Origin of the sequence: Paenibacillus sp. Soil724D2 (genome assembly GCF_001427935.1) — a bacterium.
Lineage (GTDB): Bacteria > Bacillota > Bacilli > Paenibacillales > NBRC-103111 > Paenibacillus_E.
The window spans coordinates 173,015-288,357 of the sequence record NZ_LMRY01000059.1 but is presented as its reverse complement, the minus strand read 5'-3'; the positions used below and the strand labels follow the sequence as shown (position 1 = coordinate 288,357).

Annotated in this window: 109 protein-coding genes and 7 pseudogenes (2 of these 116 running past the window's edge); 86 read left to right on the top strand and 30 right to left on the bottom strand. The window is 44.7% G+C overall.

The features are described 5' to 3' along the window. The 14 genes from ASG85_RS34800 to ASG85_RS34745 form a co-directional block, all read left to right on the top strand. Positions 1-1,048 carry the 3' portion of a hypothetical protein gene (locus tag ASG85_RS34800; RefSeq protein ID WP_060649281.1) on the top strand. 188 nt of this gene lie to the left of the window's left edge, so only the last 1,048 of its 1,236 coding nucleotides appear in the window; its start codon lies off the left edge, out of view; it ends in the stop codon at positions 1,046-1,048. A 25-nt stretch (positions 1,049-1,073) separates the two neighbouring features. After that, entirely contained in the window at positions 1,074-2,624 is a 1,551-nt protein-coding gene (locus ASG85_RS34795) for an ATPase, T2SS/T4P/T4SS family (RefSeq protein ID WP_235550285.1), read from the top strand. 2 nt (positions 2,625-2,626) lie between these two features. Continuing rightward, positions 2,627-3,559: a hypothetical protein gene (locus ASG85_RS34790; protein WP_060649280.1), complete on the top strand. Its 933-nt coding sequence runs from the start codon at positions 2,627-2,629 to the stop codon at positions 3,557-3,559. A 13-nt stretch (positions 3,560-3,572) separates the two neighbouring features. After that, positions 3,573-4,472, top strand: a complete 900-nt coding sequence (locus tag ASG85_RS34785) for a hypothetical protein (protein ID WP_060649279.1) — start codon at positions 3,573-3,575, stop codon at positions 4,470-4,472. Positions 4,473-4,487: 15 nt separating this feature from the next. After that, entirely contained in the window at positions 4,488-4,637 is a 150-nt protein-coding gene (locus ASG85_RS38815; RefSeq protein ID WP_164484210.1) for a hypothetical protein, read from the top strand. Between the two features lie 16 nt (positions 4,638-4,653). Further along, entirely contained in the window at positions 4,654-4,800 is a 147-nt protein-coding gene (locus tag ASG85_RS38810) for a hypothetical protein (protein ID WP_164484208.1), read from the top strand. Continuing rightward, positions 4,797-5,222: a hypothetical protein gene (locus ASG85_RS34780; RefSeq protein WP_057307832.1), complete on the top strand. Its 426-nt coding sequence runs from the start codon at positions 4,797-4,799 to the stop codon at positions 5,220-5,222. The genes ASG85_RS38810 and ASG85_RS34780 overlap by 4 nt, the downstream gene beginning before the upstream one ends. A 17-nt stretch (positions 5,223-5,239) precedes the next feature. Then, positions 5,240-5,722: a hypothetical protein gene (locus ASG85_RS34775; protein WP_060649278.1), complete on the top strand. Its 483-nt coding sequence runs from the start codon at positions 5,240-5,242 to the stop codon at positions 5,720-5,722. 77 nt (positions 5,723-5,799) lie between these two features. Next, positions 5,800-6,987: a M24 family metallopeptidase gene (locus tag ASG85_RS34770; protein ID WP_060649277.1), complete on the top strand. Its 1,188-nt coding sequence runs from the start codon at positions 5,800-5,802 to the stop codon at positions 6,985-6,987. Positions 6,988-7,097: 110 nt separating this feature from the next. Further along, a complete protein-coding gene (locus ASG85_RS34765) occupies positions 7,098-8,885 on the top strand; it encodes a sensor histidine kinase (RefSeq protein ID WP_060649276.1) in 1,788 nt (595 codons plus the stop codon). Then, positions 8,857-10,317, top strand: coding sequence for a response regulator (locus ASG85_RS34760; RefSeq protein WP_060649275.1), 1,461 nt, complete (start codon positions 8,857-8,859; stop codon positions 10,315-10,317). The genes ASG85_RS34765 and ASG85_RS34760 overlap by 29 nt, the downstream gene beginning before the upstream one ends. Positions 10,318-10,432: 115 nt before the next feature. Further along, positions 10,433-11,758 (top strand): ABC transporter substrate-binding protein, encoded by a 1,326-nt coding sequence (locus ASG85_RS34755; RefSeq protein WP_235550284.1) that lies wholly within the window; start codon positions 10,433-10,435, stop codon positions 11,756-11,758. A 73-nt stretch (positions 11,759-11,831) separates the two neighbouring features. After that, positions 11,832-12,707 carry a carbohydrate ABC transporter permease gene (locus tag ASG85_RS34750; RefSeq protein ID WP_060649347.1) on the top strand — a complete coding sequence of 292 codons (876 nt, stop codon included), beginning with the start codon at positions 11,832-11,834 and terminating at the stop codon, positions 12,705-12,707. 23 nt (positions 12,708-12,730) lie between these two features. Next, positions 12,731-13,555: a carbohydrate ABC transporter permease gene (locus tag ASG85_RS34745; RefSeq protein ID WP_060649273.1), complete on the top strand. Its 825-nt coding sequence runs from the start codon at positions 12,731-12,733 to the stop codon at positions 13,553-13,555. Between the two features lie 95 nt (positions 13,556-13,650). Here the strand turns inward: ASG85_RS34745 and clpP are convergent, their stop codons facing one another. The 3 genes from clpP to ASG85_RS34730 are packed head-to-tail and all read right to left on the bottom strand — an operon-like array spanning position 13,651 to position 15,153. Continuing rightward, a complete protein-coding gene (gene clpP / locus ASG85_RS34740; RefSeq protein WP_060649272.1) occupies positions 13,651-14,232 on the bottom strand; it encodes an ATP-dependent Clp endopeptidase proteolytic subunit ClpP in 582 nt (193 codons plus the stop codon). Between the two features lie 32 nt (positions 14,233-14,264). Further along, complete coding sequence (locus ASG85_RS34735; protein WP_060649271.1) at positions 14,265-14,555, bottom strand: hypothetical protein; 291 nt, start codon at positions 14,553-14,555, stop codon at positions 14,265-14,267. 13 nt (positions 14,556-14,568) lie between these two features. After that, on the bottom strand, positions 14,569-15,153 hold the full coding sequence (locus ASG85_RS34730) for an ArsR/SmtB family transcription factor (protein WP_060649270.1): 585 nt from the start codon (positions 15,151-15,153) through the stop codon (positions 14,569-14,571). Between the two features lie 227 nt (positions 15,154-15,380). Between ASG85_RS34730 and ASG85_RS34725 the strand changes: the two genes are divergently transcribed. Genes ASG85_RS34725 through ASG85_RS34715 form a run of 3 tightly spaced genes read left to right on the top strand, consistent with a single transcriptional unit; the run spans position 15,381 to position 18,049 of the window. Beyond that, positions 15,381-16,052 carry a GntR family transcriptional regulator gene (locus ASG85_RS34725; RefSeq protein WP_235549507.1) on the top strand — a complete coding sequence of 224 codons (672 nt, stop codon included), beginning with the start codon at positions 15,381-15,383 and terminating at the stop codon, positions 16,050-16,052. A 57-nt stretch (positions 16,053-16,109) separates the two neighbouring features. Further along, positions 16,110-17,192, top strand: a complete 1,083-nt coding sequence (gene uxuA, locus ASG85_RS34720) for a mannonate dehydratase (protein WP_057307820.1) — start codon at positions 16,110-16,112, stop codon at positions 17,190-17,192. Positions 17,193-17,194: 2 nt separating this feature from the next. Next, the gene (locus ASG85_RS34715; RefSeq protein WP_057307819.1) at positions 17,195-18,049 is read left to right on the top strand and encodes an SDR family oxidoreductase; all 855 of its coding nucleotides are present in this window, start codon (positions 17,195-17,197) and stop codon (positions 18,047-18,049) included. A 229-nt stretch (positions 18,050-18,278) separates the two neighbouring features. Here ASG85_RS34715 and ASG85_RS37495 read toward each other — a convergent pair. Then, a pseudogene (locus ASG85_RS37495) lies at positions 18,279-18,455 on the bottom strand (helix-turn-helix domain-containing protein); the annotation flags it as partial. A 408-nt stretch (positions 18,456-18,863) separates the two neighbouring features. On the opposite strand from ASG85_RS37495, the gene ASG85_RS34710 reads away from it, so the two are divergent. The 21 genes and pseudogenes from ASG85_RS34710 to ASG85_RS34610 all read left to right on the top strand — a co-directional run bounded on the left by ASG85_RS34710 (position 18,864) and on the right by ASG85_RS34610 (position 51,073). Then, positions 18,864-20,327: a glycoside hydrolase family 32 protein gene (locus tag ASG85_RS34710; RefSeq protein WP_057307818.1), complete on the top strand. Its 1,464-nt coding sequence runs from the start codon at positions 18,864-18,866 to the stop codon at positions 20,325-20,327. Positions 20,328-20,339: 12 nt separating this feature from the next. Beyond that, on the top strand, positions 20,340-21,689 hold the full coding sequence (locus ASG85_RS34705; protein WP_057307817.1) for an ABC transporter substrate-binding protein: 1,350 nt from the start codon (positions 20,340-20,342) through the stop codon (positions 21,687-21,689). Positions 21,690-21,755: 66 nt separating this feature from the next. Beyond that, positions 21,756-22,634: a carbohydrate ABC transporter permease gene (locus ASG85_RS34700; RefSeq protein ID WP_200961731.1), complete on the top strand. Its 879-nt coding sequence runs from the start codon at positions 21,756-21,758 to the stop codon at positions 22,632-22,634. A gap of 13 nt (positions 22,635-22,647) precedes the next feature. Next, positions 22,648-23,481, top strand: coding sequence for a carbohydrate ABC transporter permease (locus tag ASG85_RS34695; RefSeq protein ID WP_057307816.1), 834 nt, complete (start codon positions 22,648-22,650; stop codon positions 23,479-23,481). Between the two features lie 75 nt (positions 23,482-23,556). Beyond that, positions 23,557-25,293 (top strand): sensor histidine kinase, encoded by a 1,737-nt coding sequence (locus tag ASG85_RS34690; protein WP_057307815.1) that lies wholly within the window; start codon positions 23,557-23,559, stop codon positions 25,291-25,293. Between the two features lie 27 nt (positions 25,294-25,320). After that, positions 25,321-26,868 (top strand): response regulator transcription factor, encoded by a 1,548-nt coding sequence (locus tag ASG85_RS34685; RefSeq protein ID WP_057307814.1) that lies wholly within the window; start codon positions 25,321-25,323, stop codon positions 26,866-26,868. A gap of 109 nt (positions 26,869-26,977) precedes the next feature. Next, positions 26,978-27,151, top strand: a pseudogene (locus ASG85_RS39520) (phenazine biosynthesis protein); the annotation flags it as partial. A 280-nt stretch (positions 27,152-27,431) separates the two neighbouring features. Further along, on the top strand, positions 27,432-29,642 hold the full coding sequence (locus ASG85_RS34680; RefSeq protein WP_057307813.1) for an AraC family transcriptional regulator: 2,211 nt from the start codon (positions 27,432-27,434) through the stop codon (positions 29,640-29,642). An 80-nt stretch (positions 29,643-29,722) separates the two neighbouring features. Next, complete coding sequence (locus ASG85_RS34675) at positions 29,723-31,300, top strand: extracellular solute-binding protein (protein WP_057307812.1); 1,578 nt, start codon at positions 29,723-29,725, stop codon at positions 31,298-31,300. A gap of 228 nt (positions 31,301-31,528) precedes the next feature. Continuing rightward, the gene (locus ASG85_RS34665; RefSeq protein WP_057307810.1) at positions 31,529-32,503 is read left to right on the top strand and encodes an ABC transporter permease; all 975 of its coding nucleotides are present in this window, start codon (positions 31,529-31,531) and stop codon (positions 32,501-32,503) included. A gap of 28 nt (positions 32,504-32,531) precedes the next feature. Further along, complete coding sequence (locus tag ASG85_RS34660) at positions 32,532-33,395, top strand: carbohydrate ABC transporter permease (RefSeq protein ID WP_057307809.1); 864 nt, start codon at positions 32,532-32,534, stop codon at positions 33,393-33,395. Positions 33,396-33,473: 78 nt separating this feature from the next. Beyond that, positions 33,474-35,072: an extracellular solute-binding protein gene (locus ASG85_RS34655; protein ID WP_060649269.1), complete on the top strand. Its 1,599-nt coding sequence runs from the start codon at positions 33,474-33,476 to the stop codon at positions 35,070-35,072. A gap of 87 nt (positions 35,073-35,159) precedes the next feature. Then, entirely contained in the window at positions 35,160-36,584 is a 1,425-nt protein-coding gene (locus ASG85_RS34650) for a glycosyl hydrolase family 28 protein (protein ID WP_082588346.1), read from the top strand. 37 nt (positions 36,585-36,621) lie between these two features. Further along, positions 36,622-42,285: a discoidin domain-containing protein gene (locus ASG85_RS34645; RefSeq protein WP_057307807.1), complete on the top strand. Its 5,664-nt coding sequence runs from the start codon at positions 36,622-36,624 to the stop codon at positions 42,283-42,285. 261 nt (positions 42,286-42,546) lie between these two features. Beyond that, a complete protein-coding gene (locus tag ASG85_RS38930; RefSeq protein ID WP_057307806.1) occupies positions 42,547-44,679 on the top strand; it encodes an RICIN domain-containing protein in 2,133 nt (710 codons plus the stop codon). Positions 44,680-44,895: 216 nt separating this feature from the next. Next, positions 44,896-46,743, top strand: coding sequence for a glycoside hydrolase family 97 protein (locus tag ASG85_RS34635; RefSeq protein ID WP_057307805.1), 1,848 nt, complete (start codon positions 44,896-44,898; stop codon positions 46,741-46,743). A gap of 361 nt (positions 46,744-47,104) precedes the next feature. After that, positions 47,105-48,544 carry a glycosyl hydrolase family 28 protein gene (locus ASG85_RS34630; protein WP_057307804.1) on the top strand — a complete coding sequence of 480 codons (1,440 nt, stop codon included), beginning with the start codon at positions 47,105-47,107 and terminating at the stop codon, positions 48,542-48,544. 39 nt (positions 48,545-48,583) lie between these two features. Then, a complete protein-coding gene (locus ASG85_RS34625) occupies positions 48,584-48,766 on the top strand; it encodes a beta-galactosidase (protein WP_057307803.1) in 183 nt (60 codons plus the stop codon). Between the two features lie 533 nt (positions 48,767-49,299). Next, positions 49,300-49,773 carry a hypothetical protein gene (locus ASG85_RS34620; RefSeq protein ID WP_060649268.1) on the top strand — a complete coding sequence of 158 codons (474 nt, stop codon included), beginning with the start codon at positions 49,300-49,302 and terminating at the stop codon, positions 49,771-49,773. Next, positions 49,770-50,114: a hypothetical protein gene (locus tag ASG85_RS34615; protein WP_060649267.1), complete on the top strand. Its 345-nt coding sequence runs from the start codon at positions 49,770-49,772 to the stop codon at positions 50,112-50,114. The genes ASG85_RS34620 and ASG85_RS34615 overlap by 4 nt, the downstream gene beginning before the upstream one ends. A 488-nt stretch (positions 50,115-50,602) precedes the next feature. Next, a complete protein-coding gene (locus ASG85_RS34610; protein ID WP_060649266.1) occupies positions 50,603-51,073 on the top strand; it encodes a hypothetical protein in 471 nt (156 codons plus the stop codon). A gap of 51 nt (positions 51,074-51,124) precedes the next feature. On the opposite strand, the gene ASG85_RS37480 is transcribed toward ASG85_RS34610, so the two are convergent. Both ASG85_RS37480 and hcp read right to left on the bottom strand, forming a co-directional pair. Next, complete coding sequence (locus ASG85_RS37480; RefSeq protein ID WP_235550283.1) at positions 51,125-51,382, bottom strand: hypothetical protein; 258 nt, start codon at positions 51,380-51,382, stop codon at positions 51,125-51,127. Positions 51,383-51,737: 355 nt separating this feature from the next. Beyond that, the gene (hcp, locus tag ASG85_RS34605; protein ID WP_060649265.1) at positions 51,738-53,030 is read right to left on the bottom strand and encodes a hydroxylamine reductase; all 1,293 of its coding nucleotides are present in this window, start codon (positions 53,028-53,030) and stop codon (positions 51,738-51,740) included. A 559-nt stretch (positions 53,031-53,589) separates the two neighbouring features. Between hcp and ASG85_RS34600 the strand changes: the two genes are divergently transcribed. From ASG85_RS34600 to ASG85_RS34590, 3 genes are all read left to right on the top strand, one after another. Continuing rightward, on the top strand, positions 53,590-54,921 hold the full coding sequence (locus tag ASG85_RS34600) for an epoxide hydrolase family protein (protein WP_082588345.1): 1,332 nt from the start codon (positions 53,590-53,592) through the stop codon (positions 54,919-54,921). Positions 54,922-55,165: 244 nt separating this feature from the next. After that, positions 55,166-56,047, top strand: coding sequence for a protein phosphatase 2C domain-containing protein (locus tag ASG85_RS34595; RefSeq protein WP_060649264.1), 882 nt, complete (start codon positions 55,166-55,168; stop codon positions 56,045-56,047). Next, positions 56,044-56,640 (top strand): stalk domain-containing protein, encoded by a 597-nt coding sequence (locus tag ASG85_RS34590; protein WP_060649263.1) that lies wholly within the window; start codon positions 56,044-56,046, stop codon positions 56,638-56,640. Before ASG85_RS34595 ends, ASG85_RS34590 begins: the two co-directional genes overlap by 4 nt. A 512-nt stretch (positions 56,641-57,152) precedes the next feature. Here ASG85_RS34590 and ASG85_RS34585 read toward each other — a convergent pair. Both ASG85_RS34585 and ASG85_RS39680 read right to left on the bottom strand, forming a co-directional pair. Beyond that, entirely contained in the window at positions 57,153-58,307 is a 1,155-nt protein-coding gene (locus ASG85_RS34585; protein ID WP_060649262.1) for a P-loop domain-containing protein, read from the bottom strand. After that, the gene (locus ASG85_RS39680) at positions 58,279-58,818 is read right to left on the bottom strand and encodes an ABC-ATPase domain-containing protein (RefSeq protein ID WP_060649261.1); all 540 of its coding nucleotides are present in this window, start codon (positions 58,816-58,818) and stop codon (positions 58,279-58,281) included. The genes ASG85_RS34585 and ASG85_RS39680 overlap by 29 nt, the downstream gene beginning before the upstream one ends. Positions 58,819-59,601: 783 nt before the next feature. On the opposite strand from ASG85_RS39680, the gene ASG85_RS34575 reads away from it, so the two are divergent. After that, on the top strand, positions 59,602-60,048 hold the full coding sequence (locus tag ASG85_RS34575) for a hypothetical protein (protein WP_060649260.1): 447 nt from the start codon (positions 59,602-59,604) through the stop codon (positions 60,046-60,048). Between the two features lie 91 nt (positions 60,049-60,139). Continuing rightward, complete coding sequence (locus ASG85_RS34570) at positions 60,140-60,391, top strand: hypothetical protein (RefSeq protein ID WP_057307796.1); 252 nt, start codon at positions 60,140-60,142, stop codon at positions 60,389-60,391. Positions 60,392-60,519: 128 nt separating this feature from the next. Here the strand turns inward: ASG85_RS34570 and ASG85_RS34565 are convergent, their stop codons facing one another. The 4 genes from ASG85_RS34565 to ASG85_RS34550 form a co-directional block, all read right to left on the bottom strand. After that, positions 60,520-60,729, bottom strand: coding sequence for an alpha/beta-type small acid-soluble spore protein (locus ASG85_RS34565; protein WP_057307795.1), 210 nt, complete (start codon positions 60,727-60,729; stop codon positions 60,520-60,522). 709 nt (positions 60,730-61,438) lie between these two features. Beyond that, complete coding sequence (locus ASG85_RS34560; RefSeq protein ID WP_060649259.1) at positions 61,439-61,627, bottom strand: hypothetical protein; 189 nt, start codon at positions 61,625-61,627, stop codon at positions 61,439-61,441. A 108-nt stretch (positions 61,628-61,735) separates the two neighbouring features. After that, positions 61,736-62,551 (bottom strand): enoyl-CoA hydratase/isomerase family protein, encoded by an 816-nt coding sequence (locus tag ASG85_RS34555; protein WP_060649258.1) that lies wholly within the window; start codon positions 62,549-62,551, stop codon positions 61,736-61,738. A gap of 26 nt (positions 62,552-62,577) precedes the next feature. Next, positions 62,578-62,823 (bottom strand): hypothetical protein, encoded by a 246-nt coding sequence (locus ASG85_RS34550; protein WP_156397055.1) that lies wholly within the window; start codon positions 62,821-62,823, stop codon positions 62,578-62,580. A gap of 98 nt (positions 62,824-62,921) precedes the next feature. Here ASG85_RS34550 and ASG85_RS37475 point away from each other — a divergent pair. Next, a pseudogene (locus tag ASG85_RS37475) lies at positions 62,922-63,062 on the top strand (thymidylate synthase); the annotation flags it as partial. 323 nt (positions 63,063-63,385) lie between these two features. Further along, entirely contained in the window at positions 63,386-64,180 is a 795-nt protein-coding gene (locus ASG85_RS34545) for a hypothetical protein (RefSeq protein WP_060649256.1), read from the top strand. A 260-nt stretch (positions 64,181-64,440) separates the two neighbouring features. On the opposite strand, the gene ASG85_RS34540 is transcribed toward ASG85_RS34545, so the two are convergent. Further along, positions 64,441-64,650, bottom strand: coding sequence for a hypothetical protein (locus ASG85_RS34540; RefSeq protein WP_060649255.1), 210 nt, complete (start codon positions 64,648-64,650; stop codon positions 64,441-64,443). A gap of 103 nt (positions 64,651-64,753) precedes the next feature. Continuing rightward, positions 64,754-65,863 carry an ATP-binding protein gene (locus ASG85_RS34535; RefSeq protein ID WP_060649344.1) on the bottom strand — a complete coding sequence of 370 codons (1,110 nt, stop codon included), beginning with the start codon at positions 65,861-65,863 and terminating at the stop codon, positions 64,754-64,756. Between the two features lie 718 nt (positions 65,864-66,581). Between ASG85_RS34535 and ASG85_RS34530 the strand changes: the two genes are divergently transcribed. From ASG85_RS34530 to ASG85_RS37470, 5 genes and pseudogenes are all read left to right on the top strand, one after another. Beyond that, positions 66,582-67,031, top strand: coding sequence for a MarR family winged helix-turn-helix transcriptional regulator (locus tag ASG85_RS34530; protein ID WP_057307790.1), 450 nt, complete (start codon positions 66,582-66,584; stop codon positions 67,029-67,031). A 170-nt stretch (positions 67,032-67,201) separates the two neighbouring features. Further along, positions 67,202-68,077 (top strand): alpha/beta fold hydrolase, encoded by an 876-nt coding sequence (locus ASG85_RS34525; RefSeq protein WP_060649254.1) that lies wholly within the window; start codon positions 67,202-67,204, stop codon positions 68,075-68,077. A gap of 96 nt (positions 68,078-68,173) precedes the next feature. Continuing rightward, on the top strand, positions 68,174-68,491 hold the full coding sequence (locus ASG85_RS34520) for a hypothetical protein (protein ID WP_060649253.1): 318 nt from the start codon (positions 68,174-68,176) through the stop codon (positions 68,489-68,491). Positions 68,492-68,523: 32 nt separating this feature from the next. Further along, positions 68,524-68,859: a thioredoxin family protein gene (locus tag ASG85_RS34515; protein ID WP_060649252.1), complete on the top strand. Its 336-nt coding sequence runs from the start codon at positions 68,524-68,526 to the stop codon at positions 68,857-68,859. Positions 68,860-69,168: 309 nt separating this feature from the next. Beyond that, positions 69,169-69,344: pseudogene (locus ASG85_RS37470) on the top strand (RNA polymerase subunit sigma-70); the annotation flags it as partial. A gap of 145 nt (positions 69,345-69,489) precedes the next feature. Here the strand turns inward: ASG85_RS37470 and ASG85_RS34510 are convergent. Then, positions 69,490-70,371, bottom strand: a complete 882-nt coding sequence (locus tag ASG85_RS34510; RefSeq protein WP_057307785.1) for an AraC family transcriptional regulator — start codon at positions 70,369-70,371, stop codon at positions 69,490-69,492. A 284-nt stretch (positions 70,372-70,655) separates the two neighbouring features. Here ASG85_RS34510 and ASG85_RS34505 point away from each other — a divergent pair, with 284 nt between their 5' ends. The 9 genes from ASG85_RS34505 (at position 70,656) to ASG85_RS34450 (ending at position 83,233) form a co-directional block, all read left to right on the top strand. After that, entirely contained in the window at positions 70,656-72,035 is a 1,380-nt protein-coding gene (locus ASG85_RS34505) for an ABC transporter substrate-binding protein (protein WP_060649251.1), read from the top strand. A 69-nt stretch (positions 72,036-72,104) separates the two neighbouring features. Then, positions 72,105-72,986, top strand: a complete 882-nt coding sequence (locus ASG85_RS34500; protein WP_060649250.1) for a carbohydrate ABC transporter permease — start codon at positions 72,105-72,107, stop codon at positions 72,984-72,986. Between the two features lie 16 nt (positions 72,987-73,002). After that, positions 73,003-73,848 carry a carbohydrate ABC transporter permease gene (locus ASG85_RS34495; RefSeq protein WP_200957503.1) on the top strand — a complete coding sequence of 282 codons (846 nt, stop codon included), beginning with the start codon at positions 73,003-73,005 and terminating at the stop codon, positions 73,846-73,848. A gap of 41 nt (positions 73,849-73,889) precedes the next feature. After that, entirely contained in the window at positions 73,890-75,389 is a 1,500-nt protein-coding gene (locus ASG85_RS34490) for a glycoside hydrolase family 32 protein (protein WP_060649249.1), read from the top strand. A 429-nt stretch (positions 75,390-75,818) separates the two neighbouring features. Then, the gene (locus ASG85_RS34485) at positions 75,819-77,162 is read left to right on the top strand and encodes a NosD domain-containing protein (RefSeq protein WP_060649248.1); all 1,344 of its coding nucleotides are present in this window, start codon (positions 75,819-75,821) and stop codon (positions 77,160-77,162) included. Positions 77,163-78,162: 1,000 nt separating this feature from the next. Beyond that, complete coding sequence (locus tag ASG85_RS38520) at positions 78,163-78,609, top strand: hypothetical protein (RefSeq protein WP_156397050.1); 447 nt, start codon at positions 78,163-78,165, stop codon at positions 78,607-78,609. Between the two features lie 70 nt (positions 78,610-78,679). Further along, on the top strand, positions 78,680-80,587 hold the full coding sequence (locus ASG85_RS38515; RefSeq protein WP_082588344.1) for a stalk domain-containing protein: 1,908 nt from the start codon (positions 78,680-78,682) through the stop codon (positions 80,585-80,587). Positions 80,588-81,465: 878 nt separating this feature from the next. Further along, the gene (locus ASG85_RS34455; RefSeq protein ID WP_060649243.1) at positions 81,466-82,950 is read left to right on the top strand and encodes an Lsa family ABC-F type ribosomal protection protein; all 1,485 of its coding nucleotides are present in this window, start codon (positions 81,466-81,468) and stop codon (positions 82,948-82,950) included. A gap of 22 nt (positions 82,951-82,972) precedes the next feature. Further along, complete coding sequence (locus ASG85_RS34450) at positions 82,973-83,233, top strand: hypothetical protein (RefSeq protein WP_060649242.1); 261 nt, start codon at positions 82,973-82,975, stop codon at positions 83,231-83,233. A 71-nt stretch (positions 83,234-83,304) separates the two neighbouring features. Here ASG85_RS34450 and ASG85_RS34445 read toward each other — a convergent pair whose 3' ends face one another. After that, positions 83,305-83,652, bottom strand: a complete 348-nt coding sequence (locus tag ASG85_RS34445; protein WP_060649241.1) for a winged helix-turn-helix transcriptional regulator — start codon at positions 83,650-83,652, stop codon at positions 83,305-83,307. A 201-nt stretch (positions 83,653-83,853) separates the two neighbouring features. On the opposite strand from ASG85_RS34445, the gene ASG85_RS34440 reads away from it, so the two are divergent. From ASG85_RS34440 to ASG85_RS34420, 5 genes are all read left to right on the top strand, one after another. After that, positions 83,854-84,312 (top strand): cupin domain-containing protein, encoded by a 459-nt coding sequence (locus ASG85_RS34440; RefSeq protein WP_060649240.1) that lies wholly within the window; start codon positions 83,854-83,856, stop codon positions 84,310-84,312. Positions 84,313-84,797: 485 nt separating this feature from the next. Continuing rightward, the gene (locus ASG85_RS34435) at positions 84,798-86,117 is read left to right on the top strand and encodes an MFS transporter (RefSeq protein ID WP_057307771.1); all 1,320 of its coding nucleotides are present in this window, start codon (positions 84,798-84,800) and stop codon (positions 86,115-86,117) included. Between the two features lie 209 nt (positions 86,118-86,326). Next, entirely contained in the window at positions 86,327-87,550 is a 1,224-nt protein-coding gene (locus ASG85_RS34430; RefSeq protein WP_060649239.1) for a macrolide family glycosyltransferase, read from the top strand. Positions 87,551-87,848: 298 nt separating this feature from the next. Then, on the top strand, positions 87,849-88,802 hold the full coding sequence (locus ASG85_RS34425; protein ID WP_060649238.1) for a hypothetical protein: 954 nt from the start codon (positions 87,849-87,851) through the stop codon (positions 88,800-88,802). 349 nt (positions 88,803-89,151) lie between these two features. Continuing rightward, complete coding sequence (locus ASG85_RS34420; RefSeq protein ID WP_060649237.1) at positions 89,152-89,607, top strand: GNAT family N-acetyltransferase; 456 nt, start codon at positions 89,152-89,154, stop codon at positions 89,605-89,607. A 156-nt stretch (positions 89,608-89,763) separates the two neighbouring features. Here ASG85_RS34420 and ASG85_RS34415 read toward each other — a convergent pair whose 3' ends face one another. After that, entirely contained in the window at positions 89,764-90,642 is an 879-nt protein-coding gene (locus ASG85_RS34415; RefSeq protein WP_057307767.1) for a sigma-70 family RNA polymerase sigma factor, read from the bottom strand. Positions 90,643-90,885: 243 nt separating this feature from the next. Here ASG85_RS34415 and ASG85_RS34410 point away from each other — a divergent pair, with 243 nt between their 5' ends. The 8 genes from ASG85_RS34410 to ASG85_RS34375 all read left to right on the top strand — a co-directional run bounded on the left by ASG85_RS34410 (position 90,886) and on the right by ASG85_RS34375 (position 95,703). Continuing rightward, positions 90,886-91,317 (top strand): VOC family protein, encoded by a 432-nt coding sequence (locus tag ASG85_RS34410; protein WP_321166623.1) that lies wholly within the window; start codon positions 90,886-90,888, stop codon positions 91,315-91,317. A gap of 44 nt (positions 91,318-91,361) precedes the next feature. Continuing rightward, positions 91,362-91,712 carry a DoxX family protein gene (locus ASG85_RS34405; RefSeq protein WP_057307765.1) on the top strand — a complete coding sequence of 117 codons (351 nt, stop codon included), beginning with the start codon at positions 91,362-91,364 and terminating at the stop codon, positions 91,710-91,712. A gap of 348 nt (positions 91,713-92,060) precedes the next feature. Further along, the gene (locus ASG85_RS34400; protein WP_057307764.1) at positions 92,061-92,621 is read left to right on the top strand and encodes a TetR/AcrR family transcriptional regulator; all 561 of its coding nucleotides are present in this window, start codon (positions 92,061-92,063) and stop codon (positions 92,619-92,621) included. Positions 92,622-92,696: 75 nt separating this feature from the next. Further along, complete coding sequence (locus ASG85_RS34395) at positions 92,697-93,443, top strand: 3-oxoacyl-ACP reductase family protein (protein WP_057307763.1); 747 nt, start codon at positions 92,697-92,699, stop codon at positions 93,441-93,443. 423 nt (positions 93,444-93,866) lie between these two features. Next, on the top strand, positions 93,867-94,196 hold the full coding sequence (locus tag ASG85_RS34390) for an ArsR/SmtB family transcription factor (protein WP_060649235.1): 330 nt from the start codon (positions 93,867-93,869) through the stop codon (positions 94,194-94,196). Continuing rightward, a complete protein-coding gene (locus tag ASG85_RS34385; RefSeq protein WP_060649234.1) occupies positions 94,193-94,612 on the top strand; it encodes an SRPBCC family protein in 420 nt (139 codons plus the stop codon). The genes ASG85_RS34390 and ASG85_RS34385 overlap by 4 nt, the downstream gene beginning before the upstream one ends. Before the next feature lie 22 nt (positions 94,613-94,634). Beyond that, complete coding sequence (locus ASG85_RS34380) at positions 94,635-94,985, top strand: DoxX family protein (protein ID WP_057307760.1); 351 nt, start codon at positions 94,635-94,637, stop codon at positions 94,983-94,985. A gap of 391 nt (positions 94,986-95,376) precedes the next feature. Further along, a complete protein-coding gene (locus ASG85_RS34375) occupies positions 95,377-95,703 on the top strand; it encodes a class I SAM-dependent methyltransferase (protein WP_060649233.1) in 327 nt (108 codons plus the stop codon). Positions 95,704-96,047: 344 nt separating this feature from the next. Here the strand turns inward: ASG85_RS34375 and ASG85_RS34370 are convergent, their stop codons facing one another. Next, the gene (locus ASG85_RS34370) at positions 96,048-96,386 is read right to left on the bottom strand and encodes a hypothetical protein (RefSeq protein WP_060649232.1); all 339 of its coding nucleotides are present in this window, start codon (positions 96,384-96,386) and stop codon (positions 96,048-96,050) included. A 270-nt stretch (positions 96,387-96,656) separates the two neighbouring features. Here ASG85_RS34370 and ASG85_RS34365 point away from each other — a divergent pair, with 270 nt between their 5' ends. Together ASG85_RS34365 and ASG85_RS34360 are read left to right on the top strand one after the other, a co-directional pair. After that, positions 96,657-96,920 carry a hypothetical protein gene (locus ASG85_RS34365; protein ID WP_057307759.1) on the top strand — a complete coding sequence of 88 codons (264 nt, stop codon included), beginning with the start codon at positions 96,657-96,659 and terminating at the stop codon, positions 96,918-96,920. A 233-nt stretch (positions 96,921-97,153) separates the two neighbouring features. After that, complete coding sequence (locus tag ASG85_RS34360; protein WP_060649231.1) at positions 97,154-97,636, top strand: hypothetical protein; 483 nt, start codon at positions 97,154-97,156, stop codon at positions 97,634-97,636. A 128-nt stretch (positions 97,637-97,764) separates the two neighbouring features. On the opposite strand, the gene ASG85_RS34355 is transcribed toward ASG85_RS34360, so the two are convergent. The 4 genes from ASG85_RS34355 to ASG85_RS37455 form a co-directional block, all read right to left on the bottom strand. Beyond that, entirely contained in the window at positions 97,765-98,094 is a 330-nt protein-coding gene (locus ASG85_RS34355) for an ArsR/SmtB family transcription factor (protein WP_414858806.1), read from the bottom strand. 46 nt (positions 98,095-98,140) lie between these two features. Next, complete coding sequence (locus ASG85_RS34350) at positions 98,141-98,539, bottom strand: DoxX family protein (protein WP_057307756.1); 399 nt, start codon at positions 98,537-98,539, stop codon at positions 98,141-98,143. Between the two features lie 45 nt (positions 98,540-98,584). Then, positions 98,585-99,070, bottom strand: a complete 486-nt coding sequence (locus ASG85_RS34345) for an SRPBCC family protein (protein WP_060649229.1) — start codon at positions 99,068-99,070, stop codon at positions 98,585-98,587. A gap of 120 nt (positions 99,071-99,190) precedes the next feature. Further along, entirely contained in the window at positions 99,191-99,319 is a 129-nt protein-coding gene (locus ASG85_RS37455; RefSeq protein ID WP_082588343.1) for an Ada metal-binding domain-containing protein, read from the bottom strand. A 116-nt stretch (positions 99,320-99,435) separates the two neighbouring features. Between ASG85_RS37455 and ASG85_RS34340 the strand changes: the two genes are divergently transcribed. After that, entirely contained in the window at positions 99,436-100,149 is a 714-nt protein-coding gene (locus ASG85_RS34340) for a 2OG-Fe(II) oxygenase (protein WP_060649228.1), read from the top strand. Positions 100,150-100,243: 94 nt separating this feature from the next. Here ASG85_RS34340 and ASG85_RS34335 read toward each other — a convergent pair whose 3' ends face one another. Beyond that, a complete protein-coding gene (locus tag ASG85_RS34335; protein ID WP_060649227.1) occupies positions 100,244-100,906 on the bottom strand; it encodes a PspA/IM30 family protein in 663 nt (220 codons plus the stop codon). After that, a complete protein-coding gene (locus tag ASG85_RS34330) occupies positions 100,893-101,198 on the bottom strand; it encodes a hypothetical protein (protein WP_060649226.1) in 306 nt (101 codons plus the stop codon). Before ASG85_RS34330 ends, ASG85_RS34335 begins: the two co-directional genes overlap by 14 nt. 193 nt (positions 101,199-101,391) lie before the next feature. Here ASG85_RS34330 and ASG85_RS34325 point away from each other — a divergent pair, with 193 nt between their 5' ends. Next, positions 101,392-102,162: a hypothetical protein gene (locus ASG85_RS34325; protein WP_060649225.1), complete on the top strand. Its 771-nt coding sequence runs from the start codon at positions 101,392-101,394 to the stop codon at positions 102,160-102,162. A gap of 187 nt (positions 102,163-102,349) precedes the next feature. Here the strand turns inward: ASG85_RS34325 and ASG85_RS34320 are convergent, their stop codons facing one another. From ASG85_RS34320 to ASG85_RS34300, 5 genes are all read right to left on the bottom strand, one after another. Next, positions 102,350-103,354, bottom strand: coding sequence for an aldo/keto reductase (locus ASG85_RS34320; protein ID WP_200961730.1), 1,005 nt, complete (start codon positions 103,352-103,354; stop codon positions 102,350-102,352). A gap of 81 nt (positions 103,355-103,435) precedes the next feature. Continuing rightward, positions 103,436-103,765, bottom strand: a complete 330-nt coding sequence (locus ASG85_RS34315) for a carboxymuconolactone decarboxylase family protein (RefSeq protein WP_060649224.1) — start codon at positions 103,763-103,765, stop codon at positions 103,436-103,438. 33 nt (positions 103,766-103,798) lie between these two features. Next, complete coding sequence (locus ASG85_RS34310; protein ID WP_060649223.1) at positions 103,799-104,479, bottom strand: DUF4405 domain-containing protein; 681 nt, start codon at positions 104,477-104,479, stop codon at positions 103,799-103,801. A 25-nt stretch (positions 104,480-104,504) separates the two neighbouring features. Continuing rightward, positions 104,505-105,107: a cytochrome P460 family protein gene (locus ASG85_RS34305; protein ID WP_156397045.1), complete on the bottom strand. Its 603-nt coding sequence runs from the start codon at positions 105,105-105,107 to the stop codon at positions 104,505-104,507. 319 nt (positions 105,108-105,426) lie between these two features. Beyond that, positions 105,427-106,365, bottom strand: coding sequence for an AraC family transcriptional regulator (locus tag ASG85_RS34300; protein ID WP_060649221.1), 939 nt, complete (start codon positions 106,363-106,365; stop codon positions 105,427-105,429). A 283-nt stretch (positions 106,366-106,648) separates the two neighbouring features. Here ASG85_RS34300 and ASG85_RS34295 point away from each other — a divergent pair, with 283 nt between their 5' ends. From ASG85_RS34295 to ASG85_RS34265, 9 genes and pseudogenes are all read left to right on the top strand, one after another. After that, a complete protein-coding gene (locus ASG85_RS34295; RefSeq protein WP_060649220.1) occupies positions 106,649-107,500 on the top strand; it encodes an aldo/keto reductase in 852 nt (283 codons plus the stop codon). Between the two features lie 306 nt (positions 107,501-107,806). Further along, on the top strand, positions 107,807-108,136 hold the full coding sequence (locus ASG85_RS34290) for a PadR family transcriptional regulator (RefSeq protein ID WP_057307752.1): 330 nt from the start codon (positions 107,807-107,809) through the stop codon (positions 108,134-108,136). A gap of 16 nt (positions 108,137-108,152) precedes the next feature. Then, complete coding sequence (locus ASG85_RS34285; RefSeq protein ID WP_060649341.1) at positions 108,153-109,019, top strand: pentapeptide repeat-containing protein; 867 nt, start codon at positions 108,153-108,155, stop codon at positions 109,017-109,019. 9 nt (positions 109,020-109,028) lie between these two features. Further along, positions 109,029-109,342, top strand: a pseudogene (locus ASG85_RS39515) (ATP-binding cassette domain-containing protein); the annotation flags it as partial. Between the two features lies 1 nt (position 109,343). After that, positions 109,344-109,694: pseudogene (locus ASG85_RS39510) on the top strand (ATP-binding cassette domain-containing protein); the annotation flags it as partial. Between the two features lie 148 nt (positions 109,695-109,842). Next, positions 109,843-110,058 (top strand): annotated as a pseudogene (locus ASG85_RS40045) (ABC transporter ATP-binding protein); the annotation flags it as partial. Continuing rightward, positions 110,059-110,820, top strand: coding sequence for an ABC transporter permease (locus ASG85_RS34275; protein ID WP_060649219.1), 762 nt, complete (start codon positions 110,059-110,061; stop codon positions 110,818-110,820). It begins immediately after the preceding pseudogene. A 129-nt stretch (positions 110,821-110,949) separates the two neighbouring features. Then, entirely contained in the window at positions 110,950-111,810 is an 861-nt protein-coding gene (locus tag ASG85_RS34270) for a hypothetical protein (RefSeq protein ID WP_162257307.1), read from the top strand. A 91-nt stretch (positions 111,811-111,901) separates the two neighbouring features. Beyond that, positions 111,902-112,531 carry a class I SAM-dependent methyltransferase gene (locus ASG85_RS34265; RefSeq protein WP_060649217.1) on the top strand — a complete coding sequence of 210 codons (630 nt, stop codon included), beginning with the start codon at positions 111,902-111,904 and terminating at the stop codon, positions 112,529-112,531. A gap of 377 nt (positions 112,532-112,908) precedes the next feature. Here ASG85_RS34265 and ASG85_RS34260 read toward each other — a convergent pair whose 3' ends face one another. Then, complete coding sequence (locus ASG85_RS34260) at positions 112,909-113,616, bottom strand: DNA alkylation repair protein (protein ID WP_060649216.1); 708 nt, start codon at positions 113,614-113,616, stop codon at positions 112,909-112,911. A gap of 617 nt (positions 113,617-114,233) precedes the next feature. Here ASG85_RS34260 and ASG85_RS34255 point away from each other — a divergent pair. Continuing rightward, a protein-coding gene (locus tag ASG85_RS34255; protein WP_060649215.1) for an FAD-dependent oxidoreductase crosses the window boundary here: on the top strand, positions 114,234-115,343 show its 5' portion. 366 nt of this gene lie beyond the right edge of the window; only the first 1,110 of its 1,476 coding nucleotides appear in the window; it begins with the start codon at positions 114,234-114,236; the stop codon falls past the right edge of the window.

The following is a 115,343-nucleotide window of genomic DNA, read 5'->3' as shown; positions in this document are numbered from 1 at the left end:
TCTTGAGGAATTACAGCGCCAGTATGAGGATTTAAAAATTATTGTTCTGCTCTCGAACTATCACGATGCTTCCATTAATGAAAAATATTTAAAAATGTGCAAGCTGATGAGGCTTGATTATGTCCAGCCAGGGCGCAGCACCGCTGTTATTGCTGACGATATTCGGGCTTGGGTTGATGGTTATGGGACAGATCATGCGAATCAACAATCGTCAGGAAAGTTAATTACTTTCATCGGCTCAACACCGAATATAGGTACAACGTTGGCTTCATTTGGTGTAGCACATGCGCTAGCCTTAGAGACATCAATGAAAGTCGGATATTTGTGCCTTAATCTAAAAAGTTCTAAACTTCATCGTTATTTAGGTCGAGATGAGCATGTTTTTACTTTGGATGGTCTGAGAGCGGAGTTGAAGGCGCAAAGTCTGACACCGGAAAGGCTGCAGCAGGTATGCGATAAGCCGAAAGAGGCACAGGGGCTGCATATCCTATATGGGAATATGCTTCGAGAACAGGCGGAGTTTTTTACGCCATCGGAGATTATTCATTTGCTGCGTGTGGCACGGGGCACTTTTGATGTATGCATCATAGAAGTGAGCGCTTATTGGGACAATGCGGCGACTGTTTGCGGACTGCTGGAAGCAGATAGCAAAATTGTGGTAACGACAGCGGATATCGCTCATTTTCAAGAGGATTTTTCGAGGTGGATTAGGCAGGTTGGCGCTGTTTTTGGTCTTCAGCCGGATGGCTTTGAGTTAATGGCTGTTCAAACGGATCGGCATGCCAAGCATAGCGAGTTCACGATTAAAGATATTCGCAAGGAGACACAGCTGCATCTGATAGGTCAAGTATCTCGGCATGCTGATGCACTTTCTCGTTGTAATCAAGGTAAACTGTTGGACATGTTCGTGCCGACCCACGCCATGCATGAGGAGGTTAGGGCGGTTTCTCGAAAATTCATTGATTACTATAAGCTGCCAAGGAAGGTGAGTTTACGACAAGTAACATGGCTGCAAAAGATCATAACAGGCAGACGTGCTGCAACTTAAATCAAGTAGGGAAGAGGTGAAGGGAGTGAGCGAGGAAAGGTTTTCAATCATTACATACATGCATGAACGCAAAAGCGAAGGCGAAGTAGTTGATTTGACTCCAAGAACTGAGCTGGAAAAGAGAAGAGGATCAGATTATGGCTCGGTGAGATCTGGTTTTGGGGCAGAGCATGGTGGTCGGACTCTGGGCTCTTTGGGAGAAGAGGAAGATGGCGAGGGAAGTGCAAGAGCTATCAGCGCTGAAAGAGCTGAACTGCAAATGCAGGGGGATGCTCTTTTTAACCAATGGGTACAGGATATTCGAAGCGAACTTGTTTCGATGAAGGGCAGGACTGAGACCGAAAAGCAGCTGTATAACGAGACGTTGAATCGTGCGATTCTTGGTTATGACGAGGATCGGGGCAAGCTTCTTGCGATTATCCATGATCTGGTTTCGAAAAGAAGGCTTTCGGATGTGCCTCCGAGGACGAGTGGTTATACGACTTTGCCAGAAGCCATTTTTGCAGAGATTATTGGGCTGAATGTTCTTGAACTTGTACTAAAGCATAAGGAGGGACTTGAAGAGATACAGGCTGTGGGGAGACAAATTTTTGAAGTGCGCGGTGGGGTGGCAATGCCGTCTGCCTATTCGTTGCCTTCTGTGCGTGAATTAGAGAGGATTCAGCAGAATTTGGTTCTTTTTAACAATGACACTTTGAATCCCAGGAAGCGATGGGCAGAGGTTGTTCTGCGGGACGGATCCCGCGTTACGATGACGGGGTTCGGGTTCACGGCTGAACCGACATTAACGATTCGCTTTTATACGATTAAGCGGTTTGATTTGGCATCCCTTGCTGCTGCGGAACTAGCCACAATGGATAAAAGGATGGAAAAGCTGATTCTGATCTTGATCCGATCCTATTTTAATATGGTGGTTATCGGTCCTACCAACTCGGGGAAGACAAATTTAATCAAAGCGATTATTGCCGAAATGGACGATAATGAACGAATTATTACGATCGAATCGAGATTCGAGTTGAATTTAAAGCGCGATTTTCCGCATAAAAATATCGTCGAATACGAAATTGACGAGGAAGATCCGCGGCATTCTGGGCTGCAAGCTTTTAAATTGGCATTGAGGCAATCGCCAAAGCGCATTTGTCATGCTGAAATTCGGGACGATGACGCTAACCTTTATGTGAGGGCTTGTACGCGGGGGCACGAGGGCAGTATTACGTCGGTTCATGTGAGTGAACTTGAGGATGTGCCTGATGCGATTACAGATATGTGTATGCTGGATGGCAGGGGGATGAATCCACTTCGACTAACAAAACGGATTACAGAGTTTGTGACACAAATCGGTATGGAGATGGCTGTCGTTGATGGAAAAAGAAAGATTGTGCGGATCGTCGAATATCGCTATGAAAATGAGGAGGTTTGCGTCACGGATCTCGCAGTTTATGACAAGTCGACAGATGAATGGACATTTCCCGGGAAATTGTCGCATCATGCATCGCGGAAAATTGTTAAGTACGACAAAGAGGGGCTAGCTTTGTTGAGGGAACTCGGATTTATTGAGAAAGAAGGCGAGTATTAACCATGATTTTCGCCAAATATGTCTTTCTCTTGTTGTTATTTGTTCTAGTTTTTGTACTTATTCAATCGCTTTTACACGTACTTATCCGACAACGCAAAGCCAGATATAGGCTGCATTATGTCAAAACCTCCACGTTCGTCGCTAGATTCAGCGAATATTTGGGAAATAGAAGCTCTTTATTTAAGCATATAAAGGAAATGATGGAATCCGTCGAATCCAAAATGAGCATGCGAGGCATCATGACAGTCAGTTTCGTTTTGTTTTTAGTCGGATTATTGGCGGGGACGTTGTTTTTTCAGACGTTAAAAGGGGTCGTTATCGTTACTTCTATCTGTGTTTCACTTCCTTATCTGCTGCTTCGGTTGAAGCTGGTCAGTGTCAGACTACAAACCCGATTGGAGTTTCTTCCGGCCGTTGAAGTGTTTTATCAGTACTATATGGTGGATCCAAATAAAAATATGAAAATGGCTCTTAAATATTGTTTAGAAGAGAATCGCATTCTTTATCCGATCAAGCCCGTATTTGAGCAATTATATCGGAATCTCATGACGCAAAGGGATACGGAGGAGAGCTTGCGCATTTTCTCACTCACTTTGGGCCATACATGGGCCGATTATTTTATCGGTATCATGCGTGTTGCTTTGACGGAAGGGAGCTTTGTAGGTGAAAGCTTAAAGGATTTGATTGTCGATATGCGGAAAGCGCAGCGATTCGATCAGCTGGAAAGAAATCGACTTTTGGAGATACGTATTGCTAATTTTACGCCGATATTGTTTCTTGCCTTATTTTTATTTATTAATTTCAAGGTAAACACGGAGAACGCTTATTTGTATTATATGGTTGACCCTGGCGGGCGAAACATGATTCTCGATGCGCTTCTACTCATTTTCGTCTCGTTTCTAATGGGCATGTACTTATCAATGCGAAGAATGTGAGGGATTTACTTCCATGATTATTGAAAGCACGAAACTAGCTAATCTGCAGTTGGTTTCTAATTTGCTGCTCTTTCTTCTTTTCATGACTGTTTTTTATCACTTTTTCATGCAAATGCCTGCACGTAAGAAGAGATGGAGATCATTACATGTCAAAAAAGCACTGCAAGAAACAAAACTTCCTTCATGGCTGTTTATATGCTTAGGTATGAGTACAAAAATCGTGGAGGAAAAGCGCCAACTGCTGCTGGGGTGCGGTATTTGGATGAATGCAAACCTCTATGAAGGTGTGAGAAGGATAGGGATGGGTGGCACACTTATGCTCGGTGCTGTTGGATATTTAGCTCTGAAGTATCCGATGCTTACTTTGTATATGCAGCCAATTTATGTCATGGTGGGGACTGCTTGCTTACTCATTTTTTTGGTTTTTGACAAAAAGGTGCTGGCTCAATTAAAGGAGAAACGAGCACATCGAATAGTCAGAGAGATTTACGTGATTAGTCATCATCTTCTCTACTACAACGATTCTGTGCTGAATTTACATGCGAAGCTATCTTTATGTGTTTCACAAACGCGCTCCATTCGGTCGCACTTTCAATTGATGTTGAATGAATGGTATCAAGGCTCGGAAGAGGCTATTAACCATTTTAAAATTAGACTAGGGACAGACGAAGCACACAGCTTTGGGGAAACGCTGAATGCTTTGAGACTGAATGAGCATGGCAGCTATTACGAGTTGTTGAAGCAAAGAATTCAGGACTACAAAGAAAAAATGGAACTGGTTCGAGATAGTAGAAAAGAAACCGTGTCTTATCTTTTGTTTGTATTAGCAGGATTGCCGATTTTGAACACATTTCGGGTATTCATGTACCCGTGGATTGCTGAAGGCCAGCGATTATTTAATGCGATTAACTAAGGGGAGAGGGAAATTATGAGAAATATATTGATTACAGTTATGATGCTAATTGTTGTGGCATTACTTTTTACATCGATTATTAATGATGGATCGACAGGTATGAGGCGGAATATTTCGACGCACGGAACGCAGGCAAATACGGATATAACGGCATTAAGGCCATAATGATGGAAGATTTGCTGTGAGATCGATCCTTGTTACGGTGATGTTGATTATGGTGGTGATTGTCATATATAACAGTGTGGTTGGCGGCAGCACAGGTACTCGGAAGCAAGTAAGCAACAGCGGGGCAAGGATTAATGGGACGATTGAGCGGATTAATCCATGAAGCAGATTTTGGTGTTTATCTTATTTGCGACGATGCTTTGTTGGTTTATGTTTGCGCCGGTTTATAAGCATGTCATTATTGTTCGGCAGGCTGTTTTGCAAAAAGAAGTCGATTATTTGCTTGAAATCGGTGCTAATGGCAGACACGGTTATATTAATAGCACCATGATTCAGGAGTCTAGGGATCGGATGGCGGAAAGAGGCTTCATTCCGGGAGATCTCGTTTATACGGTAAATACAACTACGGGGGTCGGGGGAATGGATCCAGGAATGCCCGTTTGGCGAGGAACGGGATTGAGTTTGAAAATGACGTATCCGTATCATCGACTTTTTGTCATTGATCAGCTTGTGGGGATTACGGTTCCTTCTGGATCAGACCGTATGGGGGCAACGGGCATGAAGATGAGTGAGTATGTGCCTTGAGGGCCTGAGGTGATGTCTTGTATAAACTGCTTTTAATCGTCTTGATGAGCGTCGTTTTTATGTCGCTATATGGGCTGCAAACGGACGAGGAATTGGCGATGCATACGGTTTTTCACGGGAAGCATGCATTGAATAACTCTGTGCATGCGGCAGCCCAGCAAAGTGATCAAGCAAAGCTGGCAAGCGGTATTCACAGTATTAATGAGACGAAGGCCAGAGATGTGGCTATGCAATATTTGCAAGCTAATTTAAGATTAAATACGGCGAATGATCCGCTGCCGAATACGTTTTTGCGCAGCAGGGTTGTCGTTGAATTATTTAAGATTATTAATGATAATGAGGTATTTCCTTATACCTATGTGGATGCGGGAAATGGTTACTCTGTTACGCTGGATCGACCTGGTGTGATTATGTTCATCCGGTTGGAGTTTCCGCGGACTTACACGGTTTTGCAGCCGATTACGTGGACGATTAAGTCTTCGGCGGAGATGGTATTTTGATTTGCATCGATAGAGGTTTATTTCATTGTATAATGTGAGAGTGAGGTGCGAATTCAGGGTTACGAGGAGAGATACATATGACTATTTTCCAGCAACGGCAGCAGGCGCTGCAGCGTGAGATGATCCAGCGGGGTTGGTCCGGCTTCTTGGTCACGAACAACGTCGATATATATTACTACTGCGGATCCATGCAGACGGGGTATTTGTTTATTCCGGCGGAGGGAGACGCGCTTTACCTCGTACGCCGAAGTTTGGTCCGAGCGGAGGAGGAAGCGTCAGCGGCCGTGGAAGCGCTGGGCTCTTTGAAGACGCTGGGTGAGCGTCTTCGCGCGCGCTGCGCGGGTGGCGGTGGATCCGCGGCTTCGCCATTGCGGATCGGGACTGAACTGGACGTGTTACCCGTCCAGCTGTATTTACGGCTGCAGGCCGCGCTGCCCGGCGCGGCCTGGGAGGACGGCTCGCTGCTCGTGCGCGAGCAGCGGATGATCAAATCGCCGGACGAAGTCACGGCGATCAGAGCGGCTGCGCGCGTCGTCGACGCAGCGCTGGAAGCGGTCATCCCCCACATTCGTGAGGGGATGGCGGAGTTTGAGCTGATGGCGCTCATCGAGCATCAGCTCCGGCTGCGCGGGCACCAAGGGCTGATGCGCATGCGCGCGTACAATTCCGAGTTGATAACCGGAATGGTAGCGGCAGGCGCGGCGGCAGCGGTGCCCACCTATTTTGACGGGCCGGCCGGGGGCACGGGGCTTCACCCGTCCAGCCCGCAAAGCTCGGGCCGCGCGCTGATTGGGCGCGGCGAACCGATTCTCGTCGATATCGGCTGCTCGATCGACGGCTATCTGATCGATCAGACGCGCACGCTCGTGATCGGCGATCTAGACCCTGAGCTGCAGCGGGCCTATAACGTGGCGGAGCAGGTGCTTCGCGCCACGGAAGCCAGGCTGCAGCCTGGCATTATCGTCGAGCATCTGTATCTGCTCGCGCTGGATCAAGTGCAGGAAGCGGGGCTAAGCGCCCACTTCATGGGGTACGGCGCCGACCAAGTGAAATTCCTTGGTCATGGCATTGGGCTCGAAATCGACGAACTGCCCGTTCTCGCCAAAGGCTTCAAATACCCGCTGGCGCCCGGCATGGTCATCGCGATCGAACCCAAATTCACCTTCCCCGGTCGCGGGGTGGTTGGTATTGAGGATACGTATTTGATTACCGAAAATGGTTATGAAAAGCTGACAATCTCGAGGGACGGTATTCTCCGAGTATAACTAATTTTCCATAAAAGAGAGACTGGCGGAAATTCATGCCAGTCTCTTTGTTTTTAATTAACAAGCAAGTATACTTGACCCATATGAAAATCATAAGGGGACAATGGACAATGAAATTGAGACATTTCATACCACAAACGTTAAAGTACAAGCTGTTCTTAGCTTTTCTACTTGTTATTCTGCTGCCCATCATCATCTTAAATATGACGCACGTTCAAAAGTTTGAGACGTTAATGAGAGAACAAGTTAGCAGCCAAAATCTCGAGCAAATGACAACGATTACATCCTCGCTTGGCAGTTTATTAAGTGTTTCAGAGAAGACCTTTACCCTGATTGAACAGGATTCTTTTGTAACTGCGATTTTGAGAAACCCCGAAGCGGGGGGCTCTTATGCCTCTTTCCTACAAAGACAGAAAATTGAAGAGAAGTTTAATGCTATTAATAATAGTGTGTTTATTGCCAATTCCTACGTCTACTATACCGTTCTAGATACGGAAGATCATGTTTACACCTCCTATGGACCTACTCATATATTAAGCCACGCTGCTCTTTCGGCAATGCCAGTGATACAGGATGCTTTCCTTGGAAAGTCCCTTTCCAAATGGCAGCTAGAAGAAGGCGGGCTAACCTCAGCCTTTGGTATCCAACCCTCTTTATTAACCATGTATAAAGGATTACGAGACGAAAATAATCAGGTATATGCCGTTGTAAGAATTGGCGTTGACTATCAAAGCTGGCTTCGAAGTGCTATTCCAAGCCCGATGAATGATGAATTGTATGTATTGGCTTCCACAGAAGGAGAAATCTATGGGCGAAGCAACACATCCAACGCTCTTGCGCTGCCAAATCCAATGAATACGTTAGGTTGGGAGCCGACTGGAAGCAAGGTCGAGAATGACCACATCATTAGCTATTCTAAAATTCCGAGCTTGAATTGGTATCTGATCAAGAGTATCCCGACCAAATATCTGTTCCATAAAGTGAATCAGCTTCAGCAATCCTACTTTTTGACAACGCTGATTATTGCCGTTCTCTTTATTGTCATGACCTTTCTGATCTCGACCACCATCACGAGACCCCTGCAGCTTTTGCAGAGAAAAATGTCTGATGTCGTGAAGCGAAATTTGAAGATTCAATTGCCTGAGGAAAGATATAAGGGGGAAATTCTAACCTTTATTCAGGCTTTTAATAAGATGGTTAGAGATGTGGAAAGTCTTCTTAACCGTTTAAAAGAGGAAGAACGCCACAAAGAGGCTATGCGTTTCCAAATGCTTTTGTCACAGATGAATCCGCACTTTCTGTTAAATACGTTAAATACGGTGAAATGGCTTGCCATTGAACTCGGTAATCATCAAATTCCTGAAGTATGCGAGTCGCTCGGCAAGTTATTGGAAGCAGGAATGCGATTGGATGTGGATTTAATTCACCTGGAGCATGAGATGGAACTTGCCCAAAGATATATCCGTATTCAGCAGCTTCGCTATGACCGTGAATTTGATGTTCATATCACATTTGACCCAGAGCTTCGCCATGCGCTTGTTCCTAAGTTGAGTTTGCAGCCGCTAATTGAGAATAGTATCTATCATGGGTTTGCGAAGATCGAAAGGTCAGGCAGCATCCAAATTAGAGTTCAAAAACAAGAAAATAAGCTTGTTATTGAAGTGGAGGATAATGGCGTTGGAGTAGGTAATGCTGGGCCAACATCCGGTAAAGGAAATGGTATTGCCTTGAAAAATCTCGAGGAGAGACTCGTGCTCCTATTTCGAAAAGAAGGAACTTTGGCGATAGAATCCATCCCAATTGGGACATTAGTTCGCATTCGCATTCCGTTCTTGTTGTCTCCACCCTATTCGAAAGGGGAAAGCTTACATGTGGACAGTTCTCTTGGTAGAAGATGAAGCCTTCGTGAGACGAAGTATCCGAAAGGGAATGCCCTGGGAGGAAAATGGCTTCAAGGTGATAGGGGAATGCGGAAATGGCCAAGAAGCTTTGGCATTCATCAGGAATAAACAGCCGGATTTGGTTATTTGCGATATTATGATGCCTGTTATGAATGGTGTAGAGCTTCTTGCGCAGGTTCGCCGGGAGAATTTAGGAACAGCCTTCATCATGCTCACTGTCATGAATGATTTTGAGTTTATCCAGCAAGCGATGGAGCTAGGGGCATCGGGTTATGTGCTTAAGCTTTATTTGACTCCGGAGAAAATGACAGAGGCGCTGACCAAGGTAAAACGGGAGTTAGAAAGAAACTTGCGTCTTATTTCTCAAGAAATAGACGATTACTGTGAGAATTTATATAACGAACCTAATGATCAGGTGCGGACGATTGAAAGCCCGGCTTTTATTCGGGATTCTTTTAACCCCAGTCTACTTATCCTTGTTTTGCATGGACAAACCATTTTCGATAAGCAAGATTTGCTGCAACTGCCTTTATTCGACACGGAAATGAGTGCAAGGATGCATCTTTTTACCAGGATGGGGATGACCACTGTCTTCTGCTGCGTTCCTGAGGAAACAAAGATTAGAATAAGGAACACTGAACAGCGTAGCGATTTCGTTGTTTTAATCTCAGAGCGGTTGTCGGATGAGGATATTCATACGGTTTGGAAAACCATGGTTTCTCGGATGAGTGAACTATGGTATGCAGGTAGATCGGGCATTTTCTTCCACCAGCCCAAAACCTTGAAGTCTAATGTCTATTCCAACCTGCCTTGGTCCTTGGAGAAGAACTTAATCCAAGCTTTTGAACAGATGAACCAAGGATTACTGAATCTTTCATGGCAGGAAATCTGGTCGTGGATGAGGGACATAGAACTGTCTTTACTTCGTGTAAAAGAAATAGTGCTGCGTTTGGATCGCAAATTTGCAGAGCTCTCACTCATGAGAATTGATTCACCAAATGCCTGTGTAGAGGCTCTTTCTCATAAGGAGGCGGGGCTCCTTTTTAAACAGAGAATCGATAGGTACATGGCACATTGGAAGGCAACGAATTATGAGGTTACGGATCATACTGAAATCAATAAAGTCATTGCCTATATGAATCAACATTTTGAAGAAGAAATGCCGCTGTCACTGCTTGCTGGTATTGCAACGATGGATGATAAATATTTGAGTGTCCTGTTTAAGAAAAAAACCGGTAAAACCATAACGGAGTACATCATGGGTCTTCGCATTGAAAAGGCATGTCACCTGCTGCTGCACACGGATCAACCTGTTGCTCAAATCGGGGCCAATGTTGGTTTTGCTAATGAGAATTACTTCGCTCGCATATTTCGGAGAGAAGTCGGCATGCCGCCAAGTATTTTCAGACAACAAAATGCGAAGTTATGAAGAATCAAATCAAACTTTTGTGCTAAAAGAACAATACATTGTTCCTTCGAACCCTAAAAAGCTGGTGATATAGTTGATTTGTAACCAGTAAGGATATGAAATACAGGAGGGTCAAATGATGAATATGAAGAAAACAACGCTAAGTCTACTCTCTGCAGCTATCGTGTTGGGAGTTACAGCAGGCTGCGGTTCGTCGGGGGAGAACGCCGCTAAAAACAGTCCTGCTGCTTCTTCAGAAGCTAAGAAAGCAGTCACGCTTACGATGTGGGGAGGCGTACCAGCCGAAGCCGGTCCGCAGTTGGTTGTTGATAATTGGAACGCAAAGAACCCCGATATTCAGGTGAAATATGAGCGTTTTGTCAATGATGATGCTGGCAATCTGAAGCTAGATACGGCTCTTACGACAAATCAAGGTATTGATTTATATGTCAACTATACCTTATCGGGTTTATCGAAACGTGTTGATGCTGGAACAGCACTCGATCTCAGTGAATTTAAAGACTACAATATTGACGATAAAATGGGCTCCGATGCAAAGGACTGGAAAGTAAAAGATAAGTATTACGGTCTTCCCACCAAAAAGAATGTATCTTTCGTGTGGTTGAACAAAAATGCACTTGATGAAGCTGGACTAGCCGTTCCTGCGTTAGATTGGACGATGGCTGATTTGCAGCAGTATGCGACAAAGCTCAAAAAAGGCCCACGTTGGGGCTTTACAGAACATATTTCCGGATACACCAACTTTTTTGATGGAGCCAATGCCGGAGCGGGGTTCACGAAAGCGGATGGGACATCCAACCTCGACGAGTCTAATGTTCGTAAGGCATACGAAGCTATGTTTGACATGATGCATAATGATAAATCAATGCCGCTTCTAGGCGAACAATTGACAAGTAAAATGCCAACCGATGCGATGTTTTTAAAAGGCGAAACAGCCATGCTGGGCGCGGGCGAGTTTATATTCCGCAGTTCAAACAACATGAAAGATTTCCCGCGAGACTTCAAGATTGCTTTTGCCACGGTTCCTAAAGTGACGAAAGAACAGACTACTTTTAAATATGCGGGAGGACTTGGCGACGTTATTTCCATTAATCCAAACTCGAAAAATAGAGAGCAAGCTTGGAAGTTTTTGAAATGGTATGCGGATGGCGGAATGATGCCACTTGCTGCCGGCGGACGTATTCCTTCTTCTAAGGATGCGAATGTGGAGGAAGCCATTAAACTTCTCCTTGGAGACAATGAAAAAACATATGATGTGGATTCACTCAAAAAGGTTGTATTCGGCAAATTCCCTACGTATACAGCAACGCTTCCGCAACAGGTTGTGGATGCGCGAAGAGAAGAATATGAAAAGTATTTCTTGAAGGCACAATCCTTAGATGACACCCTTAAGAATTCGGTCAAGCGCCATAACGACTACTTATCCAAAAACAAGAAATAGCAAGAAAGATGGGGGGATGCATCAAGAAAGAGGCACCTCCCTTTTTTTGTTCAAAAAAGGAGTGATTTATGGAATGAACTGGGCAAAAAAACAACGTAGATTAGGGTACTTGTTCATTTTACCTAATATGCTAGGCGTCATATTATTCTTTGTCATCCCTGCCATATTTTCGCTGGGGATTATGTTCACGAATTACAAGTACACATCGCCGGATATCGAATGGATCGGCCTCGATAATTTCAATAGATTATTTCATGACCCCGTATTCTATGTTTCATTGAAGAAAACAGCCTTATTTCTTGCCGCTGTCCCTGTTTCAATCGGATTGGCCTTTCTTGTAGCTCTTGTATTGAATCGCAGTGTGTATGTAAAGAGTCTGCTAAGGGCTATGTTTTTCATGCCGTACATTACGAGCGGTGTAGCTGTAGCTTTTGTATGGATGCTTCTGTTTCAGCCGTCGCAGGGACCTGTTAACAGCTTTCTCCGTTCCATTGGCATTGATAATCCGCCAGGATGGATGTCTACGACGACTTCTTCAATGTATGCCATAGACATTATTTGGATTTGGTTTCTTCTTGGTTATAATATGATCATTTATTTGGCGGCCTTTCAAGAAATACCGCAAGAACAACTGGAAGCCGCAAAAATCGATGGAGCAAGATCATGGACGACAGTTTGGAAAATTATCTTCCCGCTAGTGAGTCCCTCCACGTTCTTATTAATGATTACGGGCTTAATTACGTCGATGAAGACGTTTGGTATGATCCAAGCTGTTACGCAAGGCGGACCTGGAGGCAGTACAACGATTTTATCCTTGTTTATTTACCACAATGCGTTTCGTTACTATGAAATGGGCTATGCTTCAGCCATCTCATGGGTCTTATTCGCTATCATCTTCTTGATCACGATGATTCAATGGGTTGGTCAGAAGCGATGGGTTCACTATTAAGTAAAAACCGGAGTTGAGACAATATGGAGATAAAATCGACAAAATTATTATATACGATTGCCATGCTGGTACTGGGTTTTTTTATGATTTTGCCGTTTCTCTGGATGATAAGTACATCTTTTAAAACACCCAATGAAGTGTTCCAATACCCGATCCAGTGGATACCCCAAAAGGTGACGTTTGAACATCATCTTAAAGTGTGGACAGGCAAGGAAAGCTTTGTTATTTATTATATGAATTCGTTGAAAATAGCGCTGATTTGCATGGTTGGAGCTACATTCTTGTCCTCCTTAGCGGCTTATGGATTTTCGCGAATTGAGTTTAAGGGAAGAAACCTGCTTTTCATGTTTTACTTATCGATGATGATGGTTCCACCGCAAGTGTTATTTGTTCCGAAATTTATTTTGTTTGATAAAATAGGGATTTATAATACGCACTGGGCACTTATTCTTCCTGGCTTGTTTACCATTTTCGGGGTATTTCTGATGAGACAATTTTTCATGTCAATCCCGCAGGAGATTACTGAATCCGCTTTTGTAGACGGGGCTGGCCACATTCGTATTTTCTTTCAGCTCATGCTTCCACTGGCCAAACCGGCATTGGCTACCTTAGCGATTATTGATTTCTCCTGGAACTGGAATGACTATGAGAATGCCCTCGTTTTCCTGCTTGACCGTGATCTGTATACAGTCCCACTGGGCATGCAGAATTTCATTCTAGAATTCAATATTGACTATAACGGGATGATGGCGGCAACATCTGCTGGCATTGTTCCCATGCTGCTTGTATTTCTTATTGGACAAAAATATATCATTCAAGGGATTACGGGTTCCGCGGTAAAAGGTTAAGGGTTGATAGGAGACCTACATACCCTTAAGGGGCTCAATTGAAAAACCCTAGCCACTGGCTAGGGTTTTTCAATCTTGATTTATAAAATGAACGATTAGATTTTCTCGATTACCTTATCAATCAATCCATACGTTTTAGCATCTTCTGCGGTTAGGAAGTAATCACGGTCTGTGTCTAATTCAATCTTCTCGATCGGCTGCTTAGTTGTTTCAGCAAGTATACGATTGAGTGTTCGCCGTGTTTTGAGAATGTGCTGGGCACGAATGTGAATATCGCTGGCTTGGCCTTGGGCGCCTCCCCATGGTTGGTGAATCATGACCTCGGCATTTGGGAGAGCGAACCTTTTGCCAGGTGCACCTGCCGTTAAGAGAATGGCACCCATGGATGCGGCCATACCTACACAAATGGTGGAAACGTCAGGCTTAATGAAGTGCATCGTATCGTAAATAGCGAGCCCCGCAGAAGTGGAACCGCCGGGTGAGTTGATGTAGAGAGAAATATCCTTCTCCGGATCTTCCGCAGAAAGAAACAATAACTGGGCAACAATCGCATTGGCCACTTGATCGTTAACCTCCGTGCCAAGGAACACAATGCGATCTTTAAGCAGTCTGGAATAAATATCGTAAGAGCGCTCGCCGCGCGAAGATTGTTCGACAACCATAGGTATGAAACTCATAGGAATCATCCTTTCATTTTTAAGTATTATATTTAAGATGCTTTGCTTTGGACGGTATGACTGTGGACAGTACGTTTTTGACCAAAACCAGAGGATACCATGATTAAACGGATCGGTTCTTCGCCATGGGTGGTTTGAAATTCACGAACGGTGAAGGTAGCTTCTGATTCATTAGGTAAGGTGCCTTGACGACGATAAGAGTCGATCGAGATCACATTGCTTCCTGGGGTTTCAGGAGTACGATCAACAGCTTGCTCCCAAGCAATAACAGGTGTTGCAGGTACTGCGTCATTCTGCGGTTTACTTGTTTGTTCATGATTCATGGCGGTTGCCTCCTCATTCTTTCGGTTTGGGATATACGGCTAACAAGACTTGATAGGCATCATTTCCGTCTTTGCAGCCTGAGTATCGATCCACCAATTGCTGCACCATGGCAGCGTACTCCTCAACGAATGTTTGCCTTTGCTGTTCATCAGACAGATGGACCTGCAGCTGAAGCGTAGCACTAGGAATCACTTCGCCCACATCGGATTGCTCCATAAGCAGCATCGCATCTCTACGAATCCGCTCGGATGTGGTCACAAGGTGAGCCAAAGAGCTCTGGTCCTTCAACCTCTGCAAGGTTTCAGGCTTCATACTTAACGATTCGGCCAATACGAATGTTTTGGCTATCGCTCTGTACAATACTTCGACCAGATTGCGCACCTGACGAGTGCCAACGCGTTGAACCAAGCCAGCTTTTTCCAAAGCTTTGAGGTGATAGTTAATGCGTTGGGCCGTTTCCCCGAGTGTTCGAGCCACTTCAGCAGCAGAGCCAGGTTCCAGCAGCTGAGCAATGATCTCCCCGCGAATAGGGTTCAATAAGACGGTAGCTTGCTCTGGAGACTCGATGTAATAGCTGTCTTGAATATCTTTTAGCATGGAGTGGATAGCCTCCAATACAAAGTATGTGTTACGTAAAAATATTTTATTACGTGGGAGATGAAATGTCAATGGGCGGGGGGAGAAGAGATTAAAGCATTTGATTTACTTAGGATTCTCTTCAGAGAGTAAGGATCATCAAACAATACAAGAAATACCCTTCATACTACCATACAAGTATGGTAGTATGAAGGGTATAAGATAAATCAGGGAGGTGAATCACAACATTGTATATAAAACCACATATAAGTACTTCCCGTGATGCAGTCTATCATGAGCTAAAAGAGCAAATACTTCAACTCGATCTGCTGCCGGGCACTGTTATCTCCGAGAAAGAAATATCAGTTAAATTTAATGTGAGCCGGACCCCGGTACGCGAAAGTTTCGTTCAATTATCACAGGAAGGTCTACTGGATATCTATCCCCAGCGCGGCACGGTCGTGTCACTCATCGACTTGCAGCTAGTGGAAGAGGCTCGTTTCATCCGGGAACAGTTGGAACGAGCCGTCATCAGCCTAGCTTGCGCTAACTTCCCAGCAGAGTCTTTCCAGATGCTTCTGTCCAATCTGGCGCAGCAGCAAATTAGTATGCGTGAGCAGGACTTCAAAATGATGTTCGAGCTTGACGAAGCGTTTCATCGGACGATATTTGTAGGCTGTAGGAAGCTGAATACATGGGCTGTGATCCAGCAAATCAATGTTCATCTCAATCGCACCCGTATGCTCAGACTGGCAGCAGATCACCGTTGGGATGAGCTGTATGATCATCATCAACAGATGGTGGAAGCGATCGAACTTCATCAGGTCGGAAAGGCTGAGCAATTGATGAACACTCATCTGCACCTCACGATTGCTGATCAAGCCATACTTAAGGAGAAATTTCCGGCTTATTTTAAATGAAGCCGATTAGGAAATCAAAAGTTGCAATAAATAGCTGATAGGAGGCGGAAGTGTTCGATGAAAATGGTTTTTCGCTGGTTTGGCGAGGGCAACGATACAGTGACATTGGATCAAATTAGACAAATTCCCGGTGTGGAGGGCATTGTTTGGGCTCTGCATGATGCTCCGGCCGGTGAAGAGTGGCCGATGGATAAAATCATGAAGGTCAAGGCTGCTGCCGACCAGGCCGGTCTTCATATGAAAGTTGTTGAAAGCGTCAACATTCATGAAGATATCAAACTTGGGCTTCCGAGCCGTGACACCTACATCGCTAATTATAAGAAGACTATCGTTAAACTGGCAAAGGTCGGTGTTAAGGTGATTTGCTATAATTTCATGCCCGTGTTTGACTGGATACGAACCGATCTGCACAAAGCGTTGGAAGATGGATCAACAGCGCTATTTTATGAGAAAAGTAAAGTCGCTAATCTCAATCTGTTCGAGCAGGTGGAGAGGATTAACGCTAATCCAAAGTTCACGATGCCGGGCTGGGAGCCGGAGCGGCTGGCTCGTTTAACAGAATTGTTCGAAGCCTACCAAGAAGTGACGGAAGAGCATCTTTGGGTGAATGCTAAGTACTTTCTGGATGAAATCATTCCATTCGCTGCTGAACATGACATCCGTATGGCTATCCATCCAGATGATCCGCCTTGGCCTATCTTCGGATTGCCGCGCATCATTACCAGTCAAGCGAATATTCGTCGTTTTCTAGGGCTATTTGACAGTCCCTATAATGGTCTTACAATGTGTAGCGGATCGCTCGGAGCGAACCCGTCCAATGATATTATAGGAATCGTTCATGAGTTTGCCGACCGTATTCCGTTTGCGCATATTCGCAATGTTCGTGTCTATGAGAATGGCGATTTTATTGAAACTTCCCATCGTTCGACGGACGGGACTGTGGATATTGCCGGCATTGTAAACGCGCTGCACGCAAATGATTACGATGGTTATTGCCGCCCGGATCACGGTAGACATATCTGGGATGAGCAGTGCAGACCCGGGTACGGCCTTTACGATCGGGCACTGGGCATCATGTATTTGTGGGGATTATGGGACGCTAACCGCAGAAGCGAAAAAGCAGAAAGGATGGTCAACTAGACATGATCGATATCACTTATTTTCCATCGTTACAAGGAAAAATCATCGTTATTACAGGAGGGGCCGGCGTGCTATGCCGGGTCATGGCTCTGGAACTGGCGCGTCAAGGCGGGCGTGTTGCGATTCTGAATCGCTCGCTGGACAAGGGCCTAGAAGTCGTGACCGAGATCACAGCCGCTGGCGGCGAAGCCATTGCGTTATCTTGCGATGTGACCGACGCAGATAGTGTAACGCTAGCTGCCGAAGCGGTTATGGAGCAGTTTGGCCCGTGCGACATCCTGATAAATGGCGCAGGCGGCAACCATGCCAGCGCAAACACGACGAATGAAACGTTTAAATTGGAAGACTTAGCCAACCCGGACATCCAAACGTTTTATGATCTTAGCGTGACAGGCTTCCGTAATGTACTTGACCTGAATTTCGTTGGAACCCTCATTCCGACGCAGATCTTCACGAGACAGATGATCGGCAGATCAGATGTTACCGTCATCAACATTTCATCAATGAGCGCCCCTTCGCCGATGACGAAGGTTCCGGCTTACAGTGCCGCGAAGGCAGCGATCGACAACTTCACGCAGTGGCTGGCCGTGCACTTGGCCGAAAGCGGCATCCGCGTCAACGCCATTGCGCCCGGCTTCTTCTTGACGAAGCAGAATGAGAGGCTGCTGCTCAAAGAAGACGGTTCGCTAACCGAACGCTCACACAAGATCATAAACCATACGCCGATGCGCCGCTTCGGCAAGCCCGAGGATCTGCTTGGCACGCTTCTATGGTTGACGGACGCCAATTTGTCTGGCTTCGTTACCGGTGCCACCATCCCTGTGGATGGCGGATTTATGGCTTACTCGGGCGTGTAAGCATTTTAAACATTCTAAAGTTTGCAGCTCAATCTTTACTGTACCTGTCGGTCCAGCCGTATTCTTATCCTCACTAATGTCGGATTACGTGTCCGACACATGGTAAGTCATAGCACAAAAGGAAGCAAGACTGTATAAAAAAAGCATAAATTCCGCACATGCACTGTCCTTTTTCATACAAAAGGCAGTGCTTGTTCTATTTCCGGAACAGTCAGTGTTGTTGGCACCTCTATTCGTATATGGAACATAGCTTTCTATACTCGCTTGGAGAGATCCCCGACCACCGTTTGAATTGTCGGCTGAAATGGGCGTTATCCCTGTAGCCAAGAACCGAGGAAATCTTCTGTACAGACAGCATCGGATTGGCAAGAAGCAGCTTCGCTCCGTGAAGGACGAGCTCCGACATGGTGGCTTTAGCCCACTTCTCTGTCTTTTCTTATCTTGTCAGGAGCTCCCGGACGCTTGAAATGAAGTAGCCCAGTGTTGGGTGACAAACAAGTTCTGAAGTAGAAAATCAACGTTACATTGAGGAAGAGAGAGTGGTTTAGTCGTATGGAAGCTAGATAAGTCACACCGTTGCGAGACATCGATAGGCCATCAATTATGATGAAGAAATGAAAAAATAGCTTCATTCTGGCATTAGGTACTTTGTTACAACAACGAGAAATCCTCTCTCAACATGCTAAATAAACACGACTTCGGACCTGTAGAGTTCAAATCTAAAAATATTGAACATATAAAAAAAATGTTTGAATTTAAAGCGCTTTCTAAGTCGTTCTATAATAGAATTACAACAACCGAAAGGAGTCGCTACATGTCAAACAGATTTTATAAACCCGATAAAGCTTGGGTAGGAGATTTAATTCCCTTCTACAAGGACGGGACGTTCAGACTGTTCTATCTTCATGATTGGAGAGAGAACAAGCAAATGTACGGAGAAGGCACTTCCTGGTTCGAGCTTCGCTCTAACGATTTCGTTACATATGAAGAGATGGGGGAAAAGTTGAAGCACGGCAGTAATGAAGAGCAGGATATGAATTGCTATACAGGCTCTATCATTGAAGCGAATGGCGAATATCATCTCTTCTATACTGGCAAAAATCTTTATCCGAATTTTTGCGAGGATGGCATACCGCTCGAGTGTGTTATGCATGCTGTCAGCAAGGATATGGAGACATGGACGAAACTTCCTGAGGACACGTTCTATTCAGATGGGGTTCGGTATGAGCGGCATGATTGGAGGGACCCACATGTGATTTGGAACGAAGAAGCAGGGGAATACTGGATGCTGCTTGCTGCCAGACTTAAAGAAGGACTCGCGAGACGAAGAGGCTGCATTGCACTTTGCTCGTCGAAGGATCTGAAGTCATGGGAAATTCGCGAGCCTTTCTGGGATCCAAAGCTGTATGTGACCCACGAATGTCCAGATTTGTTCCGAATAGGCGAATGGTGGTACCTGGTGTACTCCACGTTCTCTGAACGTTTTGTCACTCATTACCGGATGAGCAAATCCCTTAGTGGTCCTTGGACGGCGCCGAAACATGATGCGTTCGACGGGCGCGCATTCTATGCTGCCAAAACGTGGGGCGATGGAGAAAAACGGTACGCGTTCGGTTGGGTCCCAAGCAAGGAACATGAAAATGATTTTGGCGATTGGCAATGGGCCGGCAATCTAGTTGTACATGAGGTGGCCCAGCAGACCGACGGGACGTTGACAGTCCACACCCCGGAGGCCTTGGATCGACATTTTGGTAGCCAGCAACCTATCCTATATCAAGCGCGGATTGGAAATTGGCATACAATAGACGTTTCCGCATTCGTGGAAGCTGATGAAACATTCGCTTCCATTTCGGCAGGGGCGATGCCTGCCACTTGCAAAATCAAGGCGAATGTGACGTTCACAGACCAGACACGCGGCTGTGGCGTTATGCTAAGAGCAAACTCAAATATGGACGAGTGCTATTACATTCGCATCGAACCGATGCATAACCGGCTCGTATTCGACTTCTGGCCAAGAAGAATTAAGGGAGAAGCTCAATGGCACATTGCGGGAGATAAGCCGTATGCGGTAGAGCTGGAAATACCTATCGATTTACAAGCCGGCATCGCGTATGAAATCAAGGTTATCGTCGAAAATTCCGTATGCGTTGTTTATTTGAACAATCAAGTAGCGATGACCACGAGGATTTACAACATGAAAGAAGGCGACTGGGGATTCTTCGTCCAGGAAGGACGCGCCATATTTGAACAAGTAGAACTATCAGTTCCAAATTCATAAGGGGGTTATCCAATGAAACGCTTTACTAAATGGTCTGTGCTTGCCCTTTCGGTTGTGATCTCAATTCCTCTACTTAGTGCATGCAGTGCAAAACAGAACGCGGACACGGGAAAAGCAAGTCCGGCCGCTACCGCTGGCAATGCCACGAAGAAAACGTACAAATGGTTCGTGGGTCGAGGTGTAGACAGTGCTCCGGCCGTTACTGTTAAAGAGATCGCAGATGAATACTCGAAGACGCATCCAGAATTCCAACTCGTTCTTGAAGGGACTGGCGATCGACCGTCTTACTTACAGAAGCTTCATACACTGATCGCGAGCAACGAAATGCCGGATATGTTCGACACGGATTCCGATGCTTACGCAGCGCAGTTGACCAAGCAAGGCAAGCTCGTCGACACGAAACAGATGCTTCAGGAACTAGACAAATATAATGATTTCCGCCCAATTGCGCTTCAATACCAGCAATTTGCGGACGGAAGCATGTACACGCTTCCGCTGGAATTCGGTATTGAGGTATTCTGGTACAACATCAAAATGTTCAAGAACCTCGGTATCACGCCGCCGAAAACATTCGACGAATTCATGAAAGTTGCAGACACGATCAAGAGCAACAAGATTACACCGATTGCAGTCGACGGAAAGGATAAATGGCCGGTTCTGCGATACTTGGCCTTCAAACCATTCCGCATGACGGGCAACGATTTCATCGAGAATGTAAAACAAGGAAAAGCGTCGTTCAAAGATCCTGCCGGAATGGAAGCGATTAACTTTGTCCATGATCTAGGTTCGAAGGGATACTTCCAACAAGGATTCTCTACGACGGATTACACGGCGGCACGGGACTTGTTCCTGGCAGGCAAAACGGGAATCTACTACATGGGTTCCTGGGAAACGATGAATTTCGCCAATGACAAAATTAGCCCGGAGATGAAAGACAATATCGGGTACTTCCTGATGCCGACTATGGATAGCGCTAAAACAGCTTCGAACGATTATTTCATTAACTCGGGTATCGGTCTCGCTTTCAACAAGAATACCTTCGACGATAATATGAAGGGATTCGTGAAGTATTTGCTAGATAAATATCCAGAGGCCTATACGAAGAAAGGACAATTCTCCCCATTTAAGTATTCGCTGGCCAAAATGGACGGTATGCCGGATATCTTCTACAATATCCAGGACGAAATCTCGAAATCGGGTACTGTATTCGCTGTACCGTGGGATACTAGACTCGACCCTGCGACGAACGAAACGCTGGGCAATGAACTGAATGCCTTGGGCATGGGTGCTATCGATCCGAAGGATTTTGCTCGTGAGATGGACGATGCCATTAAAGAAAACGCACCGAAATATTTCAAATAGCAATTGGCCAACCGAGATCTCCCGGTTGGCTCCATTCAAGATTTTCGATAAGGAATGAGTGAGGGCATGGAAAAAATACTTCGAGATCGGAAAGCCATACTTGTCTTCTTACTTCCAACGCTTGTTGTGTATTTGTTTACCGTAATGGCCCCCATCCTATGGTCCATTTATTATAGCTTCTTCTCATGGGATGGCGTCGCTCCAATGAAGTATATTGGATTGGATAATTACGTCAGAATGCTGACTCGCGACAAAACGTTTTGGAAAGCTTTTGAGAACAACATGGTGTACGTCGTTATTATCGTATTTATGCAAGTTTGCCTTGGACTGCTCGTTGCGATGCTGTTGACCAACATTCGTAAGGGTAGAGAGCTGTTCAAGACACTTTATTTCACACCTGCTATTATTACATCCGTCGCGATCTCCCAGTTGTTCCAAAACGTGTTCTCGTTCGAACCGATCGGCTTGCTGAATTATGTCCTTCAAAAGATCGGCTTGGAAGCGTGGAATCGGCCGTGGCTGGCAGATTTGAAATTGGCGCTCGTCGCCGTGTCGGTACCGGAAGGCTGGAGATTTATCGGACTGTATATGATTATCTTGTACACGGCCCTGATTTCGATCCCTTCGGATATTGAAGAGGCGGCGCGCATTGATGGGGCTTCCAAGTGGAGCTTATTCTTTCGCATCAAATTCCCGATGATCAAGCCTGTATTGATGGTATCGATCATAATGGCGACAACAGGTGCGCTCAAAGGCTTTGACATTCCGTTCCTATTGACGAACGGGGGACCTGGACGAGTGACAGAGCTTCTTCCTACCTACATGTACAAAACGGCATTCTCCAGCTTAGACTATGGGTACGGGAGCGCGATGGCAGTGTTTATCGTAATTGAAAGTTTGATCGCAGTCGCTTTTATCCGCAAAATGATGGACGAAAAATCGTAAGGAGACAAAGTAGATGAAACTTTCCCAAAAGTCTAGGGCTATCTTGGTGCTCGTTTCCTTAGCCTTGTTGATTATCCAAATATACCCACTTTTCTGGATCTTTATATCCAGCTTTAAGGACCCGCGAGAATTTTCCAGCAATAATCCGCTTAGTTTGCCAAGCCAGTTCACACTTCAGAACTACTTGAACGTTTGGAACAAAGGAAACCTCGGCACGTACTTTATGAACAGCCTCATTGTGGCCATTTCGTCGATCGTGCTCATTATCGTGCTTAGCGCGATGGCGGCATTCGTGCTTGAAAAGATGCGATTCAAGTGGAGTAACGGATTGCTTTTCTTTTTTCTGTGTGGCATCATGATTCCGATTCAGGTGGTTTTGATCCCGCTGTTTATGATTTATAACAAGACTGGACTCATGAATACGCTGCTTTCCTTAATCCTGCCTCAGGTTGGATTCGCGCTGCCGATTTCCGTATATTTGTTTGTTAGCTTTTATAAGTACATCTCCAATGAGATCATTGAAGCAGCTGTCATGGACGGATGCGGGATATATCAGGTGTTTTTGCGAATTATCTTTCCATTGTCCAGAAATACGATCGTGACGGTCGCCATCATGAATCTGATCTTTATTTGGAACGAGTTCATTTTCGCCAATACGTTTATCCACAATTTAAAATTCCGGACTATCCCCGTCGGACTGATGGACTTCATTGGGCAGTACGGATTGACGGATTGGGGCGCAACGTTCGCGGCGATCAGTCTAACCACGGTTCCGACGTTGCTCGTGTATTTCGTCTTTAACAAGAGTGTAATTTCTGGGATGACGGCAGGAGCTACCAAAGGTTGACATCCCGTGCCTTCACGGTTGGAGTTATAATAAGTGATGAAGCTATCACCCATCTACTGCCGAGAAGGAGACATTATGAAATGGACTAAGCCATTCCTTGCGATCAGCATTCGAAGCAAAATTATCATCTTATGCATTATCAGTTCGTTGGTGCCGCTCGTTTTAATCGCTTCATTCACATTTATATATCTAAGTAAGGCCATTGAGCACAAATTCTCGGACACAACCACTAATCTGCTCAGTTCGATCAACTGGAACATTCAGACGTTCGTTAACGATGTTGAAGGCATCTCCAAGCTGATGCTGTCTTCACGGGATGTTCAGTCTTTCCTGACGTATAACAAAGACAATTCAAAGGAAATTTATCGTCTGCAGACCGTGACCCGGGATTTTGCCATCAACATGACTAATAATAAATCGTATATCAGGTACCTGTATGTCGGTAGCCCGCAGCGGGAATTAATCGTAACTAATCAGTGGGACGCCCTAACGAACGACAACATTTACGGGGCGGTCACTCATTCCCAGTGGTACAGTCAAGTCGATGATATACAAGGCCGAGGCATATGGCTGAATAGCGACGAGTTTCACATTCTCAAAACGCCGGACCTGCTTCTCTATGGGAAAAGGCTCAACAACCTCGACACGCTGGAACCGATTGGCTTGATGATCATCTCCATCGACCGCAGAGTATTTGATGATATGTTTCGCGATATCAATAAACCGGCAAACGGGAACCTACTGATTCTTGAGCAAGGAAGAGTGATTTATTACAACGCGCAGACCGGGACGCAAAACCCGCTGAATGAACAGGACTTAAAGGCGATTTCTGCTTTGCCTGACAAAGGGACCCAAATCCAAACGATAGACGGAGAACAATACGTGATTACGTTCGATACGAACGCAAGCACCAAGTGGAAAGTGGTCAGTATGATTCCATATAACAGCATCAACTCCGAAATCGCATTCATTCGAAACCTGACGATCGGATTGACGCTGGTGGCTTTCCTGCTGGCAGCAGGAGGCGCGTTCTTAATTTCTGATAGAATTACCAAGCAATTGACTCTCCTCACATCTGTGGCGTGGAAAGCGGCAAGGCGGGAAGAAATCGAAGGCATCCACTTTAAAGAAAAAGATGAAATCGGCAGAATCGGCAACCAGTTTATCCGGATTTTCCGGAATAATTCGGAGTTGACGGATAAGCTAATGGAAGCGAAACTGAAAGAAAAAGAAGCGGAACTGATAGCCTTGCAAAGTCACATTAATCCTCATTTTCTATATAATACGCTGAATTCCGTCTATATGATGGCGGAGAAGATCGGGGCCAAGAACATTTCGAAAATGGTTATGTCACTATCCAACATTTTCAAGCTCAGTTTGAACAACGGCGAGTATATTACCACAGTCGGCAATGAAATTGAACAAGTAAAAAATTATTTGGAGATTCAGAATATCCGCTATTACGGGAAATTCGATGTCGAGATTGATTTGGAACCGGGAATTGAAAAGGTAAGTATGCTTAAGCTGCTAATTCAACCACTGGTGGAGAACGCTATTTATCATGGAATCGAATTGAAAGAAGACAAGGGGAGTATATTCATTCGGGGCCGAATGAATGAGAGCGAACTGCTGTTTGAAGTTGAGGATGATGGCGTGGGTTTTGATCCAACGATAGCTCGACCAAGGGGATATGCATTAAAAAATATCCAGGAAAGAATTCAGCTGCATTATGGTCAGGAATACGGAATCTACGTAGACAGTTCACCGGGCGTCGGTACCAAAGTCAAACTTGTAATCGGCATTATGAAATGACTCACGAAGTGAAGGTGGGAGTACAACATGTATAGACTTTTCATAGTGGATGATGAACAGTTGGTTGTGGAAACATTATCAACCATGATCAACTGGAACGATTACGGAGTTCAGATTGTGGGAACAGCGTACAATGGTAAACAAGCCCTGAACCAGATTATCCAAACGGAGCCGGATATCGTTTTAACGGATATACGGATGCCAGGTCTAAACGGACTTGAGTTAATCCGTGCGGTTAAGAAACATGGAATCAAGGCGGAGTTCATAATCGAGAGTGGATATTCAGAGTTTGAATACGCCAAGGAAGCGATTGAATTAGAGGCCGTTGATTATCTCATTAAGCCGGTGGAATTGGATGAGGTCGCTAATACAGTTAAGAGAGCCATTGATCGTTTAGAACGGAAATTTGAAAAAAACGTAATTCGTCCAGAACGTCGGATTGCTGAGGCATTGGATCGGGCCGTACTTACTGATCTTGTTGTTCACGGGAAGGATCCTTCGTTCGACCATAAGCCGTTTGAGCAATATACCCAGTATTCCGCAATTGTAATAAGCAGTGCGACAACGCATTGGCTAGAACGTTTGAAAGCCGATGGTATTACAGATTCCATATTGGATTTTTTCTCCACAAAAGGAATAACGGTTGAACTCCTTTATGAAAAGCAAAAGATCATCTTATTTTGTATGGTTTCATTAGATGATCCAAACCATTTGAGGGAAATCCTTAAGCTTGCAGCATCCAGATTCTCGTATGGCATTACTCCGGATTGCTTGTCATTGGTGTTCGGGACCGGCACTATAGTCGGGGATATTATGGATGCTCACAAATCTTTTTTAGCTGCGGATGGGGCATGCCAAATGGGGCTATTTTTCAATATTGCTGTGGTTGATGGCAAAAGGTGGCTAGAACTCTCTTACGTTTCCGATCAATTTGCATCGGAGTGGCTCGAGGTAATAATCCCTTACTCCCGAAAATTTGAGGAAATGCTCGATTTGTGGACGGATAAGGGATCGAGTGGTTTGATCACTCCCTTCATCATAAAGAAGACGGCTGTACAGTGGACAAACTGGATGCTTAATAAGATTGAGGAAGATTATGGCGTGAAAATCGAGAAAGTAATTGGAGACCGGTCAACGGTGCTCGATAATATGCTGCAAGCATCAAGCTGGTTGTCGTTGAAAAAGGAATGTCACGAATTGTTGAAGAGTGTCCAGTTCTTTCTGAATGTGACTAAAACTACCCTAAAAGAAAAATTGGTTCAAGAGATTAAAACTTATCTCGAGACACACTACTGTGAGAATATTCAGTTGGATCAATTGGCGGAGCACGTTGACCTCAGTGCCTCTTATATTAGCAACTTATATTCCAAATCGACCGGACAGACAATCTTGGAGTACATCACTTCCTTGCGAATCCAAAAGTCGAAACAACTGCTGAGGGAAAGCAGTCTCAAAATTTCCAGAATATCAAAATCTGTTGGATACGATAACCAAAGGTATTTCGGTCATGTATTCAAAAAGCATGTCGGCATTAGCCCAGGTCAGTATCGAGAGGATCACATGATTCATCAGTGAAAGTCGCCGGTTGGCGGTACGAACTAAATATCAGATAGTAGGGCAAGAAAAACAAAGAAAAACGACTAAAGTTGCGAGGGGAAGAACGTGTTATTAGGAGCAATTGAAGGCGGATTGTAATTTTATCCCTTTCTGGGCAAAACGCCTAGGTAAGAACGAAATGGTGGCGAGGCAGCTTTCCAAGCGTGGTGGAACATTGTATTGTGGATTAGTCGGTGACAGGGTAACCATCAGCGGATCAGCAGTTTTATTTTCCATTGCAGATCTTCAAATTATGGAATAAGCCCACAACGCTTAATTCTCGAAATCAATTTGAGCAAACAAATAAAGTCTTGAAGTAACAAACAAAATTTTGAAGAATAAAGTTTTTAAGTAATTAGGCGTTCACTCTATGGTGAACGCTTATTATTTGTATAGTTGTTTGTTCATTGATTTCCGACACTTGCAATCTACGAACCTATGGCAAATCAAGCAAAAGATTGGTATATTGGTTTTACCCGAGGGCAATGGAAGAGAAACATTCAGAAGTTGTACGGTATCAAGGATTGTGCGGGAGGATACTCATGAAATTCTTGTCTTTTTATAGAGATACCTTTTTTAACCGCCTCATCTTATCGCATACGGCATTAGCTATCGTGCTGCTCGGACTTGCGGGGGGCTACCTGTACACGCAGGCCAATCAGATGATGGTGAACGAAATCGCCAGGGATAGCCAAAGCCGTCTCGTTACGGCAAAGGATTATGTGGAACGGAGCTTGCTGCAAAAATACGAAGACAATCTACAAAATAAGGTCATACCCACCATTTTCACTCGGAACAACTCTAATTTAAATTATTTGCTGGATAATGAATGGGTAGGAAACCTTGATCTAATTTTATCCTTGCAACAAGATCTTGACAGTTTTAGGAAAACATCTGAAGGCGCTTCCAATATAACCGTGTATTTTCATAAAGGAAATTATGTTGTAAACAGCGATCTTTTCATTGAAAATCCTGAAAACTCCAAGGACTTCGGTTTTATAGGGCAACTTTCGCAAATTGCTCCGAACCGGTGGATGATCCGCACATTGCCGGACGGAAAACAAGTGATGACGTATGTCGTTAAGCTCCCATATGGGATTGGCAGCTCTTCGCCGAAAGGATACCTATATGTTGACGTCGATCTGGAGTACCTGAAGCAGGCTGTAGCTAAAATCATTACCTCCTCATTCGAGAGGTTCTATATATTCGATGCGAACGGGAATGTACTCCTGCAAACAGCCGGGGAGAATCCGGAAGAAGTCGGGCTGCTTCAGCAAGCCGTCGGATCCGGCAAGACCGTCTCAAAGATCAGCGACAGTGTGCGCGGTACCATCGTATTATCGCATCTCGCCGGCTCGAAGTCGGAACTTGGTTGGACTTATGCGATGGTTCGGCCGATGAATTCATTCGTGCTGGATTCAAAACGAATGAAAACCAAAATTTTCGTAGCCTGCTGTCTTGTGCTCGTGTTCGGGCTTGCGGTTTCCTACCTGATTTCCAAACGTTTCTATCTCCCGATGAAAAAGCTGATCCAACATGTTCGCAACCTGTATCAACCGGGTCTGAACCCCGGCCATGCGAATGAATATATGATTATAGGCAGTGCGCTCAACTTCATGGGACAAAAAATCGTGAGTTTGGAATCTCAGGCCAAAAAGAATGAGATGAAAAACCTGGTGTTGGGCGCCAGTCTCGGTCTAGTACATGTGGATGGTCTGCAACAGGAATGCCGTTATCAGGTGGTACATGCCCAACTCATCGAAGGCGATAGCGAGAAGCTTAAGATGCGATACGAGCAATTCGATCGCACCGTGCCATACGAGGTTGTTTGCTTGAATTCGCAGGAAGTGGCCATCATTTACTTCCTGGATTCACGTACCGAGATGGATGATGAGATGGTAGCAGCGGAATTGGACAAAATCAAGGACGAAGTACGGGGAGAGCTTCGATTCGGAGCGGGTATCGGTACTTCGGTCGTATCGCCCGAAAAAATTCCTCTTTCCTATCGAGTTGCTCATCAAGCGTATCGATATCGCTTTATGTACGGTCCTGAAGCAATCATTCTTCATTCGAAAATTTCCGCTTTTGATCCGAAGCCGCCACTAATTCCTCTGGCTACATTTCAGAATACGCTTAAGGCCGGGGATGTAGAGGGCGCTAATCTATTTATCGATGAATTCGCTGCGATTCTGATGGAACGGAATATGCAGCTTGAATCGGTGGAACTCGCGCTTCTTCAGCTCGTTTCCGCACTGTACGAAACGATCATTGAGCTGGGGCTGCAGCAAATCGTTCCTCCTTCCAATCTGTTTGACGAACTGAAGAAAGATACGCTGGCGGACACGATGGCATCAATTCGCAGACTTTCCGAACGGATTGGGGTCCATGTGCGGGATTCAGTCAAGCATAAGCAAGCGGAAGTCATTTTCAAGCTGAAAGCCTATATCGATGAGCATTTGCACGAAGAGCTTTCGCTCAACGTTCTTTCCGAAGTTGCTTCGCTCGCTCCTGCCTACATTTCCACCTTGTTCGGCGAAGTGATGAACGAATCGTTTACCGAATACGTGACCCGAATCAGACTCGAAAAAGCCGCTTGCTTGCTGCGGGAGGACGATAAGTTGTCCGTTACGGAAATCGCTTCACTTGTCGGATATCGTAACTTGCAATATTTTCATGTTAAATTCAAAGCACGTTTTGGCATTACTCCGGTTCAGTTCAGACAAACGAAACCAACGGCGAGTGCGACCAACTAGCGGGTTTTTTCCTTAAACAGCCTTTTAACGGCTGTTTCTTCCATTTCTAAATAAAGAAATTAAAAGGGGAGGACAAAACAATGAACCAAAGAAAGCAGACTTTGCTTGGTCTGATGAGCATCGTCTTGTCGATGTCTCTCGTCGCGGCCGGTTGCGGCAAAGAAAGCGATAGCAAGACTACACCGAAGGCATTCGTAGAAACGGCGAAGCCCGAGGCCGGCGACAAACCGATCGAGATTACGTGGGCGAACAACTTCAGTCCTCCTGAAGCTGACGGCAACTATGTGCAGAAGCAGCTGGAGCAAAAATTCGACGTTAAAATCAAAAACGTCAAACTTGACCGCCAGGGATGGAAGGATAAGTTCAACGTCCTGCTTGCTTCCGGACAAATTCCCGACATTTTCCCGATCGATGCAGATGAAACCGATATGGCCGCATGGGCGGATCAGGGCATCATTGCCAGTATTTCCCCAGATGAAATCAGAAACAATATGCCGAAGTATACGAAGGCGCTGGAATCGATTGACGCCGGCTCATGGAATGTCGGTTACTATAATGGAAATAACTGGGGGATTCCTAAAGTATGGCCTACCGGCAATTCAGGTATGATCCCCGGTTACAATGAAGCATGGCTGAAGAAGATCGGCTATACCGAGCCTCCGAAGACGCTCGCGGAGCTGGAGGATGTGCTCACCAAATTCCTCAACAACGATCCGGACGGCAACGGCAAGAAGGATACGTACGGCATGTCGGGCCGAGGCAAGCTCCCGTTCCAAATGTTCACTTCCGTATTCTCGGCTTACGGCGTATCGCCGTATCAGTTCATGCTAGGTGCCGACGGCAAAGTCGTATATGGCGGTATCACGGAAGAAACTCGCTCGGCGCTCAAGCTCCTGAACAAGTGGTTCGAAGCCGGACTTATCGATCCGGAGTTCATCACGGCGGATAACGGTCAGCTCAATGATAAATTCGCCAACCAAAAGATCGGCATGGTCGATAACATGGGTTGGCGCAACTTTGACGTCGAATCCGGATATATTACGAAATCCGCATTGGAAAAGGGCCAACACGTTATTGCAGGAAAGCCGGTTATCGGGCCAGCCGGCAAAGCGTATGCCTTCTCCTACGGCGCGCGTCAAGCCCCTGTATTGTTAGGTGTGCAGCTTGAGAAGGATGCAGCGAAACGGGCCAGGATTGAGCAAATTCTCGAATACGTGGCAACAAATCCGGAAGGCTGGCTGCTTACGAATTACGGTGAGAAGGGCGTCAACTACGATATGAACGGCGACTTTGTCGTTGCAAGGCTGACACCGGAGGCCTCAAAAGCCGGCGCCGGCAGCTTCTACAACCCGCTTGTGTATGTTGATACTTCCATGGTGAAATATAACACGACCAGGGAATCGCTGAATCTGAAGGCGAAGCTGGACAGTGGTTATGAACCACTCAGGGACGTTATTGGCCCGACCGTATTGACCGCCAAGGCAAAATATTGGGCGAGTTTGCAGACGCTGATGGACAATTATTTGATTAAAGCCGTCATCGGTAAAGCGGATACGGATAAAGGGTTCGACGATTTTAAGGCGAATTGGCTGAAATCCGGAGGCCAAGAATTGACGGACGAAGCCAACAAGGTATATGCACAGCGGCAAAAGAAGTAATCGAATAGGAAGCTCAATGTGGCAGAATAGCGCATTTCCGTCCCCAATATTTCCCAAACAGCCGATTTCAGGCTGTTTTTTTTCATTTCTAAAGAAATTAACATCCGATTTTGAAAGAATTCAAAAAAATTCAAATGAAATTGACATGGAAAGAGCGCTTTCAATCGTTTACATTTGGAGCATAGCAGCAGGGTCACACCAACTCAAACTTGGAAAGGAGATGCAAATATGAATCCGGCACACGCCTCCGAAGTAAGCGTTACCAAAGAGACCGGAAGAAAAACGGAATCCAAGTGGGGCTACACCTGGAGACAATATAAAAAGAACAAAGCTTTGTTTCTGTTATTGGCTCCTGTGCTAATCTGGTACGCCGTTTTTCATTACGCACCGATGTACGGCATTCAACTGGCATTTAAAGATTTTTATGTAATGAAAGGGATAGTGGATAGTCCATGGGTGGGGTTTAAACACTTTCATTATATGTTTGTGATGTCCCCCGACTTTTGGAAAATCATGAAGAATACGCTTTTGATCAGCTTCTATCAAATCGTATTCGGTTTCCCGGCTCCAATCATACTGGCGCTGCTGTTTAATGAAGTCCGGCTGACGATGTTTAAGAAGGTCGCCCAAACGATCTCGTACTTGCCGCACTTTTTATCGTGGATCGTTCTCGGGGGCATTATGATTTCCCTTTTGTCACCGGAAAGCGGGGTTGTAAACTATTTCATCAAGGGGCTCGGTTTTAAGTCGATCTATTTTCTGGCAGATGAAAGCTGGTTCCGGTTTACACTGGTGGTATCCGCTATATGGAAAGAAGTCGGATGGGGCATGATTATCTATTTGGCAGCTTTGGCCGGCATTGATCAGCAATTGTACGAAGCCGCCGTCATCGACGGAGCGAACCGATGGAAGCAAACGCTGCACATTACGATTCCGTCCATTCTTCCGGTGATCACCATCTTGTTGATCCTTAGGGTAGGCCACATTCTGGATGCCGGCTTCGACCAGATCTTCACGTTATATACGCCTGCCGTATATGATGTTGCCGATGTGCTGGACACTTACGTATATCGCGTAGGCTTGCAGAACGCACAGTACAGCTTGACGACGGCTGTCGGCATATTCAAAAATGTGGTCGCACTGATTCTGGTATTGTCTGCCAACTATATTGTGAAAAAATTGGGTCAGGAAGGAATTACATAACTCCATGACCCGAAAGGGATGAACAAGCATGAGACTCAGTTCCGGTGAGAAAGTGTTTCAGGTTTTCCTGATCGGATTTATCTTTATGGTGTGTGCCGCTATGCTTTATCCGTTTGCGCATGTGCTCTCGATATCGCTGAGCACGACGGCGGAGGCAGTCCGGCCTGGCTTGCACTGGTACCCGCACGAGATATCTTGGTTAGCCTGGGAGCGGGTTGTGGAAGACATCAATGTTTGGCGTGCTTTAGGAAACACCGTTTTTCGTACCCTAGTCGGGACCTTTCTGACGCTCCTTGCCTTGTCGATGGCGGCTTATCCACTTTCGAAGAAGCATCTGCCGCATCGCAGCTTTTACATGATGTTTATCGTCGTCACGATGTTTTTTAGCGGAGGTCTTATTCCATCTTATCTCTTGATCAAATCGCTCGGACTCATCGATTCCCGCTGGGTCTTGATCATCCCCGGCTTGATCAGCACGTTTTCACTTCTGATTCTCCGCAATTTCTTCATGACCATGCCGGAAGAGCTTGAGGATTCGGCGAAAATGGATGGTGCCAGCGACCTGCGGATATTGTTTACCATTGTCATTCCGCTGTCGAAGCCGGTGCTCGCAACTTTGGCGCTTTGGTCCGCTGTCGGGCATTGGAACGCATGGTTCGATGCCATGATCTATCTGCAGGATCAAAAGCTGTACGTGCTTCAGACCTTCTTGAGGCGGCTTGTCATCGCTGCCGAGAGCGATCCGCTCCTGCCCCCCAAGGATGAAAATATGGCTGCGGAGACCGTCAAGGCCGCCGTAATTATGTTTACCGCGCTGCCAATCCTGATCATATATCCGTTTCTTCAGAAATATTTTGTCAAAGGCACCTTGGTCGGTTCGATTAAGGGATAGTTGGTTTAACCGGTGCGCTTCAGAAGCGTTCCGTTTAAATAAAATAATGTGAGTACGATGAAAAGGGAGGACAAAGCAATGAGTCAAAGAAAGAAGAAACTGTTGGGCTTGACGGTAGTTGTATTGTCGATGTCGCTTGCCGTCACAACCGGTTGCAGCAGCAAAACTGGAATCGAAGGTACTGCTTCACCGCAAGCTAGCGGGGGTGCAGCGACAACGGCGGCCAATGCGAAACCGATCGAGATTGTTTGGTCGAACAACTTCAATTCCCCGGAATCCGAAGAAAATCTGGTGCAGAAGAAGATTGAAGAGAAATTCAATGTCAAGATCAAAACGGTTAAGTTCGAACGCCAAAGCTGGAAGGAAAAATTCAATGTTCTGCTTGCCTCCGGACAAGTGCCGGATATCTTCCCGATCGATGCGAATGAAACCGATATGGCCGCTTGGGCTGACCAAGGTGTTATTGCCAGTCTTTCTCGGGATGAGCTCAAAAAGAACATGCCGAATTATATGAAAGCGCTGGAATTAACGGATGCCGGCGCTTGGGATGTCGGCTTCTACAAAGGGAAGGACTGGGGGATTCCGAAGGTGTGGCCGAACGGCAACTCCAGCTTCATCCCCGGTTACAATGAAGCTTGGTTGAAGAAGGTCGGCTACAACGAGCCGCCGAAGACGCTTGCGGAGCTGGAGGATGTACTCACCAAATTCGTCAATAACGATCCGGACGGCAACGGCAAGAAGGATACATACGGTATGTCGGCCCGAGGCAAGCTCCCCATCCAGATGTTCACTTCCATTTTCGCTGCTCACGGCGTTAATCCGTACGCGTTCAAGCTGGACGCAGACGGCAAGGTTGTGTATGGAGGCATCACTGAAGAAACCCGCACGGCGCTCAAGCTTCTGGACAAGTGGTATAAGTCAGGGCTTATCGATCCCGAGTTTCTGACGACCGACAACGGCCAGCTCAATGAAAAATTCGCCAACCAAAAGGTCGGTATGGTCGAAAACATGGGATGGGGTAACTTTGTCAATACCTCCGGGTTTATTGCGAAGCCCGCAGCGGACAAGGGACAGAACGTCATCGCAGGAAAGCCGGTTGTAGGCCCGGCCGGCAAACCGTACAGCTGGTCTTACGGCGCGCGTCAAGCCCCCGTACTCTTGGGCGTACATCTTGAGAAAGATGAAGCGAAACGGGTTAAGATTGAGCAAATCCTGGACTTCCTTGCTACTAACGACGAATACTGGCTGTTGACTGTATACGGCGAAAAGGGCAAAAACTATGATCAGCCGAACGGCGACTTTGTCGTCGCCAAGACGGATCCTGAAGCCGCAACTGCTAAAGTCGGCGCCGGCAGCTTCTACAACCCGCTTAATGCCGTAGATACTGCCAAGCAGAAATTTAATACGAGTAATGAACTGCGGGAGCTGAAGGCGAAGCTGGATGTCGGTTATGAGCCGTTGAAAGATGTTATTGTACCTGCTGTATTGTCGGCCAAGGCGAAGTACTGGGCAAATCTTCAGACGCTGCAGGATAAGTACTTGATAAAGGCAATCACAGGCGCAGCAGATACGGACAAAGAATTCGACACTTTCAAGGCGGAATGGTTGAAGGCCGGCGGCCAGGAATTGACGGACGAAGCCAACAAGGTATATACAGAGCGTAAGGCTGCGAAGTAATCTGGACAAAGCATGATCTAATTTGACCGGAACACGTCTCACGTGTTCCGGTCAAACTGATACTATTCAAAGCAAGGTGGGATATCGATGACCGTTTCGTCGAAGCGAATGATCACATACCCGGCTCCTGGGGGGGCGGCAGGTAATTCCGACTATACCGTGCGTGTTCGACAAGATCAGGGCGAATGGCAGCCCTTGTTCTGTTACAACGTGAAGGTTGACATGCACAATGTGCGGAACGCCTCGATGGTCTATTTCGATTGCGCCGGTGCGGTTGAAGTCGAAGTGACCAAGAATTACGGGGACATTCGAAGCGTGGAGATCCGCCCTGTATCTGCGGGGATTCACGGCGTTGTGAACGAAAACCGGGTGACGTTCAAATTGGACGGCCCCCGTAAATTGTCGTTCGAAGTGAATGGAGACCGGTTTCATAATTTGCACATTTTCGCCAATCCGATCGAGGAAGACTCGCCGAACCCTGCCGATCCCGGCGTTGTCGTTGTTCAGCCAGGCAGACATCAGACGGATGAGCTTCAACAGCTGGTTTCCCGTGAGGGTTCTGTTCTTTATTTCGAATCCGGCATGCATGTCCTGGAACAGCCGAAGCTTCATATCCCTTCCGGCATGACGGTATATATCGCCGGCGGAGCAGTCGTGGCCGGATCGTTCGTCTGCGACCATGTACAGGATGTGACGATCCGGGGGCGCGGGATCATCTACATGTCCGATTTCGAGAAGACAACCTATTACCGCACCGTTGAGATCCTGTTCTCCAGAAACGTTCAGATTGAAGGAATCATCGCGGTCGATCCCCCACATTATACCGTTATGATCGGGAATTCCGAGCATATCACGATCCGCAACATCAAGTCATTCAGCACCCGAGGGTGGTCGGACGGGATCGATATGATGTCCAGCACGGATATCGAGATTCTAGATGTGTTTATGCGCAATTCCGACGATTGCATTGCGGTTTACGCCAGTCGTGGGGATTACCAGGGCGACACACGGAATGTCACCGTCCGCAATTCCGTCTTATGGGCGGATGTGGCTCATCCGATGAATGTCGGCGGGCACGGCAATCATGAGAAAGGGGACATCGTCGAGAACATCCTTTTCGAAAATATTGATGTGCTCGAGCATCATGAGCCGCAGCCGTATTATTGGGGATGTATGTCAATAAATTGCGGCGACAACAATACGGTCAGGAATGTCACTTATCGAAATATCCGGGTCGAACCATTCGAGCTCGGACAATTGATCGATATTCGCGTGCTTTTCAATCCCAAATATAATCCATGTCCCGGTTACCGGGTGGAAAATATTTTGTTCGACAATATCGTTTACAACGGAGCCTGCGATAATCCGTCGGTTATTGCCGGATTCGATGAGTCCAGAATCGTCAAGGGGGTGATGTTCCGGAATGTTCGAATCAACGGTCGGCACCTTCTCCATCCGGAGTCTGGAAATATTCAGGTAGGAGAACATGCATATGACGTTGAATTCACCTAATGCAGTCGAATAAAATCATTGGAATGGGGGAGTTCAGATGAAGGTGCATCATACTAGTTTTCGTCTAAAATTGAAACAATACCTATCCATCCTCGTTATCGCGAGCATGACCGTCATGTTCCTGCCTCTGACGGCAGGAACTGCGGCGGCAGAAACGGCCTCACCATCGCTCATGACGGATTATGTGCCAACTATTTATGAAACCATAGATGAAAGCGGATTCAAACATCCCGGTATCGGGCTGACCAAGGAAACACTCGAGAATTTGCAAACTCAAATACGGGCGAATAAGGAGCCTTGGAAAACCTATTTCAACCAGATGGCCACGTCGACTGACCCGTGGGGAGTCCCGCTTGCAACCAAGACGGTCTCGTCCAAATTTTCCGAAGGCTGTTGGTGCAGCCAGGGCTATAACGAAAAATTTATATGGGATGGCTTAACAGCGTATACGCAGGCTCTTATGTATGTGATCACGGGCGATGAGGTTTATCGGGCAAATACGATGTATATTATCCGGAAATGGGAGCAGAAGAACCCTGCGGATTACGCGTATTTTACCGATGCGCACATCCATACGGGTATCCCGCTCTACCGGATGGTTACCGCCGCAGAGATCATGAGGTATACCAGCACGCAGACGCCGGAACTGGCATGGACAGACCAGGATACGGGCAAGCTCACGAATAATGTGATCGTTCCGGTCACCGATACCTTCAATCATACGAATGGCCGCTTCATGAACCAGCATTTGTATCCGCTCGTAGGTTCCACCTCCGGCTATATCTTCACCGGCAATGTGGAGCGCTATCGCGAGGCCGTAGAGTGGTTCACGGTGAATAAGACAGCTCTAGACCAGCACATAAACGGTTCCATTCTGAGATTGTTCCGGTTGGTCGATACGAATGCGGAGACAGGCGAGAAGGTAGATAACCCGCAGGTGCAGATAACGGAGATGGGCAGGGATCAGGCTCACAGCACCGGCGACGTCATCAATGTTGCCATATTGTCGCGTCTGTTGCAGGCTCAAGGAACCAAGGTGGACCCGGCAGATGGTACGGTTTCCACTGCAGCGAATGCGGTTACCACATACGATTTTCTTGGCAAACGTATTCTGGCGGGTACCGACTACTTTGCCCGGTATATGAACGGCTATGATACGCCTTGGATCCCGACAGAGGCGCGTATGCGCGAGGATGGCAGCCCGGTCATTTACCAGGTATTGAATACCGGATATCGGGGAAGAATCGGCGGCAATGCCTATGATCTGTACTATTACTATAAATATGAGCAAGGCTTGGACATGGAGCAAGTTGCTCCCTACTACACGGAGATGTTCAACAAGAGGACGGATTACAGTTGGGCATCACGGGATTCCGGAGGGGAATATTGGCTGTACATCCCTAAGGAAGCCGAGGCCGAAGGAACGGCCCATCTCCCGAAGGTGAACCCGAATCCGAATTGGAAGGAGGTCGAGGATCGGTTCACCAACTTGGACGGCAACTCGACCGCCATGCAAGAGGGCGATGTTTCCTTCGTCCGCATCCAGGCCACGGAATCCGGCAGCAAAATCGCTTTGGTTGAATCCGGCAGCGGTTCGAGCGTGCTCGGATACAAGATTCGGACGAACGGTGCGGCGAAGCTTGTAGCCTCGGGCCAAACGATCACGTTGCCGGATACCCAGGAGCAATGGAGATATGTATATTCTGAAGGCGGTGGGCTCTGGACCCTGAGTTATTTCACGATTATAGGCAACGGAACGACGGTCGATATCGACCATATCAATGTCAACGCGGCCAATGAACTGACGCCGCCGGTGTTTAATGAAGGAAAAACCGCTTTGAACCTGTTTGCCTATGTTGGGTCCGATGCGGCGCTCCATTATGATTTCTCGGCAACGGACGCAGGCACGTCCGATGTCGTGACCTATCGGATCGCGGGTGCGCCCGAAGGCGCCGTGTTCGATACAAGCACCGGCACATTTTCCTGGAAACCGGCGCAAGCCGGAACGTATGCCTTCAGCGTGGAAGCTTCCGACGGCACAACGGTATCCACAAGAGATGTCACGGTTACCGTCGCAAATGATCGGCAGTCGGCGGTGGATGCCGTCATTGCGCCCTATGACGCCAACACGGATTATATCTGGGCCACGCTCGATACGTATAAACAAGCATACAACGAAATCATGAGCGTTATGAATACTGCAACGGACGCCGAATTCTATCAGAAGCTGGCGGTTCTGCATGGCGTCGTGCAAGGACTTCAGTTAACCACGCCGTTGCTGGGCGACGGCAGTATCAATTATCAGGGGATGTTCTTGTCTGCGGGCTTCAATACGGGAACTTACATGGATAATGACCCGAGCTCGTCCGGTAGGGACGTTGATATGGACATGGGGCCCAATTTTCGGGTTTCGGCCAGTGCGTTCGGGATTCAAGCACGAGGAGGATTTCCTGAACGCGGCGGCGGCATTACCATATACGGATCCAACGACAAAGAAAACTGGACCCGGTTGACGCCGGGAGTGACCCCCGTTTCGACAGCCATGAATATGTTGGCGGTGTCGCCAGAGCTCCAGAATGAGCCATTCCGTTTTCTGAAGATCGAATTGATTCAAAAACCGTACGACGCTCCCTTCATTGAATTGTCCGAGTTCCATATCTTCGGGAAGCGTCACGAGGTCATCAACAAGATCGCATCGGTCTCCATCGGTTCGGATCAGGTCATCGGAGGGCGGATCGTCATGGGAGACACAGCGAAATTGTCCTTCCAATCGACGGAAGCCATTCAGAACGTGAAGGTTGCGATTCAGGGTGTACCCGCGACCGTTCATTCGGAGGATGGCCTGGGCTGGACGGCCGAAGCGGTCATGCAGCAGGGGACGTCGCCGGGCAATGTGACATTCAAGCTTCATTATCAGACGGCGGAAGGGACCGATGCCCCGGAAACGATGTTCGTAACCGACGGGTCTCGCTTGATTCTGGTGGATGAATCGGATGTCATTCCAAATGTGACGTCCATCGCTGCGGTTACCGATTCCAACGGCAGATCGCCGGCAGACGCTATTGCAACGGCGAACGTTTTGTTCGATAACAATCCTGCATCATCGACCGATTACCGCCTGAACGGCAACGGAGCCGATTCGTGGGTCCAATTCGACTTCGGGCAAGGCAGCTATGCCCAATTGAAGTATGTGGAGCTGCTGGCAAGGCAGGACGGATACTATACCCGAATCAATGGCGCGGTCATTCAAGGCTCCAATGACAATACAACCTGGAAAACCATCTCTTCGGGTGCTGTGTCCACGAAGGATTGGCAAATTTTATCAGTTAACGACAATCAGCCTTACCGGTATATCCGAATCATCAATGGGAACGCCTGGTTCGGGAATATGGCGGAAGTGAGATTCCATGGATCGGCCAAGGTACTGACGAAGATCAGCTCGGTGTCCATCAGCTCGGAGCAAGCCTTACTCGACCGGATTGAAACCGGCGATACGGTGAATCTCGCATTCACTTCGATGGAACCGATCAACACGGTGAACGTGAAGATTCAAGGCCAAGATGCGACGGTCATGTCGGATGACCAAATCAACTGGACAGCGAAAGCGGTGATGGGGTCCAATGCTGCTCCGGGACCGGTGAATTTCGGCATCCAATACAAAACATCCGAAGGGCTGGACGCGCCGGCAAAAACATCGACTACCGACGGATCTTCCTTGACCTTGGCTGATGAATCGGACTTGATCCGCAATGTGACATCCATTACGGATGTGACCGATTCTAACGGCAGATCCCCGGCAGACGCAATCGCAACGGCGAACGCTCTTTTCGATGGCAATCCCGGTTCGGTTACCGATTACCGGCTGAATGGCAACGGAGCCGGGTCGTGGGTCAAATTTGACTTCCGAGGCGCCAAGGCGAAATTAAAGGTTGTGGAGTTGCTGGCAAGGCAAGACAGCTACTACACCAGGATCAAAGGTGCAACCATTCAGGGATCCAACGACAATTCGAACTGGACGACGATCTCTCCATTAGCGGCATCTACGAAGGATTGGCAGAACTTGTCGATTACCGACAATACTCCTTACCGGTATATCCGCATATTCAACGGGAACGCCTGGTTCGGGAATATGTCGGAAGTGAGATTCCATGGCGAACTGGATTATGATGCCGCCTATCTCGATTCTAAGATGGTTCCACCGGCGGGTTACACGGAGCAAAGCTATGCCCTGTATCAACTGAGAGTGAACCAGCTCAAGGCCGACTTGTCGAAACCGGGCGTCAACAAGATAGCCATTCTTCAACAAATGCAGGATTCCAAGGCGATGCTCGTGCCGGTCAGCGCTTTGACCCGGAAAGTTGCCATAACCTCTTCCATGGTGACGGCATCCAGTATTTCGTGGGACGGGAAATTAAGCGCAGCAGCGAATGGATGGCGCGCATTTGACGGCGATCCGAACACGTACCCAGACACGAAGACTGCCGCCGGTTGGGTTACCGTTGACTTGGGTGCGGGAAATGCCAAGACCATTGTCGGCATCAAGTATATCCCACGGCCAGGTTCTGCATCCCGGATGAACGGGGCGCGAATCCAGGGCTCTAACGATGGGGTTAACTATACTGACTTGTATACGATCAATGGCGTTACGGATGTAAAATGGTACTCGCAAGAGATTAACAAAAATTTACCATACCATTATTTGCGATATACCACTTCGACTGGCTTTGCCAATGTCGGCGAGCTGGAATTCTACGAAAAGACGATCGATCGCGAGCGGATTACCCTCTTGCTGGGGCAAGTGGTTCAAGTTGCTGCCGAGCGTTATACGGACGACAGCTATGCAGGATTGCAAACGGCGTTTACCAGCGCCATGTTGGTTGATGCAACTGCACAAGCAACCCAAAGCCAACTTGACGCAGCTGCCGATAGCTTGAAGACAGCGCTGGACAACTTGATCTACAAAATCGTGGCATCCGAAGATCCTGCGGACCCGAATGGGACGAACGGGTGGTACACGACGCCGGTTACCGTCGAATTGTCGACTTCCGGTCATGCGGAATATAGTCTGGGCGGCAATACATGGCAAAGTTACACAGAGCCGATAACGTTCAACCAAGACGGCAAGTATACGGTCAGCTACCGTTCAAGGAACGAAGCAGGGATTGCGGGGAACGTACAATTGACCGCCTTCAATCTGGATACGACTGCCCCGGCAATTACCGTATCTGGTATCGTGTACGGTGCGTATAACGATTCCTTGGAGATAACGCCGGTTCTGACGCTCAACGATAATCTATCCGGTGTAGACAACAGCAAGATTACGGTCACGCTGGATACGTATAGCGTGCGGGAAGGAGCTGGCATTCCGCTCTTATCCTTGCCTCTCGGTTCACATTCGTTGGTCGTAACGGCTAGCGATATGGCAGGGAATACGAGCAGTCAAACGGTCATCTTCCAGACTACCGCCAGCATGGAGTCTATGCAGGCCCTGGTCAGACGCTTTACGGAAGCCGGATGGATCAATGGCGAGTATATCTGGATCGATAACATGGGTATTGCAAAGAGCTTGCAAAGCAAATTGGCGGCGAATGAACTGGCAGCCCTTGTGAATCAAGTACAGGCGCTTAGAGGAAAGCATATTACTGAGAAAGCCGCTGATTACTTGCTTCGGGATGCCGAGTACTTGTTAAACAAACAATAAAATTGTTTCGTAATCATGGATTCATCCCAAGCCGGCACAAGTTAGCAAGTCCTCTGTGCCGGCTTGGAAATTTAAGGGGGTGTTTCCCATGTGAAAACGGATACAGCAGGAATATGAAAGTGCAGCAGAATGTAATAATGGATGTGGGGGGTGAACATAAGAGGGCGATGGGAATAATTGGTTCTGACCGTGTTCCGAAATGATTCGATTTTGGCGGCTGAGCAAAACATGATGTGTTTATTTGAAGGGAGGAAAATTGCAATGAATTACTTTAAGAAAAGTAAGCGCTGTGAGAGCTGGTTATTCGGCATTCTTTGTTTTATGCTGGCACTCACGAGCTTCCTCAGTATTGGCAGCCAAACGGCGAAAGCGGCTATTTCACCGCTGATTACTTCTTATAAACCGCAGGTCATCAATTCGGATGCAAATGTGTCCTATACCGATTCCTCCGGGAACACGGTATCGGGAACCATCCACCATCCGGGCATTGCGCTGAGACAGACGGATTTGGACAACATGCGCGATCACGTAAGAGCGGGGGATGAGCCTTGGAATACGGCGTTTAATGCCTTTGCCGGCAACTCCCGTTCCAGCAAATCACCAAGAATTTATTATGAAGGAAATTATATCTTCAAGCACATTCAAGGTCCTTGGAGGTTTACTGACCCCGAGACAGGCAAAGTTTACGATAATCCCAGCGAATATGTAGGAGCGCGTGCCAATACCGATTCTGAAACCGCTTTCATGCAGGCTATTATGTGGTATATTACCGGCGATGAAACGTATCGTTCCAATGCCATGGATATCATCAGAAAGTATTCTGCCATTCAAGATTGCGTTACCCATGTGAACTTCCGTTTTGCTACAATGAGTTATTTTCTCTCGGCAGCAGCGGAAATCTTGCGCTATTCCGATACGCCTACGCAGAGTCTGAAATGGCCGGCTACGGATACGGCGAACCTTGCCAATGCGATGAATCTTGTTTCGGTTACGTATAATACGCATAACATGTTTATGAATCAGCACCAGTTCGCAGTGATGGGAACGATGGGAAGAGCGATCTTCACCAATAATCTTCAGCTTTATGATGAGGCTATAGAAGCAGCGGCCGTGAATGCTGCAGGCGATCAAGGGGGGAAAAACGGTTCCATAAAACAACAGATGCGGTGGATGACGAAAAATGAGCGAACAGGAGCGGCATTGGATCCGGCGGATTACCATGTGCAGGCTATCGAAATGGGGCGCGATGTGGGGCATTCCTATGCCGATGTCGCCGGACTGTCAACATTGGCCCAGACCATCTATGCCCAAGGCACAAAGGTTGACCCAATAACCGGCGCGAGGTCTACAGCCACCAGTGCGGTGAATGTGTTCAACTTCCTGGACGACCGGCTGTTGGCAGGAACCACTTATCTGCTCAAGTATCATCTGGGTTACGATATGTTATGGACGCCTGCATGGGCAAACCAAAGCAGTACGATTCAATATTTTGATACGATCAACGCAGACGGCAGAGGCAGAATCGATGCTTTCTACAGTGTTTTATATAACTATTACAAGTATATCGAAAATAGAGATATGACCCAAGAGAAGTACAAATATTTGGCCTATGCCTACGAAACGAGAATGCCGGAGGTTGCGGGAAAGGATTATCCGCTTGCGATGCTGCTGTACACGCCGGATGCAGCAAAGACGGTCGATTTGAGCAACAAGATCACGTTAGGCTCGATTACGGGATTGACGGCAACGGCGGCCGGTGCGAATACGATCTACTTAAGCTGGTCGGGCGTGTCAGGTGCGCTGGGGTATAACATCTACCGGTCCACAGATCCGAATGGCACTTTTGTAAAGATTAGCAGCGCCCCTACTGCAGCGACAGTATATCGCGATACAAACTTGACCCCTGATACGACCTACTATTATCAGGTAGAAGTAGCCGGAGGATCGAAATCCTCTGCCGTATCTGCAGCTACGGGAGGAACTTTGGGGACTGCTTCGGTCAGATTCAAAAACGCCGCCACCGGCTTGTATATCGATGGGATGGGCCGCACTGCCAATGGCTCCGCTGCCGGACAATGGAGCGACAGCACCAGCGCAAATCAGCGGTTGATTGAGGAAACTAACGGGAACTATGTGCGATTTAAGAATGTTGCGACCGGATTATATTTGGACGGGTTAGGCCGCACGACGGGCGGCTCCGCTGCCGGACAATGGAGCAGCAGCACCAGCACAAATCAGCAATGGTCCGTCACGATAGACGGCAACAATGTGCGGATCCAAAACCGTGCAACGGGGTTATATCTTGATGGGGTTGGTCGCACGTCCAACGGGGCGGACTTGGGCCAATACGGAGGAGGCAGCAGCGCTAACCAAAGGTGGCAGATCGTAAACTAAGTATACGGACTGCTTGAGATTATGCCGCTCATTTCCGTTCGGGGGTGAGCGGTTTTGTACGCTTCAACTGGAGATTCTAAAGAAATCAAAATAAAATGAATGATTTTGAAATTGATGAAATGAGCATGATTTGCTAAGCTAGGCCTGCCACATTCCTTTGGGTTAATCCGATCTACTCAAACGCGGAATGAATATATATTTTGAGGTGAAAGTACGATGGTAGAAGCATCATATGGAGAGAATAGTATTTGCTTACGTTTAGATAGTGATGGAAAAATATGGTATACCGTTAAGCGTAACGGAGCTGAGGTTGTTCTGCCTTCAAGGCTTGGACTGCACTTTGCCAATTCCCGTCCATTATGTGACAGGTTTACTATAACAAAAGTAACCAAAAGAAATGTGGTAGGTGCATGGAAACCTATATATGGAGAGCGGGCTAAGATTGATGAGAGTTTCGAAGAGGCAATTGTTTGCGTAGAAGATGACCTGGGACGGAGAATGGAAATCCGTTTACGTGCCTATTTTGAAGGTACTGCATTGCAATACTTTATACCGGAGCAGGAAAAGTTAAATAATTTTACCATTATTCACGAGGATACAAGCTTTGCCTTTCCGGAAGGAAGTCTTGCATGGGAAGAGCATGGAGTAGAAGGGGAATATGCTGTAAAACGAGTTGGTGATGTGAGCGGCTATTGTGAACGTCCATTCGCTGTGCAATTACCGGAAAGCGGATATGTTCTTATTCATGAAGCAGGGCTGACAGATTACGCAAGAATGTTGATTGTAAAGGATGAAGAAGCCGAAAACACATTAAAAGTGCATTTGTCAGGACATTTGTGTGGGCTTTTCAGTGAGAATGATTATGTAGGATATGGGTTTACTTTAAATAAAGACGAAACGGATAGTCTAGTTTCAAATGTAGAAGGAAAAGCGCCCTTTGCAACACCATGGCGAACTTTCATACTTGCAGATCACGCAGCGGAATTGCTATGTCGGAGCAATATGGTACTTAATCTAAGTGAGCCCTGCAAGGCTGAAGATCTTACTTATGTAAAGCCCGGAAAAGCATTAAGGGATATGATGCTGTCTACAAAAAGCGCGTTTGAATGTATCGATTTTTGTGTAGACCATCATTTTCAATACGTTCTTTTTGATGGAGGCTGGTATGGATCGCTTGATTCGGAAAATAAAGCAATCGATCCTAGAAGAGAAGACCCCGAACGGGATTTGGGTCTAAGGAAAGTCATTTCATATGGCAAAGAGAAAGGTATTGGGATTTTCCTTTACGTTGATAGAACCGCTGCAGAACCGTATTTGGATGCTTCACTCCCTTTATGGAAAGATTGGGGTATTGCAGGCATTAAATTAGGGTTTATTAAAGTAGGACCTCAAGAGTGGACACGTTGGGTGGTAGATGCAGTAAAAAAGTGTCATGAATATGGTTTGATGGTAAATATACACGATGCCTATCGCCCTACAGGCCTTTCACGTACCTATCCCAATGTGCTTACACAGGAGGGGATTCGGGGAAACGAGCATTTTCCCACAGCCACACATAACACGACATTGCCCTTCGTACGGTTTCAGGCTGGAGCAGGCGATTATACGCTTTGCTATTTTGATAAACGGTTAAAAGTGACGAATGCACATATGCTGGCTATGGGCGTTATTGTGTATAGTCCTATGCAGATGATGTTTTGGTATGATAAGCCGTCGGATTGGCATGGTGAGGAGGAAATTGAATTCTGGGAGAAAATACCGGTAACTTGGGATGAGTCAATTGGAATATCGGGTGAGATCGGAGAGTATGCAATTATTGCAAGACGCAAGGATAGCGAATGGTTTATTGGATGCATTAATAATGAGAAAGCCCGTGCTGTGAAAATTCCTCTACATTTTCTGGATGCTGAGAATAAATATAGTGCACAGATTTATGAAGATGTATCGGAACTTGATACTCGCACAAAGGTGGGTATTAGATCTGTCGAGGTTACCAAAGATTCCATACTTGAGTTTCATTTGGAAAGCTCGGGAGGAACAGCAATTTATTTAAAACCTATGTAATGTACAAAGATGACCTAAAGCATTTTCTCTATTTGGACTGAGCGTTTGACTAAAGATTACGGAAACGGTCGTCAGGCCACTTCTTTCAACGATAGCACTCAGCACCAACCAGCAGTGGAAGCTCGTAACATTAAGCTAAGATAATTGATTGAGCTTAAGCCGCTCATTTCCGATTGGGGATGAGTGGCTTCTCTGATGGACCATATGCTGTCATATAAAAAAGGCCCCCAATAAGGGAACCTAAAAAATATAATAAGCATCATCCGAGCCGACTTTCGACGTGAAAATCCAATAATCATGATTTCGGATCGCGTGGGCATAGTCGCATAACATCAAAATGAACTCAGTTGGAGGTACCAACATGTCGAAGGTAACAAAGCTAATTACGTATTCGGGCCCCTCGGGGTTAGCGGAAAATCACGATTTCTCGGTTAGGGCAAGACCGGCGGGCGGCGAATGGGAGCAGCTCTTCGTCTATGATGTCAAAGTCGACATGCATCAGGTACGGCATGCCTCCATGGCGATGTTCGATTGCTCGGGCACGACTGAGATTGAGGTTACGAAGAACGAGGGGACAGTAAACGACTGCGTGATTCGTCCGTTGTCGCGCGGTATTTCTTACACGCTTAACGGCAACACGATCACTTTTACCATTGACGGCCCGCAAAAGCTGTCGGTGGAAGTGAACGGTGACAGGTTCCATAATTTGCATCTGTTTGCCAATCCGCTCGAGCAGGATGCGCCGTCCCCTGACGAGCCGGGCGTCGCTTTCGTCAAGCCGGGCATCCACCGGATCGAGGACCTTCTTGCGCTGCTGACGGCTGCGGGAACAGACGACTGCGAGACGCATACGCTCTATTTTGGGCCGGGCATGCATCATTTGGAGGAAGTGATTTTGCGCATCCCGTCGGGGAAGACGGTTTACATAGCCGGCGGAGCGGCGGTCGCGGGCTCTATGGTCTGCGACTCCGTCAGCGATGTCACTGTCCGCGGTAGAGGCGTTCTTTACTTGACTGAATTCGGGCGTTTTTCCGCTTTCCGCGGGGTGCGTATCATCTTCTCCAAGCGGATTCGCGTCGAGGGAATTGCACTTATCGATCCTCCGCATTATAGCATCTATATCGGTAAGTCCGAGCAGATCCGGATTGCGAACTTTAAAGCGTTCAGTACGAAAGGGTGGTCGGACGGGATCGATATGATGGCCAGCTCGGATATCGAGATCGAGGACGTGTTTATGCGCAATTCCGATGATTGCATCGCGGTTTACGCCAGCCGGTGGGATTATCAAGGGGACACACGGAATGTTACCGTCCGCAATTCCGTCTTATGGGCGGATGTGGCCCATCCGATGAATCTCGGCGGGCATGGCAATCACCATATAGGAGACGTCATCGAGAACGTCCTGTTCGAAAATATCGATGTGCTCGAGCATCATGAGCCGCAGCCCGACTATCAGGGCTGTATGTCGATTAATGCCGGCGATAACAATACGGTCAGAAATGTCACCTACAGGAACATTCGGGTTGAACCGTTCGAGCTCGGACGGCTGTTCGATATCCGCGTGCTCTTCAACCCGAAGTACAATCCGGTGCCGGGCAAACGGATCGAACAGATTCGCTACGAGAATATTTCCTGTGTCGGGGACTGCGGCAATCCGTCGCAGATCGGCGGATACGATGCGGACAGGACAGTCGATCATATCGAATTCAAGAATGTCACAATTAACGGGAAGCCGGTGACGGACGCCGAATCGGGCAACATCCGGGTGCTTCCGTTTGCTGGCAACATCCGTTTTGAATAATTCAAATATCATACCAAACGATAAGGTGACGAAGTGAACGTGGACAAAACCATTCCGGGAGAGAAATTTGATCTGCGCGTGGGCTACTATCCCAAGCATTGGCCGGAGAAGATGTGGGCCGATGAGATGCGGGAAATCGGCTTTACCATTGTGCGTATGGGGGAGTTTACATGGAATTCGCGGATGCTATTTTCAATATCATTAGTGACGGACAAAGTATAAGTATGCCGATGTTTGTGAGGGATGGATATAAATGAATTCAAGTAAGACCCCTTCAAACCCTAGAACAGGAGTTAATTAAGTTGTCCAACTAATGTATTGAGTAACATTGTTATTCCAATGAAACATATTGAAAATGATACTGTTGAAATACACCTTTTATTAGTTGAAAGTTTTAGACAAGAACATATATCGTTAGATACCCGCGCTCAGCGCGGTTTTATTATTTTAAGGGGATCTGTCAAATCTTTTGTGTAAACTCTTTTAAAAGACTTCTCCCCGAGGGGAGAAAAAATTTTCAACGTAGATGTTGGCCGATACGAGTCTTATGAGCTTTGTTTTTTTAATCTCGATGGAGTAGATATTAGGAGATCTGCAAACATGTTATTACTCTAACAGGACACATTAGTTGAATGAGACTTATAGATACATGTATGTAAAAAGTACTTCAAAACTTATTTGTAATTCAGGTTTTTCACTCGAAAGCACCACTTCAAAACTTAATTTGTAAATTGTCACCCAACAGCGGTCAAATTGTGGTTGGGCTAAAGTATAACGGACGGACCATTTTAGAGCCAGTCGGCAGCCTATATCCGGAGATTTTGACGGATACCGAGTCTCGGATTCCGGGATGTGGTGAAGTAATCCAATCCGCACCACAGCGCTGCGCAACCAATAAAATGGCAGCACAACTAGCAAACAATATCATAAACACCTTGCTCACAGAGAAAATGATCCTTGTTCATCAAACCATCTTCAACTCTCGGATGTGTGGAGTACGACCAGAGTTTATAAGCTTGGCCCAGCAGGAACTGTTTAAGGATACGCTGAAAGAAATGGCTTCCCTTAAACAAACTGTCGATAGGCCAAGCGTTGCAAAGCGTCCTGCAAAACAGGATGATGGCTCTAATCCCGAATCTGATGAAGATGAACTGGATGATGACGAATTCGATGAAGACGAACTGGATGAAGATGAGTGGGACGATGAGTGCGAGGAGGAAGACCAATGACTTCCATTCCTGCAAACTGGTTATCTCGCGAGGAACGAGTTGAGGTTGTCAAATGCCCGGTAACTACCCGGCCTAAGACATTACACTCTTCTGCCTATCGTGCTAAACGTCAAGATGGTAGTGTCGTATTTATTGAGCGTAAGGATATCCTTTTGGAAGACGAGGAAACACTTATTGAAGAATTAGCTCGTATTTTAAAGACTTATAACAACCCACAGCGTTCCGACAGGTACAGTCTTATTCTGAGGCAGCTCATGAAGAATGAAGTTCCATTCTATCGGCCGCTCGAGCAAAGAATGTCCGAATCAAATAATGAACAATTGCTTTTACGCTTAAAGTAAGCAGGGACTCGTTCCCTGCTTACTTTAGTTGACCCCTCATAAAGCTAGTAGATTGCTCACATTGGAGGCTATAAGAGATCGGTCTTAAGCCATTCATATTAAGTTATTTAATTCATTTCCCCCATTTTCCGAAGCGAGGGGAGTTTGTACCTCCACACCGTCTCAATTCAAAGTAAGCCCACTAAATCGTAGTTTAATTAGAGGGAGTGAATTTTTCTGGATGGGATCATCAAAAGTAACTAAAACAACGAAGTTATCCCAATTCGAGAAGCGATGTGATTCGTAAAAAAGTAGAACATGTTGCTACACAGGGAACAACATGTTCTACTTTTTTTCTGTGGATATGTGTCACGTAAAGACCATTTTTTTACAATCTATATGTACAACCAGTTCGGGTCGAGGTTCTCGACATATACTAAATTTATAATTAAATCCGTAAATGGCGCAGTTGGAGGGCATTACATTATTGAGAATGAGGGGGAGCTGTCTTGATTAAGATGAATCCGTACATGAAAAGGAAAATAAAAGGGAAGAAATTCATTGGGTCTGGTGTAACGCGAGTTGTATACGATTTAGGTAACGGCTATGTTATGAAGATAGCAAAATCAAAAAAAGGGATCAAATGCAACAAGAGGGAAGTAGACATGTATAAATCATCTTTGAAACCGATAAGAAAATATTTTGCGCGAATTATCGATTACGACACGGATTTTCGCTGGGTAACTATGAAAAAATATGATCGGAAATTCCGGAATTCCCGAATAAATAGACGCTTGCTTATGAAATTAGTAAAGAAATTTTTGGACAATGGAATCATTCCATCCAAGGGTACAGGCCAATATTATAAATCGTATGCCCTTAACCTGCGTTTAAAGCGGCACTTGCGTTTAAAGCGGAGTAAACAGATCGTAGTCATTGATTATGGGGGATTTAGATTTCGTAGAAAAAAAAGCAGGTAGAGGTACCTGTTTTTTGTTTGTTAACTAACCCTATGTTCTTGTCCTCCGACATCAACCCTTGACTGCACCTGCGGTAACGCCTTTTGTAATCTGCTCATTAAATATGGCGTAGATGATAATAGCCGGTATCGAAGTTAACACCATGACGGCAAATTGTGATCCATAATCGGATGAATATTGGCCGGTGAAATTCATGACAGAGAATGGCAACGTTTTAAGTGAATCTTTACTTAAGAATGTGGATGCCGTAATAAATTCATTCCAGCAAGTCAGAAACGTTGTAACGGCTATAGTGACTAACGCTGGCATCGTAAGCGGCATGATAATTTGAAAGATAAGTCATGTTATTTAGCAGGTGGAAATCCTGTTTGGAAAGACTCTAGCCAAGTCACCAATAGCGAGTCTTGGAGCGGTGAGGGTAACCTTACGGTTTAAGCGTAGACAGTCAGCTAGTAGGCCGTGTAATTGAGCCTCGAAAGAACTGCAAAGATGGGAAGGTCGACAAATTTTCAACTTTGGAAGACCACAAGTTGCCATAATAATACACCCCTTAGAATTCATCGGATTAACCAAGGGGTTTTTCTAATGTCTATTCTAAGGGGTGCACTTCACAGCGCGCAGTTGCCAAGGCCGGGGGATTTTCGTCTATGTAACGCTATAATGCTTAGTGCAGCGAAAGCATGGCCGCCATGTCCTCTTGTGCATTGCCGATCAGCTTCAGTCCGAATTTCTCGACGAGTACGTTCATGACACCTTCGTTAATAAACTCCGGTGCCTTCGGGCCAATACGGATATCTTGGATTCCGAGGCTGAACAAGCCTAACAGAATGGCGACGGCCTTCTGCTCGAACCACGACAGCACGATGCTCACCGGCAGTTCGTTGACACTGCAGCCAAAGGCGTCGGAGAGCGCCAACGCGATTTTGACCGTGGAGCCGGAGTTGTTGCACTGGCCCAAATCGATGTACCGTGGGATACCGGTGCCGGCAACCGTGCCATAATCCACATCATTAAAGCGGAACTTGCCGCAGGACGTCGTCAAGATAACCGTATCATTCGGAAGCGATGTCGCCAGCTCGCGGTAATACTCGCCGTCCTTGCCTGGAGCATCGCAGCCGGCGATGACGAAGAAACGCTTGATAAGGCCGTCTTTGACTGCTTGAATGATTTCCGGCGCAAGACCGATGACAGTTTCGTGGTGGTAGCCGGTGGTCAGCACCTGCTCAGAGTCAATATTCGCCTCCGGCAGCTCGAGTGCCCGCTCGATTAGCGGAGAGAAGTTCTCGCCGACGATTTTCGTGACGTTCTCAAGCCCGGCTACTTCATAGGAGAAGAAGCGATCCGCATACGTGCCCTTAATCGGCATAACGCAGTTTGTCGTCGCGAGTATCGCTCCCGGGAACTGCTCGAACAGCCGGCGTTGGTCATACCAGGCTTTCCCGATGTTTCCTTTTAAGTGTGTATATTGCTTCAGCTTCGGATACCCGTGGGCCGGAAGCATTTCGGAGTGGGTGTAGATATTGACGCCTTTGCCTTCCGTCTGCTTCAGCAACTCTTCTAGTGCATACAGGTTGTGCCCCGTCACGACGATGCATTTGCCCTCGATCTTATTCTGCGGTACCGTAACCGGCCGCGGAATACCAAAGTGCGTCGTATGCGCACGGTCGAGCACATCCATTATTCGCACTGCGGCATTGCCGACCTTCATGGCCATATCCAGGTGCTCCTGCAGATTGAAATTTGAGTTTGTCAATGTCAGATAAAGTGCTTCGTGCGTAATTTTATCCACTTCCGGGTCGGTATATCCAAGTTGTCTGGCGTGCGTCGCATAAGCGGCAATTCCCTTCAACGCAAAAATGATCGTATCCTGCAAGCTGGCGATCGTCTCGTCTTTTCCGCATACCCCGATAACCTTGCAGCCGCCGTTTGGCGTTTGTTCGCATTGGTAACAAAACATGATACATCCTCCATCCGGTGATTTGCTATATTCTCTTACACCGATTAGCTTATCAGAAACGGGAGGAAGCTTATGTGACGGAAGTCACACCACACTCAATATTTAGGAAATCTTATGAGCAAAGTAAATTTTCCAACAAAAAGAAACCTCCGTTCTTCTCTTATGAGAATGCGAGTGGGTTTCTTATGGGTGCCTATCGGCGGGTGCGCTACCGCTTCTATAAACGGTATAATCGATGTTATCGTATCCAATCCTTTGACAGGCGCTTAATCACTGACGCTAACTTCTTCTAGGTTTACTACTGGCACACCTCTTACATCCGGCTCCTAATGGAATGATTTAGACAAAATGTCCACCACACATATACCTCGCTGCGGGGAAATAAGTATTGGGGGTTTAAGCCAATGTTCTTTTCGTAATCCCTAAAGTTAGTAAATAAAGTATTAGACTGCTGGGTGTTTCAGCATTTACTCCGAAAAATGGAATAAGAATTGTACTTCGGATGGAATCTAACGGAAGGGTATCCATAAAAAACTTTCCGATTGGAGCGTTACTACTTATGAGCAGCAGATACTGGTTTCGTTTGGCAATGATTTTGGTCCTGTCCTTAGGATTGACGGTCTGCGGTACTAATGCCAATGCAAAAGGCGGGAATCCGCAAGCAAATCCCCAAAATTCAAAAACTAATCAAAAGGAGATAAAAAAGCTACCTACAGACAAGAACGCCATTCGTCCGTTTCATGTGAATGTTCCGGAAGCGGAACTTACTGAATTGCGCAGGCGCATAAACACGACAAAATGGCCTGATAAGGAAACGGTCTCGGATCAATCGCAAGGCGTGCAGCTCGCGACGATTCAGGAACTCGCGCGCTATTGGGCGACAGATTACGACTGGCGCAAGATCGAGGTGAAGCTGAACGCCCTTCCGCAGTTCATCACCGAGATCGATGGTCTGGACATTCACTTCATTCACGTTCGTTCGAAGCATAAAGGTGCTATGCCGCTCATCGTCACGCACGGATGGCCCGGCTCGATCATCGAGTTGCTGAAGATTATCGAGCCGCTTACCAATCCTACGGCATATGGCGGGAAGGCATCGGACGCCTTCGATCTGGTGATTCCATCGATGCCTGGCTACGGATTTTCGGGCAAGCCAACCACGATCGGCTGGGATCCCGACCACATAGCACGTGCCTGGGCAGAGCTGATGAAGCGCCTTGGATACACAAAGTATGTGGCGCAGGGAGGCGACTGGGGTGCGCTAGTCACGGACTTGATGGCTGTACAGGCGCCTCCGGGACTGGTTGGCATTCACTCCAACATGCCTGGCACGGTTCCGGCCTACATTGATAAGTCGCTCAAGTGCGATAGCCCGCCGCCCTCCGGTCTCTCAGATGACGAAAAGCGCGCGTACAAGCAGCTGGACTTCTTTTACAAGCACAGCGGCTACGCCCAATTGATGGGGACGCGCCCGCAGACGCTGACCGGACTGGCGGATTCGCCCGTCGGTCTGGCAGCCTTTATGATTGACCATGACGCGCGTAGTCTGGAGCTGATCTCGAAGGCCTTTGCCGGACACCCCGGAGGCCTTACGCGAGACGATGTCCTCGACAACATCACGCTCTACTGGCTGACTAACACGGCGATTTCTTCGGCTCGTCTCTACTGGGAGAACAAGTACCCCTTTTTCACCGTCAAGGGCGTCTCCATCCCGGTTGCCGTGAGCGTCTTTCCTGACGAGCTCTATCAAGCACCTAAGAGTTGGGCAGAGCGGGCGTATCCCAAACTCATGTATTACAACAAGCTCGACAAGGGCGGACACTTCGCGGCGTGGGAGCAGCCTGAACTTTTCACTGCAGAACTCCGCGCCGCATTCAAGTCGCTACGCTAATCGGAATTAGGTGGAATACGCTCATGCCGTTATAATTGGTGTCTTCTGAAAGCACCATTCATTCATTCGGTTATAGAATTGGCAAAGAAACGTTGAACTAACGAGGAATGATAGTGAAGGAGCTTGCCTCGCTGCAGCTCCTTTTTTTTGCTCATTCAACTAATAGGCAGTATAGTTCCAATACTTGGTAGTGGAGAAAATGGTAAAATAGATCGAGGATATTACAGATTAATTTGAGAAAGGGGTGAACAACTTGAATGTTACTTATGAGGTGATCACCAAGAAAGGCGTTGGGGTACTAAATGAGGATGCTATTATTATGCATCCGAAAGCAAATTTGTATGGAGCTTTGGATGGTGTATCTTCCTTGGTACCCTATCTAAATTCCAAAAAGGAAACTGGCGGTTTTATTGCGGCGAATCTGGTGAAAAACTACTTCGAATCTGTTACTGATCCTAGAAGTTTAAAGGACCACATGATTGAGGTGAATGATCTTCTTAGGGAACAAATGGTGCTCGCTAATATTGATCTGGAGAAAAAGGAAGAACTCTGGGGAGCGGCATTGGCAATCGTTCGTATTCAGGATGATGGTGTGGAGTTCATACAGACAGGGGATTGCATGATTCTAGCCGTGTATGCTAATGAAGAGGTTCGCCCATTAACATGGAGACAAGTTTCTCACTTAGAAGCTCCAGCATTCGCTAAATGGCAGGAAGGAATAACAAAAGGCTTAAAAAGCCAGAAAGAGCTTCATGAAACCGTAGTTGATACAATAAGAAAGAACCGATATCGCGCTAATACAGATGGTGGTTACGGGGTTTTAAATGGGGAAAAGGATGCAGTTCGTTTTTTCGAATACGGGAAAATTAATCTGACGTATTTAAAACATATCATTTTGTTGACTGATGGGATGTTTTTACCAACAAATATCGTACCCGAACAGAGTTCGTATTGGAGCTTTGTTGCGCAAAGAATATTGAATAAAGGTATAAAACCTTATACTCAAGAATTAATAGAACTTGAGGATAGCGATCCTGAGTGTATTCAACATATTCGCTTTAAGAAATCAGACGATAAGACCGCAATGGTGATTAATTTCCATAAACCTATGGAGGTTATCACATGAAAAAATTTATTATGGGTATAGTTGTAGGGGGAATTCTTTCATTAACTTCAGTTGTTGCAGCTTCTGATTCAATACAGGCATATTTATTTGAAGCATATTTTACAATTAATGGTCACAGTAAAACTATGGACAAAGGTTATTCCGTTCTTAATTATAACGGTAGTGCTTATGTCCCTGTTCGTTTCCTCGCAGAGCAACTAGGTGCTTCTGTTGATTATAACGATGTTAACAAAGAAATAGTAATCAATCATTTTTCATCAAATATGAAAATACTTACTGACAGTAAGTATCCAAATGTACATTTTAGTCTGCTAGATCTCTATTTAGACGGTGGTTATACAGGAATTCATGGACTTCTATCAGTTGATCATTTAAATGATGCCGCAATTACTGAACATGAAATAGATTTTAGCTTGAGTTTTTACGACACAAATGAAAAGTTGATTGGAACAGCGTTAGGATCTCAGAGAGCTAATTCATCAGATTACAAACAAACAATTTCTACAGGCGAAATTAGAGTTGTTAATGCTGGTGAAGTTGGTGATTTTTCCAATTACTCAAATGTAAAATTAAAAGTGACGAACTATAAATGAAAGCATTCTTCTGAAAAAAACAATTATAGTGAATATTGCAAACAAAGATGAAACGTGTATTTCAAGACATGGATGAAATGGTCACGAAGAACATGTGGAACATAGTGATGATCCTATTTCGTCTAATGAAAAGTTATCTAGCAAAGGAGGTTAAGGTTATCAAGGGATAAGCTGCCGGCACGATCGGCAGCTTCATTATGTTAACGGGCAGCATAGTTGATTCGTTTCTCGAATACCTTCGCTCAATTACATTGAACAGCTGATATCAACAGCTGTGATTATCCTATCCAAATTTAGAAATTCCAAAGAAACCTGTCATTTTACGGGTTGTTGTTCCATACGTTGGTTTTGAGTGAGTCCAATCCATATTTCCTTGATTTCCTTCTTTATCACGGACAAGGCCCTGCTCATATCGAGCGGGGCCTTTGTTTAGGTTAGCACAGAGTCTCTCCTACAGCCATCCTTCACTTCAATCCGTCTCCTAATTGGATAAACGTATATTTATGGCGTAATTAGAGGTGTTCAGAGGGCTCAAGCTGAATAAAATTCAAATGTTTCATTCGGTTTATGACAGATAATACTTCATTAATTCTTGGCAATTCAAGCCATCTTTCGAAACCAGGAAAAAAGGAAGAAAATACAATATCCACTCCTTCTCTCTCCATATCTTCGAGAGCTTTTTTGATCTTTTCATGAAGAAAGATGAGGCGATCCTGATTACTTATAGCGATTTTTCGAATTAAAAAGGCAATAGCTGCAAGCTGGGCGTGTGATGTGATATTGTAAAGCCCTCTGATATCAATTTGTTCATCACCTATCATCATGTATCCCATGGTTGAAACCATCAGCTTTTCTGTACCACTGCCCTGTGGATAGCTCGAAAAGTGATCGGTGGTTATTTTTCTTTCTATCTCCCATTTTGTAAGGGGGATACGTTCGCGTGGTTTGTCGTGTTCACATAATTTTTTTGCTTCCTGGGTTACGTTTATTGGCACAAAATTGTCCATCAGGATGATTTGATCGGCAACGGATAAAAATTCACCGCTACCTCCAATAACAAGAACGGAAGATACGCCAACAGCCTCATAAAGCTCCCTGACACGTTCCGTAAAAGGTGTTATGGGTTCATGCTTGATTAATGAACGCATTTTGATGTCTTGAATCATAAAATTCGTCGCACTTCTGTCTTCATCAATAAGAAGAAGCTTACACCCGACGTTGATTGCCTCCATAATATTTGCGGCTTGAGATGTGGAACCGGAGGCGTAGTCAGTCGAAAACTGTTCAGCTGAACTATTGGGTATCCATTTTATGAAAGGCGTAATATTGATATTTTTTATAGAACGGCCTTCCTCTGCAGATATTTCCATTGCACTTTGATCTGTAATCACAAATTCTCGTCCGTCACCTATGCTGTGATTGTAAATCCCCGAATTTAGTGCATCCAGCAATGTGCTTTTACCCGAATAACCACCGCCGGTGATGACCGTCACACCCTGTTTTATTCCCATTCCTCGTAAACCACAAATTTCAACTTCAATATCTTCCGGGGATGTAAAAGGCAAGGCACCCTCCAGTGGCCCGCTGTTGTCTTTATTTCTTGGCAAAATGCTGCCATTCGCAATAAACGCACAATAATCACTGGATTTCAGCCATTCGCGAATCATATTTTGTTTTTTTTACCAATTCATAGGCAGCATTTAATTTGATGAGATCAAACTTGGCAATTAACTCCTCCACTTCTTTTGGAAGCATTTTGCAGAGCATGCGCATAGCTTTATCATTATTCTTGAATGGAAGTTGAACTGTAATCATTAAGCATAGATACCATTTTTCCGAGATGACTTCGACAAAGGATGCATTACGTTTCAACACCACATTGGTTGGACGAAAACAATAAAAAGCACCATTTTCTTTATCAGAACGTGACCGGTTATAAATCAATTTATTTAATGCCTCAATATGATCAACCCATTTTCTTAATACAAAATCTGAGAGAACAACTTGATCCATATTTTCATCTAAGCCGAGACGGTCAAATGGTATTTTTATGGTAATACATGGTTTATCCAGTGTGAGTTTATGTGTCCGTTCAATGTAATAGGCAACATCATTATTCCAATAGGTTGGGTCAGATATCGTCCCCCCTTGATCATAGTATGAACCCTCATAAATCATACTGTAAGATGACTGTACGGATTGTAATGAGCGAAAATATTGAGCTAGTCTTTTAATAAAGCATCATCCTTTCATATTTGGAAAGCGGTGAATAACGGGAATTTTCCGCGAAAAATGAATTCCATCCTAAGTAATTCAAGTTCAATACATATTCCCCCTAACAGAGTTCAGATCAATTTGTAAACAAACGATTAAATCCTAACCAATTTCAAAATAGCACTATTGTTGACTTGACCAGCCTTTTGTCCAAAAAAAATAACAGCCACTCCGTAAGTGGCTGTCATAGACCGGCAAGAAAGCTTAAACGTTCCTTCTGCCTAAATATAAAAGCCCTGAGAGTGAATCCTACCCTCAGAGCCTAATGTATTCGTAAAAGAATAACTAAAAAGCAACATGAGGATAAGACGTATATTTTTTTGTTTTCATTGTCCTCACCTCGTTACGATTTATTTTTACAGCAACAGAATCATAACATTAAGATCATTCACAATATAGGGAAAGATTAATTATAATTAACTCAAATCCTGACATAGGTAAAAGATGCCCCCATAGAATGAAAACACAGGACACGATTTTAGTGAAAATAAAGTATTAGACTGAGAAAATAAAGTTCTAGATTAGGGAAATAAAGTATTAGACTGGCAGAGCGTCATTGAACTAACGGGCAGTTTAACGCAGCGCTCATTAGACAAAAGGGAATTAGTCATTAGTGACGAAATAACAGAGGGTTACGAAATTGCCAATATAAAGTTTGGCTTAAAAACATCAGAAAAGAGTAGAAAAATGAAAAATAACTATGATGTATTGGCGAGAACAATCCTGGATAAAGGAGTTTTTAGAACTTCTGATATTAAAGAGCTCTTAATACTTTCAGTACATTCATCCAAAGAAGCAGAACTTTACTTTAAGGAGAAAATTACCGAGGAGAACAAGGAAATGTTAAAGATCTTAGTTGAGATTGCAGGAGATTTTGACGATTTCGGTGACTCAGCTATGGCTGCAACAGACTATATCAAGGATTTTTCAATAAACTTATTAAAGGAGTATGAAGATAGTTTATTGCAAATTTTCACTGATGATGATAGAGGGGCCAGGATACTTTTAGCAATAGCACTAGGTAGAATTAAGAGCGTAAAGGCTAAAGAATATATCTATGAATTATATAATGACAAGGATTTACAAGGAAATTGGATTATTCAGAGATCAGTTAGTTACTATAATGAGGACTAAAAACAATATTTGAAGATTAAACTAACGGGAACGATAGCTCAATCTACACAAAGTAAGTCTGCAGGTTTTTAGAGGAAAGGAAAAGATTTGAATGAGCAGGAAAAGCGTGGTTGCCGGGATACTTTTATCCTTGTCTGTACCGATGATTGTGTTTTTCGCAATTGTAGCTATTACTAATCTCGGTAACGTGCAGGGGCCTCCAGAAGATTTTCAATATCACGATTCTTACTTCGTCTTGATACATATTGATCCATACGTGTATCCCGTATTGGCTGTGATTACTTTCACGGTTTATGCAGCAATTTTCTGGGTCGTGCGATACGTTAAGCGAAAGAACCTGTAAGCTTTCGAAGAATGAATCAATGATTCGTTACACTAACTGGAAACGTTTGTTCAATGATAGCAATGTAAGGTTTGCCAGTTTGAACGAAAGGTGATCGTAGTCTTTTTTACTAGGCTTACATTATTGATTTAGCGTTTAAATCCATTTAACTGCTGCTCAGCAATTTGTACAAGACGCTTTGTAATTGTTCCTCCGATAGAGCCTGCATCCCTTGTAAGGAGATTTCCATTGTAGCCATTTGGCTGAAGAGGGATGCCCAATTCTTGAGCTACTTCATACTTTAGTTGGTTAATTGCCGCTTTAGCCTGTGGTACGAGTAAAGTGCTGTTATTTGCCATGGGATAAAATCACTCTTTTTCTCAATGTGCTTTATTTTGTGGAGATTAAGGGCGGATTATGTAAGAATAATCTCATTTGAAAAGCATTAGTTCCCAGTAAGAAATTATTGTTTAATTTCGCCGACCAACTAAGTGATTGGCACAATGTGTCTGCTTATATTACTTCCTAAGTGAGTACAATATATATGTTTCAAATTACTCAAAGGGGTGTGCTAAAGTTAACAGGCTAAATTTTTTAGCTTATTTCATCAAGATAGAAAGGAGGTAATCTCAATGTCCGATAAAACTAAAACTAAGATAACCAAATCTCAGCGAACCCTAGATAAGGAACTGCAATCTCGAACTCGAAAATCGCCTGACCAGTCTGCACAAAATAATACACACGATCAACCAGGTGATGCTTAAAAACATTTCAGCGAACCATTCAATTAACAGTAGCTGAATCTGTTGGTGTCGATTACACAATTCCATGAGGCGAAAACGAACCAATGAGGCTCTATGTGGAATAATGGTGGAAAATAGCATCATCATATAGTAGGGAGATCAACTTTCGAATTTGGAGGATAAATACAATGACATCCAGTAGAGGACATCAAGGAGTAACATAGTTCAGAACTGGATGAAATCATTGATACGGATGTCAGTTCCTAAGTTGAGCTTCGGCATGGAACGATCTAAAGTAATACGAGTTAGAGACCTGCGGCATGCTTCATGCTGCGGGTTTTTTTTCTTGTTCGGCGGCACAAACATAATCGTTGATCCACGGGATAATTCGTGGATCATTTTCCTTTACATATCCAAAGTTCAACAAAGTGGCTGGTCCTCGTGGCTTCTTTAAACGGATTTCGTTCGGCTGCTTTTCTCCTTTAGAAACATCCAGACCAATGACTGGATTCACATCTCTCATCCTCTTCTTCGTATTTGCCGTCAATCTCTGACTTAGCATCGCAATCGAGTCTAATACTTATTTTCAATGTACATTCGGAACACCCACTTTCGTCGTTTATTAATCTACATTGCCCAGATGTTGACCTAAATGAAGTTCGAAATCGCTTCGTTGATTAAGGCCCCGCTCAAGTACTTTCGGCAATATTTCTTGCGTATATCTGGACATTACCCCAGAGATGAAAGCTGTGCGGGATTCTAGTAATTCGGAAGCTTCCGGAAGTCCGCTGCGGCTAAGAAGCGTTTTAGCCTCTATTAATGTTTCTTTCTTGAATGAGGATATTCTTTGCGCCAAATTTTCCGCGAATTCGGTTAATTGGGCGTCAGGAATCGATCTGTTAATCCACCCGTAGCGCTCAGCCATTGCGGCGTCGTAATCGTCTGCGCTAAGAACGATTTCAAGGGCGCGGGACCGGCCCACCAATCGGGGCAGCATCTCATTGCCGCCACCTCCAGGCACGAAGCCTACGCCCACTTCAAACTGTCCGAAAACAGCCTTTTCTAGGCTTGCGAACCGCATATCGCAAGCAAGCGCAAACTCGCTCCCCACACCCCGGGCTCGTCCCCGTATTTCAGCAATGCTTACGACTGATGCCTTGGCAAGGCGCGTTATGAAATCTAACCACGCCGGAAGCTCAGTCTCTTTCGGCGTTTTTAGCTTTTCTCCAGCTCGCGTCAAATCGTAGTGCGAGATAAAATATTCAGGATCAGCACTATCGAATACAACAATTTTTAATTCCGGGTCCACCTCGATTTGATCCATAAGCGTCGAAAACTCAAATATCGTATCCGGATCCAAAAGGTTAATCGGAGGGTTATGAAATGTCACTCGCCAGTAAGATGACGTTTTGCGTTTTATCGAAAGTTGTTTGTACATACGAATTGGTAACAGCTCCTTTGCTTTTATGAGTAAATTCGTGCGGCAGCCTCGCTTACAATTCGGTCAACGATTTGTTTGGCTGTATCGTTTGCCGTCAGCAACGAGTCCCTTGCCCAGCTCACAACGATAAATACTGCGCTCGCTGCTTCCTTGGCTGCACCGTTTCGAATATCGCGAGTAAAATTGCTCGCATAAATCGGTTTGTAATGTCGATTTTTTTGGATATCACCCTTTTTATAGCTTTCCACAATAAGTATGCGTGTACTCATTTTTATAGATATTAGTGACAAACGAGTAACAAAAAGGGAGTGCGAGTCGTTGGTCCAGCCAAGCGGGAACGAAGTGAAATCTCCAATTCAGCCGTCCAAGAGTTCGGATCGATACGGTACAAAGCAATAAGAATCAGCCAGAATTGTTCAGGAGCAGATTAGACAAATTCATAACAAATATTAGAGAAAACAAAATGTACGGTCAATGGAATGATAATGGACGTCTACTAGATAATTAAGATGCTCTGGGGCAATTTTCAAAACTTTAAGCCAGCCAGATTATAGCAGAAAGAGGTCCCGCCAACACTTTAACAGTAAACGTCACATCCAACCCGCCTTCAACCGCACGTTCACATGAGAACATAGAGGCAATCTTGTCTCGTGGCATCTCCTTTTTTTGTTCATTCAAGTAACGGGCAGGATTCTTTAAGAGATATAATGAAATATTAGTACGACGGTGAACGCATACTTTTGGATGATATCGTATGACGCATGGCACACGTAGGACAAACGTACGATATACATATTCATCTTTAAAATTGGTATGTAAGGAAGGTGAGCAATGGGGCTGTCAGAAGAAATAATAAATTCTTTTCATCTTAGCGGGGATATTGTGCCATTGAGTGGCGGACAGAATACATCAGTAAGAGTCAGTAATGCTGTATTAAAACCTGTGGATGACATACAACATTCTGAATGGTTACTGAATATTATTTACAATATAATTCCTCAAGGTTATAGAGTATCAAAGCCTATTAGAAGTAAATACGGTACCTTCGTAAGTAAAGGATGGGCTTGCACTCAGTATGAGGTAGGTAAGGATGTAAAAGGGCGAATTGAAGAAAAACTTCTGGTATCGAAGTTATTTCATCGTGACCTATCTTCCATTGATTTTGGGAACTTCCCTCATACTGATAATCCTTGGTCCAAGGGTCATCGTATAGCATGGCAAATAGATGAATTACCAGGGGAATTACCGAGAGAAACACAAGAAATTATTAATAAATTACTAAGTAGGGTAAGCCTAAAAGAACACTATAAGGTGCAGATTGTTCATAGTGATTTGTCGGGAAATATTCTTTTTGACCATGTTTTGAGTCCTTTAGTGATTGATTTTTCTCCTACAATTGCTCCAGTAGAATATGCAGAAGCCATTTTGGTTTGTGATTGTATAGCATGGCAAGGAAGCAATATTTCTGAGATAGATTTGCTTCCAGATAATGAACTATATAAAGAAATGATTATTCGAGCAATTATTTTCCGTTTATCTGTTTCCGCTATATTTTCAAATGGTGATTATCTTAAATTTTTTCAAGAGTATCAGGCATTCAAATCCATAATAGAGTATATAAAGTAGCATTCAACTATTGAACTAACGGAAACGCTAGCACAACACACAACTTAAGCGTTAATATTAAACCCTTCCAATTCTAGCAAAGCTAGAGATAACTTATATTTGGGAGGGTTTCTATTATGACATTGAAGGAGTTATGGATGCTGTATGAAGCTGACAAACGTATCCTGGGGTTCAGCTCGCATACAATGAAAGAAGCATACTTTCTACAACTCAACATGTTGATTCGTGAACCGGGTAATCTGGAGATTGAAGAAATATCCTTAAAATGTAACCCTGTCACGGACATTGTCTCCTGCTTCGAGAACGACAATGTAGCCGTGCCTGCCCAAGTAAAATTCGCTCTCCGCTTCGTCTTCAAGCTCAACCATTAGTTGGTTATAGTAGCTCTCGACTTGATAGAGGAGTGCCACCAGAAGTGCCTCGGCGTGGCGCAGTACGTCAAAATCCTGCTGTGTCTTGAAAATTCTCATCTTGCATTCCTCCTGAAAAGAAAATAGCCCCTCAAAATGAGGAGCCTCGTAGAAATAATTATGTTTTTCACTCATGCTGTTTCAGGTACAGGTTATTTTAATCTCAGTGAAAGTGAATGGTTAGGTCGGGATAAGTTGCAAAAATTTCAGGGATACGTTTCGCTACAATATCCCTGTCAAAAGTGGATTTAAAAATTTCTTGATCTGGTAGAAAAGTAACACTTGTTCCCGTTTCTTTTGTAACACCTACTGTCAACAAACCCGTTTGAGGAATTCCATGTTTATAGTCTTGCCTGAAGACTTTTCCTTCTCGACGAACTTCAATTGAAAGCTTTTGAGAGAGAGCATTAACAACCGCAATGTTGATACCTTTTTCTCCTCCCGGAGCAACGAAAGAGTCGTTGGTAAAATGGCTCAATTCAGTGAGAACTGCTTGCACACGGGATTTTTCTGTGTTCGGAAGGACTTGAACAGGGATTCCTCGCCCGTTGTCAGAAACTGTGATGCTACCATCACCTTGAAGGAAAATGCCTACTTCGCTGCTAAATCCGGCTCGATGCTCTAGGATGGAATTCTCTAACACGGCCCAGAGAAGATGGTGCGGGTCGTAACCATCCTGAGTGTTACCCAAATAGGCACTAGCGTTGTTTCTTGTTTCAGCTAATTCCATATAGTCACTTGTATCAAGTAAGTCGGAAGTCGCCGCTAGTAACAAAAGTAGTGGTAGTGCTCGGTGGGAGGCAAGAGAGTACATTCCACCTCTTTCTTCTTGGACAAGGAGGTCAGCCCCAAGCAACGCTTTAATGTGATGGTAGAGTTGTCCGGTTGTCCCCATGTTTAAACGTTCAACAATTTCTGAACCCGAAAGGGGTTCTTTCAACACCGATCTAAGGATGTCCAAGCGCTGTTTGTGACCAAGTGCTGCTAAAACTTTGGCGACTTTCTCGCCATCCAGATCCATCAATTGACTAACACGTCTTTCTTGGGGTTCCCATCTGTACCGCCATTTCTCCCCACGGTATTGCCCTGAGTAAAAAACCTCGCCAAGTTCCAATTCATTGTTGTTCATTTCGATTAACACGGAACTTTTGTCGACTATCTGGTTTCGAGATATTTTAGGCGCGCTATCATTTACGATTTGACTTACTAGCTGTTGAAGATCACCCAATTGCTTTGTTAAATTATCCAATTCTGCGCCGAAGTCTCTAGACACTGTCAAATGGATCACCCTTTCACCGAATTATTTAAATACGTAGTTACGTAATTACGTATATCTTAACATACAGCAAACTAGTTGTAAATAATACCTAAAACAAAAAAACGTGGTTTATCACGGTTTTGAAAGTACCAAAAAACTTGCCGCTACAGACAGCGCGGTGAACCGTACCATAGATAACAAGTGAGGTCATTACGCTAGCGTAGTAACGTTAGCTCAATATAAGGGAGCAGGTTGCCGCGGCTGATGGCTGGGCAGCATATCTAACCTCCATCTCATGGACAGGTTGAATGAAGAAATGTGTGAGCGTAGACTCTGCGAGATGTGGGAGGGTTGACCGTCATGAGCCCGAGTGGAGTTCCATAGAATCTGAGAAAATGAGAGCAATTTAAGAGGTAATGGTTTTTTCCATAGAGGGAGGATAGTTTAACTAACCCCCTTCAAATCAAACGATCACCCAAGTCAGTACCAATCTTTTGGTTAAAGTAAAAAGATATTATAAGACCAAATTGGTTAATTGAAATGATAATCAGTAGTATGCCTTTCAATTTATTTTATCTTTGACGAATATGTAGAAAAATTTGTGGTCACAATAAGACTATAAAGCTGAGGAAAATTTTCCTCTTGCGTTTATGTGCATATGAGACTAAAATTTGTTTAGCAAGTTGATTTACTGAACTGAGCACAATAAGGTTACGATTCAGGAGGTGAAAAAATGCCGGTAGATATCAATATCCCAGAGCTATGTAACTGTACGAAGTTAAGACGCGCTCAACGTCATATTACACGTCTCTATGATACCAACCTAGCAGAGTCTGGGGCAGGGCTGCGAGCGACTCAATTCTCCATATTGGGTTATCTTAAGACTGGAGGCCCGAAGACGATGATGGAACTAGCCGAACTGATGACTATGGATCGTGCTACAATTGGACATAATTTAAAGCCACTTGAGCGCGATGGTTTGGTTCGTATAGAGGTTAGCGAATCAGATCGACGTGCCCGAATTATTTCAATAACCGATGAAGGTCTTAGACGAGTCGAAATCGGCAGACCTGGATGGGATCGTGCTCAAGCTGAATTTGAGAGGCTTTTCGGCACCGATCACGCCAAGTCAATGAGGGATATGATGGATGAGATTACTAACCTTCCCTTTAACATAAAATGAACGGGCTGCTTTAATACATCAGCCTTTGTTAATAGAGAATTCATGGATACGTAACATACGTGCATATGAGACTATTTTGTGATATGTGTGCATATGAGACTATATTCTCAACTTTACTTTATTGTAGGGCATACTAGAGTAAATCAACAAAACAAGAGGAGAGTTAATAAATGACAACAACGAATACGAACTTCCAAGAGCAACGCATCGACCGTGGACAAGGTAGTATCTACGTCCGTGATTACGCAGGTAAAGGTCCAGCATTTGTACTGATGCATGGATACCCTGATAATTTGCATATTTACGATGACTTGGTTCCTCACCTGGTAGCTGGCGGTCGTAGAGTCGTTGTATTCGACTTCCTAGGATTTGGTGCATCTGACAAACCAGTTGGTGGGAAATATAGTTTTGAACAACAAATAGGCGATCTGCATGCAGTAGTGGAGGCCTTGAAACTAGACAAAATCGTACCTGTAGGTCACGACTCCTCAGGTCCAGCAGCGGTCAACTATGCCATCGAGTATCCACAGCACGTTGATTCCGTTTGCCTACTCAACTCCTTTTATATGGAGTCGCCAACGGCAAAATATCCCGAATTCATCGAGTTGTTTGCCACTACTAATCTAAAAGCACTCACACAAGCCATTCTTAGAAGCCCAGAACAATTCGCATGGGTCCTTCAATTCCAAAGAAGCAAATTCCAAGAGCATCTTATAGAGGAACAGAAGGAATACTACTCAAAGTTCCTTGGCCCTATAATAGACGCCAACTTCCGCCAGCAGCCGAGCTCTGGACCAGCGTTCGCACAAATGACTTCACAACACTTTGATGAACTTGCAAGAAATACGAAACGAATTAATAAGATGTGGCAGCTTGATATGCCAGTCAAACTTATTTGGGGCGAAAATGACCCGTACCTTAACTATGGTATTGCGAGACATCTCACTACGCTTCTAAAAAAACCGCAACTGCATGTTTTGCCAGCAGGTCACTGGTTGCAAGTGGATATTCCTGACCAAGTCGCAAAGGTTATGTTAGATAACTAATAAACTAGATTTTGACAGATCACCCGGAGCAGCAAAAGAAGTTGCTCAGGATAAAGGAAAATATCAGTTCTTCTTAATTTTAAAAGGAGAGCTTGAATGAAAAGAATGCTATTGATCGTACTTATTATGTCTTGTGCGTCGACGTACATTCCATTCCCTGTTTATGGGGAGCATTATAAGCTCAGTAGTTTAGAAATTACAATTTTGTTTGTCGTTTATGCTGCAATCCTACTTCCAACATTGCTAATTGTGGCAGCGCGAGGGAGTTACTGGGGATTGAAGCGGGTACTTCGAATCAGTATTTGGCAAGTTATTGCTTACGGGGCTTTTACAGGTGTAGCAAGTGCTTACGGAATAAAAGGTGACGCAAGAGAGAATCTTATCAATAAATCAAGCGAGCAGTGTGGTAAATGATAAAAATACTTCGAACATAAGGTGGTAAAAGGGTGGAGGTTATTTCATTAATAAAAGAAACACTCCGAGGACAGATAAATCATGGGATCACGCTCGTTGATTTTTATTCGCCTAAGAGCGAATCTTGTCAAGAGCAGCTTCTCATTGCTGAGAAGCTGGCTCGAGACGTAAGATATCAAGCTACCATTGCCAAAGTTAATATCGATCAGGAAAAAGAACTTGCCACGGAATACGGTGTGTTGAGCGTGCCAACTTTAATGCTGTTTAAAGATGGCTATCAAGTGGAAACATTGGTTGGGCAACAAAGTAAAGAAGTTTTGCTGCAGAAAATCAACCGATATGCGACCATGGGCGATTCATGCGTGTAATGATGTACGATAACTCAATCACGACATGACGGCAGCCGTCCATACGTGCGGCTGATGGCAGCGTACCATTAAAGAAGCTATCTGTTTAAAATTATTTTGTCAGAAGTAATTTAAAACTAATTTGTAAATCAGTAAATTTGGCCATAAAACCATTTCAAAACTTCATTTGTCATTTTGTTTTTCACGAAAAAGCCAGCAAACCCTTGTGTTTGCTGGCTTCTTGCACTTCAAAACTTATTTGTCACCCAACTAGAAGAGAGAAGAAGAACAGAAGAACAGAAGAACAGAACAGCAGTCCCTCCTCCCCGGACGATAGGGCTGATCAAGGTGATCTAATCATTTTCGCCAAACAAGGGAACGAAACTCGCAACGTTAGCGGAACGCTGCATCGAGAACGAGATTTTGATGCATCTGCCGTTCGTTGAAGAAAACGCGCAAGGATGTGTCCTTGCATGATCCGATTCGGAACCGATAAAGAGGGAAATGGGCGCTTCCGCTCACCAAGGGTCAGCTCCGTATCTACTCCCAATCCGTTGCAATATCGTAGATGGTCTAAGTTAAGGCTATTCCCCAAGACGCCCTATGACTCTATTTCGTATTCACCCTAATCAATGCCGAGAGGCTATATAATTATGAGCTAGATGGTTTCTTTTTTCGATAAAAAGAAGGATTAACGCCTTCTATTTTTTTGAATGCTTTACTAAAAGAATGAATATCCGGAAACCCGATAAGTTCCGCAATTCGTTTTAAAGGTTCATTAGTGAATTGGATCATCTCTCTGGCTTTTTCTATTCTCATTAATTGGTGATATTGGATAGGACTCATCCCAAATGTTTGATTAAACAGGGTGATTAAATAGTACTTGCTGATTCCAGATATTTTGGCCAGTTCATCTAAAGTCACCTTTTGACCCGTGTTATGCTTTAAGAAAATTCTGACTTGCTCCAGCTCATTGATATTGGAAAGTAAGTGAGGATTTCTGTTCCAATAGTTTTCGCGTAATAATGCGGTGAATAATTGAATAAATAATCCCTTCATATTCAATTCATAAAATGGCAGCTTCATTTGGAATTCTCTTATAATTTCAAAAAGTATTTTCTCGATAACTAAATGATGCCGTAAGCGTATATGACTTGCTAAAGGAATAGTTAATACGTCAATCTCGTCGCTTCGGAACCACTTCATTTCTTCTTTCGTCATATTTTCAAATTTTTTAAAAGAAACTTTAACATCGTGACTATCTTCTTGATAGAACAAATCAAAATGTAAATGGGGTTGCCGAACTAAATCTGTTCCAACTTTGCTAATCGAATGCCTTTGTTTGGGGCGAAAGAAAAAGATGTCACCTGGTTCTCCAAAATAAACATCATCCTCAACAGTAACTTTTAATCTGCCTTCTTTGAGATAAAGGATCTCATAGTCAAATAATACCCTTTCCTCCAAATACCAAGGAAATGAGACATAGCTATCCATAGCAATTCGTAAATAGGGCGACAGATTGTGTATGTTCAAGTATGAACCTCCAACCAAAATATTTGACAAATTAATAATAATTTAAGCCAACGACAATGCTTGAATATTAGTATATCATTGATTTTGTGGAAAAGAAAACGTTTACCTGAGAAAAGAAAACGTTTACCCGAGAAAATCAAACGTTTTCGAAAAACACAATTTTGGATAATCTTTACTTTTACTTGGGGGGATTGCCTGGAGGAACTTACTATGAACGTTTGGCAATCTAATAGTCCTTTAGGGGGACTACCATTTGTTAAATAATAATGAGGGGGTAACTTTTTATGAAATTAAAAGGTAAATTATTATCTGGTGTTCTTGTACTATGCATGTCTTTTTCAGCGATTTTGGTTGGATGTTCTAGTAATGAAAAGAACCCTGAAAGCTCTGCGTCCAATAAAGGACAACAAACTTCTGAGAAAGGAGCATCTGGCTCGTCGGATAAATCCATCACGGTTCTGGTTGAGGGCGGAAGTCCGGCCAATACGGTCGCCAGCCAAACGGCGGAAGAATTTAAGCAAAAGACTGGCTATGAAGTGAAGATTGAAACGGTTCCCTACATCGGTGTCTATGACAAATTGAATGTAGAAATGAAAGCTAACTCAGGAGCATACGATGTTGCCACGATCGATATCTTGTGGTTTCCTGCTTTGGCAAAAAACTTGGTAGCTATGGATGACTTAATGACGGATGAGGTCAAAAATGATTTTGTACCTAATGTAGTCGATGGCGGTAAAGTGAACGGTAAAATTCTGGGCATGCCGGTTTGGACGAACTCAAAAATTTTATTGTATCGAACCGATTTGTTTAATGATCCGAAGGAACAAGATGCATTTAAGGCTAAATATGGATATGATTTGAAGCCGCCTACGAATTGGCAGCAATACAGGGATGTCGCCAAGTTCTTTACTCGTGATACGAATAATGATGGGGCAACTGATCTATATGGTACAGGCGTATTAGGAATGAATAACGGGGATTCAGTTGCCAGTTGGTTGGATCATGCCGCGCAAGCAGGAGCCAAACCGTTGGTTGTGGGTAAAGATAATAAAGCCTTAGTCAACTCGGAGCCATATGTAAAAGCTCTGGAATTTGAAACAAAGATTTTACGTGAAGATAAGTCTGCGCCAGAAGGTGCACTAAACATGGCGTCTTCTGAAATTTCTGAAATGTTTTGGAATGGAAAAATGGCTATGATGCTTGAGTGGGCTCATTTCTTTGTCCCTTCTAACGATCCAGCCAAATCGAAAGTAGCTGGGAAAGTGGGGGCGGCGCCTATGATTGCCGGAGAATCCGGGGTAGGGGTTGTACCAGGACCTTGGTATCAAGTGATCCCGAGCACTTCCAAAAAACAAGATATCGCAAAACAATACGTGAAATTTATTTATGAAAAAAATGAATTGTTTATGAAAGCATTAGGAGTGGCTGCACGAAAATCGGTCTTTGACAAATACGGCCAAAAACCTGAATATGCACACCTGAAAGCGCTTGAAACTACACTGGCTGCCAGCCAAACACAAAATCGTCCAATATTGCCACATTGGAACGAAATCGAAAATGAAGCATTAGTCTCTGCAATTCAAGTAGCTCTCTCCGGAAAGGAAACACCGCAAGAAGCGTTAAACAGAGCCGCAGCAAAAATTAACGAGATACAAGGAAAATAAATGGAAAAAGGGGCTCAGGTTCGAGCCCCTTTTTAACCGAATTCCAATTCTCACAAAAGGATGATGGATATGTCCCTAAGAGATCAGAAGCTTTCTTTCTTATTTTTTCTACCGGCTTTCGTCTTCATGATCTTGTTTTTTGTTTACCCAATGATGTTGCTTTTTAAAGATAGTTTTTTTGATGATGAAGATCCTTCAAAATTTATTGGTCTAGGGCATTATTCTCACGCTTTAACTTCGGACACATTCTATCAATCCTTAAACAATACAATTGTGTATGTGATAGGGGCAGTTGCAATTGAGTTAATATTGGGCATGTTTCTTGCACTTCTGCTAAGTACAGGGTTTAAAGGCGCCAATATCATTCGTACTTTGCTGTTGAGTCCGTTAATGATTTCTCCTTTGGTTTGCGGTTTAATATGGAAATTTATGCTAAACGACCAATTTGGTATCTTAAATGTAATTATATACAAATTGGGCTTGATTAAGAATCCTCAAAGTATCTTGTGGTTATCTGACAGCAAGTTGGCTTTAATTTCCTGTATGATTGCCGATGTATGGCTTACCACGCCATTTATGATGTTGATATTATTAGCGGGCATACAAGGTATACCTGAAAGTTTATACGAAGCTGCCCGCATGGACGGAGCAAATAAGTTTCAAAACTTTTTGCATATCACACTGCCAAGTTTAAAACCGGTCATTTTAGTTGCAGTTGTCATACGTATGATTGATGCAGCTAAATCCTTTGATATTATTTGGGTGATGACACAAGGCGGTCCGAATGGTTCCTCTTCCTTAGTAAGCACATTAATTTATAAATCGGTAGCCAGATACAATCAAGAGGGCTTTGCAAGCGCAATGGCTGTAATCTTTATGATTATCTTGCTGGCAATCTGTTCATTCTTTTTTAAACAATTCTGGAATCCAAATAAGAAAGTGGTTCGATAGGAAGGAGATCAGCAAGATGGTTATTACCATGAGTAAACAAAAATCCAGAGTTGCCGGTTTATTTGTATTCGTCATCTCATGTATTTTTTTGGTTGTTACTTTATTTCCATACGCTTACCTTGTGTTATCTTCACTGAAACCGCCAAGGGAAGTGATTTCCACAACCCCTACGTTGTTGCCTTCTGTGTTTACTTTAGCCAATTACAATGCCTTGTTTCATCAACTGGCAATCGGAAAATATTTTGTTAACAGTCTTATAACTGCAATGTCAGGTACATTATTGAGTGTTTTTCTGGGTTCATTAGCTGCTTATGGCTTAACCAGATTTGCATCAAAGTTAGGGAATTTATTTCTACTTTTTACTTTAGGTGTTCGTATGACGCCTCTGATTAGTGTTGCAATACCGATGTATCGCATTATTGGGCAATTAGGTTTAATGGATACAAAATTAGCATTAGTTTTAGTCTATACCAGCATAAACATTCCGTTTGTTATCTGGATGATGATTGGTTTTTTTGACAATTTGCCAAAAGAACTTGATGAATCTGCGCGTGTCGACGGATGCGGGATGTTTGGAACTTTTATGCGTATTATCTTACCGATCTCGCTGCCTGGAATCGCAACTACCTCAATTTTTAGCTTTATGCTTTCCTGGAATGATTTCTTGTTCGCATTACTTTTAACAAGCACTTCGGCCAAAACGGTGCCAGTAGGAATTTCAGAGTTTTTAACAGCTTACGGTTTGGATCTAGGCCCCATGACGGCTGCGGCAACCATATTTAGCGTGCCTGTCATGCTGTTTTCGTTTGTCATGCAAAAATACATTGTTCGCGGAATGACAATGGGTGCTGTTAAAGAATAGAGAAAATTTGAATGATGAAATAAAGAGTGGAGGAAATATTGATGCAATATGATCACCATACGTTCCATAATCTCATGTTAGGTAAAGCAGAACAATCGGCTGCAACTATAAAGGAACATGTGGGTAAAGACCCTATGCGCTTAAAGTTTCATTTTATGCCTCCCGCCTATTGGATGAACGATCCTAACGGGCTTATATACTATCAAGGAGAATATCATATGTTTTACCAGTTCCACCCCTATTCAGCCGAGTGGGGTCCGATGCATTGGGGCCATGCAAAAAGTAAAGATTTGGTTCATTGGGAACACCTTCCTATTGCACTTGCGCCAAGTGAAGTCTATGATCTTGACCAAAAAGGCGGATGTTTTTCCGGAAGCGCCGTCGATGACAACGGGATATTGACTTTGATCTACACCGGCACGATTATGAAGGAAGGGCGTGTCATTCAAACCCAATGTTTAGCTTCCAGTACCGATAGCGTGACATTTCAAAAATATGTAGGAAATCCGGTTATCTCTGTTCCTCCAGAAGGGAGTTCCTCTGATTTCAGGGATCCGAAAGTATGGAAACACGAAGATAAATGGTATATGGTCGTAGGTTCAAGTAAAGATGGAAAAGGAAGAGCTTTGCTTTATCGCTCGAATGACCTGTATGTATGGGAGTATGTAAGTGTATTGGCTGAGAGTGACGGTACGATGGGTACGATGTGGGAATGTCCGGATATTTTTCAGCTTGGCGATCGTTATGTACTAATGTTCTCCCCAATGGGAATGGGTGAAAAAAAAGCGATTTATTTAACTGGTTCATTAGATTATAGTAGCGGGAAATTTACTTGGGATTATTGTGGAGAAGTGGATTGCGGGTTCGAGTACTATGCTCCTCAATCTTTCCTTGATGAAAATGGAAGACGAATTATTATAGGTTGGTTGAACGCTTGGGATTGGATGCCGTGGTTTAAGTCGTTCGGTCCGACGAAAGCAAACTATTGGTGCGGGGCCATGTCTCTTCCGAGAACGGTTGAATTGGATACAGGCGGACGTTTGAAGTTTCTTCCGGTTGAACAATTGCAAACTTTGCGTAAAGAGCATTACGTAGTAGAGAATGTGTTGGTTGAGGAAGGACGAAGACCCGTTCCCAAAGAAATGAATGGCGATTGTATGGAGATCATGGTGAAGTTTTCATTGGAAGATTGCGATGCGGAAGAATTCGGATTGCGATTGAGATGTTCTGAAGACGGTAAAGAAACCTTGATATCCTACGATGTCAACTCCAAGGTACTCCGGTTTGATAGATCCCATTCAGACTCGTTTAGTGAAGGCGTGCGAACGTGCACGCTCGAGACAATGGCTAATGGTTTGGTAGCATTGCAAATTTTTGTTGATACTACATGTATAGAAATCTATGCAAATGAAGGGCGCTCCGTGATGTCAAACAATATCTATCCTGATCCAGCGAGTACGGGGATTGATATTTTTTGCCGTGGAGGAAAGGTTAAAATGCTTTCATTAAACGTTTGGAAACTCGAATCAATTTGGCGGTGATCATAAGTAGTATGATGTGTATGGAATAAAAATCTGCTGCTGAATGCATGAATGCTTAGATGCTTGGAAAGCCCATCTTCTCGGCGATGATGGTAAGCGGGTCGGTGGTAAATTGGATCAAATGTCGTGCTGCATGCACACGCATGGTATTGAATCGGACTCATACTAAACGCTTTTTGAAAGAGACGAACCAAGTAATGTTTGCTAATTCCAGAGATTTCGAGATCTCATCCAAAAGGGGATAATGGCGGACTGTGCGGGGCGTTGGCGCTTGGTTTGAAGGCGTTGAAAACATCTAACGAATAAACCGAAGGGCCTATTGTTTCTGTGAAAGTAAGAAAATCGCCTCATCCTGCCTTCTTGGCAAGGATATTAGCGATCTTTTTGACCATATAAGAATTTACACTAAATGGATAGGAGAATTTATTTATGGCTAGTAAAAATTATTACGACGTAACAGAGTGGCCTGTCGGTAATCCGTATGAGGATATTGGTGAGGTAATCAATAGCATTATAGCAGATATTAAAAGTAGGCAAACGGACACTGATGTGAATAAAGGCGGAAAGCCGGGTGCGGTTATCTATATTCCACCGGGAGATTATCATCTTGGCAGTCAAGTAGTTATAGACATCAGTTATCTTAAAATTATGGGTTCTGGACACGGGTTTACATCTTCGAGTATTCGTTTTAATACTTCTGAGAATGAATGGGCGGATTTGCATGAATTGTGGCCGGGAGGAAGTCGCATACTCGTAGATATTCCCCTAGAAGTAAATGACGAGGAATATAAAGGAGCTGCATTTTATGTTGAACGAAGTGGAAATCCCCGAATAAGTTCGGTAGAGTTTTCTGACTTTTGTATTGATGGTTTGCATTTTATTGAATATGGTTCAGGAGAAACAAATCCGGAAAACACATACACTAACGGGAAAACGGGTATTTATGTTGCAAGTGCTTGTGACTCATTTCGGATTACAGGCATGGGGTTTGTGTATTTAGAGCATGGAATTACTATTTATCATGCAGATGCACTGACTATACATGATAATTTCATAGCTGAATGTGGTAACTGTATAGAACTACGAGGTTGGGGACAGGCTTCAAAAATAACCGATAACTTGATAGGAGCCGGTTTTAAAGGGTATTCAATTTACGCTCAAAATTTTGGTGGACTTTTGATTACAGCGAATAATGTTTTTCCACGAGGTGCGAGCAGTATCTATTTTGATGGTGTGACACGTTCCAGTATCACAAATAATAGACTTCATTCATTTTATCCAGGAATGGTGGTATTCAGGGAAAATTGTTCGGAAAACTTGGTTTCTTCAAATCACTTTTTACGTGACCATGAACCTTGGACCCCTTTTCTGGGAATTGACAATGGTTTAGATGATTTGTATGGTCTCCTATATATCAGTGGCAATAATAATTCTGTAATTGCTAATCACTTTTCTGAAGGAATTAATACTCAGAACATCAAGCCGGTAGGTGCAACACCTGTAATCATACGTATTGTTTCGGGTAATGGAAATTATATTTCTAATAATCATGTTGTTGCCACGGAGGTTCATGCCAAGATAAGTGATTCTTGTTTCTCTGCGCAAGTAGACGCTTTGTTGACTACCGAAGCATCAGAGCCGCTTACCGTAACAACAGTATTGGTAGAAAAAGAATCGCTTCAAAATACAATTCTTGATTCGGGAAGTGATGCACAGGTTATTATGGACAAGACTGTAAATGCATTCAGAGCCACTCCAACGCCAGGAGCATAAATAATATATTCAACTATGTTATTGTGATAGTTTTTGTCCAAAGTTTCTAATTTTTTGGGTGCTTCCTAGCGATGGAAGTGCCTCTTTTTATAGTGTTTCCCATATTTGGAGAACGAGTGATTGCCTGGCTGCAGCGGAGTTTTGCCTACAAGCTGCAGCAAAGCCCTTTTCAAGTGGCGTACGTACTTCACTATTTTCGCGGTAATCGTCGATTACAAGGAAGTGCCGTTTATTCAAGATGGTGTTCCAAAATTCATTAAGCTTATTCAGAAAATCAGCTGTTTATGCAGCAGTGGCTACAAGTGAAATGGCATTTGCCAAACGGATGGGTGATAGCACCAGGATCACAAATTGCGGCTTCCTTGGAGCAGTAGGATTGCCACGTTGGCCGGACCGAGCTGGAATTTCAGTTTACGACTTCTGGACTGCAAGAAGCCAGATACGATCTAATTATTGAAATTACATCACAAGGCCGACCTACAAAAGGATTGATTTCGCTCGTCTTTATGTATGGCGTGCGGTACGAAGGTGTGTAATAGAGCAATTTGCATGATGGCGAGGTTATTCAATTTGAAGTTAATATAAGTACTTCAAAACTTAATTGTATGTTAGACATTTTGAACACCTCCACTACTTCAAAACATAATTTGTCATTTTACTTTCAAGAAGAAGCCAGCAAACCCTTGAGTTTGCTGGCTTCTTGCTTGTCCTTCAACATTGCCGGGTACACAATCGATAACGACGAAGGCGTAGGTATTGGCCGTAAAATGATAGCGGTTTAGAGCCTCTATTGTTGTCGGTGGAGCGGGAGTCATCGGACCGCATAATTGCAATACGCATTTAGTGCTTAGACTTTCATAGTGGCTCTATAAGATCGTGATCGTTTCCCGAAATTACCTATGAAACTTCCCGCAGCACTCAGGAAGAGCTACTCTCCAAAACGGGAATACAGGTTTGTTATGATGATTACATAAATCGAAATCAAACGGAGGATGAAAGAATGACATTGGAGAGAGTAGTCAAGTGGCTTGGGTTTCTTTGCCTATTGGCAGGAATCATCAGAATGGGGATGACGCCGTCGTCCCTCATTTGGGGAGATGATAGTACGCCGGAGGTTATTTGCGGATTTATGGCCTGTATGTTGATGGCCATCAGCTCCATCGCGCTTTACATGTCCCAGTCACGTGAAACCGGGGTACTTGGATTTATTGCAGCCTTACTCCTAATGATCGGGAATGGGAGGAGTTTCGGGCATGGGGATGCTGCTGGGGACAATTATTCTTGCGGTTCTAACCTTCCGCGCAAAAGTGTTTCCGCGTTGGACGGTTATCCTGGTGGTCATTATGCTGGTCTCATTCGGACTTCCATGGCTCGACAAGTGGTTTGCCTTCTTCTGGGGTCTATCGTATGTAGGAATGGGCTTTCTAATTTGTACAGGGAGATATAATAAAGGGCCGGCTGCAAAAATTAAAGGAATTATTTCTTTGTAAAAATGAATTGGGAGAAGGAGAATGATCATGATGGTTACGGTTAAAAAACAAAGAATTTGGAATTCAGCTCTATCCCTTGTGCTGGCGGGCTGCTTGTCGTATGGCGGAGTCGCTGGCGCTTTCGGAGAAACCTCACCTGCGGGAGTTGCGATCAAGGAGTTTAGTCTGCTCGATACGGCGTCTGATGTTGTCGGCGCTGCTGACTTCAAGCCGGAGGGCAATAAGGATGGCCACTTCAAGCTTGTGCTGAACTTAGCACAGAAAACGGTCATTAATGCGGTTGTACTCCGCTCTACCGATGATTACGGCAAGGATAATTATCAAGGGGTGTGGAGAACAAACCGTGCTACGACCGGCTGGCTGCTCGGCATCGTAAAGGACATAACGGTTACATCTGCAGACGGCGCGATAACCCATGAAAGCGAAATTATTAACCCGGGCTTTCGAAAAGATGTGAAGGAGCCGGTTGGCGAGTTCCAAGGGCAGCTTACGTTCGACTTGTATGCCAGCGACAACGGCACGATTAAGGAAACGCAGTCTTATGTGCTGGAAATCGAGACAACGCAAGGTGCGATAGTTTCCAAACCGATTAAATACAAGAAGCCAATGATTTCGGATGGGACGCCTGCTCCTACTACGACGCCAGCGCCGTTACCGAGTCCGGCACCCTCACCGGCTCCAAACCCAAACCCGACGCCTAACCCAACGCCAGCACCGACGCCGAGCCCTGCTCCGGCTCCCGTCCCTGCTTCTGAGGATGGAACGAAAGATATTGCGATCCATGTGCTTTTCAAAGGGGCAGAGCTTCACTTTAACGATGCGCAACCGATCGTGAAAGACGGTCGCACGCTTGTCCCATTCCGCAAACTGTTTGAAACCCTAGGCTTTACGGTGCAATGGGTGGAAGAGGGAGCTGTCCGGAAGGCGATTGGAACGAAGAACGGCCTTTCCATCGAATTGACGATTAATAATACGAATGCAATCGTAAACGGAAAAGCTGTCGCCCTGGATGTACCTGCCCAGATCATTGACGGAAGCACGATGGTACCATTGCGCTTCGTGTCGGAGAGCAGCGGCTACAATGTTGTCTTCTCCAGTAGCGGCAATGTTTGGACGATTCGGATCGAGGATGCCGCCCCTGGCACGAATCCGGACCCTGTGCCGGTTCCGACGCCAACGCCGATGCCAACGCCGGCACCAACACCGACGCCAACACCGGCACCGACGCCAGCACCAACACCGGAACCAACACCGGAACCAACGCCGGCGCCCGTACCATCTGTAGAGGAAGTTGAACCATACGTCGTGAAAGGCTACGTACGGGACGCGAAGGGCAATCCGATACCAGACGTTGAGATCTTTGCGGATAACACCTTGCTTTATGACAGCAATCTCCTTGCAGTCACCGATGAATCAGGACACTATCGGATTGAATTACCGCAAATCGCAACAACCTATCGAATGGGAGCTAACATCACCAAAGAGTTTAACGGCAAAAACTTCACATTCCATTTAGCAGCTGACGTCGATCGTCCGCTTGCGGGAAGCACAGGAGCTGTCCGAGATTTTACTTGGAAGAAATTCGACGGTCATATTTTTGTTTATCCTAATTTTTCATCCTTCGATGACAGCCTGCCTGAGTTCGATATGAGCGATCTTGAAATTACACTTACGCCTGTAGGACCATTGCTTGACGGAAGCACAGGCCAAACGTTGATTAAACGGGGCGGCCCGGTCCCAGGCGGCGCGGGTATCGATCATGTGCCGATCGGCCGATACAAGGCGAGTGCCAGATGGCTGCCAGAAGGTCACGAACCATTGCCCATGCAGATTAGTGTTAAGGGCGGTAAATATGCTGATTCTGCTGAATTCGAATTTGGCGAATCCATAACCACTTCCTACTATATAAGCGAGTTTGTAGTCAAGCTTCCTTAGCATTTGCTGGAAAATCTGCAGTACTGTTAGCACACAGCCTCTCCTTGCGGCAGCAGGCATTGGGATCGGATTATCGAAGGCCTCGACATCGTCTGGCAGGTTAAGCGTATGGCTAATGGTGGCGGGACTGGTTAGCGCGAGCATTCTGCTGCACATGCTCTGGGATTTCCAGTTCGCAAGCGGAGCGCTGAGGGTGGTTGGCATGGCTGCAGTCGGTGCAGCTGGACTCCTGTTGCTATTCCTGCTTATCCGTTCCGGCACAGTGGAAGAAATACAAGCGCTGACGCTGCTGAATCCTGCGCTGAGCGCGAACCGGTTGATAGACGATGCGGACGTCGAGCGTCCGCTAAACTGCCAAGCATGTGACACGCAGTGCCCGCCAAAAACACGTTATTGTCCGCGCTGCGGGCAGTCACTCCGGGCGGAGGCCGCGCGGAATTGACGCCTCTTGGAGTGTCGCATTCCTGTTAGAGCTAAGATATAGCCTTTGTCAAAAAAGGAGCGCCTCGGTATGATGGGTTTGTCGACGGGTTCGTAATGCAGAGCTCCATACCAATTAGGTATATAGACGTTGCGTGGAAAAATAAATATTCAACACAACCTAATGGAAGTTGCAACAAGGAAAAGAATATGATAATATTCAGCTACATTTAACGATTGGAGATGAAGAGGATAATGTAATATTTCTTGCCCTTATTCTAAGAATAGAACAGTGCTTGTTTTATTCCTGATTGGCAAGAAAGTTACCTTATTCTTCTCTCTCAAAATAGATCCTTTTTCATACCCTGGCCCGGGTTGAATTTGTCGTATTTTTTTGAGCTGCAGGAAAGGTAACTTTCTTGCAGCTCAATTTTTTTTCGACAAAGGAGGATATCGGAGTGTCTATTATTAACGTATCAAACCTGACCTTTGCCTATGAAGGCAGCTACGACAACATCTTTGAGAACGTCAGTTTTCAGATGGATACTGACTGGAAATTGGGCTTTACAGGGAGAAATGGCCGTGGGAAAACGACGTTTCTCCAACTATTACTCGGCAAACATGAATACAGCGGCTATATTTCGTCGCAGGTAGAGTTTGAATATTTTCCATTCCATGTGGAGCGCAAGGAAAGTCTTACGTATGAAGTAATTGAAGATATTTTCCCGGACTATGAGCACTGGCAATTAATACGGGAGTTTTCGCTACTAAAAGTGTCCGAGGACGTGTTGTATCGCCCTTTCAATTCGTTGTCCAACGGCGAACAGACCAAGGTGCTGCTAGCGACCTTGTTCATTAAGGAAAACAGCTTCCTGCTCATTGACGAGCCGACAAACCACCTAGATATGAATGCGAGGAAGCTTGTAAGCCAATATTTAAGATCAAAGAGTGGGTTCATTCTTGTTTCTCATGACAGAGCGTTTCTCGATCATTGCGTCGATCACATTCTCTCCATCAACAAAACCAATATCGAGATCCAGAAAGGCAATTTTTCGAGCTGGTGGGAAAATAAACGGAGGCAAGATCAGTTCGAACTTGCGACGGACGAAAAACTCCGTAAGGACATCAAACGGTTGTCCGATTCGGCCAGACGTACTGGGAATTGGGCGCATGCAGTAGAAAAAAGCAAAAACGGCACAAGAAATTCCGGCTCGAAAATCGACAAAGGCTATGTAGGCCACAAAGCCGCCAAAATGATGAAACGCTCGAAATCGATTGAACAAAGGCAGCAATCGGCCATCGAAGAGAAATCCAAGCTTCTGAAAAATATTGAAAGCTCAGAAAATCTGGAGATTACACAGATCTCTTATCATAAGCCTCAACTTGTGGAGCTGGATGCAGTTTCGATTTATTACGGGGAAAGACAGGTATGCGAGAATGTAAGCTTTACGATTGAGCCGGGCGAAAGCATTGCGCTAATAGGCCCGAACGGTTCGGGAAAATCTTCGATTCTTAAGCTGATATGTGGTGAGGGGCTAAGCTACACCGGAAGTTTACGGAAGGATAGCCAGCTTCGAATATCGTACGTATCGCAGGATACTTCCCACCTTCGTGGAAATTTGTCGGACTATGCTAGGGAGCATGGAATTGACGAAAGTTTGTTTAAATCGATTCTTAGGAAGCTTGATTTCTCCAGACCCCAGTTTGAAAAGGATATGTCGGCGTTTAGCGGCGGCCAGAAGAAAAAGGTGCTGATCGCCAAAAGCCTGAGCGAGCAAGTGCATTTGCATATTTGGGACGAACCGCTTAACTTTATTGACGTCATCTCGCGTATGCAAATCGAAGAACTGCTGCTTGAGCATACCCCAACCATTCTATTCGTGGAGCATGACAGCGAGTTTTGTAAGAATATCGCGACAAAGATTGTAGAACTGACAAACTAACCTTTCTTGGAGGATGAGGGCAATGATGATTGAGGTTGAAGTTGAGGTTGTAGATGATTTTGTGAACCTGTTCATTTCGAATGAGAAGGTTCACGAAAATATAATCTCGGGAATTTACCAGTTTATCGACAAAGGCACAAGGCGTTCTAATGTTCCGCAATTTAGAAGGAACGTCGGGGAGGCCCCGTTATCAACGGTAAAACGTCACATTTGTGGCAACTGTATCACGGGAATCATGCTCTCGTCTTTTAAGAGGCGGGAGCTTTTTTATTTTAGCTTGTGAAAATCAGATGACTAGAACATTAGGACATTCCCGATTTTGACAAGAACATACATGGATATATTGTTATTTTCTTAATCTATATACAAAATTTGATACTCACCCTGAGCAAACGTTTTCTCTGCATAATTTCCTCCCCAACTGCAAAGCTCTCTCAGGATTGGTTCAAGCGATTGACCAAGTTCAGTAGTTGAATATTCAACTTTAGGAGGTACTTGATTGTACATCTTCCTACGTATGAGTCCGTCAGTTTCTAGTTCTCGAAGTGTTTGAATAAGCATTTTTTGAGAAATACTGTGCACAAGTCTTTTTAATTCGCTTGTTCGTTTAGGGCCCTTTATCAAATAGTACAAAATAAGTCCCTTCCATTTCCCTCCGATTATCTCCAAAGAAACCTCTAGGTCACAATAATAAGTTTTCATGTTTGATAACCATCTCCCGATTTCAATTATCACCTTTTAGTTACTATATAACAAAAAGGTGTGTACTTTTCAAAATGTCACTTTTGATTCATAATAGCATTTGTTCGCGGACAAGAATAGTACAAGCTTAAATATGACAAACTGGAAGTCGCTAATAAGAATCAGCGAAAAATTTATGTTTAAAATAGGAGGCTAATATTTATGTCAACATTTTTGGATGTAATGGGACCACGTATTCAACTCTTAACGGAGTTATCAGAAAATAGGGATTATTCCATTATGAAGGCTGAAGTTCCACCAGGTGTTATTGTTCCTGTTCACAGTCATGGAGATCGCGAAACCTTTGTTGTTCTCTCAGGTGAACTCGAAGCTTTCACGGAAGACAGTTGGAAAGCTGTTAAGGCGGGTGATACTGTTGATATTCCGGAAAATGTAAAGCACGCTTGGAGAAATTCCTCTAACGAAATAGTAACATTGTTAGTCGTATCGACTGTGAGAATGGGAGAATTTTTTAATGAAATTGGCCGTCCCGTTGATACTGTGCCACCGGGCCCTCCTGCGCCAGATGTTTTACAACATTTTGTTGAGGTAGCCATAGCTTATGGCTATTGGCTCGGTACCCCCGACGATAATGCTTCGATTGGTATCTCGCTGGGCTAATGCTTTTGATCTGGAAAAGAAAAGAGCTTTTGCAAAATGTTCGGCGCTGATAAGCACTTAATATTGGTTAATGTATCAGCTACCAAAACGAAGGAAACCCGCTCTAAAAAGCGGGTTTTCTTTTTTTGTCGCATTCTCGATTCTCCATGCCAAAGTAAAGTCTAGCAGCAACCGAAGTAGACGTCGAGGTTGAAGAAAGCTTTAACCGAACGTAGCAGATTATTGCCGAACCTCCACCGACAAAGAGAAGCTTCATCGCATAGCCGATTTCTCTATGGCGCTAACTGAGAATAATAGTTCAAATCAAAGGGAAGTTTAATTGAATGAATTAACAAAGTAAGGGGATTGCGTTTCAGGATCGAACTATAACATCTTAGGTTGACTATCATACATCTTGGATATAAAGCGCTTCCAACCGATTAAAACCTTGTTATAATGAGCTCATTAGTGATCTAACACCGACAATTCAGGAGGAGAATATAACTATGACTCAGTCCATTGAGCGCGCAAAGATACGAAGGATCACAGGCAACATCTTCAAAGGATCGGTTGGAAATCTGATAGAATGGTACGACTGGTACGTTTATACTGCTTTCGCAGTGTATTTCTCGTCCCAGTTCTTCCCCAAGGGAGATCCGACTAGCCAACTGCTAAACACAGCTGCGATCTTCGCCGTCGGCTTTTTAATGCGCCCGATAGGGAGCCTGCTGCTAGGCCGTTACGCTGATCGTAATGGCCGGCGTGCAGCGCTGACGCTTTCCATCTCCGTCATGGCCGGTGGTTCCCTGATCATTGCCTGCACCCCGAGTTATGGTACCATTGGCGTGCTGGCTCCTATTATTTTGGTTCTTGCCCGTCTGCTCCAAGGGTTGTCGCTAGGAGGAGAGTATGGAACCTCGGCAACGTACTTGTCCGAGATGGCTACCAGTGGCCGCCGAGGCTTCTACTCGAGCTTCCAGTACGTCACACTTATTGCCGGACAGCTGGTGGCACTGGGAGTGCAGATCATCCTCCAGCAAGTACTCAGTGAACCTGATCTGAAGTCTTGGGGCTGGCGTATTCCTTTCGTTATCGGAGCATTGGGAGCTTTGGCCGTATTATGGCTGCGCCGCACGATGGATGAATCGGAACAGTTTTCAAAAATGAGTTCTGAAAGCCGGGCTAGCGCTGGAACGGTTCGGGCTTTGATGAAGCACCCTAAGGCGGTGCTGACAGTAATTGGACTAACACTCGGCGGAACCGTCGCCTTCTATACCTACACGACGTATTTACAGAAGTACATGGTAAATACGGTGGGGCTCCAAAAGGAGGTTGTAAGTTGGATCAACTTTATTGCCCTGCTGGTATTCGTCGTACTTCAGCCGCTTGCTGGCATGTTATCCGACCGGATTGGACGGCGCCCGTTATTGCTCTGTTTCGGAATCTTTGGAACATTGCTGACAGTGCCGCTGTTCCTGATCCTGGAGGATGCGAAGAACCCTATCGGTGCTTTTTTGCTCATGCTGGTGGGTCTCATTATTGTCACTGGATATACTTCCATCAATGCAATCGTGAAAGCCGAACTCTTCCCGACAGAAGTTCGTGCTCTTGGCGTGGGTTTTCCCTACGGACTCACCGTCGCGGTATTCGGTGGAACTGCGGAGTTCATTGCATTATGGTTCAAGAGCATTGGGGCTGAGTCGCTTTTCTACTATTACGTAGCTGCTTGTATTGCCATTAGTTTTTTCGTCTACTGGCGTATGGGGGAGTCTTCAAAAGTCTCCCAAATCGAAGCAGAACTCGACGCTAGTAAAAAGAAGAAATAATATTGATATTTGAACTAGAGAGAAATGTGGAAGAGGCGGTCATAAGTTGACTTGCTATTCTACAAGATGACAAAATTAAAATTAGGAAAGAGCAGGCAATTATTGACCTGCTCTTTTTATTGAACCGAGGGACGGGCAGAATAGTGAAAAATATGGTGATTAAAGTTTTGAGTTTTTCAAGAGAACAGTATACCTAAGGAGTTGTAGAAATGGCGCGTGTTTTATTTATTAATGGTGGATCAGAGGGACATATCAATCCAACTATTGGCGTTGTGCAAGAGCTTATTTCACGTGGAGAAGAGGTAGTGTACTTTTCTATAGAAGCTTTTCGGGAACGTATTGAGAAGACGGGAGCTTCAGTACGAACATTTGACGATCAAAAATTTATAAGAGCCTTTATCTCAGGTGGAAGAGATTATTTGCCCGAAAGAATCAACGGTCTTTTACTTACGGCAGATATCGTCATACCAAGCGTTCTTGAACAGATCAAAGATGAGCATTTTGATTACATCATCCATGATTCCATGTTTGGTTGTGGACGTTTACTTGCTCAAATTCTTAAACTTCCTGCAATCAACTCTTGTACTTCTTTTGCACAGACAAAAGGTTCATTCGATAAAATGTTGGAGCAATTTTCCATAAAAGTCCCTACAGAAATAGTTAAACCTATAAACGATAAATTTCAAAGCCTGACGGCAATGGTGAAGGAAAAATATGATGTGGAGGTCCATTCTCCTTACGAAGTGTTTTGTAATCCTGCACCACTTTCAATCGTTTATACAACAAGGGAGTTTCAACCTTATGGAGAAGCATTCGACCAAACTTATAAATTTGTAGGTCCATCCATCTCTTCACGATTAACGCAAGAAAACTTCGACTTTACTGCAATCAAGGGGAAAAACCCAATTTACATTTCACTGGGTACTGTCTTTAACCAAGCAATCGATTTCTATAAGCTTTGTTTTGAGGCATTTGGGAACACGGATCATACCATTGTCATGTCAATTGGGAATAAAGTCCAAATTTTTGACTTAGGGGAAATCCCCAAAAACTTCATCGTAAAAAATTATGTCCCACAAACGGACGTCCTGCAATACACTAAATTATTTATTACACATGGCGGAATGAACAGTACCCATGAAGGCCTCTATTACGGGGTTCCGCTAATTGTAATCCCGCAAAGTGCGGATCAGCCGATCATTGCCGGGCAAGTCGCAGAAATCGGAGCAGGCATTCAATTACAAATGCAAAGCTTGACTGCAAATCAACTACGTGATGCCGTAGATCATGTGTTAGGCCTCTCATCTTTCAAGAAAGCTGTTGCAGATATGAGGGAATCCTTTCGAAAATCAGGTGGGTATCATCAAGCTGTTGATGAGATTTTCCAATTTAAAAGTCACCCAACAGCAGTACCAAAGAAAAAATGTCAGTAATAAATAAGGGCCGTCAATGGCTCTTATTTTTTTATTTAAATCTTTTCTTGAATCCGGTACCCTTTCCTACTCTCACGCGGGGCGGCGTTATATGTTTGCCTAAGAGCCGAGCGAGAAGCGGGATCCAATTCTGGGCTCCTTGGCTCTTTCTTCGTTCACTCCAGGGGGTGATTCATACGGGCAGGGCAGGATAGTTTAATCACTTCGCGAATATAAAAATATAAATATTTAGCGATGGTCAAAAACAGCCAAGGAGGATACGTAGTATAAACTTGACCAAATTAAGGAGGACCATTAGATGACTACAAAAAATTCCGAATGGCAAATCCCGAAGCCAAAGAAATCAGTAATAGAGTGGCTGCTTGGCGGTGACCCTGCGATCCGTTGGCAGGTGATGCGTGACTTAACCGAAGAGCCCGATGACTGTGTTGCCGCAGAGCGGTCGCGGATTGCTTCGGAAGGTTGGGGTGCCCGGGTCCTCGGCCTGCAATCTTCCGAGGGCAACTGGGGCGGTGACGCCGACGCACGGAACTGGCTATGCACGAGCTACACCTTGCTGCTTTTGAAGGATATAGGCTTGGATCCGTCGGGTGAGGAAGCCCGCAGATCGATCGGCCTCGTGCGTGACCACATCACCTGGCCGCTGCAAATGGGCGGCCGGCCCTACTTCGACGGCGAGACCGAGCCCTGTGTCAATGGTTGGATCCTTGGAGCGGGTGCCTACTTCGGAGAGGCAAGCGGTCGGCTAGTCGATCGACTCCTCGGTGAGCAGCTTGAGGACGGAGGCTGGAATTGCGACGCCCCTCAAAGTCGACGATCCTCGTTCCACAGTACCATCTGTATCTTGGAAGGACTATTAGAGTACGAGAAGGCTAAGGGTGAAACTGCTGCGGTGACCGAAGCCCGTATCCGGGCACAAGAGTACCTTCTGGAGCGTCGCATGTTGAGGTCCCTGTCATCCGGCGAGGTGATCGATCCAAATTGGATGCGTTCCTCGTTCCCGACCACGTGGCATTATGACGTGCTGCGGGGTCTGGATTACTTACGCAGCGCTGGTGTAGAACCCGATGAACGCGTCACCGAGGCCGTCGGTCTGGTGGCGAAGAAACAAGACCAAAACGGGAAATGGCCGCTCGAGAACTCTCACCCCGATCGAGTTCACTTCGACATGGAAGGTGTGGAAGGCGAGCCTAGCCGCTGGAACACTCTCCGCGCCTTACGGGTGCTGGACTGGTATTCAACACGTCACTAATGTATCCGATGGAAGAGGACTGGCTACTAACCGCTGGAGCGTTAAGTGCCACTACTAATACCAAGCGCTAAGGTGAGTTAAGCAATCAACCGTGAGGATTATCGATCCGTTAATCATGCAGGACAAGGCGGGAGGGGAAACTGGTAATGTACGCTATGAAAAACACATTTGCCAGTAAATTACTCCTTTGCACTAACGCAGAACTATAGCAAAAGAGCTGCATAGAAGCAGCTCTTTTAATCTGATTGTAAGACATTGGTAGGCAGTTCAAGAGTAGAGTCTTGCCAAAAAAGATGTCTAGCATTATTTCAGATGTTCATGCTGGTATAACGAATTGAGGTGTACAAAAATGAGAGAAAAAAACGTTCGGGAAATTAGGGTAACTGATTATCATGATATTTATTTGTTAAACCAAATCTTTAATCCGAATTTATATTTCTTTTCTGAAGAAATAGTAAAAGAGAAGATTGAAATCATCACAAAGAAAACAAAAGATATCATCTATGTTTATGAACAAGAAAACGAGGTAATTGGTTATATTCATGGTAGCCCATATGAGTTGCTTTTTTCTGACTCTTTAGTAAACATCTTAGGATTTGTTGTTAAAGAAGAGTATAGAAATCAAGGTTTAGGCAGCATGTTGATAGGGCGTCTTGAGCAGTGGGCAATGAATAATGGATTTTCTGGGATTAAATTGTTATCCCATCCAACTCGATTACATGCTCACCAGTTCTACGAACGACGTGGCTACATGTTTACAAAGGACCAAAAAAATTTCATAAAGAAGTTCAATTCGTATTTATAAAGTATTCACACGAACGAGTCATTGGTATAAGTAATAAAAACATTGTCTACTGAACAAAGCAAAAAAACGCATTGTCTGCGGTCTGCGACAGAGCGTTTTTTTGCTTTTGTATTTCTATTTTATTGTTATTATTGCTGCTCTTTGAAGCTAGCCCTATCAATCGTTCATTTCTGCTATGTCGAGCTGGCGAAGACGAGTTTGTTCGGCTATCATGTCGATCTCGGTGATCTTCCCATCCACAATCTTGAGTTCGAGTACGAAAAGTAGTCGACCGCGAGGAGCCACGACTGCGCCCACAGATCCGTTCACGAGCACCGGCCGTGCACCTTGGGCGCGACCAACGAATCCCATGGCCACATCATGCGCACCGTGAACAACTGGCCATGCGGCGACCGGTGGAAATGCAGGATCGTTCCGGAGCACGACATCGGGGTCTAATACCGCAAGAAGTTTCTCGAAATCTCCGGAGCGCGACGCAGCTAGGAAAGCATCTACTAGCTCCCGTTTTCGCTTGAAATCCTCTGAATCAGCGGTCGTTTTCGCCCCCTGAACCCGACGCCGCGCACGACTCGCAAGCTGTCTTGCTGCAACCTCGTTACGCCCTATAATCGGGGCGATGTCCGAGAAAGACAAGGCGAAAATATCGTGCAATACGAACGCAATGCGTTCGGCGGGATTCAAATTTCCGAGGACCATAAGCATCGCAAGACCAACAGAGTCAGCCAGCAGTGCTTCGTGCTCGGGATCGCTTCCATCTTGGCGGCTAGCAACCGGTTCAGGTACACTTACCAGCGTAAGCTCCTCACGCCGCGATTTGCGAGATCGCAACATATCCAGACACACCCTGGAGACTATTGTTGTCAGCCATCCTCCCATATTCTCGACTCCACTAGTATCGGAGCGGCTAAGGCGTATCCATGACTCCTGTACAGCGTCATCCGCTTCGCTCAGAGATCCGAGCATCCGATAAGACACCGCTTGCAGGTGATTCCGATGCGCCTCGAATTGTTCCACAAGCCAATGATGATCGTTCATACGTTACATCCCTTCCTTCGTTTTCATTTTTACTTATATGTCGTATGAAACTCAACAGATGTGACAGAGATGTACGATATCTGCAGTTTTTTCTGAGTTACGCATCCTAAAAATTTTTTTCACCGAATCGGTCACGTTTCCTTACTGACTTCCGACATAGTTAGTGACAAGTGAAATACGCCACTACTACGAAATAAGAGGCCATACCGGGTGTCCTGGTAAAAAAACATTTAAACTAAGGAGATGATTGTTGTGAGTACGAGTTTGATCCCTTTTCTTGAAATGAACGGCAGCGCAAATGAGGCTATTGATTTTTACATGAAAGCGCTGGATGCCAAGGTTGTCTATACGTTGCGTTTCGGCGATTTGCCTGGAAATCCGGAATCTCCGCTGCCTCCAGAAAAGAAAGATTTGATAGGCTACGCCATCTTGAAAATCGGCGAATCGGAGCTTCAGCTAACCGACAATGTTACCGGCAGCAGCTACCAGAAGGGAACGCAAGTGACCATAGTTGTTCAAACCAATGACAAAGACAAGGCTACCCAATATTTTGAAGCACTGAAGCAGGGCGGTCAAGTAAATGAGCCGCTGCAGGCAAGTTTTTTCAGCCCCGCTTACGGCAATGTAACGGATAAATTCGGCGTCACGTTCCGAATTCTCGCGAGAGGACACTAGTGATCAATCACTGTTACTAAATAAAATAAAGGGAGGAAATCCTAATGACTGTTCTTTTCATCGTTCTTCAAAGCTTGCTGGCCTTATACTATGTATTTTCAGGCACTGCAAAGACCATAGGGGCCAAATATTGGGTCGATATTTTCAACAATCTTGGAATACCACAGTGGTTTCGTGTCGTCACAGGAGTCGTCCAGTTAGTCGGTGCCGCTATACTCATCATCGGCTACTGGTATTCAGCGGCGGTCACGTGGGCTTGCATTTGGCTTGGAATTACAATGTTACTGGCGTGTCTCGCTCATTTCAGGGTCAAAGATCCGATCGGCAAAACGGCACCGGCCCTCCTGTTTACTGCGTTAATTATCATTCTAAGCATCGTTAATGCGGCGGTCTGATACTTCCCTTTTCTTAAGAAAGCATCATCTAAATTTATTAACTCTTAAACCATGAGCTTGCCCTAAGTCGGGTAAGCTCTTTTGTTTTCTAAGTCGAGGGGTTGAGGAGAAAGTTAGCACAATGAAAATACGAAGGCAGATAGGAGAGGGCGCTTGCTGAATGTAGATTAGTTCTCCAATGCCTCTCTCACCCGATGATCGATGAATGAAAAAGCTTCTAATCGTTCAACATAACGGAGAATATGGCCGTAGCATCTTTTGACAACGCTTGAATTGGAATGATCGTTTCCAAAAGTATTGACAGTGAATCTAAATTGAGATAGCATACGTTACAGGGGATGATGAATAATGTCCAGACTAAAAACATTTCAGATCGAAGAGACAATCGATAAGGCAATTGATGTTTTTCGTGAAAAAGGTTACCAGGGAACATCCATGCAGGATTTGGTCAGTGCGTTGTCTCTAAACCGGAGCAGCATCTACCAGACATTCCGAAGTAAGGAAGACTTGTATTTAGTGGCACTGGATCGTTATGGGGAGAAAACGAGTGATATTACTTCCATCTTATATGAACCGGGCACTTGTAAAGAAGTGTTATTGAGGTTTTTCAATAAATTGTTTGAACATAATAGTATTAGAACTTGCTTACTAATCTATGCATCCTTGGAGATGAGTGAGCATCCGGAAGTTCGAGCAAGAGTTAGTACGAACAATAACTTAAGAGAAAGAGCTTTCTTTCAATTGCTTACACGCGGAATTGCCAATGGCGAAATAAAAGGTAATCCCAATTTACGTGATCTTTCTCAATACCTTGTAAACGTTACGAATGGAATAACCATCACCTCTGCAGCTGCAGATCGAAAAACATTGGATACCATTTTAGAGACGTCTCTTTACTTTTTACGATAATTTTTTTTGTTCTAATTTGGAACGATCATTCCCTTAAAACTTATATATAATCCACACTAAAGGAGACTAAATATCATGAATTTATATTTCTTAAATGGAAAAACGGCATTTGTTACAGGCGGTTCTCGAGGTATAGGGGCATCAATTGTTAGAAGGTTGGTTAAAGATGGCGCGGCCGTAGCCTTCACGTATGCCAATTCTGCTGAGAAAGCTAATGAATTGGTCAAGAGCATTGAGGCTGAAGGTGGGAGAGCTTTAGCCATTAGAGCAAACAGTGAAAATACTAACTCGGTTAAGTCAGCAGTTGCTGAGGCGATTAACACTTTTGGTCATTTAAATATACTGGTTAATAACGCTGGGATTCTAGATGTTAAACCATATGACCAATTTACAATGGAAGAGTTCGACCGCACCGTTGCTGTTAATATTCGAGCGGTTTTTGCTGCCATTCAAGCAGCCGGACCCCACATGCAGAGTGGTGACAGAATCATTAATATAGGCAGTGTAAATGCCGATGTAACCGGTTTTCCCGGAATGAGTCTATATAGCATGTCCAAAGCCGCAGTCGCTGCTATGACTCGCGGTCTTGCAAGGGATCTGGCAGCGCAAGGGGTAACAGTTAATAATATTCAGCCAGGTCCGGTTGATACCGACATGAATCCTGCTGAAGGTTCTATGGCTTCCATATTAAAGAATATGATTGCTCTTGGCCGCTATGGTACCGCAAATGACATCGCTAGCTTGGTTTCATTCTTATCCAGCCCGGAAGCAAGCTATATTACCGGTGCGTCGCTCGATATTAACGGAGGCTTTATGATTTAAACTTGGGTAAGGGTAAGCGTAGCTTACCCTTATTTTTATTTTCGCTTTGAAATTTGAAAGTGATTAACTGTTACTCTAACGGTGAACAATAGCACAATATCCAGGCTGCCGGCTTACTCGGCAGCCTGTTGAAGTAGCAGGCAGTTATCTAGAAGCGAATGAGATTAATTAAGCAATCCTGACACCCAACAAAACTGAGTCATGATCATAAAGCTTCGGCATTATCGCTCGGAGGCTTTTTAATATGTAATCAAGGAGCCAAATGGCTTAAAATCAATAGTTGACACGACACCAAATGGTGACATATAATCAAAGTGTCACTAAATGGTGTCCAATTAGGAGGAGGTGTTGAAATAAACGGCGGTCCCTTCATACATCAGTAGATTTATAATACAGAAAATAAGATTTTTAGGAGGGGGCGTTATGAGCGAGAACAACCAATTGCGGGATGTTTTTGACGCGATTGCAGATCCGACTAGGCGCCGGCTAATTCGTCTGTTAGCAGAGGCAGAGGAGATACCTCTTCATGAATTAACGGCACAGTTTCAAATGGGCCGTACAGCGGTATCCAAGCATTTGACAATCCTTAAAGAAGCTGGACTGGTACTTGACCGAAAAGTCGGCAGAGAAACGCGATTTAGGTTAAACGCCTCTCCACTCAGAGAAATTCAAGATTGGGTGGCTTTCTACAGCAATTTTTGGCGTACGAATATGTTGCGCTTGAACCAACTATTAGAGGAGGAAGAAGAATGAGTTTAGCATTATCCTTGGATTTTCAGTACACGACATCGATCGAGAAGCTTTGGTCCGCAATAACCGATTCAAGCAAGCTTGCCAAGTGGGTGGTCAACATCCACAATGGTCAGGCGATGGATAATGATTTTGAGCCCGTCGTAGGACACCGTTTTCAGTTTCGCACGCAGCCGTCCGAATATTGGGATGGCATTATTGACGGCGAAGTGCTTATCGTGGACGCACCAAACCGGGTGTCCTATACTTGGGCCAGCGGAGGGGAGAAGCACACGGTCACCTGGACGCTGCAGGATTTAGGGGACGGCAAGGTTAACCTTCATCTCGAACAAACCGGATTCGCCAATGCTCAAGGTCTCGAAGGTGCTAGGTATGGCTGGGGTAAATGGTGCGGCGAGCTTGAAAAGGTATTGGCCTAGTTGTAAAAGGAAGGGGAGCCTTATGAATATCATTTTTATTATTTTACAAAGCTTTCTGCTCGTCTCCATGGCCTTTGGCGGCGGAAGCAAGCTGGCTGGTGCGAAAAATTTTGTTGAAATGTTCGAGTCGATTAAACTGCCGCAATGGTTTCGAGTTGTTACTGGGCTCGTTCAACTAGTCGGGGCAGCCGGACTTGTTATCGGATACTGGAATCCGGTAGCAGCCGTATGGGCAGGCATTTGGATTGGCATTACGATGCTAGTGGCATGCCTTTCACATTTCAGAGTCAAGCATCCTGTTGGAAGTGCGATACCGGCTTTTGTGATTACTTTGATTGCAGTGACTCTGGTAGTCGTGCACCAGGTAGCATGAAGAAGAGCGGGTCAATGAAACTCGAATCGCCATCAGAGATGATAGACGTAAAAATCGAGGAGCTAGGCGACTGGATGAGGATGCTCTAATAGCTCTCGTCCGCGTGCCATTGCACTGAACACGTCAAAATCCTCCAAACGCAAATATGACCCTGAGTGATTGGAAAGTATTTACACTCCTTTCCGGAGAGCCTATTTTCCACCAAAGGTGAGTATGTAAATTTGTTATAGCAAAATGTAGGAGAGCCCACGACGCAGGGCTCTTTTTCATTTCCAAAAAGGAGGCGTCAACATGGCGGAGTTACGGGCAGGATACCTAATTACAACGCAGAATCACTTTATATCGGGAAACCCAAAGTTATCTAAAATGAAGTTGAATATAAGGAGGTATTATGAACTCGAAGAATGATAATAAAAGATTGCGCGAGTCATTAGAACAAGCTGCAACTATTTATCAGCAGGCGCGTCCGGATTACCCAGAAGAACTGTTCGATGATTTAATCCATGCGACAAATTTGAATCCAGGTGATCGTTTGTTGGAAGTGGGTTGTGCTACAGGAAAGGCTACTCTCCCGTTAGCCAAGCACGGATTTAAAATCACATGTGTAGAACTTGGTGCTGAAATCGCTGCAGTTGCCCGTCAAAACCTTGTCGGAATGGACGTTGACAGGCTTGCAGAGGCTTCCGCTGCATCAAGTGAGCAAGAGCTGAAGCGGTAAAAGCAAGCTGCTGCCCTTCTTAATCGGACGGATATCCGTCGCCAAATCTTCATACAAAACAATTGGCGATTGCCTCCGTGGCATGTATACAAGCATACCTTATGTACCGAACGTATAATTATACCGTAGTGAAAAATCAATGAAGGGAATGAGTATACATGAGCGTAGGTTATGGTGAAGGTTATGGTATGGGCCGCAACGTAGCATTTATTTTGGTTCTTTTTATTCTTTTGGTTATCATCACATCAGCTTTTGCAATTTAAATATTCCTTAATCCAAAAAGAAAAGACGGAAGCTAATTATGGCCGCCGTCTTTCTTGTTTACATAGAATTTACTTACTTAATTAAAAGAAAAACGGGAACCCAAGAAACGGTATGGCAAATAAAAAAGCAAGTGCTGCAAATGGAAAGAAGAATCTTTCAAAACCGAAACCAGGTAAAAAAGCGGATGTTTTTACTTGCTTGGCTTTTTTGACGGACTTTTTTTTGGCGGACTGGTCTTTATTCAAACCGTATATTCCAACTTCACCCGGTCCTCCAATATAGCCGTTAATAATCAATCGATCTCCATCAATTCCCTCGATAGTCCCGTAATAATGCGTTCCATCATGCAAAACAGCGCAAATTGGCATTCCTACGTAAGGCATTACAGTTGCCTCACAAATCGGAAATATTCTCTCCACCTGCTCTCTTACCTCCTTCAAGATAAAGTCTAGTTTTATCATATGTCCGTAGTTATTAGGTGATTGGATATCTGACCTTTTCAATAACGCCCAATTTGGATAGTCATTTCATTCTCAAGTGCGTTTGCCTTAAAGTGGTATACGTCCAAGCAAGCACGCAAAAAGGACAGGCACACATATATTAGGGATATCATAAGGATAACGGAGGAGTCCGACCAAATTGATGACAGCCCGAACAAATTTGCTGCAGGGAATTAGGTGACCTACTGAATGATAAAGGAAAACTTTATAAAAGAAATGAATTTTGGGCGACCTGAGGCAGTTGGCAATATTGGAACGGTATGGCCACCTGGAATAACTGGTCTCAAAATAAACTATCAAAGTCCTCATCTAGGAACGCAATTATTTGGCCCTATTCACGGCTATTCTTATGCACCCTATCCTATGATTACACCAATGTATTTGGGCTTTCCGTACAGCTATGCCTTTGGATATCCCATAATCCAGTACAGAACAGGTTTTGTTAGGTATTAAGAATCATATGGCGGTGACGCAAAAGACGGAAGCCAATAATGGCCGCCGTCTTTCTCTGTTACTTACCCTCAATACCAGAAAGCTTCCTTCGAAAATTTGATAACTCTCCATTCACCGTGATTGGGCAGTTATCAAATTAGCGGAAAATGTTCAAGAGAGCATAGTCCAAACATGTCGTATCAACATAAGATGACAAGTAGTATGATTTCATTTAAAAGGATGAGTGAGCTGGAATGAAAACTTTACAGCAACGTAATAAAAAGCACGGACGCGTGAAAGTCGGGCAAAAAGCCATTCCTGCATCATCGCCCTCTATCTCTTCGCAAGTTAAAGACAACTTAGGAACACCGGTATGTGTAGTGCTCAAGAACGGTTCTCTGTATTACGGAGTTCTAAACGAAATACAAGGCAACCAAGTCATTCTTCAAGGATTCAAGGGAGATCAGAAACTCCCCCGAAACAAAACCAAAGCCAAAGCGCAAATATCCAATTTAGGAGGTTTGGGAGGCTTACTTGGCGGAGGTGGATTAGGAAGCATGCTTGGTCTATTTGGTGGCGGGGGTTCTGGGGGATTATTGGGTGGTCTTGGTAAAGGCGGTGCCGCTAAAGGCATTGGTGGGGGTGGAGGTTTCTTTGGTAACATAGGTAGTTTTTTCAAATTGGGGATGGGAGTAATTTCTTTTATCATGCCATTGATGAAAAATTTTTCGATTTAAGGGAGGAGTATGCGTCGCTAGCGAGTTTCTCCTGCCTCCGGTGGGGTATTTGCAATATTTGTATGTAAATAGACGAAAAAGACACCCGAGAAGGTGTCTTTTCTTATGCGGGAACGGGGAGAGAACTCCTACTGCTTCCCCTTTCCCTGCAATTCGTTCAAATATTCGTCCAATCGATCGAAGCGCTCCTCCCACATGCGGCGGTAAGATTCCAGCCAGGTGTTCATTTCTATGAAGGGCTGGGCCCGAAGTTTATAAATGCGCCGATTGGCGCTGGGCTGTACTTCAACAAACCCCGCGTCGCTTAGGACGCGGAGATGTTTGGAAACCTGTGGCTGCTGGAGGCTGAGGCGCTCGGCGATTTCCCCTACGGTGAGGGGACCGCCCCGCAGGAGTTCGACGATGTACAATCGGTTGGGCTCTGAAAGTGCGCTCCAGGTTGTTGTGATCAAGCCCATGTTCATGCACTCCTTCCTTCAACATATACCAGGCAAGGGAGTTTTTTTATGCCGCTAAGCGTGGTGGCTGACTTAAAGATGCAGCTCTTTGTTTCCTATGATAGCACACATAGGACCCGCCGATGATAACAAATCCGATGATGAAAAATGCCAAGCCGCCAACAGGATCGCCCACCGCGATACTTGAATACATCGCACCCACAAGGTCAAATGTAAGCCCGGCATAAGCCCATTCCTTCATTCTCGGGAAGCCGGGAATTAGTATTGCTACAAGACCTAATAATTTGGCCACCCCAAGAAAGGGCAGGAGGTAAGAGGGATAGCCTAAATGAGCAAATAAGGCAACCGCATCTGATGCATAGAGGATATCCGGGATAGCACCAATGCCCATCAAGGCTACCAACAAAGCTGTAAAAATCCAATACATAACTTTGGTTTTTTTCATGAATTAATTACTCCCTTCAATTTATAATTTGAATTATTTTGGTCCTTACATAGTGGCCAGTTGTTCCTCGAGACGATCAAGTGTCGATTTAGCGCCTTCGATAGCTCCGTATTCCTTGACCACTTTTTCAAGGTCAGCAGCTGATTTGAATCGACTCGTCATGGTTAGCTCTGTCGTCGAATTAGCTTGCTCGGCAAACGTGACCGTCACATGAAATTGTTCGTCGTCATCGCCGTCGCCATGGGAGTATACGAGTTGCTCTGGGCTTACTATCTTGTGGTAGGTGATTTTATTATCGTAATCGACGCCGTCCGGACCGTGCATAACGTAACGCCATACCCCGCCTGGTCTAACATCGATTTCTTGAACCGTATTCGTAAAGCCCTTGGGTCCCCACCATTTCGGCAAATGCTCCGGATCTGTCCAAGCCTTGAAAACCAGTTCCCGCGGCGCATGAAAGATACGGGTGACGCGGAGTTCCTGACCTGCGATTGACGTGAGCGTGTTGTCTGTGTCCTTAGCGTTATTCATAATAATCATCCTCCAAATTGTTTTTGTTCTTTGTGTTTCAAATATACCACAACGGGAATATTCCTGTAAAGGAATATTTAAAAAATATTTCAGTTATTGCCAAGAAGGCAGCTAGATTCATTAACCCTCCTTCGATAGTTCCGATTTCCATCTTGCATAATGTTCCGGTAAACATTCTGCACAAGGTCTGTATCCAGCGGCTATAGCGATTTCTTCATTCTCGAAAAATACGCGAACATAAAACGGCATTTAGTAATTTCGTAATCTTGCTGTTACATTCGATAATGCGTACAAAAGCTCATTTTCGGGGTTATACTGTTCGCAGAGGTTAACAAAAATGGCGAAGCAAATAGGAGGCTTAAAGCATGCCTGAGAATCTGTCGCAAAGATTAGCTGATCTGGATTGGAATTTCATCCAGCAGTCGCTGGACGAGCACGGTTATGCCAAACTACCTGGCTTGTTAAGCAATACGGAATGTAAGGAAACCATAGGCACGTATGAGGAAGAAGGTCACTTTCGAACGACCATAGACATGGCCAGATATCGCTTCGGGGTCGGGGAGTACAAATATTACAACTCTCCCTTGCCATTTTTGCTTCAACAGCTGCGCGAAGGATTGTATCCGGAACTTGCCATAACAGCTAATCGCTGGCTAGAACAATTGGGCCACAATGCTTCTTATCCGGCAACATTAGCGGAATTCCTCGATCAATGCCATCAAGAGGGGCAGAACCGTCCAACCCCATTGATCCTGAAATATGAAGCGGGGGGATACAACTGTTTGCATCAGGATTTGTATGGGAAAGTTTTCTTTCCCTTTCAGGTCGTATTCGCTCTTAATCAAAGAGAAGTAGATTTCACAGGCGGGGAATTACTATTGGTGGAGCAGCGTCCGAGGGCGCAAAGTAGAGGCCATGTCATCACGCTGAAAGAAGGAGAGGGTCTGATTTTTCCAACCAATCATCGTCCGGTTTTGGGAACGCGCGGCTATTATAAAACGACTCTTCGACATGGTGTAAACACAGTTACCACAGGTACAAGATACAGTTTGGGTATTATATTTCACGATGCGAAATAAAGCAGCAGATCAAGATTGGCAAATGTAAAAAAGACGACACTCTTCTTGAGAGGTCGTCTTTATTTAGTACTTTGTCGCGAGTAGGTAAAATAACCTACTTTCTTTCAGCTTTAAGCCGCTCCAGCTCCTGCTGCACCTCGTTCTTGATAAGGGTACTCGTTCCAGCCGAAACGTGATTGTGAAAAAAACGATCGACCTGAGCGTCAGCGGCGGCTCTCGATTCCATCTGCCACACCTGCTCCTCCATTCTGGAAAAACCTTTTCGAATCGTATCCGTATCCACGGAAGCGACGACACGGTTCAGATCTTGCATAGCCCGAGCGCTATTTGCTCTGGACATTAGAAACCACTTTTGGCTTTGCAGCTCGTCGTACAACGCCTTCGAAGTATGAAGCGTTTCTTGCAGCATTGCGATTTGCTGCTTCACAGTCTGATACTGCTCTAGATACACGTGGAGCCTCTTTTCGCAAATGAGCTTTTCTTCTATTGCAACCTGTGCGATCGTTTCATCATCTCGATCGAGCGCTAGATTTGTTTGTCGGACACGTTTTCCGATGACCTGCTCAAGCTCGCTGATTAATGCTTCAAACTTGCGTTCTGCGATTAACTGATTCGCGAGCGCGTTCTTAGCGGTAGCGATTTGTTCCTCCAGCTCCCTAAGGTACTGCTTGATCATGTAGATCGGATTTTCCATTTTATCTAGAATCTCGTTAATATCTGCCAATGCGATGTCTTTTACTCTTTTAAATATTCCCATTTGGTTTCTCCTCCTTATGAACGTTGCGCTCCCATTCGTCTAACATGTTCGCCCTATGACTTAAGGGCATTTGATAGTAAACCTGCGACGTGGGAGTATCGATATGTGTAAACTGGTTGATCTGCTTATGTGTTCGAAATCTTCTCCACAACAAATATCCAATAAAAACGACGACAAGCATCAGTACGATGCCTAGAAGTGGAGATCCGTGAAAGCCATGATGTATGCCTTCATAGGAGTTGCCTTTGAATTGGTGCCAATTTTCCGAACCTCTTATATGCCCTTCTCCCATCTCTCATTCCTTCCTCTCTATTGTTTTACTTACATTTAGAAGTATAGGCTTGGTTGCTTAAAGACAGGTGAAAGCCAACTGAATCTTAATTGAAAGGTTGCTGAAAATGCGCTGAACGAATTGGATATTTATGGTAAAATTATACAACCGAGATGGTTTAATAAAAATAAATGGATAAGGGGTGGGGATCAAGATGAACAATGCACACGGACAACAAGTTGTGCATTATCTTTTATCGAAGTTATCCGGGGCAGGCATCGCAATGTTTCTTTTCATGTTTATACTCATATTCGTCAACACCGGATTCGATATGTATGAGACTGTTGACAGTATTTTTCAGTTGAAACTCTTGTACTTATTCTATGTGTATGGGATTGCCTGTTCTATAGTCATTGACCTGATCGCACGGCTCATTCCGAGGATGGACAAATTAGGCAAAGCATTGCTGTATGTCATTGCAGGATATACCGTTTTTATAGTAAATGGGTTCAATGGATATACGATAATTGCAGGTACTGTCGGGGCGGTGTCTGCTCTCATTTTTTATGCTGGGACGCAATGGTCGAAGCTGAAGTCACCTGTGAAATACGCATTCTCCATCGCTTTTCCGCTGCTGCTTGGCGTCGTTCTCAACATCGATTTTACTGTGAAAAAAGGATGGACCGAAAAAACAACAAATACAACTTTCGAAGCTAACTTTACCTATTTCAATGGAAAGCATGAGATTCCAGTGGTGGTTCGAGAGGGTCAGACATTGTCTTACTCAGTGGAGGTTTCAAATAAAGAACGCGGCGGTTACGGCTATTCTCTTATTGATGAAAATGGAGAGCATATCGGGGTACGCGAGAACGTCAATGGTAAGCTGAAGTACTACGTGACTTTAAAAAAGACGGCCGAATACCGGTTCGTTGTGACCGGAAACGGGCTGCGAGGCGCGATAAAGGTGGAGTGGGCGATAGAGTGAAATTTCTCAAACCGCCGCGCACAAAGTCGTGTTGTTCATTCAAGTAACTGGCAGGATCATTGTTGATTTTGCACCCTAAGAAAAAGCCACTCCGATGAGTGGCTTAAAGTACTATGTTCATTTAATTATCGTTCTCCGAGGGAGCGTAATAAGCATTTGATAATTTCACTGCTCTTTCACCTTGATTTTAACTAAACTCGCGTCTACGAGGTAAAGCAAACCAGAGTCCATCGAGCCAAGCTAGCTCCTGTTCCGTTAATTTATCCATGTCAGCAGCACGCAGACTCGCGTCCAACTGCTCCGGAAGACTCGCACCAATGATGGCGGAAGTGATTCCCGGTTGCTGTGTAACCCATCGCACGGCCGTCGTTGTTGGATCAAAGTGATGTTCTTGGCACCAGGCCTTGTACCTTTCAACAGCGTCGAACTGTGCCTCTTGCCAATAACGTTCCTGATACAACGAACCCGCATTGTTTCCGAGTCCGAAACGAGTCCCCTCTTCCACACTTGCATTATTCCTGTAACGGCCCGTCAACAAGCCTCCCGCAAGTGGGTTGTAACTGATAATGCCAAGCCCCTCATCAAGGGCCATTGGAACCAAGTCTTCCTCAATCATTCGAAACAAGAGATTGTAGCGAGGCTGAATGCTCACTATACAGGTGTAATTTTTTCTTTCAGCAATTCCGTTTGCTTTCGCCACCTGCCAAGCACGCCAATTTGATACACCTATGTAGCGGACTTTGCCTTGCTCGACGAGATCATCAAACGCACGTAAGGTCTCATCCATAGGTGTGCTTGGGTCGAAATGATGAGCTTGATAGAGGTCGAGATAGTCCGTTTTTAAGCGGCGGAGGCTATCCTCGACGGATGTTAGGATATGCTTTCTACTCAACCCACGATCATTTATTCCGGGTCCCATTGCACCAAAACATTTTGATGCTAGCACTACTTTGTCTCGTTTACCCTCTAGCCATTCCCCGATAATCGACTCGGTTGCACCCGCAATGGCATACGAAGCTCTCCCGATGGGATACACATCTGCCGTGTCAATAAAACTCACTCCAGCGTCGAACGCCTTGTCAAGTATTTCGAAGGAGGTTTTTTTGTCTGCCTGATTGCCAAATGTCATCGTGCCCAGACACAGATTCGTTACTTTTAATCCCGTTTGTCCTAAAGAACGAATTTCCATCATAATTCACCTCTCCAAGAGTTTTTTAATATTCTTTTATGGATATCTCAAAATTACTGCTCCTAGTATTTCCTTTCGTTATTGTTATTCTTCTGTTGAGAATACTTCTTTTGCAACCGTCATAGCCGACATTGCCTTCGGCCAACCTGCATAGAAAGCAAGATGGGTCATTATTTCAATTAATTCTTCTTCCGTAAGACCGTTTTGTTTTGCTAAGTTAAAATGGGATCTCAATTGTTGCGCATTCCCGCCAGTAATTAAGCTAGATACGGTAATTAGACTACGGTCACGTGGAGAAAGCTCCTTACGTTTCCATACATCTCCGAATAAAACATCATCAGTTAATTCAACAATCTTTGGTGCAAAATCTCCGAAATTTTTCTGTGCGACAGTAAGTTCTTTTGAATCTGACATTTAATATCCCTACTTCCACTTTTGATCTACTTATTAAGCCTTAGCCTTTTCACGGTTCTGAATATATTTTAAAGTATAATGAGTCCCGCAAATATAGATCCCCATCATAGATAGGTAATCTAATACAAACCTTAAGGCGGTTTCATCAAAGCCCCAATACCCAAATGGATTATAAATGAGCAATCTAGAACCCATATCTCTTTCAAAGGAAATCTGCACACCATAAACAACAATTAACACCGCCAAGAGACGAAGCGCAATTGTCCGTACACGGCTTGTAGTGATGATTCCCGTCATTTTTCTAGCTGCCTGAATAATCCTTCCCCACGAGATTCCTATATGAACAGCCATGAGTATAAATCCCCAATAAGCACTCAGAACATGTATCTGCCTCACGATCATTTCAGTATTAATCGGAATAAAAGGAAATATGTCACGTGAAATTGGCACGGCACTAATTAGTGCAACAGCAATCGTTAATAGAAATAGCAAATTTACCGCTATGCTAAGAATCTGTTGTACCTTGTACTTTCCCCTAAATATCGTTCTATACCATCTTCGATTTAAGATATTATGAACCATAAACAATACAAACAAAAAGAAACCAACCACTTCATGGATCATATTTCCGGTAATAGGATATGCCATCGCTACTAACATGGATACTGTCATCATAAGGTCAATGACCAGTTTAATAAACATATTGGGATTCAAAAGCTTACCTCCATGACTTAGTAACTTATGATGTTTTTTCGGTTGATAGAGTAGCCATGTACTCTTTTAATGCATCCAATTCCCAATCTTCCAAAGGAATACTTGCATGCCTCGATTCCGTACTATTATTCTGCGATGCTGTAAAATCCTCAAGTTTGAAACTCTCCATTTGGTCGTACGTGTATACGAAATCATCCCGCATCTGACTTGCGTGACAAGAAATGCAACTCTTAATGTCTCGCTTGGTATTAACTGACTTATCAGCAATGAAAGCCTGGTATCGCCAATCTCCGTTGCTCTTCTCAGGAGAGTTCTGATTGCCCCAGCCAGTGCGCTTTTCCGAGACAAAAATGTCGGATAGTTTTCCATCCCTGTAGATTTCGAGAGTCAATACAGTTCCGCTGGGAAACGGCTTGCCGGCTTTCACCGCTTCGATCGTTTCCCGACTCGCATAGAGTAGCTCTTTGGCATTTCCACGAGTCACAGTCGTATAGAGCACGCCCTTATCGTAGTTCTCAGGGAGGTTAACTTGTTCACCGTCAGTTCTAGGGGGTTCCGCCTGCTGAGTACTCTCTGTCATGACACTGTCAGTTGCAGACTGCTCTGCTTGCCGAGTACTGTTTGTCATGTTATTGTTGTTACTCCCACATGCAGAGAATATAAAGACAGTAACTAAAGCAAAGGCAAGTAATAGTAGTTTTTTCAAATGCTTTTCCTCCTCCAAACTTACATCTTCCACAAAGACAAACCAAGCGTAATAAGTTAATTATGCAATGAATCAAAAAGAAATTGATATCCTGATCATCTTAAATGTTTGCCTATTTCTCTTACGTTAAAAAAACCAAATAGATTTCCCCCTCTAACATTGATGAGAGAGTTTCTATTTGGCCTTTCTAGATATATCTCGAATTTCCATACCCTGCTTGAGGTGAATGTCAAAATACCTCTCACACATTAGATACTTGCTCAGTAATTACCGATGCCTGGTCAATTGTTTCCTTTAGACGCTTTATGTCAGCTTTAGGAGGAAAACCAAACATACGAGAATATTCACGGCTAAACTGAGATGCACTTTCGTAGCCTACCCGGTAGGCAACCTCTGAAGCATCCGTCGATTCCGTTAACAATAGACGCCGAGCTTCTTGCAAACGAATTTGTTTTTGAAATTGAAGAGGGCTCATAGCCGTGATTTCTTTAAAGTGTCTATGTAACGAAGAAATACTCATATTCGCTATTTCGGCAAGTTCTTCAATCCGTAACGGATTGTCATAGTTATTCATGATTTGTTCAATAACATCTTTGATCTGATGGGTTGAGCTTCCTTCCATTACAATTTGCTCCAAAATACTCCCATTCTGACCTTGCAGCACCCGATAAAGAATTTCCTTCGTAAATAGTGGAGCAAGCACCGGAATATCTTTAGGATTATCAAGCAAACGAGCTAACCTGATGACTGAATCTAACAAAGATGATTCTATTTGGCTGACAAACATAGCTCGCTTAGAATTTTCTTTCGAATCAACTCGAAATTCAGAATCATGTAAAACATCTAAGATTTGACTAGATGTAAATTCAAGTTTGAAACCCAAATATGGAACATCGGGAGTGGCTTCAGTGACTTGTGCGGTAACTGGTAAATGAACGGATGCAACAAGGTAATCGGCAGGACTGTATGTAAAGCGCTCCTGTGCTAGCCAAACTTCCTTCGCCCCTTGAACTACTATACAAAAGGAAGGCTTGTAAACTCCATGGCTTTGACCCGCTGTATTCGAGACACGCATGAAAAATAAGGACGGAATAGCAGTTGGGTGAACACCGTCCTTTTGTGCATAGTGCTCTATAATTTTGGTGAGTTCCTTCTGCTGTTTAGTGATTATTTCAGACATTAGATTCTCCTTGTCCCTATTTTTTATAGTTCGATTATAGTCCATATTTGTCTGTTACATAAGTGGTAGTGAGAGGATTAGGCAAACATTTGGCACGAATGGGATACCAGTCTCTTTGTTATCTGGTACATAATAAGGAAGTGAAGAGGGGGAGATAATACATCGCAATGAGCAACACCTGGAAAATTTACATGCTGACCCTTATCAACTTTTTAGTCGGTACTTCACAATTCGTGATCTCTGTATCGACTTACAAATAATTTTCGAAAATGGAGGATTTTATATGCAAAAAGTAATTTTGAACAATGGTGTTGAGATGCCTATACTCGGTTTTGGTGTTTTTCAGATTGCAGATCAAAATGAGTGTGAACAAAGCGTTTATGACGCTATTATGGCAGGCTATCGGCTGATTGATACCGCTGCTTCTTATCAAAATGAAGAAGCAGTTGGCAGAGCGATCAAACGGAGTGGCGTGGCAAGAGAGGAATTATTTATTACTACGAAACTTTGGGTTCAAGATGCTGGTTATGAGCGAACAAAAAAAGCATTTGAAAAATCAATGGAAAGACTGCAATTGGATTATTTGGATTTGTATTTAATTCACCAGCCATTTGGCGATGTGCATGGGTCTTGGCGCGCTATGGAGGAATTGAATCGTGAAGGAAAGGTCCGCGCAATTGGCGTTAGTAACTTCCATGAGGATCGTCTGATCGATTTAATTATTCATAATGAAGTCGTTCCTGCCGTAAACCAGGTTGAAACGCACCCTTTCAACCAGCAAATTGAAAATGCAAAATTCATGAAAGATAATAATGTTCAGATCGAATCCTGGGCGCCTTTTGCTGAAGGGAAAAATAACTTGTTCCAGAACGAGGTATTGGTGTCCATAGCTGAAAAGGTTAATAAATCCGTTGCTCAGGTGGTTTTACGTTGGTTGACACAAAGAGAAGTCGTTGTGATTCCTAAGTCTGTTCGTAAAGAAAGAATTATCGAAAACTTCAACATCTTTGATTTTGAATTAAGCCAAGAGGATATGGAGTCGATTACTACGTTAGATACGAAACAGAGCCTGTTCTTTTCACATCGAGATCCTGAAATGGTCAAATGGATCGGTACCCGTAAACTTGATATCTAATAATCGATATTTCGAAAGATCAGATAGAGTATCAAGGATCTGTCTGCTCGGAAGTTGAGGGTTATATTGCGCAAATGACTACATTCATACCGATGCCTACACCGATGCCTACACCGATGCATAAGTCGGAGTGGGCATCGGTATTTTTATGTTCTTTATACTGGCTGATAAAGCACAAAAAAATAGAATGAATACGTTAGATATCGGTTTGAATACATCATGATTTTCAAACAAAGTATTTTATTTGAAACACTACCTTGACAGACACAGTAGTGTGTCGTATTATGGAAATGCGGAGGTGATTATATGAGCGAGAACAAAATTACATCAGACCTGCTGCGCGGACATACCGATACGATGATTTTACGGCTTTTATCCGAAGCTGACCGCTACGGGTACGAGATTGTCAAATTAATTGCCGAGCGCTCTGGCGGCGAGTATGAATTAAAGGAAGCCACGATGTACTCCAGCGTCCGGCGGCTAGAGACTGACGGAGATATCGAGTGGTATTGGGGCGATGAATCTCAAGGCGGACGTCGAAAATATTTTAGGATTACCGAAAAAGGCAAAGGTGCTTACGCACGCAACAAAAGCAATTGGGAGTATTCCAAGCGCGTACTAGAAAATTTATTATAAGGGAGAGATTATTATGATGAATCAGAAATTAACGAACTATTTGAACGGCGTGTTTACGCCATACGATGGGGTAAAAAGCGTCACTGAATTAAAGACGGACCTTCACTCCGATTTGCAGGAGCGATATCGTGAACTCAAAGCCGAAGGCAAAGACGATGAAACCGCGTTTACGATGACCGTTGAGAGCATCGGCGACATTGAGCAAACGATATTGGAAGTCGCCAACCTCTCCCGCTCGCTGGAACGGCAAGTAGTGACAAACTTTAGCGCCAGCAACCTGGCAATGAGCGACTTTGCAGGCGTTACGGCCCATAAAGGTCAATTTAATGCTAGCGCGTTACGCGGTGCCGACTTTGCTGGCGCTGACTTGACCGGAAGTTCATTTAAGAGCAGTGATTTACGTGATGCCAATTTTGACGGCGCAAATCTGACGGACTGTATCCTAACAGCAACTGACCTTACGAATGTAAGCTTCAATGAATCGATCCTTGTACGAACCAACTTCAGCGTTTCGGGGATGGAAGGAGCCAAATTCACAGGTGTAAAACTGACCGACGCCACGATAAGCAAGATCGACCTTAGAAAAACATCCTTTGAAGGTTGTATCTTTGACGGCGTGGACTTCGAATATTCCGACCTGAGCGGGCTGAATTTTGACGGTCAAACCTTTATCGGCGTTAAGTTTGAGAAATCGGCAGTAAACGAAGTTTCATTTAGGGGCGCTATACTTAAGAATGTGTCTTTTCAGGCGTTCTTTTCATTAACCAATAAGTATTACCGTGCCTTCAAAACCATCTGCTTTGACGGTGCAGTCATGGATAAGTTGACCTATGCTTCGCTTAAAGGAATGGGGGCAGACTTGTCCAAGGTTACTATTCGATAAGGGAAAAATATGCAAACTAAATCCATTAAAGTGACAGGGCTGCAAAAGTCCTACAAGCAGCTTCAAGTCCTAAAAGGCGTATATTTCGAGGTGGAAAAGGGCAGTATTTTCGCCCTGCTCGGCTCCAACGGAGCTGGCAAGACAACGGTTGTCAAAATCCTCACCACGTTGCTCAAACAAGACAGCGGAACCGCGACCGTAAACGGATTCGATGTTGCGTCAAAACCCGAGAATGTGCGGCAGGCGATCAGTCTGACCGGGCAATTTGCCGCCGTGGACGAAATTTTGACCGGACGGGAAAATCTGATCATGATTGCCAAGCTNACCCGAGAATGTGCGGCAGGCGATCAGTCTGACCGGGCAATTTGCCGCCGTGGACGAAATTTTGACCGGACGGGAAAATCTGATCATGATTGCCAAGCTACGATACCTCAAAAATCCGCGTCAGGTAGCGGACGACTTGCTTAAACGCTTCGGCTTGACAGATGCCGCCGACCGCAGGGCTTCTACTTATTCGGGTGGTATGCGTCGCAGGCTCGACATCGCCTTGAGCCTTGTGGGAAAACCGCAGATCATTTTCCTCGACGAACCGACCACTGGACTTGATCCCGAGTCGCGTATCGAGGTTTGGAAGATTGTCAAGGAGCTTGCCGACGGCGGCACGACGGTACTCCTNGAAAGCTTGACCGAGTCTTGATCCAGGCTCGACATCGCCTTGAGCCTTGTGGGAAAACCGCAGATCATTTTCCTCGACGAACCGACCACTGGACTTGATCCCGAGTCGCGTATCGAGGTTTGGAAGATTGTCAAGGAGCTTGCCGACGGCGGCACGACGGTACTCCTGACCACACAGTATTTGGAGGAGGCTGAGCAGCTAGCCGACCGAATTGCCATTTTGCACGAGGGTAGAATTATTGCCAACGGTACACTCTCGGATCTAAAAAAACTGTTCCCATCCGCAAAGGTGGAGTATGTTGAAAAACAGCCGACTTTAGAGGAAATCTTCCTCGCAATCGTCGGCAAAAAGGAGGCGAAGTAAATGGAGACGGCAAAGAATCATTTCTTCACCGATATTAGCGTTATGCTCGGACGTTCCATGCGCCATATTTTACGCAGTATGGACACAATCATCACGGTCTGCATCACTCCAATTGCGATGATGCTGCTGTTCGTCTATGTGTTAGGCGGTGCCATTCAAACCGGAACGGATAACTATGTGAATTACCTGTTGCCAGGCATACTGCTTATGGCGATCGCAAGCGGAATAGCCTACACGGCTTACCGCCTGTTTATGGATAAGCAGCGGGGCATATTCGAGCGGTTTCACACCATGCCGATTTCACGTTCCGCCTTGCTTTGGGGGCATGTGCTGACCTCTCTGGTGTCCAACGCCATATCGGTGATCGTCATCATTCTCGCAGCGTTGATTATGGGTTTTCGTTCGTCCGCGGGAATACTGCCATGGCTTGCCGTAGCCGGCATACTCGCATTGTTTACACTGGCCTTAACTTGGGTCGCGGCGATTGCCGGACTGTCCGCAAAAACGGTGGAAGGTGCAAGCGCGTTTTCCTATCCACTTATCTTCCTGCCGTTTATCAGTTCGGCGTTTGTGCCGACCGAGTCGATGCCGTCGGTCGTTCGCGCCTTTGCCGAAAACCAGCCGGTGACCTCGATCGTGAACGCCATCCGTGCGCTACTGGCAGATCAGCCGGTGGGCAATGATATATGGATCGCTCTTGCGTGGTGCGTCGGGATTTTGTTCGTAGCTTATTTCTTTGCAATGAGGGTGTACAAAAAGTAGATTAGTTGAACATAGGAGCAGTTCTGCCGCGGCAGCTGCTCCTTGTATAATAATTGGAAAATCTCCAATAATAAAAAGATATTTCATAAAACAAGCTTTATGTATTCGGCTATTATCGGAGTGAACGATGTGCATAATTCTTTTTGGTTTGTTGCTCTACTTATTTCAAACACAATATTATTTTGTTTTATAATATTAAAAAAAAGAAACACGCAAACTCTGTTTCTTTATTTAACAATGGTTGGATATGGTTATATCATCGAGACCACGATTTTTAATTTCTTAGGAAGCTATGATTATAAGCCCAATATTATCAAGCATAATTCTTTTTATGACAGTGAATTGGGAGCATTTTTCTCTAACGCATTATCTTTACCGATCACAGCAACTTTGATAGCAACTTTCAACTTAAATTGGCTTTGGATGGTCTTTTTTTCAGGATACTTTGTAGGGATTGAATGGTTATTTTTAAAGCTCCATATCTATACACAACACTGGTGGAGGTTAGAATATACCGGATTGGGTCTCCCTATGTATTTTGTTTTGGCCAAGATCTTTTATAAATGGATTTTACTTCCTTCAAGAGGATTTAAACACAATTTGATGCTTTATTTAATAACTGGTTCCATTTCTGCCAGTGCCCATATTCTCCCGATGCTCTTTTTCTTGAACCGATTCTATCGTCCTGGATGGTTTGAAAATGTTGGTCGCGATTCCATCGCCTTCTCAGCAATTTACTATTTGTGCGCAAGCTTTTTTTATTGTTTAATTGTTAAAATCAATTGGAAAACGAAGTGGATAAAATATATTTTAACAGGCTTAATTGTTTATATAGTGAATCAAGTTCTTATAAAGATTGGAATCCTTCACAGTCTCGTATGGTGGGACCAGATGTACTATGTTTTTTTAGCCTTATTTATTATCGTGCTTGTTAAAATCATAGATAAAAGATTATCTAAACAAATATTGGTCGTTAATAATCCATCCTAATGAAAATCGGGTAACTATAGTTGAGGGGCTTGCTTTGTGGCAGCTCCTCTTTATGCGGATACAAACTGCAACACATAAAGGAGATAGAGATATGACGGAATTCTGGGAATCAAGTTTTATAGAAAAACTAACAATGTGGGGATTTGAACCTACAGACTCCGCAATCGTGACAAAGGACTTTTTCCTTGAAAAGAATGTTAAGGACGTACTGGTACCAGGTATTGGATATGGCAGAAATGCAAAGGTTTTTATTGACAATGGAATAGATGTAACAGGTATTGAGATTTCAAAAACAGCGATTGATTTGGCGAGGCAAAACGGGTTAGATATTCGTATTTTTCATGGTTCAGTAACTAACATGCCTTTTGATAACAAACTCTATGACGGTATATTTTGCTATGCACTTATTCACTTATTGAATAATCGTGAGAGAGATAAGTTTATTAAAGATTGCTATAATCAGTTAAAGCCAAATGGATATATGATTTTTACAACTGTTTCAAAAAAAGCCCCCATGTATGGACAGGGCAAACAATTGGATAAAGACTATTTCGAGATAATGGAAGGCGTAAAAATGTTTTTTTATGATTCTGACTCCATAAAACAAGAATTTGAGAAATATGGACTGATAGAGTTTTCAGAAATTGACGAGCCAAGTAAGAACATGAAAAATAAACCCCCAATAAATTTTATAATTGTAAAATGTAAGAAAGAACTATAAAGATATGCAGTTATGCCAAGTCAACAGAGAACAGGAATTGGATGCAAACTAGTTCAAGAGGGTTAGGAGCAAGAACTATAATCTCATGACTATTTTCTTCGTCAACAATTTCGGCTTTACTAAATAAAACGTGTCTTACAATCTGATTATTATCTTCCACTACAATAGCTAACTCAGGTATAAATTGGTCCACTCTATATATGATTGAACTACCGGAAACGATTGAACAACGACAACAGGCTGCCGATATCTTCGGCAGCCTGTTCAGTTAACGGGCAGGAAAAGTTTTGGGCCATGATGATTTCTAATTGATCGGATTTTCCGGGAGAAGCCAGAATGGCTTGGCCGCACAAATCGTTCTTGTGGCGAAGCCAGGTTTAACACCTTACATGTTTGCGTTTGAAACCAAGTTGCCCTCTATCTACTCCCTTTTGAATATTTTCGGAAGCCTGTAGGAAGCTGCTTTTTTTCTTGTCTCGTTTGACTTCTACTGGACCTACTGCCATCGCGGTCTCGACCGCCTTATTATGGAGCGGCATATAGGATACCCCCACTGTGTAAATAAAACTATTCATAGCGTATTTAGTTCTTTCGGGAGAATCGTGAATCGTATTTCTCACAATTTCAAGCATATTGGCAATTTTGCTTTCGGAAAATTCACCGTCCGGGCGATTACCCAAAAGCCAGCAGTAACAACTCCAGCCCGCTGACATTCGCAGCTCTTCGCCGCTTGCGATCCATTTATCGGCAACTTCTTGAGCAATATCTGTTTCTGCCAAGGTTACTGCAACCACAAAATCGGACAGCATATAAAAATAAGCCGCATCCATCCAACGCTCAAAATCCGCTTCAGTCATTGCTTTTGGGTCTGCAATTATGCCGGCAAAGTACATTGCGTCGTAATTCCCTGTGTTGTAAAGCTGCTCAGCCAAAGGTTGATTTATTTTAATTTTCTTGGCGATGGGCTTCATATCGCCTGTAGCCACGCCAAAAAGCGGTTCGTGCGCTCCATTGGATACGTAAATTTTCTTGGTTCGTTCCTTGCCGAGAGCTTCAAGCTCCTGCATAACCATTTCTACATTCATTGTTTAACACTTCCTTCTAACTGGAGGTTTTTCCTTGCAATTTGCAGCTGACCCGTTTCGATATCTTCCTTTGACTCATTCCTGCTAACATAGCAACTTTTCCCCGCCTGAGACCCGGTTTTCTTCTTCGACTTCCTTGTGGAATCCCCACATTTAGTTCTCCAAGGATAACCATACCTCTCGTTAGCATTTTCCATCCATTATACAGTATCAGTGAGGCCTAGAGCACTCACAATGATTACTAATTAACAGGAGGTTTTTATATGCCAGCGCAAAACATCAATAAGATAGCGCTTATTACAGGTGCAAATAAAGGAATTGGATTTGAGACTGCGCGTCGCTTAGGCAAGCAAAGGTTATACGATCTTAGTCGTTAAGCTGACGAAGAACAATAGGGAAGGAGCTCGTCATCGCGGCAGCTCCTCTTTTGTTTGCATGAAGTTCTCTTTGTCTTTATAGTATCTTAAAAACGTGTTGACAAAAATTGGGGATTATTGCATAATAACATTGACTGAACCGTTCAATCTATAGTTTTTGCTGAAATCGAAATCCATAAATGTTTTTTTTGTAAAATTATTGACTGAATGAGTCAATCTAAATCGAGGAGGAATTATGACATGACAATCAATCCTAACAAAAGCAAGGCGATCGTCATTGGTGGGGGTATGGCCGGATTAATGACCGCACGCGTACTCTCGGATCATTACGAAGAGGTGCTAATCGTCGAGAAAGACGACTTCCCTTCAGGGCCAGACCTCCGTCCCGGAACTCCGCAGGCATTCCATCCGCATCGCTTCACGACGCGTGGGAAATCGATTACGGAACATCTTTTTCCGGGATATGAGAATGACTTAGTGGCGCAAGGTTCTCCTTCGTCTCTGAACAAAGTCGTTTATTTCATGAACCAGCACGGGAGCCTGGAAATGAAGTATGACCGGAATGATATCAAATTTAGTCGAGCAGTACTTGAGTGGGTCATCCGCCAACGCGTAAAAGCCATTACTAACGTACGCTTCATGCCCAGACACGATGTGGTCCGGTTGTTAACGACCCCTGATAGGTCAGCCGTTACCGGCGTTCTAGCTAGAGATCGAGATCAATCCAAGGAGGAGAAGGCTCTGACAGCTGATCTGGTTATTGATACGAGTGGACGTTCCTCGAAACTTTCGGGATGGCTTACGGATTTGGAATACGATGTGCCGAAGCCGGATCTTCTGAAAGTTTCGCTCGGATACAGCACTCGCCGATATAAAGTGCCTTCTCATCTGACCCACATAATCGATAAATGGGAAGTCATCAACCTCCAGGGTCAGCCTGCAGGCGGCACTTACACGGGCGTGTTCTCCTTTATCGAGAACCAGATTGCCGAAGTACTGCTCTACCGCCCGGGCGGGAATTACCCTCCGACGGATGCCGCAGAGTTTGAACTGGCCGTGGAGCAGCTTCCGAGCCCGATCATTTCGGAAATCGTACGCGATCTTGAACCCATCACCTCTCCTCGAGGCTTCCGCGTTCCAGAATTGTACTGTCATCGTTACGAACAGATGTCCCGCTGGCCTGCAGGATTGCTGGTCTTGGGAGATGCTTACTGCATCTACGATCCGATCTTCGGCCAAGGCATGACTGTGGCCGCGATCGCTGCCGAAATACTGGAAACTTGTCTGCTAGAACGACACGGCGATTTCCGGCCTGATTGGGAGCACGGTGTACTTCGCCGAATCAAAGAA

Bases quoted from the DNA above. Each gene is read 5' to 3' on its own strand.
- ASG85_RS34790 (WP_060649280.1), top strand. From the start codon at position 2,627: ATGATTTTCGCCAAATATGTCTTTCTCTTGTTGTTATTTGTTCTAGTT.
- ASG85_RS34785 (WP_060649279.1), top strand. From the start codon at position 3,573: ATGATTATTGAAAGCACGAAACTAGCTAATCTGCAGTTGGTTTCTAAT.
- ASG85_RS38815 (WP_164484210.1), top strand. From the start codon at position 4,488: ATGAGAAATATATTGATTACAGTTATGATGCTAATTGTTGTGGCATTA.
- ASG85_RS34780 (WP_057307832.1), top strand. From the start codon at position 4,797: ATGAAGCAGATTTTGGTGTTTATCTTATTTGCGACGATGCTTTGTTGG.
- ASG85_RS34770 (WP_060649277.1), top strand. From the start codon at position 5,800: ATGACTATTTTCCAGCAACGGCAGCAGGCGCTGCAGCGTGAGATGATC.
- ASG85_RS34765 (WP_060649276.1), top strand. From the start codon at position 7,098: ATGAAATTGAGACATTTCATACCACAAACGTTAAAGTACAAGCTGTTC.
- ASG85_RS34760 (WP_060649275.1), top strand. From the start codon at position 8,857: ATGTGGACAGTTCTCTTGGTAGAAGATGAAGCCTTCGTGAGACGAAGT.
- ASG85_RS34755 (WP_235550284.1), top strand. From the start codon at position 10,433: ATGATGAATATGAAGAAAACAACGCTAAGTCTACTCTCTGCAGCTATC.
- ASG85_RS34750 (WP_060649347.1), top strand. From the start codon at position 11,832: ATGAACTGGGCAAAAAAACAACGTAGATTAGGGTACTTGTTCATTTTA.
- ASG85_RS34745 (WP_060649273.1), top strand. From the start codon at position 12,731: ATGGAGATAAAATCGACAAAATTATTATATACGATTGCCATGCTGGTA.
- clpP (WP_060649272.1), bottom strand. From the start codon at position 14,232: ATGAGTTTCATACCTATGGTTGTCGAACAATCTTCGCGCGGCGAGCGC.
- ASG85_RS34735 (WP_060649271.1), bottom strand. From the start codon at position 14,555: ATGAATCATGAACAAACAAGTAAACCGCAGAATGACGCAGTACCTGCA.
- ASG85_RS34730 (WP_060649270.1), bottom strand. From the start codon at position 15,153: ATGCTAAAAGATATTCAAGACAGCTATTACATCGAGTCTCCAGAGCAA.
- uxuA (WP_057307820.1), top strand. From the start codon at position 16,110: ATGAAAATGGTTTTTCGCTGGTTTGGCGAGGGCAACGATACAGTGACA.
- ASG85_RS34715 (WP_057307819.1), top strand. From the start codon at position 17,195: ATGATCGATATCACTTATTTTCCATCGTTACAAGGAAAAATCATCGTT.
- ASG85_RS34710 (WP_057307818.1), top strand. From the start codon at position 18,864: ATGTCAAACAGATTTTATAAACCCGATAAAGCTTGGGTAGGAGATTTA.
- ASG85_RS34705 (WP_057307817.1), top strand. From the start codon at position 20,340: ATGAAACGCTTTACTAAATGGTCTGTGCTTGCCCTTTCGGTTGTGATC.
- ASG85_RS34700 (WP_200961731.1), top strand. From the start codon at position 21,756: ATGGAAAAAATACTTCGAGATCGGAAAGCCATACTTGTCTTCTTACTT.
- ASG85_RS34695 (WP_057307816.1), top strand. From the start codon at position 22,648: ATGAAACTTTCCCAAAAGTCTAGGGCTATCTTGGTGCTCGTTTCCTTA.
- ASG85_RS34690 (WP_057307815.1), top strand. From the start codon at position 23,557: ATGAAATGGACTAAGCCATTCCTTGCGATCAGCATTCGAAGCAAAATT.
- ASG85_RS34685 (WP_057307814.1), top strand. From the start codon at position 25,321: ATGTATAGACTTTTCATAGTGGATGATGAACAGTTGGTTGTGGAAACA.
- ASG85_RS34680 (WP_057307813.1), top strand. From the start codon at position 27,432: ATGAAATTCTTGTCTTTTTATAGAGATACCTTTTTTAACCGCCTCATC.
- ASG85_RS34675 (WP_057307812.1), top strand. From the start codon at position 29,723: ATGAACCAAAGAAAGCAGACTTTGCTTGGTCTGATGAGCATCGTCTTG.
- ASG85_RS34665 (WP_057307810.1), top strand. From the start codon at position 31,529: ATGAATCCGGCACACGCCTCCGAAGTAAGCGTTACCAAAGAGACCGGA.
- ASG85_RS34660 (WP_057307809.1), top strand. From the start codon at position 32,532: ATGAGACTCAGTTCCGGTGAGAAAGTGTTTCAGGTTTTCCTGATCGGA.
- ASG85_RS34655 (WP_060649269.1), top strand. From the start codon at position 33,474: ATGAGTCAAAGAAAGAAGAAACTGTTGGGCTTGACGGTAGTTGTATTG.
- ASG85_RS34650 (WP_082588346.1), top strand. From the start codon at position 35,160: ATGACCGTTTCGTCGAAGCGAATGATCACATACCCGGCTCCTGGGGGG.
- ASG85_RS34645 (WP_057307807.1), top strand. From the start codon at position 36,622: ATGAAGGTGCATCATACTAGTTTTCGTCTAAAATTGAAACAATACCTA.
- ASG85_RS38930 (WP_057307806.1), top strand. From the start codon at position 42,547: ATGAATTACTTTAAGAAAAGTAAGCGCTGTGAGAGCTGGTTATTCGGC.
- ASG85_RS34635 (WP_057307805.1), top strand. From the start codon at position 44,896: ATGGTAGAAGCATCATATGGAGAGAATAGTATTTGCTTACGTTTAGAT.
- ASG85_RS34630 (WP_057307804.1), top strand. From the start codon at position 47,105: ATGTCGAAGGTAACAAAGCTAATTACGTATTCGGGCCCCTCGGGGTTA.
- ASG85_RS34615 (WP_060649267.1), top strand. From the start codon at position 49,770: ATGACTTCCATTCCTGCAAACTGGTTATCTCGCGAGGAACGAGTTGAG.
- ASG85_RS37480 (WP_235550283.1), bottom strand. From the start codon at position 51,382: ATGCCAGCGTTAGTCACTATAGCCGTTACAACGTTTCTGACTTGCTGG.
- hcp (WP_060649265.1), bottom strand. From the start codon at position 53,030: ATGTTTTGTTACCAATGCGAACAAACGCCAAACGGCGGCTGCAAGGTT.
- ASG85_RS34600 (WP_082588345.1), top strand. From the start codon at position 53,590: ATGAGCAGCAGATACTGGTTTCGTTTGGCAATGATTTTGGTCCTGTCC.
- ASG85_RS34590 (WP_060649263.1), top strand. From the start codon at position 56,044: ATGAAAAAATTTATTATGGGTATAGTTGTAGGGGGAATTCTTTCATTA.
- ASG85_RS34585 (WP_060649262.1), bottom strand. From the start codon at position 58,307: ATGATTCGCGAATGGCTGAAATCCAGTGATTATTGTGCGTTTATTGCG.
- ASG85_RS39680 (WP_060649261.1), bottom strand. From the start codon at position 58,818: ATGATTTATGAGGGTTCATACTATGATCAAGGGGGGACGATATCTGAC.
- ASG85_RS34575 (WP_060649260.1), top strand. From the start codon at position 59,602: ATGAAAAATAACTATGATGTATTGGCGAGAACAATCCTGGATAAAGGA.
- ASG85_RS34570 (WP_057307796.1), top strand. From the start codon at position 60,140: ATGAGCAGGAAAAGCGTGGTTGCCGGGATACTTTTATCCTTGTCTGTA.
- ASG85_RS34565 (WP_057307795.1), bottom strand. From the start codon at position 60,729: ATGGCAAATAACAGCACTTTACTCGTACCACAGGCTAAAGCGGCAATT.
- ASG85_RS34555 (WP_060649258.1), bottom strand. From the start codon at position 62,551: ATGTACAAACAACTTTCGATAAAACGCAAAACGTCATCTTACTGGCGA.
- ASG85_RS34550 (WP_156397055.1), bottom strand. From the start codon at position 62,823: ATGAGTACACGCATACTTATTGTGGAAAGCTATAAAAAGGGTGATATC.
- ASG85_RS34545 (WP_060649256.1), top strand. From the start codon at position 63,386: ATGGGGCTGTCAGAAGAAATAATAAATTCTTTTCATCTTAGCGGGGAT.
- ASG85_RS34540 (WP_060649255.1), bottom strand. From the start codon at position 64,650: ATGAGAATTTTCAAGACACAGCAGGATTTTGACGTACTGCGCCACGCC.
- ASG85_RS34530 (WP_057307790.1), top strand. From the start codon at position 66,582: ATGCCGGTAGATATCAATATCCCAGAGCTATGTAACTGTACGAAGTTA.
- ASG85_RS34525 (WP_060649254.1), top strand. From the start codon at position 67,202: ATGACAACAACGAATACGAACTTCCAAGAGCAACGCATCGACCGTGGA.
- ASG85_RS34520 (WP_060649253.1), top strand. From the start codon at position 68,174: ATGAAAAGAATGCTATTGATCGTACTTATTATGTCTTGTGCGTCGACG.
- ASG85_RS34505 (WP_060649251.1), top strand. From the start codon at position 70,656: ATGAAATTAAAAGGTAAATTATTATCTGGTGTTCTTGTACTATGCATG.
- ASG85_RS34500 (WP_060649250.1), top strand. From the start codon at position 72,105: ATGTCCCTAAGAGATCAGAAGCTTTCTTTCTTATTTTTTCTACCGGCT.
- ASG85_RS34495 (WP_200957503.1), top strand. From the start codon at position 73,003: ATGGTTATTACCATGAGTAAACAAAAATCCAGAGTTGCCGGTTTATTT.
- ASG85_RS34490 (WP_060649249.1), top strand. From the start codon at position 73,890: ATGCAATATGATCACCATACGTTCCATAATCTCATGTTAGGTAAAGCA.
- ASG85_RS34485 (WP_060649248.1), top strand. From the start codon at position 75,819: ATGGCTAGTAAAAATTATTACGACGTAACAGAGTGGCCTGTCGGTAAT.
- ASG85_RS38520 (WP_156397050.1), top strand. From the start codon at position 78,163: ATGACATTGGAGAGAGTAGTCAAGTGGCTTGGGTTTCTTTGCCTATTG.
- ASG85_RS38515 (WP_082588344.1), top strand. From the start codon at position 78,680: ATGATGGTTACGGTTAAAAAACAAAGAATTTGGAATTCAGCTCTATCC.
- ASG85_RS34450 (WP_060649242.1), top strand. From the start codon at position 82,973: ATGATGATTGAGGTTGAAGTTGAGGTTGTAGATGATTTTGTGAACCTG.
- ASG85_RS34445 (WP_060649241.1), bottom strand. From the start codon at position 83,652: ATGAAAACTTATTATTGTGACCTAGAGGTTTCTTTGGAGATAATCGGA.
- ASG85_RS34440 (WP_060649240.1), top strand. From the start codon at position 83,854: ATGTCAACATTTTTGGATGTAATGGGACCACGTATTCAACTCTTAACG.
- ASG85_RS34435 (WP_057307771.1), top strand. From the start codon at position 84,798: ATGACTCAGTCCATTGAGCGCGCAAAGATACGAAGGATCACAGGCAAC.
- ASG85_RS34430 (WP_060649239.1), top strand. From the start codon at position 86,327: ATGGCGCGTGTTTTATTTATTAATGGTGGATCAGAGGGACATATCAAT.
- ASG85_RS34425 (WP_060649238.1), top strand. From the start codon at position 87,849: ATGACTACAAAAAATTCCGAATGGCAAATCCCGAAGCCAAAGAAATCA.
- ASG85_RS34420 (WP_060649237.1), top strand. From the start codon at position 89,152: ATGAGAGAAAAAAACGTTCGGGAAATTAGGGTAACTGATTATCATGAT.
- ASG85_RS34415 (WP_057307767.1), bottom strand. From the start codon at position 90,642: ATGAACGATCATCATTGGCTTGTGGAACAATTCGAGGCGCATCGGAAT.
- ASG85_RS34410 (WP_321166623.1), top strand. From the start codon at position 90,886: ATGATTGTTGTGAGTACGAGTTTGATCCCTTTTCTTGAAATGAACGGC.
- ASG85_RS34405 (WP_057307765.1), top strand. From the start codon at position 91,362: ATGACTGTTCTTTTCATCGTTCTTCAAAGCTTGCTGGCCTTATACTAT.
- ASG85_RS34400 (WP_057307764.1), top strand. From the start codon at position 92,061: ATGTCCAGACTAAAAACATTTCAGATCGAAGAGACAATCGATAAGGCA.
- ASG85_RS34395 (WP_057307763.1), top strand. From the start codon at position 92,697: ATGAATTTATATTTCTTAAATGGAAAAACGGCATTTGTTACAGGCGGT.
- ASG85_RS34390 (WP_060649235.1), top strand. From the start codon at position 93,867: ATGAGCGAGAACAACCAATTGCGGGATGTTTTTGACGCGATTGCAGAT.
- ASG85_RS34385 (WP_060649234.1), top strand. From the start codon at position 94,193: ATGAGTTTAGCATTATCCTTGGATTTTCAGTACACGACATCGATCGAG.
- ASG85_RS34380 (WP_057307760.1), top strand. From the start codon at position 94,635: ATGAATATCATTTTTATTATTTTACAAAGCTTTCTGCTCGTCTCCATG.
- ASG85_RS34375 (WP_060649233.1), top strand. From the start codon at position 95,377: ATGAACTCGAAGAATGATAATAAAAGATTGCGCGAGTCATTAGAACAA.
- ASG85_RS34365 (WP_057307759.1), top strand. From the start codon at position 96,657: ATGATAAAGGAAAACTTTATAAAAGAAATGAATTTTGGGCGACCTGAG.
- ASG85_RS34360 (WP_060649231.1), top strand. From the start codon at position 97,154: ATGAAAACTTTACAGCAACGTAATAAAAAGCACGGACGCGTGAAAGTC.
- ASG85_RS34355 (WP_414858806.1), bottom strand. From the start codon at position 98,094: ATGGGCTTGATCACAACAACCTGGAGCGCACTTTCAGAGCCCAACCGA.
- ASG85_RS34350 (WP_057307756.1), bottom strand. From the start codon at position 98,539: ATGAAAAAAACCAAAGTTATGTATTGGATTTTTACAGCTTTGTTGGTA.
- ASG85_RS34345 (WP_060649229.1), bottom strand. From the start codon at position 99,070: ATGAATAACGCTAAGGACACAGACAACACGCTCACGTCAATCGCAGGT.
- ASG85_RS37455 (WP_082588343.1), bottom strand. From the start codon at position 99,319: ATGCCGTTTTATGTTCGCGTATTTTTCGAGAATGAAGAAATCGCTATA.
- ASG85_RS34340 (WP_060649228.1), top strand. From the start codon at position 99,436: ATGCCTGAGAATCTGTCGCAAAGATTAGCTGATCTGGATTGGAATTTC.
- ASG85_RS34335 (WP_060649227.1), bottom strand. From the start codon at position 100,906: ATGGGAATATTTAAAAGAGTAAAAGACATCGCATTGGCAGATATTAAC.
- ASG85_RS34330 (WP_060649226.1), bottom strand. From the start codon at position 101,198: ATGGGAGAAGGGCATATAAGAGGTTCGGAAAATTGGCACCAATTCAAA.
- ASG85_RS34325 (WP_060649225.1), top strand. From the start codon at position 101,392: ATGAACAATGCACACGGACAACAAGTTGTGCATTATCTTTTATCGAAG.
- ASG85_RS34320 (WP_200961730.1), bottom strand. From the start codon at position 103,354: ATGATGGAAATTCGTTCTTTAGGACAAACGGGATTAAAAGTAACGAAT.
- ASG85_RS34315 (WP_060649224.1), bottom strand. From the start codon at position 103,765: ATGTCAGATTCAAAAGAACTTACTGTCGCACAGAAAAATTTCGGAGAT.
- ASG85_RS34305 (WP_156397045.1), bottom strand. From the start codon at position 105,107: ATGACAAACAGTACTCGGCAAGCAGAGCAGTCTGCAACTGACAGTGTC.
- ASG85_RS34300 (WP_060649221.1), bottom strand. From the start codon at position 106,365: ATGTCTGAAATAATCACTAAACAGCAGAAGGAACTCACCAAAATTATA.
- ASG85_RS34295 (WP_060649220.1), top strand. From the start codon at position 106,649: ATGCAAAAAGTAATTTTGAACAATGGTGTTGAGATGCCTATACTCGGT.
- ASG85_RS34290 (WP_057307752.1), top strand. From the start codon at position 107,807: ATGAGCGAGAACAAAATTACATCAGACCTGCTGCGCGGACATACCGAT.
- ASG85_RS34285 (WP_060649341.1), top strand. From the start codon at position 108,153: ATGAATCAGAAATTAACGAACTATTTGAACGGCGTGTTTACGCCATAC.
- ASG85_RS34275 (WP_060649219.1), top strand. From the start codon at position 110,059: ATGGAGACGGCAAAGAATCATTTCTTCACCGATATTAGCGTTATGCTC.
- ASG85_RS34265 (WP_060649217.1), top strand. From the start codon at position 111,902: ATGACGGAATTCTGGGAATCAAGTTTTATAGAAAAACTAACAATGTGG.
- ASG85_RS34260 (WP_060649216.1), bottom strand. From the start codon at position 113,616: ATGAATGTAGAAATGGTTATGCAGGAGCTTGAAGCTCTCGGCAAGGAA.